The organism is Micromonospora sp. NPDC006766 (genome assembly GCF_040636055.1).
Taxonomy (GTDB): Bacteria; Actinomycetota; Actinomycetes; order Mycobacteriales; family Micromonosporaceae; genus Micromonospora.
On the sequence record NZ_JBEYIX010000008.1, the window covers coordinates 1 to 113,778 of the forward strand.

101 protein-coding genes, 1 tRNA gene, 1 other RNA gene, 3 pseudogenes and 1 riboswitch (1 of these 107 only partly in view) are annotated in these 113,778 nt (G+C 72.8%); of the genes and pseudogenes, 53 read left to right on the plus strand and 53 right to left on the minus strand.

The features are described from left to right. Positions 1 to 236: 236 nt before the first annotated feature. Entirely contained in the window at positions 237 to 1,199 is a 963-nt protein-coding gene (locus ABZ671_RS11105; protein ID WP_357854889.1) for a putative sulfate exporter family transporter, read from the minus strand. Positions 1,200 to 1,341: 142 nt separating this feature from the next. On the opposite strand from ABZ671_RS11105, the gene ABZ671_RS11110 reads away from it, so the two are divergent. The 3 genes from ABZ671_RS11110 (at position 1,342) to ABZ671_RS11120 (ending at position 3,439) form a co-directional block, all read left to right on the plus strand. Beyond that, positions 1,342 to 1,500, plus strand: a complete 159-nt coding sequence (locus ABZ671_RS11110) for a hypothetical protein (RefSeq protein ID WP_357854892.1) — start codon at positions 1,342 to 1,344, stop codon at positions 1,498 to 1,500. Next, complete coding sequence (locus tag ABZ671_RS11115) at positions 1,497 to 2,402, plus strand: oxidoreductase (RefSeq protein ID WP_357854895.1); 906 nt, start codon at positions 1,497 to 1,499, stop codon at positions 2,400 to 2,402. The genes ABZ671_RS11110 and ABZ671_RS11115 overlap by 4 nt, the downstream gene beginning before the upstream one ends. Positions 2,403 to 2,515: 113 nt before the next feature. Continuing rightward, entirely contained in the window at positions 2,516 to 3,439 is a 924-nt protein-coding gene (locus tag ABZ671_RS11120; protein ID WP_357854897.1) for an LLM class flavin-dependent oxidoreductase, read from the plus strand. A 228-nt stretch (positions 3,440 to 3,667) separates the two neighbouring features. Here the strand turns inward: ABZ671_RS11120 and ABZ671_RS11125 are convergent, their stop codons facing one another. Continuing rightward, positions 3,668 to 3,913, minus strand: coding sequence for a hypothetical protein (locus ABZ671_RS11125; protein WP_357854900.1), 246 nt, complete (start codon positions 3,911 to 3,913; stop codon positions 3,668 to 3,670). Here ABZ671_RS11125 and ABZ671_RS11130 point away from each other — a divergent pair. Further along, positions 3,907 to 5,415 (plus strand): hypothetical protein, encoded by a 1,509-nt coding sequence (locus ABZ671_RS11130; RefSeq protein WP_357854903.1) that lies wholly within the window; start codon positions 3,907 to 3,909, stop codon positions 5,413 to 5,415. The two genes, ABZ671_RS11125 and ABZ671_RS11130, sit on opposite strands and share 7 nt — an antisense overlap. A gap of 143 nt (positions 5,416 to 5,558) precedes the next feature. Further along, on the plus strand, positions 5,559 to 6,458 hold the full coding sequence (locus ABZ671_RS11135; RefSeq protein WP_357854906.1) for a TIGR01777 family oxidoreductase: 900 nt from the start codon (positions 5,559 to 5,561) through the stop codon (positions 6,456 to 6,458). Between the two features lie 21 nt (positions 6,459 to 6,479). Here the strand turns inward: ABZ671_RS11135 and ABZ671_RS11140 are convergent, their stop codons facing one another. After that, positions 6,480 to 7,685: a PHB depolymerase family esterase gene (locus ABZ671_RS11140; protein WP_357854909.1), complete on the minus strand. Its 1,206-nt coding sequence runs from the start codon at positions 7,683 to 7,685 to the stop codon at positions 6,480 to 6,482. A 189-nt stretch (positions 7,686 to 7,874) separates the two neighbouring features. Here ABZ671_RS11140 and ABZ671_RS11145 point away from each other — a divergent pair, with 189 nt between their 5' ends. From ABZ671_RS11145 to ABZ671_RS11155, 3 genes are read left to right on the plus strand one after another with little or no spacing between them, the layout of a single operon-like run. Then, complete coding sequence (locus ABZ671_RS11145; protein WP_357854913.1) at positions 7,875 to 9,692, plus strand: DUF2079 domain-containing protein; 1,818 nt, start codon at positions 7,875 to 7,877, stop codon at positions 9,690 to 9,692. Between the two features lie 52 nt (positions 9,693 to 9,744). Then, positions 9,745 to 10,392, plus strand: coding sequence for a lipoyl(octanoyl) transferase LipB (lipB, locus tag ABZ671_RS11150; protein WP_357854916.1), 648 nt, complete (start codon positions 9,745 to 9,747; stop codon positions 10,390 to 10,392). A 3-nt stretch (positions 10,393 to 10,395) separates the two neighbouring features. Next, positions 10,396 to 10,527, plus strand: coding sequence for a hypothetical protein (locus tag ABZ671_RS11155; RefSeq protein WP_357854919.1), 132 nt, complete (start codon positions 10,396 to 10,398; stop codon positions 10,525 to 10,527). Here ABZ671_RS11155 and ABZ671_RS11160 read toward each other — a convergent pair. Then, positions 10,496 to 11,545 carry an FUSC family protein gene (locus ABZ671_RS11160; protein WP_357854922.1) on the minus strand — a complete coding sequence of 350 codons (1,050 nt, stop codon included), beginning with the start codon at positions 11,543 to 11,545 and terminating at the stop codon, positions 10,496 to 10,498. The genes ABZ671_RS11155 and ABZ671_RS11160 overlap by 32 nt on opposite strands. 206 nt (positions 11,546 to 11,751) lie before the next feature. Between ABZ671_RS11160 and ABZ671_RS11165 the strand changes: the two genes are divergently transcribed. From ABZ671_RS11165 to ABZ671_RS11175, 3 genes are read left to right on the plus strand one after another with little or no spacing between them, the layout of a single operon-like run. Further along, positions 11,752 to 12,456 carry a hypothetical protein gene (locus ABZ671_RS11165; protein WP_357854924.1) on the plus strand — a complete coding sequence of 235 codons (705 nt, stop codon included), beginning with the start codon at positions 11,752 to 11,754 and terminating at the stop codon, positions 12,454 to 12,456. Next, positions 12,453 to 13,127: a DUF4166 domain-containing protein gene (locus ABZ671_RS11170; RefSeq protein ID WP_357854927.1), complete on the plus strand. Its 675-nt coding sequence runs from the start codon at positions 12,453 to 12,455 to the stop codon at positions 13,125 to 13,127. The genes ABZ671_RS11165 and ABZ671_RS11170 overlap by 4 nt, the downstream gene beginning before the upstream one ends. Positions 13,128 to 13,143: 16 nt before the next feature. Beyond that, positions 13,144 to 13,767: a TetR family transcriptional regulator gene (locus ABZ671_RS11175; RefSeq protein WP_357854930.1), complete on the plus strand. Its 624-nt coding sequence runs from the start codon at positions 13,144 to 13,146 to the stop codon at positions 13,765 to 13,767. A gap of 59 nt (positions 13,768 to 13,826) precedes the next feature. Here the strand turns inward: ABZ671_RS11175 and aspS are convergent, their stop codons facing one another. Next, the gene (gene aspS, locus ABZ671_RS11180; RefSeq protein ID WP_357854933.1) at positions 13,827 to 15,113 is read right to left on the minus strand and encodes an aspartate--tRNA(Asn) ligase; all 1,287 of its coding nucleotides are present in this window, start codon (positions 15,111 to 15,113) and stop codon (positions 13,827 to 13,829) included. A gap of 352 nt (positions 15,114 to 15,465) precedes the next feature. On the opposite strand from aspS, the gene lipA reads away from it, so the two are divergent. Continuing rightward, entirely contained in the window at positions 15,466 to 16,515 is a 1,050-nt protein-coding gene (gene lipA, locus ABZ671_RS11185) for a lipoyl synthase (protein WP_357854935.1), read from the plus strand. A gap of 125 nt (positions 16,516 to 16,640) precedes the next feature. After that, a complete protein-coding gene (locus ABZ671_RS11190; RefSeq protein ID WP_357854938.1) occupies positions 16,641 to 18,395 on the plus strand; it encodes a DUF423 domain-containing protein in 1,755 nt (584 codons plus the stop codon). A gap of 943 nt (positions 18,396 to 19,338) precedes the next feature. Here ABZ671_RS11190 and ABZ671_RS11195 read toward each other — a convergent pair. Next, positions 19,339 to 19,938: pseudogene (locus tag ABZ671_RS11195) on the minus strand (AAA family ATPase); the annotation flags it as partial. A 122-nt stretch (positions 19,939 to 20,060) separates the two neighbouring features. Next, positions 20,061 to 20,231: a hypothetical protein gene (locus ABZ671_RS11200; protein WP_357854941.1), complete on the minus strand. Its 171-nt coding sequence runs from the start codon at positions 20,229 to 20,231 to the stop codon at positions 20,061 to 20,063. A 211-nt stretch (positions 20,232 to 20,442) separates the two neighbouring features. Here ABZ671_RS11200 and ABZ671_RS11205 point away from each other — a divergent pair, with 211 nt between their 5' ends. Then, positions 20,443 to 21,132: a DUF4191 domain-containing protein gene (locus ABZ671_RS11205; RefSeq protein ID WP_357854944.1), complete on the plus strand. Its 690-nt coding sequence runs from the start codon at positions 20,443 to 20,445 to the stop codon at positions 21,130 to 21,132. Positions 21,133 to 21,196: 64 nt separating this feature from the next. Here the strand turns inward: ABZ671_RS11205 and ABZ671_RS11210 are convergent, their stop codons facing one another. Further along, positions 21,197 to 21,577, minus strand: a complete 381-nt coding sequence (locus ABZ671_RS11210) for an RDD family protein (protein ID WP_357855303.1) — start codon at positions 21,575 to 21,577, stop codon at positions 21,197 to 21,199. Positions 21,578 to 21,881: 304 nt separating this feature from the next. Here ABZ671_RS11210 and glnA (ABZ671_RS11215) point away from each other — a divergent pair, with 304 nt between their 5' ends. Further along, positions 21,882 to 23,306, plus strand: coding sequence for a type I glutamate--ammonia ligase (gene glnA, locus ABZ671_RS11215; protein WP_357854947.1), 1,425 nt, complete (start codon positions 21,882 to 21,884; stop codon positions 23,304 to 23,306). A 65-nt stretch (positions 23,307 to 23,371) separates the two neighbouring features. Here glnA (ABZ671_RS11215) and mptB (ABZ671_RS11220) read toward each other — a convergent pair whose 3' ends face one another. Together mptB (ABZ671_RS11220) and mptB (ABZ671_RS11225) are read right to left on the minus strand one after the other, a co-directional pair. Further along, positions 23,372 to 24,859, minus strand: coding sequence for a polyprenol phosphomannose-dependent alpha 1,6 mannosyltransferase MptB (gene mptB, locus ABZ671_RS11220; RefSeq protein WP_357854950.1), 1,488 nt, complete (start codon positions 24,857 to 24,859; stop codon positions 23,372 to 23,374). 12 nt (positions 24,860 to 24,871) lie between these two features. Next, on the minus strand, positions 24,872 to 26,296 hold the full coding sequence (gene mptB / locus ABZ671_RS11225) for a polyprenol phosphomannose-dependent alpha 1,6 mannosyltransferase MptB (protein WP_357854953.1): 1,425 nt from the start codon (positions 26,294 to 26,296) through the stop codon (positions 24,872 to 24,874). A gap of 46 nt (positions 26,297 to 26,342) precedes the next feature. Here mptB (ABZ671_RS11225) and ABZ671_RS11230 point away from each other — a divergent pair, with 46 nt between their 5' ends. Then, complete coding sequence (locus ABZ671_RS11230) at positions 26,343 to 27,887, plus strand: hypothetical protein (RefSeq protein ID WP_357854956.1); 1,545 nt, start codon at positions 26,343 to 26,345, stop codon at positions 27,885 to 27,887. A gap of 159 nt (positions 27,888 to 28,046) precedes the next feature. Here ABZ671_RS11230 and ABZ671_RS11235 read toward each other — a convergent pair whose 3' ends face one another. Continuing rightward, complete coding sequence (locus tag ABZ671_RS11235; protein ID WP_357854959.1) at positions 28,047 to 31,037, minus strand: bifunctional [glutamine synthetase] adenylyltransferase/[glutamine synthetase]-adenylyl-L-tyrosine phosphorylase; 2,991 nt, start codon at positions 31,035 to 31,037, stop codon at positions 28,047 to 28,049. A 1-nt stretch (position 31,038) separates the two neighbouring features. Continuing rightward, positions 31,039 to 31,806, minus strand: coding sequence for a type 1 glutamine amidotransferase (locus tag ABZ671_RS11240; RefSeq protein ID WP_357854962.1), 768 nt, complete (start codon positions 31,804 to 31,806; stop codon positions 31,039 to 31,041). A 59-nt stretch (positions 31,807 to 31,865) separates the two neighbouring features. Here ABZ671_RS11240 and ABZ671_RS11245 point away from each other — a divergent pair, with 59 nt between their 5' ends. Both ABZ671_RS11245 and ABZ671_RS11250 read left to right on the plus strand, forming a co-directional pair. After that, the gene (locus tag ABZ671_RS11245) at positions 31,866 to 32,795 is read left to right on the plus strand and encodes an LD-carboxypeptidase (protein ID WP_357854965.1); all 930 of its coding nucleotides are present in this window, start codon (positions 31,866 to 31,868) and stop codon (positions 32,793 to 32,795) included. 169 nt (positions 32,796 to 32,964) lie between these two features. Then, positions 32,965 to 33,453, plus strand: coding sequence for a hypothetical protein (locus ABZ671_RS11250; RefSeq protein ID WP_357854967.1), 489 nt, complete (start codon positions 32,965 to 32,967; stop codon positions 33,451 to 33,453). Between the two features lie 74 nt (positions 33,454 to 33,527). Here ABZ671_RS11250 and ABZ671_RS11255 read toward each other — a convergent pair whose 3' ends face one another. Continuing rightward, positions 33,528 to 36,500 (minus strand): carbohydrate binding domain-containing protein, encoded by a 2,973-nt coding sequence (locus ABZ671_RS11255; protein WP_357854970.1) that lies wholly within the window; start codon positions 36,498 to 36,500, stop codon positions 33,528 to 33,530. 202 nt (positions 36,501 to 36,702) lie between these two features. Then, entirely contained in the window at positions 36,703 to 38,052 is a 1,350-nt protein-coding gene (glnA, locus tag ABZ671_RS11260) for a type I glutamate--ammonia ligase (protein WP_357854973.1), read from the minus strand. Between the two features lie 166 nt (positions 38,053 to 38,218). Here glnA (ABZ671_RS11260) and ABZ671_RS11265 point away from each other — a divergent pair, with 166 nt between their 5' ends. Continuing rightward, complete coding sequence (locus tag ABZ671_RS11265) at positions 38,219 to 39,979, plus strand: NAD+ synthase (protein ID WP_357854976.1); 1,761 nt, start codon at positions 38,219 to 38,221, stop codon at positions 39,977 to 39,979. A gap of 125 nt (positions 39,980 to 40,104) precedes the next feature. Then, positions 40,105 to 40,950, plus strand: a complete 846-nt coding sequence (gene panB, locus ABZ671_RS11270) for a 3-methyl-2-oxobutanoate hydroxymethyltransferase (RefSeq protein WP_357854979.1) — start codon at positions 40,105 to 40,107, stop codon at positions 40,948 to 40,950. A gap of 48 nt (positions 40,951 to 40,998) precedes the next feature. Here the strand turns inward: panB and ABZ671_RS11275 are convergent, their stop codons facing one another. The 5 genes from ABZ671_RS11275 to ABZ671_RS11295 all read right to left on the minus strand — a co-directional run bounded on the left by ABZ671_RS11275 (position 40,999) and on the right by ABZ671_RS11295 (position 44,962). Continuing rightward, positions 40,999 to 41,442 (minus strand): VOC family protein, encoded by a 444-nt coding sequence (locus ABZ671_RS11275; protein ID WP_357854982.1) that lies wholly within the window; start codon positions 41,440 to 41,442, stop codon positions 40,999 to 41,001. A gap of 37 nt (positions 41,443 to 41,479) precedes the next feature. Beyond that, complete coding sequence (npdG, locus tag ABZ671_RS11280) at positions 41,480 to 42,178, minus strand: NADPH-dependent F420 reductase (RefSeq protein WP_357854985.1); 699 nt, start codon at positions 42,176 to 42,178, stop codon at positions 41,480 to 41,482. A gap of 116 nt (positions 42,179 to 42,294) precedes the next feature. Further along, on the minus strand, positions 42,295 to 43,788 hold the full coding sequence (locus tag ABZ671_RS11285; protein ID WP_357854988.1) for an RNB domain-containing ribonuclease: 1,494 nt from the start codon (positions 43,786 to 43,788) through the stop codon (positions 42,295 to 42,297). Positions 43,789 to 43,870: 82 nt separating this feature from the next. After that, a complete protein-coding gene (locus ABZ671_RS11290) occupies positions 43,871 to 44,683 on the minus strand; it encodes a histone (RefSeq protein ID WP_357854991.1) in 813 nt (270 codons plus the stop codon). Positions 44,684 to 44,758: 75 nt separating this feature from the next. Further along, positions 44,759 to 44,962 (minus strand): hypothetical protein, encoded by a 204-nt coding sequence (locus ABZ671_RS11295; RefSeq protein WP_357854994.1) that lies wholly within the window; start codon positions 44,960 to 44,962, stop codon positions 44,759 to 44,761. Between the two features lie 232 nt (positions 44,963 to 45,194). Here ABZ671_RS11295 and ABZ671_RS11300 point away from each other — a divergent pair, with 232 nt between their 5' ends. Continuing rightward, positions 45,195 to 46,169, plus strand: coding sequence for a crosslink repair DNA glycosylase YcaQ family protein (locus tag ABZ671_RS11300; protein WP_357854997.1), 975 nt, complete (start codon positions 45,195 to 45,197; stop codon positions 46,167 to 46,169). A 23-nt stretch (positions 46,170 to 46,192) separates the two neighbouring features. Here ABZ671_RS11300 and ABZ671_RS11305 read toward each other — a convergent pair whose 3' ends face one another. The 3 genes and pseudogenes from ABZ671_RS11305 to ABZ671_RS11315 form a co-directional block, all read right to left on the minus strand. After that, positions 46,193 to 46,915 carry a hypothetical protein gene (locus tag ABZ671_RS11305; RefSeq protein ID WP_357854999.1) on the minus strand — a complete coding sequence of 241 codons (723 nt, stop codon included), beginning with the start codon at positions 46,913 to 46,915 and terminating at the stop codon, positions 46,193 to 46,195. A gap of 96 nt (positions 46,916 to 47,011) precedes the next feature. Next, positions 47,012 to 47,273, minus strand: a pseudogene (locus tag ABZ671_RS11310) (hypothetical protein). After that, positions 47,270 to 47,575, minus strand: a complete 306-nt coding sequence (locus tag ABZ671_RS11315; RefSeq protein ID WP_357855002.1) for a hypothetical protein — start codon at positions 47,573 to 47,575, stop codon at positions 47,270 to 47,272. The pseudogene ABZ671_RS11310 and the gene ABZ671_RS11315 overlap by 4 nt, the downstream one beginning before the upstream one ends. Positions 47,576 to 47,849: 274 nt before the next feature. On the opposite strand from ABZ671_RS11315, the gene ABZ671_RS11320 reads away from it, so the two are divergent. After that, a complete protein-coding gene (locus tag ABZ671_RS11320) occupies positions 47,850 to 48,071 on the plus strand; it encodes a winged helix-turn-helix domain-containing protein (RefSeq protein ID WP_357855004.1) in 222 nt (73 codons plus the stop codon). A gap of 299 nt (positions 48,072 to 48,370) precedes the next feature. Here ABZ671_RS11320 and lepB read toward each other — a convergent pair whose 3' ends face one another. After that, a complete protein-coding gene (lepB, locus tag ABZ671_RS11325) occupies positions 48,371 to 48,988 on the minus strand; it encodes a signal peptidase I (protein ID WP_357855007.1) in 618 nt (205 codons plus the stop codon). A gap of 105 nt (positions 48,989 to 49,093) precedes the next feature. Continuing rightward, positions 49,094 to 49,502, minus strand: an RNA gene (rnpB, locus tag ABZ671_RS11330) — RNase P RNA component class A. 79 nt (positions 49,503 to 49,581) lie between these two features. Here rnpB and ABZ671_RS11335 point away from each other — a divergent pair. Both ABZ671_RS11335 and ABZ671_RS11340 read left to right on the plus strand, forming a co-directional pair. After that, positions 49,582 to 50,343: a sulfite exporter TauE/SafE family protein gene (locus tag ABZ671_RS11335; protein WP_357855010.1), complete on the plus strand. Its 762-nt coding sequence runs from the start codon at positions 49,582 to 49,584 to the stop codon at positions 50,341 to 50,343. An 81-nt stretch (positions 50,344 to 50,424) separates the two neighbouring features. Beyond that, positions 50,425 to 51,648: an acyltransferase gene (locus tag ABZ671_RS11340; protein WP_357855012.1), complete on the plus strand. Its 1,224-nt coding sequence runs from the start codon at positions 50,425 to 50,427 to the stop codon at positions 51,646 to 51,648. A gap of 20 nt (positions 51,649 to 51,668) precedes the next feature. Here the strand turns inward: ABZ671_RS11340 and ABZ671_RS11345 are convergent, their stop codons facing one another. Next, positions 51,669 to 52,901 (minus strand): MFS transporter, encoded by a 1,233-nt coding sequence (locus tag ABZ671_RS11345; protein ID WP_357855015.1) that lies wholly within the window; start codon positions 52,899 to 52,901, stop codon positions 51,669 to 51,671. Between the two features lie 56 nt (positions 52,902 to 52,957). Between ABZ671_RS11345 and ABZ671_RS11350 the strand changes: the two genes are divergently transcribed. Then, positions 52,958 to 53,437, plus strand: coding sequence for a MarR family transcriptional regulator (locus ABZ671_RS11350; RefSeq protein ID WP_357855018.1), 480 nt, complete (start codon positions 52,958 to 52,960; stop codon positions 53,435 to 53,437). Positions 53,438 to 53,472: 35 nt separating this feature from the next. Here ABZ671_RS11350 and ABZ671_RS11355 read toward each other — a convergent pair whose 3' ends face one another. From ABZ671_RS11355 to ABZ671_RS11375, 5 genes are all read right to left on the minus strand, one after another. Beyond that, entirely contained in the window at positions 53,473 to 54,588 is a 1,116-nt protein-coding gene (locus ABZ671_RS11355; RefSeq protein WP_357855021.1) for a bifunctional RNase H/acid phosphatase, read from the minus strand. Positions 54,589 to 54,593: 5 nt separating this feature from the next. Beyond that, positions 54,594 to 55,331, minus strand: coding sequence for a C4-type zinc ribbon domain-containing protein (locus tag ABZ671_RS11360; RefSeq protein WP_357855024.1), 738 nt, complete (start codon positions 55,329 to 55,331; stop codon positions 54,594 to 54,596). Then, the gene (locus ABZ671_RS11365) at positions 55,328 to 56,158 is read right to left on the minus strand and encodes a Nif3-like dinuclear metal center hexameric protein (RefSeq protein ID WP_357855306.1); all 831 of its coding nucleotides are present in this window, start codon (positions 56,156 to 56,158) and stop codon (positions 55,328 to 55,330) included. The genes ABZ671_RS11360 and ABZ671_RS11365 overlap by 4 nt, the downstream gene beginning before the upstream one ends. A gap of 138 nt (positions 56,159 to 56,296) precedes the next feature. Then, a complete protein-coding gene (locus ABZ671_RS11370; protein ID WP_357855027.1) occupies positions 56,297 to 56,878 on the minus strand; it encodes a flavoprotein in 582 nt (193 codons plus the stop codon). Between the two features lie 42 nt (positions 56,879 to 56,920). Continuing rightward, on the minus strand, positions 56,921 to 58,147 hold the full coding sequence (locus tag ABZ671_RS11375) for a helix-turn-helix domain-containing protein (protein ID WP_357855030.1): 1,227 nt from the start codon (positions 58,145 to 58,147) through the stop codon (positions 56,921 to 56,923). Positions 58,148 to 58,386: 239 nt separating this feature from the next. On the opposite strand from ABZ671_RS11375, the gene ABZ671_RS11380 reads away from it, so the two are divergent. Together ABZ671_RS11380 and ABZ671_RS11385 are read left to right on the plus strand one after the other, a co-directional pair. Then, a complete protein-coding gene (locus tag ABZ671_RS11380; RefSeq protein WP_357855309.1) occupies positions 58,387 to 59,058 on the plus strand; it encodes a bifunctional DNA primase/polymerase in 672 nt (223 codons plus the stop codon). 81 nt (positions 59,059 to 59,139) lie between these two features. After that, entirely contained in the window at positions 59,140 to 59,301 is a 162-nt protein-coding gene (locus ABZ671_RS11385) for a hypothetical protein (RefSeq protein WP_357855033.1), read from the plus strand. A gap of 97 nt (positions 59,302 to 59,398) precedes the next feature. Here ABZ671_RS11385 and ABZ671_RS11390 read toward each other — a convergent pair whose 3' ends face one another. The 3 genes from ABZ671_RS11390 to ABZ671_RS11400 are packed head-to-tail and all read right to left on the minus strand — an operon-like array spanning position 59,399 to position 62,205. Continuing rightward, positions 59,399 to 60,121, minus strand: coding sequence for an FAD:protein FMN transferase (locus tag ABZ671_RS11390; RefSeq protein WP_357855312.1), 723 nt, complete (start codon positions 60,119 to 60,121; stop codon positions 59,399 to 59,401). 53 nt (positions 60,122 to 60,174) lie between these two features. Then, entirely contained in the window at positions 60,175 to 60,777 is a 603-nt protein-coding gene (locus ABZ671_RS11395; protein WP_357855036.1) for an FMN-binding protein, read from the minus strand. 15 nt (positions 60,778 to 60,792) lie between these two features. Next, positions 60,793 to 62,205: a ferric reductase-like transmembrane domain-containing protein gene (locus tag ABZ671_RS11400; RefSeq protein WP_357855039.1), complete on the minus strand. Its 1,413-nt coding sequence runs from the start codon at positions 62,203 to 62,205 to the stop codon at positions 60,793 to 60,795. A gap of 300 nt (positions 62,206 to 62,505) precedes the next feature. Between ABZ671_RS11400 and ABZ671_RS11405 the strand changes: the two genes are divergently transcribed. Then, on the plus strand, positions 62,506 to 62,763 hold the full coding sequence (locus tag ABZ671_RS11405; RefSeq protein WP_357855042.1) for a DUF3040 domain-containing protein: 258 nt from the start codon (positions 62,506 to 62,508) through the stop codon (positions 62,761 to 62,763). Here ABZ671_RS11405 and ABZ671_RS11410 read toward each other — a convergent pair. Then, positions 62,758 to 63,693 carry an SWIM zinc finger family protein gene (locus tag ABZ671_RS11410; RefSeq protein WP_357855045.1) on the minus strand — a complete coding sequence of 312 codons (936 nt, stop codon included), beginning with the start codon at positions 63,691 to 63,693 and terminating at the stop codon, positions 62,758 to 62,760. The two genes, ABZ671_RS11405 and ABZ671_RS11410, sit on opposite strands and share 6 nt — an antisense overlap. Next, on the minus strand, positions 63,690 to 66,773 hold the full coding sequence (locus tag ABZ671_RS11415) for a DEAD/DEAH box helicase (RefSeq protein ID WP_357855048.1): 3,084 nt from the start codon (positions 66,771 to 66,773) through the stop codon (positions 63,690 to 63,692). The genes ABZ671_RS11410 and ABZ671_RS11415 overlap by 4 nt, the downstream gene beginning before the upstream one ends. A 61-nt stretch (positions 66,774 to 66,834) precedes the next feature. On the opposite strand from ABZ671_RS11415, the gene ABZ671_RS11420 reads away from it, so the two are divergent. Then, the gene (locus tag ABZ671_RS11420) at positions 66,835 to 67,707 is read left to right on the plus strand and encodes a carbohydrate kinase family protein (RefSeq protein ID WP_357855051.1); all 873 of its coding nucleotides are present in this window, start codon (positions 66,835 to 66,837) and stop codon (positions 67,705 to 67,707) included. 130 nt (positions 67,708 to 67,837) lie between these two features. Beyond that, a complete protein-coding gene (locus ABZ671_RS11425; RefSeq protein WP_357855054.1) occupies positions 67,838 to 68,044 on the plus strand; it encodes a hypothetical protein in 207 nt (68 codons plus the stop codon). A gap of 99 nt (positions 68,045 to 68,143) precedes the next feature. Here the strand turns inward: ABZ671_RS11425 and ABZ671_RS11430 are convergent, their stop codons facing one another. From ABZ671_RS11430 to ABZ671_RS11445, 4 genes are all read right to left on the minus strand, one after another. Beyond that, complete coding sequence (locus tag ABZ671_RS11430) at positions 68,144 to 69,307, minus strand: polysaccharide pyruvyl transferase family protein (RefSeq protein WP_357855057.1); 1,164 nt, start codon at positions 69,305 to 69,307, stop codon at positions 68,144 to 68,146. 114 nt (positions 69,308 to 69,421) lie between these two features. Continuing rightward, positions 69,422 to 70,219, minus strand: a complete 798-nt coding sequence (locus tag ABZ671_RS11435; RefSeq protein ID WP_357855060.1) for an alpha/beta fold hydrolase — start codon at positions 70,217 to 70,219, stop codon at positions 69,422 to 69,424. A gap of 460 nt (positions 70,220 to 70,679) precedes the next feature. After that, the gene (locus ABZ671_RS11440) at positions 70,680 to 72,158 is read right to left on the minus strand and encodes an NCS2 family permease (protein ID WP_357855064.1); all 1,479 of its coding nucleotides are present in this window, start codon (positions 72,156 to 72,158) and stop codon (positions 70,680 to 70,682) included. Between the two features lie 264 nt (positions 72,159 to 72,422). Next, positions 72,423 to 73,040, minus strand: coding sequence for a hypothetical protein (locus ABZ671_RS11445; RefSeq protein ID WP_357855067.1), 618 nt, complete (start codon positions 73,038 to 73,040; stop codon positions 72,423 to 72,425). 84 nt (positions 73,041 to 73,124) lie between these two features. On the opposite strand from ABZ671_RS11445, the gene ABZ671_RS11450 reads away from it, so the two are divergent. Beyond that, on the plus strand, positions 73,125 to 73,346 hold the full coding sequence (locus ABZ671_RS11450; RefSeq protein WP_357855070.1) for a hypothetical protein: 222 nt from the start codon (positions 73,125 to 73,127) through the stop codon (positions 73,344 to 73,346). Between the two features lie 74 nt (positions 73,347 to 73,420). Here the strand turns inward: ABZ671_RS11450 and ABZ671_RS11455 are convergent. The 5 genes from ABZ671_RS11455 to ABZ671_RS11475 form a co-directional block, all read right to left on the minus strand. Continuing rightward, positions 73,421 to 73,495: transfer RNA gene (locus tag ABZ671_RS11455), tRNA-Val, on the minus strand. 83 nt (positions 73,496 to 73,578) lie between these two features. Next, positions 73,579 to 74,046, minus strand: coding sequence for a peroxiredoxin (locus tag ABZ671_RS11460; RefSeq protein WP_357855073.1), 468 nt, complete (start codon positions 74,044 to 74,046; stop codon positions 73,579 to 73,581). Between the two features lie 79 nt (positions 74,047 to 74,125). After that, entirely contained in the window at positions 74,126 to 74,563 is a 438-nt protein-coding gene (locus ABZ671_RS11465; protein WP_357855076.1) for a DUF3052 domain-containing protein, read from the minus strand. A gap of 112 nt (positions 74,564 to 74,675) precedes the next feature. Next, entirely contained in the window at positions 74,676 to 77,093 is a 2,418-nt protein-coding gene (locus ABZ671_RS11470; protein ID WP_357855079.1) for a thiamine pyrophosphate-dependent enzyme, read from the minus strand. Between the two features lie 57 nt (positions 77,094 to 77,150). After that, a complete protein-coding gene (locus tag ABZ671_RS11475) occupies positions 77,151 to 77,555 on the minus strand; it encodes a YjbQ family protein (RefSeq protein WP_357855081.1) in 405 nt (134 codons plus the stop codon). A gap of 177 nt (positions 77,556 to 77,732) precedes the next feature. Between ABZ671_RS11475 and aceE the strand changes: the two genes are divergently transcribed. Then, on the plus strand, positions 77,733 to 80,477 hold the full coding sequence (gene aceE / locus ABZ671_RS11480) for a pyruvate dehydrogenase (acetyl-transferring), homodimeric type (RefSeq protein WP_357855084.1): 2,745 nt from the start codon (positions 77,733 to 77,735) through the stop codon (positions 80,475 to 80,477). A 243-nt stretch (positions 80,478 to 80,720) separates the two neighbouring features. On the opposite strand, the gene ABZ671_RS11485 is transcribed toward aceE, so the two are convergent. Next, a complete protein-coding gene (locus ABZ671_RS11485) occupies positions 80,721 to 81,167 on the minus strand; it encodes an SRPBCC family protein (RefSeq protein ID WP_250795157.1) in 447 nt (148 codons plus the stop codon). 186 nt (positions 81,168 to 81,353) lie between these two features. Here ABZ671_RS11485 and ABZ671_RS11490 point away from each other — a divergent pair, with 186 nt between their 5' ends. The 4 genes from ABZ671_RS11490 (at position 81,354) to ABZ671_RS11505 (ending at position 86,309) form a co-directional block, all read left to right on the plus strand. After that, a complete protein-coding gene (locus tag ABZ671_RS11490; protein WP_357855088.1) occupies positions 81,354 to 82,685 on the plus strand; it encodes a GH1 family beta-glucosidase in 1,332 nt (443 codons plus the stop codon). After that, positions 82,682 to 83,959, plus strand: a complete 1,278-nt coding sequence (locus ABZ671_RS11495; protein ID WP_357855091.1) for an MFS transporter — start codon at positions 82,682 to 82,684, stop codon at positions 83,957 to 83,959. Before ABZ671_RS11490 ends, ABZ671_RS11495 begins: the two co-directional genes overlap by 4 nt. Before the next feature lie 48 nt (positions 83,960 to 84,007). Beyond that, on the plus strand, positions 84,008 to 85,417 hold the full coding sequence (gene gltX, locus ABZ671_RS11500; RefSeq protein WP_357855094.1) for a glutamate--tRNA ligase: 1,410 nt from the start codon (positions 84,008 to 84,010) through the stop codon (positions 85,415 to 85,417). A gap of 229 nt (positions 85,418 to 85,646) precedes the next feature. Next, on the plus strand, positions 85,647 to 86,309 hold the full coding sequence (locus tag ABZ671_RS11505; RefSeq protein WP_357855315.1) for a hypothetical protein: 663 nt from the start codon (positions 85,647 to 85,649) through the stop codon (positions 86,307 to 86,309). A gap of 33 nt (positions 86,310 to 86,342) precedes the next feature. On the opposite strand, the gene ABZ671_RS11510 is transcribed toward ABZ671_RS11505, so the two are convergent. Further along, positions 86,343 to 86,585, minus strand: a complete 243-nt coding sequence (locus tag ABZ671_RS11510) for a hypothetical protein (protein ID WP_357855097.1) — start codon at positions 86,583 to 86,585, stop codon at positions 86,343 to 86,345. A gap of 114 nt (positions 86,586 to 86,699) precedes the next feature. Between ABZ671_RS11510 and ABZ671_RS11515 the strand changes: the two genes are divergently transcribed. The 5 genes and pseudogenes from ABZ671_RS11515 (at position 86,700) to fabF (ending at position 91,528) form a co-directional block, all read left to right on the plus strand. After that, on the plus strand, positions 86,700 to 88,025 hold the full coding sequence (locus tag ABZ671_RS11515; protein WP_357855099.1) for a helix-turn-helix domain-containing protein: 1,326 nt from the start codon (positions 86,700 to 86,702) through the stop codon (positions 88,023 to 88,025). A 78-nt stretch (positions 88,026 to 88,103) separates the two neighbouring features. After that, a pseudogene (locus ABZ671_RS11520) lies at positions 88,104 to 89,012 on the plus strand (ACP S-malonyltransferase); the annotation flags it as partial. 17 nt (positions 89,013 to 89,029) lie between these two features. Then, complete coding sequence (locus ABZ671_RS11525) at positions 89,030 to 89,974, plus strand: beta-ketoacyl-ACP synthase III (RefSeq protein ID WP_357855102.1); 945 nt, start codon at positions 89,030 to 89,032, stop codon at positions 89,972 to 89,974. A gap of 85 nt (positions 89,975 to 90,059) precedes the next feature. Then, a complete protein-coding gene (locus ABZ671_RS11530) occupies positions 90,060 to 90,299 on the plus strand; it encodes an acyl carrier protein (protein ID WP_088972559.1) in 240 nt (79 codons plus the stop codon). A gap of 2 nt (positions 90,300 to 90,301) precedes the next feature. Further along, positions 90,302 to 91,528 carry a beta-ketoacyl-ACP synthase II gene (gene fabF, locus ABZ671_RS11535; protein WP_357855105.1) on the plus strand — a complete coding sequence of 409 codons (1,227 nt, stop codon included), beginning with the start codon at positions 90,302 to 90,304 and terminating at the stop codon, positions 91,526 to 91,528. A 171-nt stretch (positions 91,529 to 91,699) separates the two neighbouring features. Here the strand turns inward: fabF and ABZ671_RS11540 are convergent, their stop codons facing one another. The 3 genes from ABZ671_RS11540 to ABZ671_RS11550 all read right to left on the minus strand — a co-directional run bounded on the left by ABZ671_RS11540 (position 91,700) and on the right by ABZ671_RS11550 (position 94,337). Further along, positions 91,700 to 91,921, minus strand: a complete 222-nt coding sequence (locus ABZ671_RS11540; RefSeq protein WP_357855108.1) for a hypothetical protein — start codon at positions 91,919 to 91,921, stop codon at positions 91,700 to 91,702. A 149-nt stretch (positions 91,922 to 92,070) separates the two neighbouring features. Then, a complete protein-coding gene (locus tag ABZ671_RS11545) occupies positions 92,071 to 93,798 on the minus strand; it encodes a glycoside hydrolase family 3 protein (RefSeq protein ID WP_357855111.1) in 1,728 nt (575 codons plus the stop codon). A gap of 47 nt (positions 93,799 to 93,845) precedes the next feature. Continuing rightward, entirely contained in the window at positions 93,846 to 94,337 is a 492-nt protein-coding gene (locus tag ABZ671_RS11550; RefSeq protein ID WP_357855113.1) for a DUF3145 domain-containing protein, read from the minus strand. 324 nt (positions 94,338 to 94,661) lie between these two features. On the opposite strand from ABZ671_RS11550, the gene ABZ671_RS11555 reads away from it, so the two are divergent. The 5 genes from ABZ671_RS11555 to ABZ671_RS11575 all read left to right on the plus strand — a co-directional run bounded on the left by ABZ671_RS11555 (position 94,662) and on the right by ABZ671_RS11575 (position 100,181). Next, positions 94,662 to 94,991, plus strand: coding sequence for a hypothetical protein (locus ABZ671_RS11555; protein WP_357855116.1), 330 nt, complete (start codon positions 94,662 to 94,664; stop codon positions 94,989 to 94,991). Positions 94,992 to 95,111: 120 nt separating this feature from the next. Then, entirely contained in the window at positions 95,112 to 97,229 is a 2,118-nt protein-coding gene (locus tag ABZ671_RS11560) for an AAA family ATPase (protein WP_357855119.1), read from the plus strand. A 77-nt stretch (positions 97,230 to 97,306) separates the two neighbouring features. Continuing rightward, complete coding sequence (locus ABZ671_RS11565) at positions 97,307 to 98,221, plus strand: cation diffusion facilitator family transporter (protein WP_357855122.1); 915 nt, start codon at positions 97,307 to 97,309, stop codon at positions 98,219 to 98,221. A gap of 137 nt (positions 98,222 to 98,358) precedes the next feature. Continuing rightward, positions 98,359 to 98,492: riboswitch (cyclic di-AMP (ydaO/yuaA leader) on the plus strand. Positions 98,493 to 98,495: 3 nt separating this feature from the next. Then, positions 98,496 to 99,554 (plus strand): hypothetical protein, encoded by a 1,059-nt coding sequence (locus ABZ671_RS11570; RefSeq protein WP_357855125.1) that lies wholly within the window; start codon positions 98,496 to 98,498, stop codon positions 99,552 to 99,554. A gap of 117 nt (positions 99,555 to 99,671) precedes the next feature. Continuing rightward, positions 99,672 to 100,181: a DUF2269 domain-containing protein gene (locus ABZ671_RS11575; protein ID WP_357855127.1), complete on the plus strand. Its 510-nt coding sequence runs from the start codon at positions 99,672 to 99,674 to the stop codon at positions 100,179 to 100,181. A 1-nt stretch (position 100,182) separates the two neighbouring features. On the opposite strand, the gene ABZ671_RS11580 is transcribed toward ABZ671_RS11575, so the two are convergent. The 3 genes from ABZ671_RS11580 to ABZ671_RS11590 form a co-directional block, all read right to left on the minus strand. After that, the gene (locus ABZ671_RS11580; RefSeq protein WP_357855130.1) at positions 100,183 to 100,638 is read right to left on the minus strand and encodes an SRPBCC family protein; all 456 of its coding nucleotides are present in this window, start codon (positions 100,636 to 100,638) and stop codon (positions 100,183 to 100,185) included. 94 nt (positions 100,639 to 100,732) lie between these two features. Next, positions 100,733 to 101,092 (minus strand): STAS domain-containing protein, encoded by a 360-nt coding sequence (locus ABZ671_RS11585; protein WP_357855133.1) that lies wholly within the window; start codon positions 101,090 to 101,092, stop codon positions 100,733 to 100,735. A 371-nt stretch (positions 101,093 to 101,463) separates the two neighbouring features. Then, positions 101,464 to 104,226, minus strand: coding sequence for a cellulose binding domain-containing protein (locus ABZ671_RS11590; RefSeq protein WP_357855136.1), 2,763 nt, complete (start codon positions 104,224 to 104,226; stop codon positions 101,464 to 101,466). Positions 104,227 to 104,486: 260 nt separating this feature from the next. Here ABZ671_RS11590 and ABZ671_RS11595 point away from each other — a divergent pair, with 260 nt between their 5' ends. After that, entirely contained in the window at positions 104,487 to 105,182 is a 696-nt protein-coding gene (locus ABZ671_RS11595; protein WP_357855139.1) for a BON domain-containing protein, read from the plus strand. Further along, positions 105,182 to 105,733 (plus strand): thioredoxin domain-containing protein, encoded by a 552-nt coding sequence (locus ABZ671_RS11600; protein WP_357855142.1) that lies wholly within the window; start codon positions 105,182 to 105,184, stop codon positions 105,731 to 105,733. Before ABZ671_RS11595 ends, ABZ671_RS11600 begins: the two co-directional genes overlap by 1 nt. A gap of 57 nt (positions 105,734 to 105,790) precedes the next feature. Here the strand turns inward: ABZ671_RS11600 and ABZ671_RS11605 are convergent, their stop codons facing one another. Further along, positions 105,791 to 108,487: a LuxR C-terminal-related transcriptional regulator gene (locus ABZ671_RS11605; RefSeq protein ID WP_357855145.1), complete on the minus strand. Its 2,697-nt coding sequence runs from the start codon at positions 108,485 to 108,487 to the stop codon at positions 105,791 to 105,793. 212 nt (positions 108,488 to 108,699) lie between these two features. Between ABZ671_RS11605 and ABZ671_RS11610 the strand changes: the two genes are divergently transcribed. The 5 genes from ABZ671_RS11610 to serS all read left to right on the plus strand — a co-directional run. Then, positions 108,700 to 109,041 (plus strand): hypothetical protein, encoded by a 342-nt coding sequence (locus ABZ671_RS11610; protein WP_357855148.1) that lies wholly within the window; start codon positions 108,700 to 108,702, stop codon positions 109,039 to 109,041. Continuing rightward, complete coding sequence (locus tag ABZ671_RS11615; protein ID WP_357855151.1) at positions 109,038 to 110,189, plus strand: alcohol dehydrogenase catalytic domain-containing protein; 1,152 nt, start codon at positions 109,038 to 109,040, stop codon at positions 110,187 to 110,189. Before ABZ671_RS11610 ends, ABZ671_RS11615 begins: the two co-directional genes overlap by 4 nt. A gap of 31 nt (positions 110,190 to 110,220) precedes the next feature. Then, positions 110,221 to 111,396 carry a saccharopine dehydrogenase NADP-binding domain-containing protein gene (locus ABZ671_RS11620; RefSeq protein WP_357855153.1) on the plus strand — a complete coding sequence of 392 codons (1,176 nt, stop codon included), beginning with the start codon at positions 110,221 to 110,223 and terminating at the stop codon, positions 111,394 to 111,396. Positions 111,397 to 111,443: 47 nt separating this feature from the next. Next, complete coding sequence (locus ABZ671_RS11625; RefSeq protein WP_357855318.1) at positions 111,444 to 112,535, plus strand: MerR family transcriptional regulator; 1,092 nt, start codon at positions 111,444 to 111,446, stop codon at positions 112,533 to 112,535. A 487-nt stretch (positions 112,536 to 113,022) separates the two neighbouring features. Then, a protein-coding gene (serS, locus tag ABZ671_RS11630; protein ID WP_357855156.1) for a serine--tRNA ligase crosses the window boundary here: on the plus strand, positions 113,023 to 113,778 show its 5' portion. 531 nt of this gene lie beyond the right edge of the window; the window shows 756 of its 1,287 coding nt (coding positions 1-756); the start codon lies at positions 113,023 to 113,025; the stop codon falls past the right edge of the window.

A 113,778-nucleotide genomic window follows, 5' to 3' on the forward strand; every position in this document is an offset into this window, starting at 1 on the left:
CCGGCGTCGTCCATGAGACGGTTGAACCGACGGAGCAGAACAGCGTCCCGGTCGGTGCCGGTGAAGGGGCCGGCTTCGTCGTACCGGGGATCCTGGGCCGTGCCGGCGGGTTGCGGGAAAGGGCGGTCTCCCGCGCGCTGGCGGGACGTTGATCGACTCCGTGTGCGGTATGTGGTGGTATTCGGGCTGTCGGAGACCGCCGCTCGCGGAACATGGAGTGGATCATGCGGGCCCGGCTACATGAAGAGTGTCTGCAACCCGAGCCCGGTGACCGCGACGGTGAGCGACAGCAGACCGCCGAGGAGCAGCGGCCGGATCCCCGACCGACGTAGGTCGCCGGTGGAGATGCCCAGACCGATGCCCGCCATCGCCACCGCGAGCGCCACAGTGGCGGCGAGGCCGAGCCCGTCCCGGGCCCGGTCGGGTACCAGCCCCAGAGTGTTCACGGCCGCCGCAAGCAGGAACAGCGGGATGAACGTCGGAACCAGCCGGCTGACCCGCAGCCGGCCGGCCACCCGCTCCTTCCCGGACGGCCCGGCGGCGGGCCGGACCGGCACCCCGCAGCCCCCGGTGTCACCGGCCGGGGCGCGGTGTCGGGCGAGGGCGACCGCCAGCACCAGCGGAATGATCATCAAGGCGCGGACCAGCTTGACCGCGACCGCCTCGTCGCCGGCTGCCCGGCTGTACGCGTACCCGGCGGCGACCACGCTGGACGTGTCGTTGATCGCGGTGCCGGCCCACAGCCCGAAGGACGCCGCGTCCAGCCCGAGCAGGTGCCCGACGGCCGGAAAGATCAGGACCGCGAGCAGGTTGAAGACGAAGATGGTGGACATCGCGTACCCGATGGCCGCCTCGCCGGCCGCGATCACCGGGGCGATCGCTCCGATCGCCGACGCGCCGCAGATCCCGGTGCCGGAGCCGATCAGCAGCCGCAGATCGGCGGGGACGCCCAAAGCCCGACCGGCGAGCGCGGCGACGGCGAAGCAGGCGGCCAGGGTGCCCAGCATCACCGGCAGCGAGCTCACCCCGATACGGACCACGGCGGCGAGGGACAACCCGAGACCGAAGATGACGATGGCCGCCTGGAGTACGTAACGGCCGGCGAAACGAGCACCCGGGTCGATCGCCCAGCGACGGCGACGGGCGAGCGGGCCGGCCAGCATGCCGCCGACGATCGCCAGCACGGGCGCCCCGACCACCGGTACGACGTGCCCGCCCGCAGTGGCCGCGGACGGGGGCCGGGGCGACCATCCGATCGGGTCACCGGCGTAGAATCCGCGGCCAGCGTCGCGGTGCACCCGGCTCGAAGACCGCCGAGGGCACGAAGGCACGGGACAGCATGTGCACCCAACCCACTCACCGGCCGGGCGGCTGACCGCCCTCGGCACCCAGTTGATCGAGATCCACGACTGGCTCCGCGAGGAGCTGGACGGGCTCGCCGTGCTGCTCACGGCCGGGGATCTGCTCGGCCTCGACGTACCGGATGAGGAGACGAATTGATCACGGGAACGATCAACGCGGCGGCGGCCGGCACCTGGCAGCTCGGCGACCGCACCGTCAACCGGATCGGTTTCGGCGCGATGCGGCTGACCGCCAACGCCGACGGCGGCCCGAGCGACCGGGATCGGGCGATCGGCGTGCTGCGCCGGGCGGTCGAGCTGGGCGTCAACCACATCGACACCGCCGCGTTCTACTTCTCGCCGCTGCGCTCGGCCAACGAGCTGATCAACCGGGCGCTGTCGCCGTACCCGGAGGAGCTGGTCATCGTCACGAAGGTCGGGCCGGGTAAGGATCCGTCCGGCGCGTGGCTGCCGATGGCCCGGCCGGACCAGCTGCGCGGCCAGGTCGAGGAGAACCTGCGCCAGCTCGGCCGGGACCACCTCGACGTGGTCAACCTCCGGATGTACGGCCCGGAGCCCCTGGCCGAGCACTTCGGCGCACTCGCCGAGCTGCGCGACGCCGGGCTGATCCGGCACCTGGGCGTCTCCGCCGTGACCGCCGAGCGGGTCGCCGAGGCGCGCACCATCGCCCCGGTGGTCTGCGTACAAAACTCGTACGGCCTCGGCTACCGGCAGCGCAACGACGCGGTGATCCGCGACTGCGCCGCGCACGGCACCGCGTTCGTGCCGTTCTTCTCGCTGGCCACCAGCGGGCGGGAGGCCGGCTCGACCGGCGTCGAACACGACGAGGTACGCGCGATCGCCCGCGAGCACGGCGTGACCCCGGCCCAGGTGCGCCTGGCCTGGACGCTGCACCAGGGCCCGAACGTGCTGGCCATCCCCGGCACCGGCAACCCCGACCACCTCACCCAGAACGTCGCCGCCGCTGCCCTCCGCCTCACCGAATCCGACCTCACCCGCCTCGCCGCCGTGCACCGCCCGGAAGGAGGGGCCCCCTCTTAACGCCTGGCGTTGTACAGGGGCCCCTTGTTAACGGCCCGGCGACGGATTCGCCCGTTGGCAGAATCGGGTGGGGCAGGGTGGCCGCCATGGGCGGGGCGCACCATGCTGGGGCGATGGCGATCTTCTCCGTGCAGGCCCGGCCCACCGATGCGGCGAGCTGGCTCGACCTGGCCCGCCAGGTCGAGGCGGCCGGCTTCGACGCGCTGCTGGCCGCCGACCACCCCGGTCACGGCGCGTCGCCGTTCGTGGCCCTCGCGGCTGCCGCGGCGGTGACGTCGACGCTGGAGCTCGGCTCGTACGTCTCCAACGCCGGTGTCCGCGAGCCGATCCTGCTCGCCACCGACGTGGCCACTCTCGACGTGGTCTCCGGCGGCCGGGCCCGGCTCGGCCTCGGCGCCGGCCACACCCCGGCCGAGTGGCGGGCCGTCGGCCGCGAACGCCCCGACGTCGCCGGCCGGGTCCGCCGCTGCATCGCCGTCGCCGAGGCCCTGCGCGATCTGCTGGCCGGCAAGGAGGTCACCGTGGACACCCCGGAGCTGGCCGCCCACGCCGCCCAACTCGCCGGGTTCCGGCCCGTGCAGGACCGGGTCCCGCTCACCATGGGTACGGGAAACTCGACTCTGCTGCGCTGGGCCGGCGCGCACGCCGACGTGGTGGGCCTGATCGGCTTCGGGCGTACCCTGCCCGACGGCCACCGGCACGAGGCCCGGTGGCGGGCCGACCAGATCGAGGCGCAACTCGACCACGTGGCCGCCGGGGCGGCCGGCCGCGACGCGCCGCCCGCCCTGGAGGCGCTGGTCCAGCAGGTCACCGTCACCGACGACGCCGAGGCCGCCGCCGCGGAGTTCGCCGAGCACGCCGGCCTCACCACCGCCGAGCTGCTCGCCACCCCGTTCGTCCTCATCGGCACCGAGGACGAGATCGTCGCGGCGGTCGCGCAGCATCAGCGCCGCTGGGGTATCACCCGCTTCGTGGTACGCGCTGACGCCGTCGACTCGATCGGCGCCTTGCTGCCCCGGCTGTCGGCCGCCGGGTAAACCCGAACGTCAGTCACCTGCAACGCATGGTGAACGTGGCCTTGACGCCGCACACGGGGCCGGTTCAACCTCAGAGGTAATCGCTGGGGGTGACGCACCGTGCACCTGGACATCGCCGACCGCACGGACCTCGATCACACGGAGGCCCTGGTCACATGGCTGCGGCGACCACATGTCGACCGGGTCACCGTCACCCTGGCCGCGCTGGACGCAACGGAGCGTGAGCGGTCAGCCTTCGCGGTCCGCCGCCTGTTCAACGACTGCGGCTGCACGTGGTCGGCGCTGGCTCTCCTCGGCGCCGGCGGCGTCGCCCTGGCCGCCGGGCGATCGGTCGTCGGCGTCGCGCTCGCTGCGCTCGTGGGGGCCGTCGCCGGCAAGCTGCTCGGCCTGGCCTGGAGCCGGCACCGCCTGCTGGCCCGGCTGCACGCGCTGCGTCTCGTCCCACCCGGCGAAGGAGGGGATCTCCCATGGCACTCGTCTGCACCGAAATCACCGAATGGATCGAGGAGCAGGTCTCCAAGCCTGTCGAGGAGTGGGAGGAACGGCAGGAGAAAAAGTGCAAGAACTACCCCTGGTACGACCCCCGGGGCTGGGTCTGCTGGTTCGTGACCTATGTCGTGAAGGTCATCCGCTGGGTCGTCGTCACGGTCGGCAAGTGGGTCACGCGGACGGTCTGCAAACTCGTCGGCGTCGTCGTCGAGGCGCTGGCGGACCTCGTCGGCGGGCTCTGGGACGTCATCGTCGGGATCTTCACCCTCGACTGGCGGCGGATCGTCGACGGCCTGCTCCGGGCGGTGATCGGCCTGGGGCTGGGCCTCATCCGGGTGGCGCGCATCGTCTTCCTCGGCGACACCATCAAGTTCATCATCGAGGAAATCAACAAGGCACGGCTGCGGGAGTACGTGCGCGGCCTGTTGGGGGCGAAGTACGGCGCGGACCCGGACGCGCTCGCGCAGATCACGGCGGCGCTGCACCTCGACCACGGCGCCTTCGGGCTGCGTCTGGCCGCCACCGCGTACCGGACCTTCCTCGACTCCGAGGTGCGGTCGACGCCGGACGCCACCGCCCCCGACCTGGTGCTCCTGCATGAGCAGGGCGCGATCAACCTGCGGGAGCTGTGCGGGTTCGCGTTCCCGCGCTTCTGGAACCGCCCGCGCTACAAGACCCTGAAGAAGGGGGTGGTCGTGGGCGGCGGTGGCGGCGGCGAGTTCGACAACCCGATCTCCGAGGACGAGCTGAACACGTACCTTTCCTCCCGGGGCGCGGACGGGCCCACGTTCATCGTGCTGCCGATGCGCGACGGCGCCCTGGACACCAAAATCGCCACGGCCAGTGAGAAGGGCCGCGAGCTGGCGCTGATGTTGAGCTTCGCCACGGACCGGGTGCCGGTCACCGCCGGGCCGCACATCGTCCAGATCGGGTACGACCAGGGTGCGGCGCAGGCGCACGCGGCGCTCACCCAGTTCCTGGACACGATCATCGGCCGGCACCGCAAGAGCACCGACGTGGCCGGGGCGATCGCGGATCTGTGTCATCCGGTGATCGTCGGCATCTTCCGCTACACCGACAGCCTGCGGGGGCTGACGAACAACCTGCAGCGCAGCGCCTGCGGGCTGAGCGGCAAGGACAACTCCGGCCTGACGTTCATCGACAACACCCCAGACCAAATCTGGCGGTACGTGCCGATCCACGAGTTGGGCCACTACTTCGGGCTGTGCCACACCGACGGGGCGGACCGGATCATGTTCTCGCCCCGGGAGAGCACCTGGTGGGCCAAGTGGTACCTGATCCCGCGCACGCTGTGGAACGTCTACGCCCAGGGCGAACCATCGTTCACGTACGACGAGGCGAAGGCCGCGTGGGACTACATCGTGGCGAACTTCGGCGCCCAGTGCCTGGGCGCCCGCCCGGTGGTCATCGAGAAAACGGCACCCCAGCCGCGCCGAGGCACCTCACCGATGGGCACCCCGCGGTAAACACCGGCGGCTGGGTGGACGCTCAGGCTGGTGCTCGTGCGGCACCTCGGCCACGCGGGCCTTTTCGCGAGGCGATCGACGGCCAGACCGGCGAGTGACCCATCCCGTACAACGACGCCGGCTTCGTGGCCGAAGATATGAGTATGCGGATCCTCATGGCCGGCGTGTCCGGCTTCCTCGGCACCCGACTGGTCGACCGGTTCACCGGGGACGGGCACCGGGTCACCCGCCTGGTCCGCCACGCGCCGCGTACCCCGGACGAGCGGCAGTGGAACCCGTCGGCCGCGCAGCTCGACCCGGCGGTGGTCGCGGACGCCGACGCGGTGGTCAACCTGGCCGGCGCCGGGGTGGGTGACCGGCGCTGGAACGAGGACTACAAACGTCTGATCCGGTCCAGCCGGATGGACACCACCACGACCCTGGCGATCACCATCGCCGGGCTGCCCGCCGCCGACCGGCCCGCGGTGCTGCTCAACGCCTCCGCGGTCGGCTGGTACGGCAACACCGGCGACCGGGTCGTCGACGAGGACTCCCCGGCGGGCGAGGGCTTCCTGGCCGACGTCTGCCGGGTCTGGGAGGCCGCGACCCGGCCGGCCGAGGACGCCGGCGTACGCGTGGTGCGACTGCGTACCGGGCTGCCGCTGCATCGCGACGGCGGGATGCTCAAGCCGATGCTGCTCCCGTTCCGGCTGGGCATCGCCGGGCGGCTGGGCAGTGGCCGGCAGTGGCTGCCGTGGATCTCGATGCGCGACTGGCTGGACGCGCTGGCCCTCCTGTTGGCCCGCGACGACCTCGCCGGCCCGGTCAACGTGGTCGGCCCCAACCCGGTCACCAACGCCGAGTTCACCAAGGAGCTGGCCCGCCAGCTGCACCGGCCGGCGATCATCCCGATTCCCGCGCCGGCCCTCAAGATCGCCCTCGGTGGCTTCGCCCACGAGGCGCTGACCAGCACCCGGGTGCTCCCCGGCGTACTCGGCAAGGCCGGGTTCACCTGGGCTCACCCCCAGCTCCCGTCCGCCCTGCACGCCGCCCTCACCGAGTGACCGGCGAGGGCGGCGGCGCGGTCAGCAGCCGATGATCCAGTAGTTGGGGCCGGTCTGCTTGAGGGCGGTGGTCTCGTAGGTGTTGTAGAGGCCCATCTTCTGGTTGCTGCCCAACGCGTACACGTAGCCGAGGGAGTGGTACGCCCGGCCGGCGACCACGTGCGCGTAGTTGTTGGTGGTGACGCAGACCGGCGGGGTCGTCGGCGACGGGGACGCGGTCGCCGTCGGGGTCGGGCTGGGCGAGGAGCCGCCGCCGTCGAGGCCGAAGAAGAGCGCGTCCCGGTACGTCGAGCAGATGGTGTCCAGGAAGTACGCGGTCGCGGTGCCGCACTGGTCGATGGCCGCCCCCGGGCGGACCGGCGTGCCGTGGCCCATCCCGGAGACCCGGTAGACCCGGACCTGGTCGTTGCCGTACACCTCGAGGCTGGTGCCGCCGGGCAGCGAGGCGGTGCTGGTCGGGGTCTGCGAGACACCGAGCACGTTGGTCCACTGGTCGCGGGACTCGGTGGCGTTGGCCACCGCCACCGTGTAGTCGCTGGTGCCGTGCCAGACCGCGACCCGGGGCCGGGGGCCGGCGTACCCGGGGTAGGCGTTGCGGACCAGGTCGCCCCACTGCGCCGGGGTCTTGTCCACTCCGGGGCTCATGCAGCTGTAGGCGGTGGTGGTGCTGGTGGCGCAGCGATAGGCGATGCCGGCGATGACCGAGCCGGCGGCGAAGACGTCCGGGTAGGTGGCGAGCATGACCGAGCTCATCGCGCCGCCGGCGGAGAGGCCGCTGACGTACACCCGGCTGGCGTCGGTGCCGTAGTTGGTCTTCGCGTAGTCGACCATCTGCTTGATCGACAGCGCCTCGCCCTGACCGCGCGCGGTGTCCCCGGTCTCGAACCAGTTGAAGCAGGTGCTGGAGTTGTTGGCCGACGACTGCTGCGGCACGATCAGCGCGAATTTCCACAGGTCGGCGTACTTCTGCCAGCCCGAGTTGGCGAAATAACCCGAGGCGTTCTGGGTGCAGCCGTGCAGCAGCACGACGGCCGGCGCCCTGGCCGGCAGGCCGTCCGGGCGGTACGCGTACATGGCGAGGGCGCCCGGGTTGGAGCCGAAGCCGGTGACCTGGGTGAGCGTGGCGGCCTGGGCGGGCAGTGCGGCGGTGAGCACGGCGGCGGCGGCCAGCACAACCCCGGCCGCGGCCCCGGCGAGACGGGTGAGGATGGATGAGGAGCGGCGCACGGCGGCCTCCTGACGGACGAATTGTGAGCCCGGTCACCCGGAATGTGCCGCGACGTTACGTCCGCGCCTCGCCGCCCGACATGGCTTCCATTCACACATTCACCGACGCCGAAGTGTGCCCGACGTCCGGGGGAGCGAAGGTTTCGTGTCTGACCGGCGTGTCCCGGTCTGGTTGGTAACGTCCGCTGCGTGCCGTTCTCCCCGTCCGTGGCCACCGACCCGTCGCCCGCGCCCGTCCCTCGGAACCGGCGCGCCGACCTGGCCGTGGTGCTCGCCGCGGCGGCGCTCGCGGTCTGGGTGACCAGCGGGATGTGGTGGAGCCCGAACACCCGCGCGATCACCGTGAACTCCAGCGACCAGGCGCTCTTCGAGTGGCTGCTGGCGTTCGGCGGCCACGCGGTCACCCACGGCGAGAACCCGTTCTTCACCCACCTGCTCAACGTTCCCGACGGGGTGAACCTCGCGGTCAACACCTCGATCACCGCGTACGCGGTGGCCTTCGCGCCGCTGACGTACCTGATCGGGCCGCCCGCGACGTTCCTGGTGATCCTGACCCTCAACCTCGCCGCCACCGCGGTGGCCTGGTACTGGCTGCTCAGCCGTTACCTGGTGCGCAGCCGGCTGGCCGCCGGGATGGGTGCGCTGTTCATCGGCTACTGCCCGGCGATGGTCTCGCACGCCAACGCCCACCTGAACTGGACCGCCGGCTGGCTGGTGCCGCTGCTGATCTGGGGCGTGTTCCGGCTACGCCGCCCCGGCCGGACGGTGAGCCGCGGGATCGTGCTCGGCCTGCTGGTGGCGGTCGCCTTCTCGATCGCCGCCGAGGGGCTCTTCTTCACCACCCTGGCCGTCGCCCTCTTCCTGGTGGTGTGGGCGGTGCACCCGAGCCGGTGGGCAGAGGTACGCGCCGGGCTGCCCAGCTTCGTCGGCGGGCTGGCGGTGACCGCACTGGTGGCCGGGGTGCTGCTGGCGTACCCGCTGTGGCTGCACTTCGCCGGGCCGCAGCGCTTCCACGGCACCGGCTTCGACCCGCTCATCCACTCCGAGGACATCGCCGCGTACGGGTCGTACCCGAGTCGGTCCCTCGCCGGCTGGGCCGGGCTGAACACCTCGCTGGCACCCAACCCGACCGAGGAGAATTCCTTCTTCGGCATCCCCCTGCTGCTGTTCGCCGTGGCCTGCTTCGGGCTGCTCTGGTGGCGCGCCGAGCGGACGTTCCGGGCCACCCTCCACGCGCTCGGCGTGACCGCGGTGATCTTCGCGGTGCTCTCCTGGGGGCCGAGGGCCCGGTGGAACGGCCGTCGGACCGATCAACTCCTGCCGTTCGGGATGCTGGACAACCTGCCGGTGATCAACGCGGCGCTGCCCTCCCGGCTGGCCCTCGTCGTCGCACCGGTGATCGGGCTGCTGCTGGCGTACACCGTCGACCGGCTCCGCGCCCGGCCGCCCCGGCACCGGGTCACCACGGCGGCCTGGGCGCTCGGCTTCACCGCCGCGCTGCTGCCGCTGCTGCCCATCCCGCTGCTGACCATCGCGCGGGAACCGATCCCGCAATTCATCACCAGCGGCCACTGGCGGCAGTACGTCTCCCCCGGCGGGGTGCTCACCCCGCTGCCGCTGACCGTCGACGTCACGCCCGACGGGCAGCGCTGGCAGGCGTACGCCCTGGCCCACCGGCAGGGCGAGTTCCCGATCCCGGCCGGGTTCTTCCTCGGCCCGGGCGGGCCGGAGGGCCGGGGCCGGATCGGGCCGGTGCCGCGTACCTTCGACTCGCTGATGGACCAGGCCGGGCGGACCGGGCTGCCGCCGATCGTCACCGAGGGCAGCATCCGGGAATCCCTGGCGGACCTGCACCACTGGCGGGTCGAGATCGTGATCCTGGCCGACCGGGTACACGGCGCCAAATATCACGTCGACGAGGACGCCGTACGCCGCACCGCCACCGCCCTGCTCGGCGAGCCCGAGCGGGTGGACGACGTCTGGCTGTGGCGGGTCCCGCCGGCCTGACGCGACGAGGCTCACGGCGCGCACCGGCAGGTGACGGGACTAGGCTGGGCGGGTGAGCGTGACGACTTCCGGGCTGACCGCCGTCCGTGCCGGTGTGCTCGACTACCAGGCCGCCTGGGCCGAGCAGCGCCGGCTGCACGAGGCCGTGGTGGCCGGCGAGCAGGGCGACACCGTGCTGCTGCTGGAGCACCCCAGCGTCTACACCGCCGGCAAGCGGACCGAGCCGTGGGACCGCCCGATGGACGGCACCCCGGTCATCGACGTGGACCGCGGCGGGAAGATCACCTGGCACGGGCCGGGGCAGCTCGTCGGCTACCCGATCGTCAAGCTGCCCGACCCGGTGGACGTGGTCGCGTACGTCCGGCGCACCGAGCAGCTGCTGATCGACGTCTGCGCCGAGTTCGGGCTGACCGCCGGCCGGGTCGAGGGGCGCAGCGGCGTCTGGGTGCCGGAAGACGACCGGGGGCCGGCCCGCAAGGTCGCCGCCATCGGCATCCGGGTGGCCCGGGGCGTCACCCTGCACGGCTTCTCGATCAACTGCGACTGCGACCTGACGTATTTCGATCGGATCGTGCCGTGCGGCATCCGGGACGCCGGCACCACCTCGCTCACCGCCGAGCTGGGCCGCCCGGTCACCGTCGCCGACGTGCTCACGGTGGTCGAGCGCCACCTGCCGACCCTGACCCGGGTCGAAGGCTGACGGGTGCGGATCGACCTGGTCACCCTCGTCGTCGCCGAGTACGACCCGGCGATCACGTTCTTCACCAAGGTGCTCGCGCCGGCGGCCCTGAGGTGCCGGCGGGTCACCGACTCGGCTCCTGTCCGCCGCCGGTGAGCCTGCTTCGCACCCACTGTTCGCAGAGCACGATCGCGCCGCCGATGACGGCGCCGATCACCGTCTCCACCCCCCGGTCGAAGAGGAGCAGTCCGGCCGGGCGGGGTGCCACGAGCTGCCCCATCAGCAGCGCCATCGGGGTGATGAACAGCAGCGCCAGCCCGTAATTGCGCCCCACCAGGAGCTCGGTGACGATCTGCAGCCCCGCCACGACGAGCACGGTCTCGTACGGCGACAGGTGCGGTGCCAGCAGCAGCGCGCTGGTGAGCAACCCGATCAGCGTGCCGAGGATCCGGTGCGCGGCGCGGACGAGCTGGGCCGTGACGCCCTCGGCGCTCAGCGGGGCGACCGCCGCCACCATCGCCCAGTACGGGTGGCCGATCCCCACGGCGGTCGCCGTACCGCCGGCCAGCACCACGGCGAGGGCGTAGCGCACCGGCTCCCACGTCCACACGTGCGCGAGCCGGACCGGCCGGCTCCGCTGCCGCTGCCGCTGCCGCTGCCGCTGCCGCAGGATGCTGCCCACGCTTCCGACCAGCAGCGCGAACAGGCTGCTGAGCCCGGCCACGGCTGCGGCGACCGCGACGTCCGAGAGCGGGTGCGGGGCCGAGGCGACCGCACCGAACGCGAAGATGAGGAACAGCGGCCCCGGCGGGTGCCAGTCCTGCACGGCACCGAGCACCGTGCCCAGCGCCGTGATGGCCACGGCGACCGGCACCGCGACCCACGCCCGCGCCGGGAGCGAGCCGACCAGCACCCCGAGGACGATCGACACGGTGAGCGCCGCCCCGGCGCTCACCTGCATCGCCGCCCGGGACAGGTGCACGTGGTTGCGCCCGTAGAGCGAGGTGAACGCCCCGAAGACCGCGTACACGGACCAGTCGGGGTGGCCCACCGCGAGCACCGCGAGCAGCGGGGCCAACACGCTGATCCCGGCCCGCAGGGCGACCCGGTGGGCGCCCCGCCCCGGGCGGACGTGCAGCACGGCCCTCAGCGCCGCCCGCACCTGCTCAACCATCCCGCTCCCCACTCCCGGCCGGTGGCCCGCCGACCGCCCTCGCCGCCGGTCAGCGAGGAGGGGTACCCGGAGATCAGGGCGTGATCACTCCTGGCCCGGGCTCGCTTCCCCAACCGCCCGCTCTTCCTGGCGGCCACGCTATTGAGCGGTCGCTCAACTTTCGATACTCTTCATTTTGAGCGACCGCTCAAGAACGGGGGTCGGCGATGGCGGTCATCTACGTGGAGACGCTGATCGACGCGCCGGTGGAGCGGGTCTGGCGGACGACCCAGGATCCCGGGACGCACCGCCGGTGGGATCTCCGGTTCGGCCGGATAGACCCGGTCCCGGGCAGCTCACCTGCCCGGTTCCGGTACGAAACGATCATGCTGCCGGGCGTACGGGTCGGCGGGTACGGGGTGCACGCGGGCGAACGCGGTCGTCCGGACGGCACCCGAACCTCGGCCCTGCGCTTCGGCTCCGATGATCCACGCTCACTTATCGCCGCCGGCTCGGGCTACTGGCGTTACGTGCCGGGCCCGGGCGGCGTGCGGTTCCTGACCGGCTACGCGTACACCACACGCTGGGGGCGGGTGGGGCGCCTGGTCGACCGGCCTTTCGGCCGGGCGTTCGGCTGGGCGACCGCGTGGTCGTTCGATCGGCTGCGGCTCTGGCTCGAGCGAGGCGTACCCCCGGAACGGGCCCGGGCCAACGCGGTGCGCGAGGTGGCGCTGCGGGCCCTCGGAGTGACGGCCGTCGGGATGCTCGCCGCCACGGCCGGCCCGGCCGCCGCAGCTCTCGCGGCTCTCGCGGGGTCGGCGGTCGCCCTGGCGCTGCCACCCCACCCGCACACCCCCGCCGCCCGCCGTTGCCGGCGCCGGCCACCCGACCGACTCGCCGCCCGCCCGCCTTCCCTGCTGGAGGGGCTGTGACCTCCGTTTTTCAGCGTGCCCTGGGCGCGGACTTCGACCGACTGCACCCTGCGCTGCGCCGCCGCTTCGGCGTCGACGGCGACAACGACCTGGGCTGCGTGGGTACCGGCGTGATGGACCGGATCTGGCGAGGGCCCCTCTTCACCGCGCCGTTCCTACGGCTGGGCACCCTGCGGCACGTCCTCTTCCCGGAAACCGGCGTCGACATACCGTTCACCATCGAGAACTGGGCCTACACCGACACGTACGGCCGGCCCACGCTCACGTTCGTCCGCACCTTCGATGTCGCGGCGCACCGCCGCCGGCGCTTCGACGCCACCATGGTCTGGAGCCCGCGACGCCGGGTGCTGATCGACTACCTCGGCACCCACCAACACCTCGCGGTCGAGCTGCACCTCGGCGTCGACGCCGCCGGCGGGCTGACCATCCGCAGCGGGGCTCAGCGCTTCCGTGGCGGGGTGCCCTGCCCGGGGGAGCTTTCCGGGGAGGCCAACCTGCGCGAGTGGTACGACGACCGGGCCGGGCGGTTCCGGATCGAGGTTTCGGTGACCAACCCCCGCTTCGGGCCGATATTCGGGTACTCGGGCAGTTTCACCGTCGGCTACGTCCCGTCGGGCGAGGCACCCGTGCCGGCCGCGGTACGACCGTTGCGAGAGAATCCCGGCGACTGAGACCCGAGAGGACCAGATGGCCGGCACCCGCCAGAAACTCATCGACGGCGCGCTCGCGGCAATCCGCGTCCACGGCATCGCCGGCGTCTCCGCCCGCACCGTCGCGGCGGCCGCGGGTGTCAACCAGGCACTGGTCTTCTACCACTTCGGTACGGTCGACGACCTGCTCGCCGAGGCCTGCCGCAGCGCCACCGAGGCCCGGGTGGCGGCGTACCGGGAACGCTTTGCCGAGGTCCGGTCGCTGCGTGAGCTGCTCGATCTGGGCCGGGCGTTGCACGAGCAGGAGCGGGTCCAGGGGAACGTGGCGGTGCTCGCCCAACTGCTCGCCGGAGCGCAGACCGATCCGCGGCTCGCGGAGTCCACGGCTGCGGCGCTCGGGCTCTGGACCGCCGAGATCGAGGCCGTGCTGCGGCGCCTGCTGCGCGACTCGCCGGCCGCCCCGGTCGCCGATCCGGCCGGGCTGGCTCGGGCGATCTCCGCTGCCTTTGTCGGCTTGGAGCTGTTCGAGGGGGTCGACGCGGCCGGGGCGCACGCGGCGCTGAACGCCCTGGACCGGCTGGCGGTGCTCGTCGAGGTCCTCGATGACCTCGGTCCGCTGGCCCGCCGCACCCTCCGCGCCAAACTGCGCCCCCACACCTGACAGCACCCGCAACACCCGCCCCCGGAGCTCTGTAGCCGGCAGGAGCGGACCCGAACGGCTCACGGGGTGAGGCGGTGCAGGTCGCGGGGGAAGGCAGTCACCTCCCGGACGTTGGCCGCGCCGGTGAGCCGGGCGACGAAGCGTTCCAGCCCGATGGCGAAGCCCCCGTGCGGCGGCATGCCGTGCCGGAACGCGTCGACGTAGCCGGCGTACGGCTCGACCGGCTCACCGCGTGCGGCCAGGGCGGCCAGGTAATCCTCGTACCGGTGCAGCCGTTGCCCGCCGGTGACCAGTTCCATGCCGCGGAACAGCAGGTCAAAACCGTTGGAGTACGCCGGCCGGGCCGGGTCCGGGTGGGTGTAGAAGGGCCGTTTGGCCATCGGGTACCCGGTGACGAAAAGGAAGTCGCTGCCGTGCTCGACGCGGGCCCACTCGCCCAGCGCCCGCTCGTGCGCGGGCGCGAGGTCGGGCTCGTCGGCGGGCGCCCCGGCGATCGCCAGCGCCTCGGTGAAGTGCACGGCCGGAATCTCGGCGGGCACCTCGGGCACGGTCACCCCGAGCGTGGCGAGAGCGCCGCCGGCCCGTTCGGCCACCGCCTCCAGCATCCCGGCGAGGGTGTCCCGCAGCACGGCCATCACCTCCCCGTGGTCGGCGATGAAGCCCAGCTCCACGTCGAGCGAGGTGTACTGGGCCAGGTGCCGGACCGTGTCGTGCGGCTCGGCCCGGAACACCGGCCCCACCTCGTACACCCGCTCGAAGACGCCGACCATCAGTTGCTTGTAGAACTGCGGCGACTGGGCCAGGTAGGCGGGCCGGCCGAACCAGTCCAGCGCGAAGACGTTCGCCCCGCTCTCGGTGGAGGAGGCGACCACCTTCGGGGTGTGAATCTCCATGAAGCCGCGGACGTCCAGGGCGGCCCGGAAGCCGGCCACCGACGCCGCCGAGATCCGCAGCGCGGCCGAGCGGGTCGGGTGGCGCAGCGCGGTCGGGGCGTGGTCGAGCTGGGTGGGCAGGGTGGCGGTGAGCTCCGGCCGGTACAGGTCGAACGGCGGCGGCACGGCGGGCGAGCCGAGCAGACGTACGGTCGGCTCGGTGAGCTCAACCCCGGCGGGGGCCGTGTCGTTCGCGACCACTCTGGCCGTGACCTCGACGACGGACTCCTCGGTGAGCTTCTCCATGGCGGCCCGCACGGCCGGGTCGGTGACCACCACCTGGGCCAGGCCGGCGGCGTCCCGGACGATCAGGAAGGCCACCGACTTGAGCAGGCGGCGGCGGTGCACCCAGCCGGCGATCCGCACGGGTTCGCCGACATGGTGGCTGAGCTGGGAGGACAGGATGCGCTGCATGGTGTTACCTCCTCGATCAAATCGCAACGCGATCCCCGGGAGGTGTGGGCGAGCGGGATCCTCGCGGTGCCACCACACCTTCGCCCCCGCCGGAGCGGGAGCCTCGTTCGTCGCCCGTGACGGGGGCCAGCCGGCGGGCTCTACTGGGCGCGTACGCCGTTCTTCCCGCAGCTCGGGAGGGTCTTCGCGCACCGGCGCCAGACCGCCTTCCAGCAACCGGCGGCTCTCTGCGCTGGCGGATCGACGCGCTACTCGGCTCCGTCGCAGCTTTGCCGGGGAGCCTAACAGCCCGTTCCGGGCGTGTGGGCGCCCTTTCTTCGCCGCTGGTGTCCGTTGTCACAGCGTCTGGGGCGTGACGGCGGTCGCCCGACGTTCATCGACCCCCACCGTCCGGCGTAGGCTCGGATTCGTGACGATCGAGCACTCCACGTCGACGACCCCGCAGGCCAGCCGCACCACCGCCGTGGCGGCACCCGAGGGGCGGCGGCTGCTGCGGATCGAGGCGCGCAACGCCGAGACGCCGATCGAACGCAAGCCACCATGGATCAAGGTCAAGGCCAAGATGGGGCCGGAGTACACCCAGCTGCGCGGGCTGGTCTCGCGCGAGGGGCTGCACACCGTCTGCCAGGAGGCCGGCTGCCCCAACATCTACGAATGCTGGGAAGACCGGGAGGCGACCTTCCTCATCGGCGGTGACCAGTGCACCCGGCGCTGTGACTTCTGCCAGATCGACACCGGCAAGCCCGCCGAGTTCGACGCCGACGAGCCGCGCCGGGTCGCCGAGTCGGTCGCCGCGATGGGCCTGCGCTACGCCACCATCACGGGCGTCGCCCGCGACGACCTGCCCGACGGCGGCGCCTGGCTCTACGCCGAGACGGTCCGGCAGATCCACTCCCTTCAGTCCGGCTGCGGCGTCGAGCTGCTGATCCCCGACTTCAACGCGGTGCCGGAGCAGCTCGCCGAGGTGTTCGGCGCCCGTCCCGAGGTGCTGGCGCACAACGTGGAGACCGTGCCGCGGATCTTCAAGCGGATCCGCCCGGCGTTCCGTTACGAGCGTTCCCTCGACGTGATCCGTCAGGCCCGCGCCGCCGGCCTGGTCACCAAGAGCAACCTGATCCTCGGCATGGGCGAGGAGCGGGCCGAGGTCTCCCAGGCGCTGCGCGACCTGCACGAGGCCGGCTGCGAGCTGATCACCATCACGCAATACCTTCGCCCCTCCCCCCGGCACCACCCGGTGACCCGCTGGGTCAAGCCGGAGGAGTTCGTCGAGTTGCGCGAGGAGGCCGAGGAGATCGGCTTCGCCGGCGTGATGAGCGGCCCGCTGGTCCGCTCGTCGTATCGGGCCGGGCGGCTCTACCGGCAGGCGCTGGAGGCCCGGGGCGGCGTCCCCGCCACCGCCTGAGTCAGCGCCACCCGCCGGCCGTGATCGGCGTCTGATCACGGCCGGCCCGACCAGCACCGTTACACCCTCCGTCAGGGCCCGTTACACCCTCGGTGAGAGCCTGTGCCGGTTGGGGTGCGTTTGCGGTGAGCCGGGCGCGGCGGCGAGCGCCGCTGCCCACGGTGCTGACCACGCTGGCCCTGCTGGCCGGGGTCGGATATCGGCTGTGGCTGCTGCGCTACGACGTGCCGCCGACCAACAGCGACGAAGCCACCATGGGGCTGGCCGCGCTGCACATCGCGCAGGGGCGGCACCTGCCGATCTGGTTCTACGGCCAGTCGTACATGGGGACGCTGGAGGCTTATCTGGCCGCCCCGTTGATCTCCGTGGCCGGGCCGTCGCTGCTCGCGCTGCGGCTGCCCACCCTCGCGCTGTACGCGCTGTTCCTCGCCCTGTCCTGGCGGCTCACCCGCCGGCTCGGCGGAGATCCCTGGTACGCCCTGGTAGTCGTCGGCTTTCTCGCGCTCGGCTCGGACCGGGTCGTGAAGAACCAGCTCATCGCCGGGGGCGGCTATCCCGAGCTGGCCCCGGCCGGGGTGGCGCTCGCCCTGCTCACGGTCGGGCTGTGCGTCGGCGGGTCCGGGGCCCGACCGCTCCGCTGGGCGGCCTGGGGGCTGATCGCCGGGCTGATGCTCTGGGTCGACCCGCTGCTGCTGCCGTACCTGTTGGGGACCGGCGCGGTGCTGGTGGCCCGGCGGCGGCGGGACCTGGCCGGGCCGGCGGGCGTGATCCTCCCGGTCGCCCTGCTGCTCGGCGCGGCGCCGATGCTGCTCGACAGCCTCCGACACGGCCACAACCCGCTCGCCGCGGTCCTGACCGCCAGCGGCGCGGACGCGGCGGCGAGCTGGGGCGACCGGGTGTACGGCGGCCTGGTGCTCGGGCCGCCGCTCGGCATGGGCTTCTGCTCACCGAGCCACTGTGCCGCCTGGCAGCTCTGGTGGTCTCTCGTGTTCCCAATCCTGCTGCTCCTCGCCGCGCTGTCCGCCTGGCGCACCCTCCGCACGCCGACGCCCGACCGCGCCCCCGCACCACCGCACCCGGCACCGCGGTCATCGGCGATCGCCCCCGCAGATCTTGGAGAGTTGCCGTTCGCACCGAACGGCAACTCTCCAAGATCTCAGCACGCCGGCGGGGACGAGCGGCGGGTGTCGGCGGCGGTGCGGTTGGCGCTGCTGGCCGGGGCGGCGGCGGTGCTGGCGGCGTACACGGTGAGCAGCGCGGCCGGGCAGACGCCGGTGGAGAGCGCCCGTTACCTGTCCTGCCTGGCGGTGGCCACGCCCGCCCTGCTCTGGCCGCTGTGGCAGGCCGCGCGGCGGGCCTTACCGCGCGGGGACCGGCGGCCGGTGACAGCGGCGCGCGGGGACCGGCGGCCGGTGACGGCGGCGCGCAGCGGTGCGACGACGGTCGGCAGCGCTCGGCCGGGCGGGGTGGCGGCGGTCGCCGTCCTCTCCGCCACGTTCGGCACGGCGGCGGTGGCGACCGGCGCCACGATCCGCACCGCGCCGGCCGTGCACGCCGAGGCCGAACGACACCGGGCGCTCGTCCACACCCTCGACGGGCTGGGCGTACGGCACGTGCACGGCGCCTACTGGACCTGCAACCGGCTCACCTTCGCCACCCGGGAGCAGGTGGTCTGCGCGGTGGTGGACGACGCGTTGCGCCCCGGTTTCGACCGCTTGCCGGCCTACCGGCACGCCGTGGCGGCCGACCCGGACGCGGCCTGGATCGCGCGGGACGGGTCGCGGTTGGCCACCCGGCTCGATCGGCGGCTCGGCCCCGGCCCGGGTGACTTCGACGTGGTCGCCGTCGCGGGCTGGCGGATCTACCTCCCCCGCACCTGAGCAGTCCGCGCTGGTCGAGCAGGCGGGCGGCGCGCAGCGGTTCGGCGTCCGGGTCCACCTCGGCCAGCGCGGCCCGGGTGAGGGTCAACGCCCGGTTGTAGTCGCCGGCCGTGGTGGCTGCGGCCAGGGTCTCCTCCAGCACCCGCAGGTGGTCCATACCCAGCCGGTCGGCGGCGTCGGGCACCAGCTCCCACAGCTCGAGGACCCGCTCCAGCAGCCGGCTCTGCTCGGCGTACGCGTACCGGTCGGCGGCGGCGCAGGCGGCCACCCGGGCGGCGATCAGGGCGCGCGGGTGGTCGTGCGCCGCGTACCAGTGGTGGGCGATCTCGGCCGGGGCGCGACCGGCGGCCACCAGGTGCGGCTGCGCCTCGATCGCGGCGGCGTACCGGGCGTGCAGCCGGGCGTGTTCGCCGGGCAGCAGCTCGTCGTGGACGGCCTCGCGGACCAGCGCGTGCCGGAACTCGTAGTCGCCGTCCGGGTCGGCCACCACCAGCTGGCCGGCCACGGCGGCGCGCAGCGCGTCCTCCAGCTCGTGCTCGGGCAGACCGGCGACCTCGGCGAGCAGTTGGTGGGCGAAGCGGGTGCCGCCGGCGGCGGCGATCCGCAGCACCCGCTGGGCCGGCTCGGGCAGCCGGTCCACCCGGGCCAGCAGCAGGTCGCGCAGGGTCTCCGGCAGGGCTACGCAGCCCACCGGGTCGCCGGCGGCGGCCAGTTCCTCGATGAAGAACGGGTTGCCCTGGGTACGGCGGTGCACGTCGTCGACGGCCCGGACGGCCAGCTCGGCGCCGAGCAGATCGGCGAGGACGGCGGCGGTGCCGTCCCGGTCCAGCCGGCCCAGCTCGATCCGGTCCACCCCGCGCGCCCGGTCCAACTCGGCGAGGAAGGGGCGCAGCGGGTGCCCGCGGTGCAGCTCGTCGGTGCGGTAGGTGCAGACCAGCAGCAGCGGCGCGGCGCGGGCGGCCCGGACCAGGAAGCTGATCAGATCACGGGTGGACCGGTCGGCCCAGTGCAGGTCCTCGATGACCAGCGCCAGCGGCCGTTCCCCGGCGATCCTCGCGAACAGGTCGGCGACCAGGTCGAACAGGTAGCCACGCGGGGTGTCCGAGACGGGCAGCCCGGCGGGCGCGGCAGCCCCGGCCGGCACCCGGGCCAGCTCTGGCAGCAGCCGGGCGAACTCAGCCTCGTACCCGGCGAAGACGGCTGGGCCGTCGCGGCGCAGCACCTCGCGCAGCGCGGCGGCGAACGGCGCGAACGGCAGGCCGGCCTGGCCGAGCTCCAGGCACTGGCCGACCAGCACTCGCGCGTCGGCGGCGGTGACCAGGGCGCCGAACTCCTCCAGCAGCCGGGTCTTACCGACGCCGGCCTCCCCGCCGACGAGGACGGCGGTCGGCTCACCGCCGCGCACCCGGCCGAGCGCCTCACGCAGCCCGGCCAGTTCCTGCTGTCGGCCGACGAGAACGGTGCTGGCGGCACGTACGGTCACGCCGTCGAGCATGCCACGCCCCGCCCCCGTGCTGTCCCGGCCCATCGACCGGTCGCCCATCGCCCGGTCGCCCGCCGGCCCGTTGCCCGCCAGCCCGTCGCCCGCCGGCCCGGCCGCCCCCCGTGTCGGCCGGGCCGCCCCCGTGTCGGCCCGGCCGGGCGCGGCCAGCGCGGCGAACGTGGTCACCGCCGGCCGTCGACGGTGCGCGCGGCGTGGTGCCGCCGGCTCAGCCAGCCGCGCGGCTGTCGGCGGGGCAGCGACCGGGCGAGCCGGTCGCGGGCCGCGTCGGCCAGGAGCTCGGAGGCGTGGCTGCGGTGGATGGTGAGCAGCAGTTCTGCGTCGTTGCCGAACATCTCGGTTTCCCCTGTCGTGCGGTGTCGTTGTTGACACTGACTTTCCGCGCGAAGGTGGCCCCGGGGCATGGGTCCGCCGCCTGATCTTCGAACGCTCCCCCTCCTTACTCGGAGGCCTCAGGCGCTCGGCGGCGACGTAAGGTACTTAGCCGCGCGGCGGAGGTCCGGCCACGGATCAACGCGGCGCGGGGCGACCACTACACTCTGCGGCATGGCAAAGCCCCAGGAGAAGGTCTCGTTCGGCCAGCGGCTGAAGCAGATCGGGATGGTGTTCCGATTCACCGCCAAGCAGGACCGGTGGTTCGCGCCGCTGGCCGCGGCCGCGGTGCTGATTCCGCTCGCGCTCACGGTGGTCGCGGTCATTCTCTGGGGTTGGATCTGGCTGCCGATCGGTATCCTGTTCGCCCTGCTCGCCGTGCTGATCGTGCTCAACCTGCGGTCCAACAAGGCGATGATGAACGCCGCCGAGGGGCAGCCCGGCGCGGCGGCGCAGATCATGGAGAGCATGCGCGGCGACTGGCGGGTCACCCCGGCCGTCAGCTCCACCACCCAGATGGACATGGTGCACCTGGTGCTCGGCCGCCCCGGCGTGATCCTGCTGGCCGAGGGAAACCCGCAGCGGGTGCGCGGCCTGCTCGGTCAGGAGAAGCGCCGGCTCGCGAAGGTGATCGGCTCCGCCCCGCTGCACGACTACGTGATCGGCCAGGGTGAGGGCGAGCTGTCCATCCGCAAGCTGCGGATGACCCTGATGCGGCTGCCCCGCGCGCTCTCTCCGAAGGACGTCAACGCGCTCGACAAGCGGCTGAAGGCGCTCACCGCCCGTCCGCAGCTGCCGAAGGGCGCGATCCCGAAGAACATGCGCCCGCCGCGGGGCGCCTTCCGCCAGAGTCGCGGCCGCTGACCCTCGTGCAAGGAGGGGCCCCTTGTTAACACCCGTCTGTTAACAAGGGGCCCCTCCTTGCTTCTCAGCGGGGAGCGGCGGCGATGACCGCGCCGGTGAGCCGGTCGTGCAGGCCGCGACGGTGCTCATCCATGATCAGAGCGGGCACGACCAGGACGAGCAGCACGCCGCGCAGCAGCGCGCGGACCGGCCCGATCCGGCCGCCGTCCGACCAGGCCAGGCAGCGGATCCGCGTGATGTACATGCCGGGGGTCTGGGCGAAAAGGCCGAGGAAGAAGGCGTACTCGACGACCAGCACCACCACCGGGGGCCAGCCGTCCCGGGCCGGGCTGGCGAAGAGGCCGGAAGCGAGCAGGCAGAGCACCCAGTCGATGACCAGCGCGCCGAACCGGCGGCCGAGGCTGGGGGGCGTGAAGGCGGGATCCGTGGCGGGCGGCACCGGCACGGTGGCGGTAGTGGTCACAGCGGTCAAGGGTAGTCACGCCCTCGCCGGAGCCGTTGGCACCGCGGCGGGCAGGGGTGCCGGTCACGGCCCGGTACGCCGGTTCAGCACCCGCCGAGGAATCGGACGAAAGACTCCATCAGCATCACGCGGCGGCACAGCGGGCGGGTTGACGGTGGCTGAGCGGGGTAGATGACGCTCCGCGAGGGACGTAACAAGGCGGAAACAGCGGAGACACGGCCGGGCAACCCCGCCGCCATACCGTCGCCAGGAGCCAGCCACCGGAGTGAGCCTGCCAGGAGGACACGTGTTCGCCAATCCCGAGGAACTCCTGCGATACCTCAAGAACGAGGACGTGAAGTTCGTCGACGTACGTTTCTGTGACCTGCCCGGCGTGATGCAGCACTTCAACCTGCCGGTCGAGTCGTTCGACGACAGCGTCTTCACCGACGGCCTCGCGTTCGACGGATCGTCGATCCGCGGCTTCCAGGCGATCCACGAGTCGGACATGCTCCTGCTCCCGGACGTCGCGACGGCCTTCGTCGACCCGTTCCGCACGCACAAGACCCTCGCGCTCAACTTCTTCATCCACGACCCGTTCACCCGGGAGGCCTACTCCCGTGACCCACGGAACGTGGCGAAGAAGGCCGAGGCGTACCTGGCGGCGAGCGGTATCGCCGACACCGCGTACTTCGGCGCGGAGGCGGAGTTCTACATCTTCGACTCCATCCGCCACGAGACGTCCGCGCACCAGTCGTTCTACTACATCGACTCGGTGGAAGGCGCCTGGAACAGCGGCCGCGAGGAGGACGGCGGCAACCGCGGTTACAAGACCCCGTACAAGGGTGGTTACTTCCCGGTGCCGCCGGTCGACCACTTCGCCGACCTGCGCGACAAGATCGTCCGCCGGCTGGTGGACCAGGGCTTCGTCGTGGAGCGCTCGCACCACGAGGTCGGCACCGCCGGCCAATCGGAGATCAACTACCGATTCTCCACCCTGCTGCACGCCGCCGACCAGATGCAGCTGTTCAAATACATCGTGAAGAACGAGGTCTGGGCCGACGGCCGGACCGCGACCTTCATGCCGAAACCGCTCTTCGGCGACAACGGCTCGGGCATGCACACCCACCAGAGCCTCTGGCTGGGCGGCGAGCCGCTGTTCTACGACGAGACCGGCTACGCCGGCCTGTCCGACATGGCCCGCTGGTACATCGGCGGCCTGCTGCACCACGCGCCGTCGCTGCTGGCCTTCACCAACCCGACGATCAACTCGTTCCGCCGTCTGGTGCCGGGCTTCGAGGCGCCGGTCAACCTGGTCTACTCGCAGCGCAACCGCTCCGCCTGCACCCGCATCCCGGTCACCGGCAGCAACGCCAAGGCCAAGCGGGTCGAGTTCCGGGTTCCGGACCCGTCCAGCAACCCGTATCTCGCCTTCTCCGCGATGCTGATGGCCGGCCTGGACGGCGTCAAGAACAAGATCGAACCGCCGGCGCCGATCGACAAGGACCTGTACGATCTGCCGCCGGAGGAGTGGGGCGACGTCAAACAGGTCCCGGGCTCGCTGCCGGAGGTGCTCGACGCGCTCGAGGCCGACCACGACTACCTGCTCGACGGCGGCGTCTTCACGCCGGACCTGATCTCCACCTGGGTGGAGTGGAAGCGGACCAACGAGGTCGACCCGGTGCGCCTGCGCCCGACCCCGCACGAGTTCGCCATGTACTTCGACTGCTGAGTCTCGAACGGTCGGGCCGGGCTCCGCGACAGCGGGGCCCGGCCCGACCGTTCACGTACGCAGCCTCAGCGGGCACGTCGCGCCCGGGCCGCCCGCAGCGCCCCGATCAGCACCGCCACGACCAGCGCGGTCATCAGGATCGCCCCCGGCGCCTTGGTGAACCGGGCCAGGTTGGCGCCGTCGGGCAGGGTGAGGCAGGAGGCCACCGCGCAGGGCGCCACGAACCAGACCGTCCGGGCCACCGACACCGTCGCCACCGCGAGCATCGCCAGGGGCCAGGTCGCGTACCAGGGGTGGAAGACCGGGGCGAGCAGCACGGTGGCGGCCAGTGCCAGGCCCGCCCCGGTCAGCGTCACCCGAGGCCGGGCCACGGCCAGTCGGGCCACCCGCTGGCGTACGTCATCCAGCCGGCGCAGCGCCGTCCAGGCCCGCCACCAGAGCGCCACCAACAGCACCGCCAGCACCGCCAGCGCGACCACCCGGACCACCGGTACGGCCTGCGGCTCCCGGCCGAACAGGCGGCCGACGTAGTTGATCACGAAACCGACCGCGGTCGGCGGCGAGGTCCACTGCTGCGTCTCGCCGCTGTGCGACAGGGCACCCACCCAGCCCAGGCCCAGCCCGGTCGCCAGCGAGCCGACCACCAGCGCCGCCACCACTCCCCCGGCCAGCCAGCCGGCGTCCCGAAGCAGGGCCCGCACGGTGTAGCGGCCCAGCACCGCGGCGAGCGCGGCGAAGGGGAGCACCACCACCGCGAACGCCTTCACCGCCACCGCCAGCCCCAGCAGCACCCCGGCCACCAGCAGCGCCCGCGGTTTGCCGGGCCGGCGCACCAGCACCAGCAGGCCGAGCAGAAGCAGGCCGAGCCCGACCGCGTCGTTGTGCGCGCCGGCCACCAGATGCACCCCGACGAGCGGGCAGGCCAGCGCCAGCCAGGCCGCCCGCCGGGTCGGCACTCCGACCGCAGCGGCCAGCCCGGGCACGCAGAGCGCAGCCAGCAGCACCCCGCCCAGCGCGACCACCCGCAGCAGCACGATCGTCCCGGTCAGGCCGCCCCCGATCGCCACCGCCAGACCCGCCAGCAGGACGAAGAACGGCCCGTACGGTGCCGCGGTGTCCCGCCAGATCGGCGACACCGTGTCGGTCCACGGGCAGCCGGCGGCGGCCACCCCGACCTGGTACGGATCGACGCCGTGCGTCCAGGACCAGCCCTGGCAGGCGTACGAGTAGATGTCCCGGCTGTTCATCGGCGGCGCGGCCAGCAGCGGCAGCAGCCAGAGCCCGGCGGTCAGGTACGCCCACCGGGTCGACGGCGCGCCCCAGCGCAGCGACCACCAGGCGCCCACGAGCAGGACCGTGCCGGCGAGCCAGCAGCCGAGCACCGCCGGCCCGTGCGGGGCCCGCCAGATGTCGACGAGACTGCTGTTGGCGGACGCGCCGGGCAGCGCCCCGCCCAGCCAGCCGGCGACGGCCAGCAGCACGGCCCCGCTGAGGCCGCCATAGCGAACGACGGTGGGAGCGACGGGCCGAACCGGCCCGTCGCTCCCACTCACCGGATTTTCTCCTCAGTCGACGGGGGCTGGCTGACGGTCGGCCCGAACCGACCGTGGTTGGTCGGCCCGAACCGACCGTACCAACCAAACCGCCACCACCATCACCAACAGGGTCATCAACGGCGCGCCGGGCATCTTGCTGTATCGGGGCAAACCGGTGCCATCCGGAAGGACCATGAAAAAAGTGACCAGCGCGACCAGCGCGAACCAGCCGGTCCGCCGAGAGGTCGCGGCGAGCACGACCAGCGGCCAGGTCCAGTACCAGGGGTGGAACAGCGGGGAGAGCGCGACCGTCGCGGCCAGCGCCAGGCCGGCATGCCAGAACGGGTCCCGGTGGCGGGCCCGCCACCAGAGCCAGACCAGCAGCACCGCGAGCACCAGCATCGCGAGCGCCCGGGTCGCCGGCAGCGCGTCCACGTGCGCGCCGAAGATCACCGCGAGGTAGCCGATGGTCTGCCCGACCGCGGTCGGCGGCGAACTCCAGGCGACCACCAGCCCGCCCTGCTCCAGCCCGCTGATGAAACCGAGGCCCAGACCCGCGGCCACGGTCGCCCCGATCAGCGCGGCGAGCGACCCGCCGACCACCCACCCGCCGTCGCGGACCAGCGCCCGGATCCGGTACGGCCCGACGATTGCGGCCAGCGCCGCGAAGGGCACCACGACCAGCGCGGTGACCTTGATCGCAGCGGCCAGCCCGAGCAGCAGCCCGCCACCGAGCAGCGGCAGTGTGCGGCCCGGCCGGGCGGCCACCACCGCCAGCCCGGCGGCGAGCAGGCCCACCATGATCGCGTCGTTGTGCGCGCCGCCGATCAGGTGCACAGGCACCAGCGGGCAGGCCAGCGCCAGCCAGAGCGCCCGCTGCGGCGGCACCCCGCACCGGCGGGCCAGCACCGGCAGGGAGACCGCGGTCAGCGCCACCCCGGCCACCGCGAGCGCCCGGAACAGCACGACGCTGGCGAACAGCGACCCCGCGGCGGTCACGATCGACCCGCTGATCATCACGAAGAGCGGACCGTACGGTGCCGGGGTGTCCCGCCAGATGTAGGAGATGGTGTCCAGCCACGGGCAGGGCAGGGCGGACACACCCTGTTCGTACGGGTTGATCCCGGCGGCGTAGCTGGCGCCCTGGCAGGAGTACGCGTACGCGTCGCGGCTGCCCAGCGGCGGCGCGATCAGCATCGGCAGCAGCCAGAGCGCGATCGTGACCAGCACCCAGCGGGTCGACGGCAACCGGTCGCGCAGCGACCACCAGGCCCAGGCCAGCAACGCGGTGCCGACCAGCCAGGTAGCGATGATCAACGGCCCATTCGGGCCCTGCCAGATGCTGAGCGGAGTGGGGCGCAGGTTCCCGTGCGGCAGCGCGCCGCCGAGGAAGGCGGCCACGGTGAGTAGCACCGAACCCGCCAGGCCGATCCAACGTGAGAGTGGGTGAGGCACGCCAGACATGCTGCCAGTACGGTGGTTCGCGTTCAGGAGGTGGGGCATGCGGGACAAACAGGCGGTGGCGGTGTGCGCTGCGTCCGCATTCGTCCTCGGTGTGCTTCAACTCACGCTACCCGCGACCGGTTCGGACCTGTCCGCCCAGGTGGCCCGCGCCGGCTTCTTCGCCGCCCATGGGCCGGCACCGGTCGACCTGAGCTGGTACGGCGGCGTCCATCCGTGGGGCTACAGCCTCCTCTCGCCGCCGCTGATGGCCCTGCTCGGGGTACGCCTCACCGGCGCGCTCGCGCTGCTCGCCGCGGCAACCGCGTTCGCGGCGCTGCTGGTCCGCGCCCGGGTGCCCCGGCCCCTGCTCGGCGGCCTGGTCGGCGTGCTCACCATCGCCGGCAACCTGCTCTCCGGCCGGGTGACGTACGCCCTCGGGGTCGCCTTCGGGTTGGCCGCGCTGGTGGCGCTCACCCTGCCGGCTGCCCGGCGCTCCTGGTGGCCGCGCGGCGTGCTGGCCGGTCTGGCGGCCCTGCTCGCCTCGGCGGCCAGCCCGGTGGCCGGGCTCTTCGTCGGCCTGGCCGGCGTCGCGCTGCTGCTCACCCGCCGGTACGCCGACGGCCTGCTGCTCGCCGCGCCCGCCGCCGCGCCGCTGGCGGTGACCGGGCTGCTCTTCGGCGAGGGCGGCTGGATGAACATCAGCCGCACCGACACCGTGCACGCGGTGGTGACCAGCCTGCTGGTGGCCGCGCTAGTGGGATACCGGCCGGTGCGGGTGGGTGCGCTGCTGTCGGCGGCCGGGGTGCTGGCCGCGGCGCTGCTGCACACCCCGGTCGGGCTGAACGCCACCCGCCTCGTGGTGATGTTCGCCCTGCCGGTGCTGGCCGCTACCGCGCGCCTTCCCCGGCGGGTGTCCGGCGCGGCGGCCCTGGCCGTGCTGCTGGCGGCGGTGTGCTGGTGGCAGCCGCCCGTGGTCACCGCCGACCTGCGCGGCGCGGGCGACCCCAGCGCCGATCCGGCGTACTTCGCGCCGCTCCGCGCCGAGCTGGCCCGGCGCGGGCTGACCGGCCGGGTGGAGGTGCCACCGACCCGCAACTACTGGGAGGCGGCCCACCTCGGCGAGGTCCCGCTGGCCCGGGGCTGGCTACGGCAGGCCGACATCGCCCGCAACCCGCTCTTCTTCACCACCGTCCCGGGCGCCACCGGCACCGGCGTACCGCTCACCGCGGCGAGCTACCACGCCTGGCTGGCCGACAACGCGGTGCAGTACGTCGCCGTCCCCGACGCCAAGCTGTCCTGGGTCAGTCGGCCCGAGGCCGAGCTGATCGCGGCCGGCCTGCCGTATCTCACCGAGGTCTGGTCGAACCCGCACTGGCGGCTGTACGCGGTGACCGATCCGACTCCGCTGGTGGGCGCCCCCGGCGAGCTGGTCCGGCAGGACGCCGCCTCGGTGACCTTCCGCGTCCCCGGCCCCGCCACGGTGCCGGTCCGGGTCCGTCACGACCGCTGGCTGACCGTCTCCGGCGGCGCGGCGCTCACCGCCGACGGCGAGTGGACGGCGGTGACTGTGCCCCGCGCCGGCACGTACCAGCTCGGAAGCTGACCCGGCCCGCGTGCGCAGGGGGTTCTTCAACCGCTACGAAATTGATGACGTAAACGATTCACCTCGATCGCCCTGCCCGGCAGCCGCATCGGCGATCCATCCACGTCATCAAGTTCGTAGGCGCGTAAGGGGACATGCCGGCCCAGGCCAGGGTGCGCCTCAGGCGGGAACGTCCAGCACCCGCTCCATTGCGGCGCGGGAGCGCCGGCCGGTCCGCAGGTAGTCGTCGAGGAACTCGCCCGGGTCGTCGCGGTCGAGCAGGCGCACCACCCCGGCCAGCTCCACCCCGTGCCGGGGCAGCTGATCCCCAGCCCGGCCGCGGATCAGCATCAGCGCGTTGCGGACCTGCGCCGCGAGGGTCCAGCCGGCGGCCATCGCCGCCGCGTCGTCCGGCTCGACCAGGCCGGCGTCGCGGGCGGCGGCGAGGGCGTCGAGGGTACGCGTGCCGCGCAGCTCGGGCAGCCGGTCGGCGTGCTGGAGCTGGAGCAGCTGCACCGCCCACTCGACGTCGGCGAGGCCACCCCGGCCAAGCTTGGTGTGGGTGGCCGGGTCGGCACCCCGGGGCAGCCGCTCGGTCTCCACCCGGGCCTTGATCCGACGGATCTCCACCACCTGCTCGCGGGTCAGCCCGCCGGCCGGGTACCGGACCGGGTCGATCATCGCCTCGAACTCGGCGCCCAGGTCGGCGTCCCCGCACACGAAGCGGGCCCGCAGCAGCGCCTGCGCCTCCCACACCTTCGACCAGCGGAGGTAGTACTGGGCGTACGCGGCGAGGCTGCGGACCAGCGGGCCCTGCCGCCCCTCGGGGCGCAGGTCGGCGTCGACCCCGAGCGGCGGGTCGGGGGCCGGCGCGGAGAGCAGCCGGCGCAGCTCCTCGGCGATCGCCTGGGCCGCCGACCCGGCCGCCTTCTCGTCCACGCCGGGCGGCGGGTCGTAGACGAAGAGCACGTCGGCGTCGGAAAGGTAGTTGGACTCGTAGCCGCCGAGCCGGCCCAGGCCGATCACCGCGAACCGCAGCCCGGGCGGCGCCGGCCGGGCGGCCCGGGCGGCCCGCAGCGCGGCCGCCAGGGTGGCGTCGGCGACGTCGGACAGGGCGGTGCCGACCGCGGTGACGTCGGCGAGGGCCGGGGTGGGGGCGAGCGACCCGGCCCGGCTCAGCACGTCGGCGCAGGCGAGGCGGACCAGTTCCCGGCGGCGCAGCGCGCGGACCGCCCGAATAGCCTCGACCGGGTCGCCGTGCCGGGCCGCCGCCGCGGTGAAACCCTCGCCGAGCACGCTACGGCCCCGTGGGGTCAGCTCGGCGTCCTCGGCCAGCAGCCGCAGCGCCTCCGGCTCGCGGGCCAGCAGGTCGGCGGCGTACCGGGAGGAGGACAGCACCCGGGCCAGCCGGCGGGCCACCGGGCCGGTGTCCCGCAGCAGCCGCAGATACCAGGGGGTACGGCCGAGCTTCTCCGAGACCTGCCGGTAGTTGAGCAGCCCCCGGTCCGGTTCCGGCGCGTCGGCGAACTCGCTGAGCAGCACCGGCAGCAGGGTGCGCTGGATCGCGGCGGTCCGGCTCACCCCGCCGGTGAGGGCCTGGAGGTGGCGCAGCGCGCCGGCCGGGTCGGCGAAGCCGAGGATCTCCAGCCGGTGCCGGGCCGCCTCCGGGGTGAGCCGCAGCCCCTCGGCGGGCACCCGGGCCACCGACTCCAGCAGCGGCCGGTAGAGCAGCTTCGCGTGCAGTCGGCGTACCTCGGTGGCGTGGGCGATCCACTCGGCGCGGAACTCCTCGACGGCGCTGCGGCCCGGGGTGGCCTGGTAGCCGAGCGCGGCGGCCAGCCAGCGCAGCGCGGCCGGCTCGGCCGGCACGGTGTGGGTGCGGCGCAGGCCCTGGAGCTGAAGCCGGTGCTCGACGCCGCGCAGGAAGCGGTAGCCGGCCAGCAGCGCCTCCCCGTCGGCCCGACCGACGTAGCCGCCGGCGACCAGGGCGCGCAGCGCGGGGATGGTGCCCGACGCCCGCAGCGACTCGTCGCCCCGGCCGTGCACCAGCTGGAGCAGCTGGACCGCGAATTCGATGTCGCGCAGCCCGCCCGGGCCGCGCTTGATCTCGCGTTCCAGCTCCTTCGGCGGGATGTTGTCGATGATCTTCCGGCGCATCGCCCGGACGTCCTCGACCGCCTCCGGCCGCTCCGCGGCGGTCCACACCAGCGGCGCGAGCGCGCCGATCCACTCCCGGGCGAGATCCAGGTCACCGGCCGCCGGCCGGGCCTTCAGCAGCGCCTGGAACTCCCAGGTGCGGGCCCAGCGGCGGTAGTAGGCCAGGTGGCTGGCGAGGCTGCGCACCAGCGGCCCGCGGCTGCCCTCCGGCCGCAGCGCCGCGTCGACCGGCCAGGCGACCAGCCCGCAGATGTGGATCAGCCGGGTGGCGACCAGCGTCGCGGCGGGCAGATCGTCGTCGGCGGCGGCGACGAAGATGACGTCCACGTCGGAGACGTAGTTCAGCTCCTCCCCGCCGCACTTGCCCATCGCCACCACGGCCAGCCGGGGCCGGGGGGTGCCTTGCGGCAGCTCGTCCACGGCGAGCTCGTACGCGGCGGCGAGGGTGACGTCGGCGAGCCCGGAGAGCGCGGCCATGGTCTGCTCCAGCCCGCGCCCGCCGGTCAGGTCCGCCGCCGCGATCCGCAACAGCGCCAGCCGGTACGCCTGGCGCAGCACCGGGACCGGGTCGGTGGCGGGGGTCAGCCGGGCGGCGGCGGCCAGGTCCAGCCGGCCGTCGGCGTCGGGCGCGAGCCCGTCCGGCCCGGTGGCCAGCACCGTCCACTGGCCCGGATTGGCGACCAGGTGGTCGCCGAGCGCGGCGGAGGCGCCGAGCACGGCGACCAGACGTCGGCGCAGCCCCGGGTCGGCGGCCAGCGCGGCGAGCACCGACGGACGGTCCGCGGTGCGGCGTTCCGCCTCGACGAGGCGGTGCAGCTGACGCAGCGCCAGGTCCGGGTCGGCGGCCCGGGAGAGGGCGACCAGCAGCTCGGCGGCCCGTTCGTCGGTCGGTTCCTGGAGGTCCGGCCGCCACAGGCCGAGCCCGTCCGGGCCGAGCAGGTCGGCGGCCCGCGCCCGGCCGTCGCCCTCGGCGAAGCCGTACCGGGCGAGGCGTCCCCTGCTCGGCCGGGTCATCTCAGTGGCCGAGCAACGGCAGGCTGCGGCGGGGTGCGTCGTCGTCCAGCTCACCGAGGGCGAGGGCGGCGAACCGGACCGCGAACGGCTGCCACACCTCCTCGACGTCGACCATCACCCGGTCGCAGGCGGCCACCACCAGCTCCGGGTCGTAGCCCAGCTCGGCCAGGAGCGTCGAGTCGCGGGCCCAGTCGGCGATCATCGCGGTGTCGCACTCGATGTGGAACTGCAGCCCCCAGGCCCGGTCACCGAGGCGGAACGCCTGATGCGGGTAGCGGGTGGAGGCGGCGAGCAGGGTGGCCCCGTGCGGCAGCTCGGTGATTTCGTCGGTGTGCCACTGGAACACGTCCGGCATCAACGGCACGTACCGGAAGAGCGGGTCGGTGTCGGCGGCGTCCCGCTTGCCCACGACTGTGGGCCCGACCTCCGGCCCGGACGGGCTCCGCTCGACCTGCCCGGCGTGGGCGGTGGCCAGCAGTTGCGCCCCGAGGCAGACCCCGAGGGTGGGGATCCGCTGCCGGACCGCCTTGCGCAGCAGCCCCTCCAGGGCGGGGAACCAGGGCGCGCCGGGGCTGCCGTCGGGCAGCGGGTACGCCTGCTGCTCGCCGCCGAGCACCACCAGCGCGGCGTACCCGTCGAGGTCGGCGGGGAGCGCGTCGCCGGCGTGCGGGCGCAGCACCCGCAGCTCGACACCCCCCTCGGTGAGCCACTCCCCCAGTCGGCGGAGGTCGTCGGTCGGGTCGTTCTCGATCACCAGCGCGGTCGCCACGACGTCGAGGCTATCGGGTGTGCCGGTGGACGTCGGGAAGGGCTCACTAAGCTCCCGCTGTGGCCACCGACGACTCCCTGCGCCCACCGGTCCTGCGTCCCGGCGACCCGGTGATGCTGGTGTCCCCCTCTGGTCCGACCCGGCCGGAACGGGTGGCCCGCGGCATCGAGCTGCTGACCGGCTGGGGGTTGCGCCCGGTGCTGGCGCCGAACGCGTACGCCCGGCGGGGCTACCTGGCCGGCGACGACGAGCTGCGGGCCGCCGACCTGAACGCCGCCCTCGCCGACCCGGCGGTACGCGGGGTGATCTGCACCCGGGGCGGCTACGGCGCGCAGCGGGTGGTGGACCTGCTCGACATGGATGCGGTACGCCGGGACCCGAAGGTGGTGGCCGGCTTCTCCGACATCACCGCGTTGCAGTTCGCGCTCTGGCGGGGCGCCCGGCTGGCCGGCGTGCACGGCCCGGGGGCGGCGTGGCTGGACGATCGCACCCCGCCCCGCTCGGCGGAGTCGCTGCACGCCGCGCTGATGACCACCGAACCGGTGACGGTCGCCGCCGTCGAGGCGGAGGAGACGTACCCGGTCCGGGTGCCCGGTCGGGCCGAGGGCCGGCTGCTCGGCGGCAACCTCTGCCTGATCACCGCCTCGATCGGTACCCCGGACATGCCGGACCTGACCGGGGCGGTGCTGTTGATCGAGGAGGTGCAGGAGCCGCCGTACAAGGTCGACCGGATGCTCACCCAGCTGCGCCGCTGCGGCGCCCTCGCCGGGGTCGCCGGCGTTGCGGTGGGCCAGTTCACCGAGTGCGCGGACGGCTGGGACACCACGGTCGCGGACGTGCTGACCGAGCGCCTGAGCGACCTCGGCGTGCCGGTCCTCGGCGGCCTGCCGATCGGCCACGGCGTCGGCCAGCTCACCGTTCCCGTGGGCACCCCCGCCGTCCTCGACGCGGACGCCGGCACCTTGACGGTCTCCCCCGCCGTGCGCTGAGAGTGGCCTACCTCACCGAAAAACCGCATCTCTGGGCAAAAACCCCGCCACGTTTACTGGGGTTGGGCCGGGTTTTCAGCGGGCTGACAGGATCGGGACGGGTTTTCTTCAGGAACTACAGTCACTGTCGGTCACGTCATCGCACCACCACCGATCAGACGGAGGACTGATGTCCCGCATCTCTAAGAAGCACATGCTGGCCGGCCTCGCCGCCGCCGGAGTGCTCAGCGTGGGGATCGCCGCACCCGCGGTGGCGTTCGCGGACAACAAGCCCGCTTCGACGCCGAGCGCGGCCGGCACCCAGGGCGCCGAGCACCAGCGGCCCGACCGACAGGCGAAGTTCGCCGAGGAGCTCGCCAAGGAGCTGGGCGTCTCGACCGAGAAGGTGACCGACGCCCTGAACAAGGTCCGCGCCGAGCACAAGGCCGACCGGCCGGAGCGCCCGTCCGCCGCGGACCGGCAGGCGAAGCAGCAGGAGCGGCAGGCGAAGCTGCAGGAGCGGCTGCAGAACCGGCTGGACCAGGCTGTGAAGGACGGCAAGCTCACCCAGGCCGAGGCCGACGCCATCATGAAGGCGGTCAAGTCCGGCGTCTTCCAGGGCCTGGGTGGCGAACACTTCCGCGGCCACTGGGGCCCGGGGGCCAAGCCGGGCAAGTGACCGGGCAGCCCCGCCGGTAGCGCTGCGGACCGCGTCCGCCCTGGCAAAATCGCCGGGGCGGACGCGGTTCCGTTTCACCGCAGGTACGGCCCGTCCGCGCCGATCTTCCCGGGTGCCGGGTTGCCGGGCAGGTCGAGCACGTAGACCCGCAGGTTGCCCTTGCCGCTGACGGCGGCGGTGAGGCTGCCGTTGGTGACCGTCCGCACGTCCCCGGTGATGGCGTCGACGTAGCGGCCGTTGGGTACGCCGCTGAAGGTGGCGCCGCCGGAGACGGTGACCAACGCGAAGCTGTCCACCGCGCCCTGGGTGAACCGCCGCTTGTACGCCAGGGTGTTCCCGCTGATCCCGTCGGTCGAATACTGCCCCTTCTGCAGGGCGGGGACGGCCCGACGGATCCGGTTGAGCCGCTGCACGTGCTTCGCCAGCGGCTGGCTCAGCGTGGTCGCCACCGCCCCGCTGGCCGAACCGACCACCCCGAAGTCGGTGGCGGTGACGCTGCCGGCGAGGCGGTCGCCGTAGTACGCCCGGCCGGTGGTGGCCAGCGGGCAGCTCGGCCCGCAGTCGATCCGGGCCCCCTTCTGAAACTCGATCTCGGAGCCGTAGTAGAGCGTCGGGACGCCCCGGAACGTCCACATCAAGCTCATGTTCTCCGCCCAGGCGTCGGTGCCGCCGGCGTAGCGGGTGGAGGACTTGTTCGGCCCGTAGTCGTGGCTGTCGACATAGACCACGTTGTACGTGGCGTCGTTGTAGCTGTCGTCGGAGTCCTTGCCGTTGAGGAACGCGTTCGTCGCGTCACCGAAGTTCATGTGCATCCGCATGTCGATGACGTTCATGCCGGAAAACCTCGAGTGGTCCGGGGCGTGGTAGGCGTTGCCGCGCAGGAAGGCGTTGTCGCTGACCGGCTGGCCGGACGGGCCGAGGAGTTGCTCGTAGTCGTACTGCTCGATCGCGGCCCGGACGTCGTCCGGGCTGTATTCCTTGCGCTCCTTCCAGGTGAAGAACTGCGCCGAGTGGTTGACCGAGCCACGGTTCCACTTGTCGTTGACGAACGCGGCGACCTCGCCGAAGACGTAGAAGTCGCGACCCTTCTCGCCGAACCGCGCGACCGCGTGCTGCTGGATGGCGGGCAGGAAGCGCCGGTTCCAGGTGACCCGGGGGATGTGCACCGCGGTGTCGATCCGGAAGCCGTCCACCCCCATGTCGATGTACCGGTTGTACGCGTTGATCAGGTACTGCTGCACGGCGGCGTTCTCGGTGTTGAGGTCGGCCAGGTCCTCGTGCAGCCAGCAACTGCGGGCGTCCTCGCCCTCCCAGTTGCCGATCCAGCACTGGTGGTAGAGGTCGGCGGGGAAGAGCCGGCTGGTCGGCAGGGGCCACTGGCAGTTGTAGATGGTGTAACCCTCCTGGCTTCGCGCCCCGGTCGGGGTGCCCCAGTTGAGGCACTGGTTGCCGGTCGGCGCGGTCGAGGACCACAGGTCACCGTTGTACGGCCGGCCCTTGGCCTTGGCGTTCTGCGCCGGCGTCAGTGCCGGGTCGTTCCCGGTGGCCTCGACCATCGGGTCGTACGCCCGGCCGGCCTGCGGCTGGTCGTAGTACCACTTCCACTGGTCGTCGCGGACGCCGTAGACGGTGGGCACGAAGAGGCCCTTGGCACCCCAGCGGGAGCTGTGGTTGTCGACCACGTCCTGGAAGATCTTGATGCCCTTGGCGTGGGCCTTGTTGATCAGATCCTGGTAGGACGCGCCGGAGCTCTCCAGGCGCGGGTCGAGCCGATAGAAATCCCAGCCGTGGTAACCATGGTAGTCGTAGTCGGAGCGGTTGAGCACCACCGGGGTGATCCAGATGGCCGAGAAGCCCAGCCCCTTGATGTAGTCCAGCTTGTCGATCAGCCCCTTGAAGTCGCCCCGGAACATCGGGTCGTTGTTGGCCGCGTTGCCCGAGGACACGTGCTGGCTGCCGCCCCGATTGTTGGTGCTGTCGCCGTCGGCGAACCGGGCGGTCAGCACGAAGTAGATGCTGTCCTCGCGCGGGTCGCCGCCGAGCGGCGCGCCGCCGACCGGGGCGCTCCCGGTGGTCGCGGAGGCCGGCGCGCTCGCCGCCGACCGGTTGCCGGCCGCGTCGACCGCCCGCACCGTCCAGGTGTACGTCGTGCTCGGCGCGAGGTCGTACGCCACGTACCGGGTGGTGGTGCTGGTGACCGTGGTGCCGCCGCCGGTGCCCCCGGTGCGGGTCAGCTCGTACCCGGTGACGCCCCGGTCGTCGGTGGCGGCCGTCCAGGTGAGGATGACCGACAGCCCGTCGGCGATCGCGGTGAGCCCGCCCGGCGTCGAGGGCGGCGTGGTGTCGCGTACGCACGGGTCGGCGGCGTTGGCGGTGACCACGCCGCCCTCGACGGTGCTGCGTCCGGTGCCGATGCGGTAGTCGGCGGTGTTGTTGTTGTCCCAGACACCAGCGTTGTTGTTGAACGCGGCGGTCAACCCGGTGGCGGTGCCGAGGTCGACGACCCGGCGCGCCCAACCGGCGCAGACCACCTCCATGGGCAGCCCCGGCGCGGTGGTCCACACCCCGCCGTTGGGCTGGTAGTGGATGTTCGCGGTGGTCCAGCCGCGCGGGGTGAGGTGGTACCAGACCTCGGCGGTGTTGCCGGTGCCGCCGGCCGCGCAGGGGTCGCCGGCGCCGATCCGCCCGGCGGCGACGGTGACCGTGCCGGTGCCGAGCCGGTAGTTCGCCCCGTTGTTGTTGTCCCAGACGCCGCTGCCGTTGGTGAAGACCACCTGGAGGCCGGTAGCGGCGCCGAGGTCGATGGTCTTGCGCCGCCAGCCGGTGCAGGCGCTGTCCATCGGCACCCCCGGCACCGGGGTCCAGGCCTGGCCGTCGATGCCGTAGTGGATGTTGACCGACGTGCCCCAGGCGGTCGGCGGCTGGTAGTAGACGGTCACGGTGTTGGCCGCGGCGGCAGCGGTGACCGGCAGCAGCGCGGTGACCAGGCCGGCGACGAGCGCGAGCGCGCCCCACCGGCGTCGGATGGTGGTGGTTGTCCGCCTCATGGTGACTCTCCTGACACCCGCGCCCGTCCGGCGGGCGCAAGAGGATGAAGGCGCTGCAAAAACTTACAGCCTTCAATGTCAGGAAGTTACCAGCTTCAATTGCTGGAAACCAGCGATTCGCAATCGATGCACATGGATCTTCGCGGCGTCACCCCTGAAAGGGCTTTCGCCTGGCGGAAACTCTTCCGAAGCTGGTACGCGCTCAGAGCGACAGGTAGCGCTGCCGCTCGTACGGGGTGACCTCGCGGCGGTACTGCTCCCACTCGGACCGCTTGTTACGCAGGAAGAAGTCGAAGACGTGCTCGCCGAGCACCTCGGCGACCAGTTCCGACCCGGACATCACGTCGATCGCCTCGGCCAGGTTCTCCGGCAGCGCCTGGTAGCCCATCGCCCGGCGCTCGGCGCTGCTCAGCGACCAGACGTCGTCCTCGGCGCCCGGGGGCAGCTCGTACCCCTCCTCGATGCCCTTCAGGCCGGCGCCGAGCATGACCGCGAAGGCCAGGTAGGGGTTGGTCGCCGAGTCCAGCGAGCGCACCTCCACCCGGGCCGAGTTCGGCTTGCCGTAGGCGGGCACCCGGACCAGCGCGGACCGGTTGAGGTGACCCCAGCAGACGTACGCCGGGCTTTCGGTTATCCGGTCCGGCAGCGCCAACGGGAAGAGCCGCTTGTATGAGTTCACCCACTGGTTGGTGACCGCGGTGTACTCCCGGGCGTGGGTGAGCAGCCCGGCGATGAACGACTTCGCCACCTTGGACAGCTTCATCGGGTCGCCGGCGTCGTGGAACGCGTTGCGCTCCCCCTCGAACAACGACAGGTGGGTGTGCATGCCGCTGCCCGGCTGGTCGGTGAAGGGCTTCGGCATGAAGCTGGCCTGCACGCCGGTGGAGAGGGCCACCTCCTTGACCACGTGCCGGAAGGTCATGATGTTGTCGGCGGTGGTCAGCGCGTCGGCGTAGCGCAGGTCGATCTCCTGCTGGCCGGGGGCCACCTCGTGGTGGCTGTATTCCACCGAGATGCCGATCCGTTCCAGCGCCAGCACCGCCTGCCGGCGGAAGTCCCGGGCCACCGCGTGGGTGGTGTGCTCGAAGTAGCCGCCGGTGTCCACCGGCGTCGGCACCGAGCCGTCCGGCGCGCCGTCTTCCAGCAGGAAGAATTCGATCTCGGGGTGGGTGTAGAAGGTGAAGCCCTTCTCGGCGGCCCGGGACAGGGCCCGGCGCAGCACGTGCCGCGGGTCGGCCCAGGACGGGCTGCCGTCGGGGAGCAGGATGTCGCAGAACATTCGGGCGCTCTCGCCGCTGGCCCCGCCCTCGAAGGGAAAGACCTGGAAGGTGGTGGGGTCGGGCATGGCCACCATGTCGGATTCGAAGACCCGGGCGAAGCCCTCGATCGCCGAGCCGTCGAAGCCGATGCCCTCGTCGAAGGCCGCCTCCAGCTCGGCGGGGGCCACCGACACGCTCTTGAGCGTGCCGAGCACGTCGGTGAACCACAGCCGGACGAACCGGATGTCCCGCTCTTCCAGCGTACGGAGGACGAACTCCTGCTGACGGTTCACTTCCACCGTTACCTTTCGTGCGGCGCCGACCAGCGCATGACGGCAGTCTCCACCGACCTCGTTACGCCGACGTTACGCGACCGTCCCGCGTACGTGCTGCCCTGACCGTGCGGGTCTGCCACGTCCCGTCGGGTTCGGCCCAGCCCGCTGGGGCAAGATGAGGGACATGCCCACCCTGCGTCTCGCCCTGTGCCAGGTCGACCCGACCGTCGGCGACCTCACCGGCAACGCCGACCTGGTCCGCGCCTGGTCCCGCCGGGCCGCCGACGCCGGCGCTCAGCTCGCGCTCTTTCCGGAGCTGGTGCTGACCGGCTACCCGGTCGAGGACCTGGTCTTCCGCCGGTCCTTCATCGCCGCGTCGAGGGCTGCGCTGGACCGGCTCGCCGCCGACCTGGCCGCCGACGGGCTCGGCGAGTTGCCCGTCCTGGTCGGCTACCTGGACGCGGACGGCCCACCGCAGGTCAGCTCCGACGCCGAGCCGGGCCGGGGCACCCGCAACGCCGCCGCGCTGCTGCACCGCGGCGGCGTGGTGGCCCGGTACTTCAAGCATCACCTGCCCAACTACGGCGTCTTCGACGAAGATCGCTACTTCGTCCCCGGCGACACCCTCAACGTGGTGCGGGTCGGCGGGGTGGACGTGGCGCTGACCATCTGCGAGGACCTCTGGCAGGCCGGCGGCCCGTTCGCGGTGGCCCGGCAGGCCGGCGTCGGGCTGGTGCTCACCATCAACGGCTCACCGTACGAGCTGAACAAGGACGACATCCGGCTGCCGCTGGTCCGCCGCCGGGCCGCCGAGGCCGGTGCCACCGTCGCGTACGTGAACATGATCGGCGGTCAGGACGAGCTGCTCTTCGACGGCGACTCGATGATCGTCGGCGCGGACGGCGCGCTGCTGGCCCGGGCCCCGCAGTTCGTCGAGCACCTGCTGCTGCACGACGTCGACCTGCCCGTCGCGCGGGAGCCCGTCGGCGGCGACGGGGAGCTGGCCGACGGGATGCGGGTGGTCCGGGCCGAGATCGACGGCATCCCGCCGGCCCCGGCCGGGGAGCCCGCAATCGGTGGGATCTCCGCGCCGGTCGCCGACGAGGCGGAGGTGTGGCAGGCCCTGGTGCTGGGCCTGCGCGACTACGTCAACAAGAACCGTTTCCCGTCGGTGGTGCTCGGCCTCTCCGGCGGCATCGACTCGGCGGTGGCGGCGGCCATCGCGGTGGACGCGCTCGGCCCCGACCGGGTCGTCGGGGTGTCGCTGCCCAGCCAGCATTCCTCCGAGCACTCCCGTGCGGATGCCGAGGACCTGGCCAAGCGGACCGGCCTGGACTACCGGATCCAGCCGATCCAGCCGATGGTGGACACGTTCCTGGCCAACATGTCGCTCTCCGGCTTGGCCGTGGAGAACCTCCAGGCCCGGGTACGCGGCGTGATCCTGATGGCGCTGTCGAACCAGGAGGGCCACCTGGTCCTCACCACCGGCAACAAGAGCGAGCTGGCCGTCGGCTACTCCACTCTCTACGGCGATTCGGTCGGCGGCTACAACCCGGTGAAGGACGTCTGGAAGACGCGGATCTGGCGGCTGGCCAGGTGGCGCAACGCCGACGCCGAGCGCCGCGGCGAGACCCCGCCGATCCCGGAGAACTCGATCGGCAAGCCGCCCTCGGCGGAGCTGAGCCCCGGCCAGCTCGACAGCGACACCCTGCCCGACTACGACGTCCTCGACCCGATCCTGATCGGCTACGTCGACGGCGACCTGGGCCGGGACGGCCTGATCGAGTCCGGCCACGACCCGGCCGTCGTGGACCGGGTGCTGCGGATGGTGGATACCGCCGAGTACAAGCGGCGGCAGTCCGCCCCCGGCACGAAGATCTCCATGAAGGCGTTCGGGCGGGACCGTCGCCTGCCGATCACCAACCGCTGGCGCGAGCACGGCTGACCGGGCCGTCGCGCCCGGCGGGACGTGACATCTTCCACTCCGCTCTGCCGCCGGCCGGTCTGCCGGTGCGACGATCGCGGCAGAACCCGGGGACCGCGAGCGCGGCCTCGAGGAAGGAGACAGTCATGGTGGAGTCCACCCCGACCGAGGTGACCGCCCTCTACGGCGGGCCGGTTACCCGGCGGGTCCGTACCCGCGATCTGCTCACCGCCAAGGAGCGCGGCGAGCGCTGGGCGATGCTCACCTCGTACGACCAGTACACCGCCTCGATCTTCGACCAGGCGGGGATTCCGGTGCTGCTGGTCGGCGACTCGGCGGCGAACAACGTGTTCGGCTACGAGACCACCCTGCCGGTGACGGCCGGGGAGCTGCTGCCCCTGGTTCGGGCCGTGGTGCGGGCGACGAAGCACTCGCTGATCGTCGGCGACCTGCCCTTCGGCTCGTACGAGGAGGGGCCGACGCAGGCGCTGCGCACCGCGGTGCGGTTCATGAAGGAGGGCGGCTGCCACGCCGTCAAGCTGGAGGGCGGCCGGCGCTGCGCGGCGCAGATCGAGGCGATCGTCGGGGCCGGCATCCCGGTGATGGCGCACATCGGCTTCACCCCGCAGAGCGAGCACACCCTGGGTGGCTACCGGGTGCAGGGCCGCGGCGACACCGCCGAGGAGGTGATCGCGGACGCCCGGGCGGTCGCCGACGCGGGGGCGTTCGCGGTGGTGCTGGAGATGGTGCCCGGTGAGGTGGCCAAGCGGATCACCGCCGAGCTGCGGATCCCGACGGTGGGCATCGGCGCCGGCCCGGACACCGACGCCCAGGTGCTGGTCTGGCAGGACATGGCCGGGCTGCGCACCGGCAAGGCGCCGCGCTTCGTCAAGCGCTACGCCGACCTGGCCGGGGCGCTGACCGACGCCACCCGCCGCTTCGCCGACGAGGTGCGCGGCGGCGAGTTCCCCGCCACCGAGCACACCTTCTGAGTACGCCGGGCGGTGCGGCTTCCGGGCCGCACCGCCCGCATTTCACAGTCAGACCACGCAGAACTCGTTGCCCTCCGGGTCGGCCAGTTGGACCGCGTAGTGGTCGTTCTCCGGCGCGTCCATCCCGCCGAGCACCCGCGCTCCGAGCGGCAGCAGCCGGGCCACCTCGGCGTCGACCCGGGACCGTCGCTCAGGGAGGGGCACCGCACGCCCGCCGCCGACCCTCAGGTCGATGTGCAGTCGGTTTTTGATCTCCTTCGGCTCGGGCACCGGCTGGAACCAGATCCGGGGCCCGGCCCCGGTGGGGTCCTCCAGGCGGTCCGCGCAGTCGCCCGCGCCGAGCTCCTCGGCGGGGATGCCGACGGACAGATACCAGTCGCGCCAGCTGGTGTGCCCCTCCGGTGGTGGCTGCGGCCGGTAGCGCAACGCCTCCGCCCAGAACTCGACGAGCCGCCCCGGCTCCCTGCAATCGATAGTCAGCTGCCACTCCATCCCGCGATGGTGCCAGAGGGGTGGGACAACCGGCGATTCAGAGATCGGTGACGCGGATGCCGGCGTGGGCCTTGTAGCGCTTGTTGATCGCGATCAGGTTGGCGGTGAACGCCTCGATCTGGTGGGCGTTGCGCAGCCGGCCGGCGTAGATGCCCCGCATGCCGGGGATCCGGGCGGCGAGCGCGGCGACCACGCCGACCAACTCCCGGTCCTCGGTGCAGATCAGCACGTCCAGGTCGATCCGGTCGATCTCCGGGTCGGCCAGCAGCGGCGCGCTGACGTGGTTGAACGCGGCGCAGACCCGGGAGTCGGGCAGCATCCCGGCGGCCTGCTGCACGGCACTGCCCTCGGCGACGGGCAGCGCGTAGGGGCCCTGCTTGTCGAAGCCCAGCGGGTTGACGCAGTCGACCACGATCTTGCCGGCGAGCGGCTCGGCCAGGGCGGCGACGGTGGCGGCGTGCCCGTCCCACGGCACCGCGATGATCACCACGTCGCTGCGGCGGGCCACGTCGTCGTTGTCCGCACCGGACAGCGTCGTGCCGGCCGGAACGCCGGGCAGCGCGGCGATCTCGGCGGCGGCCTGCGCCGCCCGATCGGCGGAGCGGGAGCCGATCAGCACGGTCTGCCCGGCCCGGGCGAACCGGTAGGCGAGCCCTCGCCCCTGATCCCCCGTCCCCCCGATGATCCCGACAATCAATCCGGAAACATCCGGCAGTGCAGTCGCGTCGTAAGCCATGCCGGTCATCCTCGCAAAGGGCACAACTTCCCGGAAGTTGTGGCCTCGGCGCGCGTGGAGGGGACAACTTCCGGGAAGTTGCGCAGATCTTGAGAATCAGGAGATGCGGCGCGGGGTCAGGCGCGTTCGAAGAGGACCTTGCGGTGGGTGGGGTCGGCCGAGACCAGGCGGACCGGGACGCGCTCGCCGAGCGGCAGCTCACCGTCGCATCGGGCGCGGACCGGCGGCTCGTCCAGGGCGATCATGCCGCCAGGCCGCCGCACCGGCTTCACGGGACCATTGCCCGAGGGCCGATCCGGCTCGGCGCCGGCCCCCGGCTGCCGGGGCACCTCGGCGGTCGGCCGTGGGGCGTCCACCTCCAACACCGCCGCCTCGAACGTCTCCCCCACCCGGTGTTCCAGCAGCACCGCCTCGGCCAGGTCGATCGCGCCCCGGGTCGCCGCCGACGCGGTCCGGTCAGTGCTCCTCATCACCTCCGGCAGCCTCGGCAACGCGGCGCGGGCCCAGTCGGGCACCTCCCGGCCCTCGTGCAGGGCCAGGCAGACCTCCGTCGCGTACCGGTCGGCCAGCCGGCGCAGCGGCGCCGTGACATGGGCGTACGCCGCCGCCACCCCGCCGTGCCCCGGCTGCTCGGGCAACTGCCCGTCGAAGGCGGTGTACGCGGCCCCGCGCATCAGCTCGGCCGCTTGGTCGATGAAGGCCGCCGCGCGAGGCTGGGAAGCGTCCAGCCCGACGAGCACCTCGCCCACCGACATCCCCGCCGGCCAGTGCACGCCGAGCGGGCCGGCGGCCAACCGCAGCCGGTCGACCGCCTCCGGCTTCGGCGCGGGCATCGTACGCAGCAGCCCGATCCGGCCGGCGAGCATGATGTCGGCGGCGGCCATCCCGGTCAGCAGGGAAATCTGGGCGTTGTGGTCCTCCATCGGGCCGGGCCCGCGCAGCACCAGCCGCCAACCGTCGCCGTCCGGCTCGACGTCCTGCTCGGGCAGGGGCAGGTTGATCGCGCCCCGACGCAGCCCACGCGCGGTGAGCAGGGCGCCGATCTCGGGCAGCAGGGCGATCGGCTCGGGCAGGCGACCGGCGTCGGCGGCGAACTGCACGCCGACGTAGTCGAGCTTGGCCCGGCTGCGCACCCGGGCGCGTTCCAGCGCGACGGCCACGGTGCCGCCGTCGGCGTCCAGGTCGATGGTCCAGACCACCGCCGCCCGGTCGGCGTCCGGCAGCAGGCTCGCCGCCCCCTCGCTGAGCGTGTGCGGGTGCAGCGGCACATTGCCGTCGGGCAGGTAGACGGTCTGCCCCCGACGCCAGGTCTCCTCCTCCAGCGCGCCGCCGGGGCGTACACAGGTGGCGACGTCGGCGATCGCGTACCGTACCCGGAAGCCGCCACCGGGACGGCGGCTGAGATGCATGGCCTGGTCGAGGTCGCGCGACGCCGCCGGGTCGAGGGTGACGAACGGGATGTCGGTCCGGTCGGCGACGGCCGGCAGCGGCGCGGTCGCCGCCTCCTCCGCCTCGCGCTGCGCCGCGGCCGGGAAGCTCTCGGGCAGTCCCAGCTCACGGCGCAGCGCGCCGAAGTCGATGCGGGGCGCCAGTACGCGTCGGATCACCACAGCGTCAATCCTGACAGCGCGGCGCGTGATCCGCCCACCCGCCGGGCGGCGTATCGAGGTCGACGGCGTACCTCGCAGGGGGTCAGCCGGTCGTCCTGCGGGTGCTCGCCGGCTTGGCCGTCGAGCGGCCCGCGACCAGCCTCGTGCCGGCCGGCTTGCGAGCGGCGGTGAGCCGCTTGTGGGTGCCGGTCGAGGTACTCGTCCTGGCCTCGATGCCGCTCACCGACGACGCCGCGGAGGTCGCCTTCCGAGCCGCCGCCGTAATCTTCTTCGCGGGGGCCTTCTTCGCGGGAGCCTTCTTCGCCGCCGGGCCGGCCTTCTTCGCGGGAGCCTTCTTCACCGCCGCCTTCTTCGCGGGAGCCTTCTTCGCCGCCGGGCCGGCCTTCTTCACCGCGGCAGTGGCCTTCTTTCCGGTGGAGGTGACCTTCCGGGCGGCGGCCGTGGTCCGGGCAGGGGCCTTCTTCGCCGCCGTGGTCTTCGCCGCCGTGGTCTTCTTCGCCGTGGTCTTCTTCGCCGGAGGCTTCGCCGTCGCTGTGGTCTTCCGGGTGGTGGCCTTCTTGGCCGGCGCCTTCTTCCCGGTGGTCTTCGTGGCGGGGGCCTTCTTCGCGGTCGCCCTCTTGGCCGGCGCCTTCTTGGCGGTGGGCTTTGCCGCCTTCGCGGTGGCCTTCGCCGCCGGTGCCTCCTTCATGAGCGCCTTCCGCGTCGCCGACACGACCTTCCGGGTGGCTGCCTTCTTCGCGACCGCCTTCTTCGCCGGCACCCGGCCGGCGCCGGCACCGGAGGCGTTCGGGGACGCCTTCGTGACCGTAGCCGTGCGGGCCGTGGCCGCGCTGGTCTGCTTCGTGCTCCTACCAGTGGTGGCCGGGCGGGTGGTGGCCTGGTGTGCTTCGGCCATCTCGGTTCCCTCCTTGGGGACGTGCCGCCGCCGTCGCGGAGCACGAGTACCTCGACGCGGGCCGTCCCGCGCCGTCTACCTGTCCTCCCCGGCCCAACGGGCGTCCTCGGCGTCCCACACGTCGTTGCGCTCCCGCACCTGTTGCAGGGCGTTCTCCGCGTCGGCGGCTGAGGCGTACGGTCCGAGAACGTGCTTCGCGGGGCACACGTCGGCATCGGTCTCGACCCGGTGGTGTCGCGTGCACCAGTAGTAGTGCCCACCACTGCCGTTGTCGCTCATGCGATCACTGTGCAACGCGAAGCGCCCGGCCGCCACCGGAACGCCGCAAATGCACCGGTGTTCTCCACATTAGACCCGCCCTGGGCCGACTCGGGCCCGAACGAGAAAAGAGCGTCACACCCCCGCACTAGGGTCCCCGCATGGCCCCGCACCGACTCGACCGCGTCACTGCCCGCCGCATCGCGGTCCGCGCCAACTGCTCGACGCGCACCGGCCCACCGACCTGCTGACGATGGTGGAGCGGCTGACTTTCCTCCAGCTCGACCCGACCGCCGCCGTGGCGCCCAACGCCGACCTGGTCGCGTGGACCCGGCTCGGCACCGCATACCAGCCGAGCGATCTGACCCGGGCGCTGGAGGCCAAGCGCGCCCTGTTCGAGCACCGGGCGATGGTGCGGCCGATGGCCGACCTGGGGCTGCACCTCGCCGAGATGGCGGCCTGGCCGGAGGACGCCCGACGCCGGGACTGGCTGGCGGCCAACGACGCGTTCCGCCGGTACGTGCTGGACCTGCTGCGCGACTCCGGCCCACTGCCGAGCCGCGACATACCGGACCGCAGCGTCGTGCCGTGGCCGTCGACCGGCTGGACCAACAACCGCAACGTCACGCAGATGCTGGAGTTCCTCGCCGCATGCGGCGAGATCGCCATCGCCGGTCGCGTCGGGCGGCAGCGGACCTGGGACCTCGCCGAGCGAATCTACCCGCCCGACACGCCGGTCGTACCCGCCGAAGAGGCCCGCCGGATCCGCGCCGAGCGGTGGCTTCGCTCGCTCGGCGTCGCCCGCGCCACGGTGGTCGGCGAGGCCGGCGAGCCGGCCGAGATCGAGGGTACGTCCGGCGCCTGGCGGGTCGACCCGGCCGCGCTGGACGGCGTCCCGTTCGCCGGGCGCACCGCGCTGCTGTCCCCGTTCGACCGGCTCGTGCACGACCGCAAGCGCGCCCTGGAGCTGTTCGACTTCGAGTACCGCCTGGAGATGTACGTGCCGAAGGCGCAGCGGCGCTGGGGCTACTTCGCGCTGCCGGTGCTGCACCACGACCGGCTCGTCGGCAAGGTGGACGCGACGGCCGACCGGAAGGCCGGGATCCTCCGGGTGGACGCGATCCACGAGGACGTCCCGTTCACTCCCGAGGTCACGACGGCCGTGCACGAGGAACTGAGGGTGCTGGCATCCTGGCTGGGCCTGCCCGACGTCGACGCGCGGTCCTGATCGGCCGAGGTCCGGCTGCGGAGCTACCGATCGACCAGGGCGTCCCGCAGACGGCGGTACTCGGCTTCGGTGCCGATCGCGGTTCGGTGTTCGGGGTGCAGGACGTAGTACCGGATGGCGTCGGCGAGGAACTGCGCGTCGATGTTGTCCGTGGGCAGCGTTTCCTTCGCCACCCGGCCCCGGCGTCGCACCAGCTCTGGTCGGGCACACGCGAGGTGCAAGGTCCTCGGCTGATCGGCGGGGCGATGAACCTGCCCCACCGGCAGTGCTTCCCACGGCACCGTCAGGGTGCCCCAGACTTCCCGGACGCGGACGCCCTCGGGCCGTAGTTGGACGCCGAGCCCACGCCATGCCGCGACGACGACCAGGACCGCGAGGACCAGCGTAAGCACAGCAGATGGCAGGAAGCCGAGCGAGCCTCCGAGCCTGAGCGAGCGAAGCTGGTCGGCCGCCGACTCGGCGGCGAGGAGCAGCACGAAGATGGCCAGACAGACCGGTCCCGCTCGGACCGGGCTGTTGAAGGCGGGCACGTCCGGCTGCGCCACGAACCTCGCCGGACGTGGTTGGAGCCAGCTCGCCAGCCCCAGGATCAGCAGCGCCCCGGCCACGGCGAGCACGGACACGAACCGGGGGCCGCCCGACGGCATCAGCGATGCCACGGCAGCGTCCATGGTGGCCGCCACGACGCCGACGGTCAGGACGGTGCGCCGATGGCGAGCCGTTGCGGCGAGGATCGCGGCGATCATGCAGCGACCGTACGGTGCCAGGTCAAGAACCTGGCGACCCAGCTACCCCACCGCTACCCAATACGGCGAGGCCTACGGGAGCGAGTTCCTTCTCCGCTAAGCGCTGATCGTGGCCGGCTGCTGAGCCTCGCGCTTCTGCACGGTCACCAGACCCACGGGCTGAACGAAGATATCGCGGTTGGCGACCGCGTGGCCCTTGTCGTTCAACTGGTATCCCCGCAGCCAGACCCAGCCGTCGTAGGTGACGCACTCGGTCAGAACCTTGATGACCCTGAAGGTCATCGGCTCCACAAAACTGAACTGACGCCTTGCGAGTCACCAGGATGACGTCCCCACCAGGGGAAGGAACCTGGTTCACGGCAACGTGCGCTTCTGCACCAACCACATCCCCAGCGGTCTGTTGCACCACCCGACGAAGCGCTCGGTGATCTCAACAGTGCTCATGCCCTCGATCTCCTGGTGGGCGTCACGCAGATACGAACTCATGTAGTTCACAAGTGCCCGGACGTTGCACTGGCACAGTTCCTTGAGCTGGCGCCTGCGCGTCAGGCACGGCCAGGGCTCACCACAGGCGAGGCAGTTCCAGTCCGGCCTCGACGGGCAGCGGACAAAGAAGCCGCCACCGCCCGGTTCGGCGGACGCATCTGTGCTGGGTTCCATGTGCTTCCGTCCTTCGCTGTCGACAGCGATGCGTACCCGGCCGCCGGAGTGGCCTGGCTCGGCGTGGCCAGCGGTTGACCGGTCCGGTGCCTGCTGCAACTCGGCACGGGGGAACAAGTGAGCAGGCACCGGACTTGTGCCCCTCCTGGTGCGACCCGAGGACGAACACGACACGCAGCTTAATCAACATAGTAGACCTGGTCTAGCCTGCTCGACATAGTTGATGCAGCTTTCTGGAAGTGATCTACTCGGTGTTGCGACCCGAGGAGTTCACATGCCCGCCAAGTACGAGCGGGTGGCCGAGGCCATCCGCGAACAGATCCGGAGCGGCAAGCTCGCCGTAGGAGACAAGCTGCCGTCCACCGCCGAGTTGAAGGCCGAGTACGACGTGTCCTACGGCTCGATCCGTGGAGCGATGCTCGTCCTCAAGACCGAGGGCCTGGTCGAAGGCCGCCAGGGCGAAGGCGTCTATGTCAAGGCCGTACCGGCAGACTGAGCCCAGCCCCGGCCCGACGCGCCGAGGAATTGGTTCTCCCTGCTGGTCGCCTGCACCTACGCGAAGCGCGCCGCACACCCGTTCGCCGACCAACACGCCATCACCGGCGTGGTCGCGCTCCACACCGTCCGACGGGTCGCGGTGCTCACCGACGGAGCACTACAAGGGCTACCAGCCTCCCCGACGGGGCCACGGCTGCCCGACGAGGCGATCCGCCACCAATGGTGGGATGGCAGAGAGAACGGCAAGAGCATCCCCTACCGGAGCAGGTGGGTTGCCCCGACGGGCACTGGCGTGTGTTACCGCACCTCGTTGAAGGTCTCCGGCACGGTCAGCCAGGTAGTGTGGTTAAACGGCCAGAACAGCACGAAGGCCCGCCCGATCACCGAGTCCAGCGGGATCGTGGCTTCCTCGATGTTCTGGCCGTGGCTGTTGTAGTTGGCCAGCGAGTCGCCGGAGGCTTCCCGGTGGTCGCCCATGACCCACAGCCGGCCCTCCGGAACCGTGATGTCGAACTTCTCCGGGGCCATCTTGTTGCCCGGGTACACATACGGCTCGTCCAGCGGGTGGCTGTTGACCTGGATCCGGCCCTGCGGGTCGCAGCAGACCACACGGTCGCCGGGCACCCCAATCACCCGCTTGATGAGGTCATCTCCGTCCGGCAAGCTCGGCCAGCTCTCGGGATTCTTGAAGACGATGATCTCGCCCCGTTCGGGTGCCCGGAAGTCGTAGACGAGCTTGTTGACCAGGACCCGGTCGTCGCGGTCCAAGGTGTGCTCCATCGACCCAGAGGGGATGAAGAAGCTCTGCATCGCGAACTGCCGTACCAGGATCGCCACGACGATGGCCACGGCCAGCAGGATCGACAGCTCGCGCCAGGACGAACCCTTGCTCCTCTTGGTCTGCTCGTCAGCCACGCGCACAAGCTACCCAACGATACTGAATGTTCGTTGATAGGAGATCGAGCACGTTCCAATAGAAACAGGCCAGAGCCTTGATCGCGGCTCTGACCTGGTGGGCGACGGACGAGTCGACCTGTACGCCGGATTCTGTGACCGACGCGCCCGAAGGCACGTCGGCGGCGGCCATCCATCTCGGCCTGCCGTCGCCGGCAGGCTCCAGCGGCCTACCCGCAGACATCGGGCGGGCAGCCCTCAAGCGTCTGCGCGGACCGTCACCTCGCGGCGACGACCCTTTCTTGGCCTTGCTCCGGGTGGGGTTTACCGAGCCATCCCGGTCACCCGGGATGCTGGTGGGCTCTTACCCCACCGTTTCACCCTTACCGTCCCGTATCGGGTCGGCGGTCTGTTTTCTGTGGCACTGTCCCGCGGGTCACCCCGGGTTGCCGTTAGCAACCACCCTGCCCTGTGGAGTCCGGACGTTCCTCGGCGACGGGCCGGAGCCCGTCGACGCGACCGCCCGGTCGACTCGTCCGTCGCGCACTCATTCTAACGATCCCCGCGCCGAGCCCATTTCCGGCCGGGTGTGGCCAGGGTTAGCCTCGGGGCCCATGACCCTTTCCGACGCCGCGCTCCTGGTCGCCGCCGGTCTCGCCGCCGGCACGGTGAACGCGGTGGCCGGGGGCGGTTCCCTCATCACCTTCCCGGCCCTGATCGCGATCGGCCTGCCGCCGGTCCCCGCCAACGTCACCAACTCGGTGTCGGTCTTCCCCGGGTACGTCTCCAGCGTGGCCGGCAGCCGGATGGATCTGCCGCGCGGGCGGCAGTTGTGGAGCCTGCTGCCCACCACCGTGCTCGGCACTGGCGTCGGCTGCCTGCTGCTGCTGGTCACCCCGGCGCGGGCGTTCGAGCTGGTGGTGCCGTTCCTGGTGCTGGGCGCGACCGCCGTACTGGCCTTTCAGGATCCGCTGCGCCGGCTGGTCGGCCACCCGGCCCATTTGAGCCCGCGCCGCCGTACCCTCAGCGTGCAGGTCGTGGTCGCGGTCGGTGCGGTGTACGGGGGTTACTTCGGCGCGGCGCTCGGGGTGATGCTGGTGGCCGGCCTGGCGCTGGTGCTGGACACCACCCTGGCCCGGGTGACCGCCATCAAGAACCTGCTCTCGGCGGTGGAGGGGCTGACCACGCTCGTGGTGTTCGCGCTCTTCGGGCCGGTCGACTGGGCGGCCGCCGTGGTGGTCGCCCCGGCCACGCTGGCCGGCGGCTACCTGGGTGCCCGGCTGGTGCGACAACTGCCGTCCGTGGTGCTGAAGACGCTGATCGTGGCGTTCGGTACGGCCGTCGGGCTCTACCTGCTGTACCGAGCCGTCCAGTGAGGGAATGATTGACGCAAGTCCGACAGTTCCAATTTGGCCGAATATCGGCATCCGCCCCGAAATCGTGCCACGCTCTGCGCCGTGATCGAAGCAGTCGACAGCAGGCCGCATGGCAGGCCGCAGAGCGCGCCGCCCAGCGATCTGAAATCTGCAGACCGGGTGCGGCACCTGGACGGCATCCGCGGCATCGCCATTCTCGCGGTCTGCGCCGTGCACTGGCTCGGGCCCCGGCTGCCCGCCTTCGAGGGCGGCTACGTCGGGGTGGACCTCTTCTTCGTCCTCAGTGGCTTCATCATCACCACGCTGTTGGTCCGGCGGCAGACGCCGTACCGCCGGTTCGTCCGCGCCCGCGTGCGGCGGCTCTACCCGCCGTTGCTCGGCGTGCTGGTCGGCACGATCCTGCTCGCCTGGCTCTGGCCGGGCAGCGCCCTGTTCCCCGGCCGGACGACCGAGCAGGGCCTGGTGGCCGCCGCGCAGGCGTCGTCGTTGTGGATGTCGGTGACGGGCGCCCAGATCGGCCCGTTCTCGATGACCTGGTCACTCGCGGTGGAGTGGTATTTCTATCTGCTCTGGCCGCTGGCCGTGCTGCGGCTGCGCGCCCTCGCCCCCGCGGTGGCGGCCCGACGAGTGCTGCTGGCCGCCGGCGCCCTCTACCTGGGCGCGCTCGTCCAGCCGGCCTGGTGGTTCTACTACGGCCCGACGGCCCGCTTTGGCGAGTTGCTGGTCGGCGCGGCCGTCGCCTTCCACCTGTCCCGGCCACGGTCGTCGGCGGACCCGATCGCCGACGGCCGACGGCCGGCCGGTGCCCCGGCGGTGGACGGTGGGGCCACCCGTCCCAGGGGCGGCTGGCCCGCCAACGGTCCGACCGTGGCCGCCGCGCTGGCCTTCGTGGCGCTGTGGACCGTCGCCGGGACCGACCCGTACCACCTGGCGTACCGGTTGGTCGCGGCCCCGCTGACGACCGCCTGCGCGGTCACCCTCATCATGGCCGGTTACCGGGTGCGGGGGCCGCGGGCGGGCGGGCGTCGCGAGTGGCACCCCGTGGGCCTGCTCTCGTGGCGGCCACTGGTCGCCACCGGGCGGGTCAGTTACAGCCTCTACCTCTGGCACGCCGTACCGCTCGCGCTGCTCAGCGCCAACTGGTGGGGGCTGCCCGTACCGCTGGTCGGGGTCGTCGGGATCGCGCTCGCCGCCACCGGCACCCTGCTCAGTTACCGCCTGCTGGAACAGCCGTTCTGGCGCGCGCGAGGCGGCGAGCTGGCCGGGCGGCCCGCGCCCGCGACGACGGTCGCGGCGGCGGGCTGACCCAAGGGGTACGCGGGGCGTCAGTAAGCCTCGCCGACCGGCTCCTCCGGGGCGTGCTCCGCGCTGCGGGCGGCCCGGTTCCACCTCGACCAGAGCACCCGCTCGCCGTAGCCGGCGGCCATCAGGTGCGCGAAGGCGAGGTAGATCAGCACACCGACGGCGAGCACCCCGAAGCCGACCCAGAACGGCACCGCCAGCCCGTGTTCGGCGAGCTTGCCGGAGATGATCGGGGCCGGCGCGGCGGCACCCCAGCGGACCAGGTTGAACGCACCGGTGGCGACCCGCCGGTCGGCGGAGCCGAGGCCGAGCGCCAGGTCGGTGAGGTTGGCGTTGGCCAGACCCATGAACAGGCCGGCGAGCACCAGCACCACCAGCGACATGGCGGTGCCGGTCGAGGTGGCGAAGAGCACCATGCAGACCAGGAGGCCGGCGATGGCGACACCGACGGTCTGGACGGCGCCGATCCGGTGGGCCAGCCGGTGGCCGATCAGCAGGATGCCGGCGGCCAGGCCGAGGCCCCAGCCGGTGAAGGCCAGACCCAGCGGGATCACGTCGAGGTGCAGGTAGAGCGGGGTGTAGCCGAGCACCACGAAGAAGACGAAGTTGTACGCGGCGGTGACCACGCAGAGGGTGATGAACGCCGGCCTGCGGTAGGTCGAGAAGATCGAGCCGACTTTCACCGGCGGCAGCTTGGTGGCGGGCTCGCGGAGCTTGCGCGACGCCACAGCCAGGGCGAGCACCATGAAGACGCCGCAGACGAAGAACGGCAGCCGCCAGCTCAACTCGCCGAGCAGGCCGCCGATCAGCGGGCCGACGGCGAAGCCGAGGCCGAGCGCGGTCTCGAAGAGGCCGACCACCCACTCCCGGTCGTTGGCGAGGTTGACCAGCACCACCATCGCGGTGGCGAAGAACATCGCGTTGCCCAGACCCCATACGCCACGGAGCACGGAGAGCTGCACGATGTTGTCGCTGAACGACGCGAGGATCGCGGCCAGGCCGACTACCGCGACACCGGCGATCAGCACCGGTTTGAAGCCGAACCTCCCGCTGGCGAGGGTCGCCGGGATCATGCCGACCGCCATCACCGCGATGTACGCGGTGAACAGCAGCTCGACCTGCCAGGCGGTCACCCCGATCGCCTCGCCGATGGCGGGCAGGATCGGGTCCACGACGGCGATGCCGGCGATGGCGAGGAACGCCACCAGCGTGGTGGCGTAGATGGCACTGCGGTTGGGTTCGGATCGCCGATCCACCACTCCGCCTCCCAGATAGCTGTATCTTACAGTTAATTCTGCTGTATCATACAACCATGACGGACGACCGCACAGAGGGAACAGCTCCGGACGTGGCCACGCTCGGCCGGATCGAGACCGAGATCGCGCTGCTGATGCGGCTGGGCGAGGCGACCCGCCGGGCCAGCGGCACCGCCGAGCACCGGGTGCTGGACCGGGCGGCATACGTGATCCTGCGCTACCTGGACACCGCCGGCCCGCAGAACGTCTCCGGGCTGGCCGCGCGACTGAACCTGGACGGCTCCACCGTCACCCGGCAGGTCACCGCCATGCAGCGGGACGGCCTGATCACCCGTACGCCGGACCCGGCCGACGGGCGCGGCACGGTGGTCTCCCCCACCCAGGCGGGGCTGCAGCGGATGGCCGCCGTCCAGGCGGCCCGCACCCGGCTCTACGGCGACATCCTCGCCGCATGGTCCCCCGACGATCGGGACACCCTCGCCGATCTGCTGCACCGGCTCAACGAGGCCCTCGACGCACGCAACCGCCACCGCTGACACCAACGCGAGGCGTTAACAGGGGGACCCTCCTTTCACAGGTGGGCGGTGTCGTTGACCGAGCGGACCGCGACGCCGCCGTCCGGGTAGAGGTCGATCACCGAGACGCCCGCGGTGTCCAGGTAGAGCCGGTGCAGGAAGGCGTCACCGGCGGCGAGGGCGTCGCGCAGCACCAGCTTGATCGGCGAGACGTGGGAGACCACCACGACGGTCTCCCCCGGGTACGCGCCACGCAGCCGCTCCACCGCCCGGCCGGTGCGCTCGGCGACGGCGGTGAACGACTCGCCCTCCGGTGGGGCGACCCGGGTCGAGGCGAGCCAGGCGTCCAACTCCCCCGGCCAGCCCTCCCGCACCTCGGCGAAGGTCCGGCCCTCCCAGACCCCAAAGTCGCACTCGATCAGATCGTCGTCGGGGCGGACCGGCGGGTTGCCCACGGCGGTGGCGATCGCCTCGGCGGTCGCCGTACACCGGGACAGGGGTGAGCTGACCACGGCGGCGACGACCGGCGCGAGGGCGGCGACCCGGGCGGCCGTCGCCCGGGCCTGGGCCCGGCCCCGGTCGGTCAGCGGCACGTCGCCGCGGCCCGAGTAGCGCTTCTGCACGGTCCGTTCGGTTTCGCCGTGCCGGACCAGGATCAGCCGGGTAGCGGTCTCGGTGGGGCGCGGCTCCCAGGAGGCCGGCGTGGTGGCCGGGTCGGTGCCGGTGGCCCGGCCGGTGGCGGCGCGGGCCGGCGCTCGGCCCGCCGCGGCGTCCATCGCCGCGTTGGCCAGGGCGTCCGCGTGCCGGTTGCGCTCCCGCGGAATCCAACTGAACCGTACGCTGGCGAACCGCCCGACCAGGCCGGCGGCCTGCGCGGCGAGCGGCCGCAGCCCCGGATGCTTGATCTGCCAGCGGCCGCACATCTGCTCGACCACCAGCTTGGAGTCCATCCGCGCCTCGACCTCGGCCGCGCCCAGCTCGGCGGCGGCCTCCAGCCCAGCGATCAGGCCCCGATATTCGGCGACGTTGTTGGTGGCCGTGCCGATCGCCTCGGATCGTTCGGCCAACACCTCGCCGGTGTCCGGATCGCGAACCACCGCGCCGTAGCCGGCCGGCCCAGGGTTGCCCCGCGACCCGCCGTCGGCCTCGACCACGACCGCGCGCACCGCCACGACGCTTACAGCCCCGACTCGCTGCTGCGGACCAGGATCCGTCGGCACTCCTCGCAGCGCACCACGTCGTCCGGCGCGGCCTTGCGGATCCGGGCCAGGTCGGCCCCGGACAGCTCCAGCCGGCAGCCGCCGCAGCGGACGCCGGTGAGCAGCGCCGCGCCGAGCCCGGAGTCCTCGCGGATCCGGTCGTAGAGGGTGACCAGGTCGGCCGGGAGGTCGTTGGCGAGCGGCTGGCGGGCACCCCGCTTGAACTCCTCCTCCTTGGCGATCTCGGCCAGGCTCTCGTCGCGGCGCTGCTCGACGGCGGCCCGCCGGTCCCGGGCCTCGCCGAGGCGGCGCTCGACGCCGTCGAGCACACCCTGGGCGGTCTCCCGCTGCTCCATCAGCTCCAGCTCGGCGTCCTCCAGATCGCTCTGCCGGCGGTTGAGCGAGGCCAGCTCGTGCTGGAGCGCCTCCAACTCCCGGGCCGGGCCGGTGCCGGCGGCCAGCCGCGCCTCGTCCTTGCTCTTGCGGGCGCGAACCTGGTCGACGTCCTTCTCCAGCCGGGCGATGTCCCGGTCCAGGTCGTCGACGGCCACCTGGGCGCGGACCCGCTCGTCCTCCAGCGCGGAGAGCTCCCGCGCGAGCGCCTCCAGCTCGACTCGCTCGGGCAGCGACCGGCGGCGGTGGGCGAGCTGGGCGAGGGCGGTGTCGATCGCCTGCAGGTCGAGCAGACGGCGCTGCACCTTCGGGTCAGCCTTCACGGTCGGGGCTCCTTGTCGGGGGATCGGGGTGCGGCGGCGTGCACGGTCCACGGGTCGGTGTCCAGGTCGGACACGATGGTCTCGACGCCCAGCCTGTCCCGCAGGTGGGCGGCCAGGTCGTCCAGCCAGGGTCGTTCGGTCGCCCAGTGGGCGGCGTCCAGCAGAGCCGGGCCACCGGCGGCGAGATGCTCACCAGCGGGGTGGTGACGCAGGTCGGCGGTGAGGAACGCGTCCGCCCCGGCGGCGGTCGCCTCGGCGAGGAAGCTGTCCCCCGAGCCGCCGCTGACCGCGAGAGTATGAACCATACGCCCGGGATCCCCGGCGGCGCGCACTCCCCACGTGGTGGCCGGCAGCACCGCGGCGGCGTGCCGGGTCAACTCGGCGAGGGTCATCGGCGTGGGCAGCTCGCCGACCCGGCCGATGCCCCGCCCGGGTCCGTCGGCCGGCGACCCGGGCCGTGGCCGGTGCAGCGGGCGTAGCCCGGTCAGCCCGAAGCGGGCCGCGAGGGCGTCGGAGACGCCCGGGTCGGCCACGTCGGCGTTGGTGTGGGCCACGTACAACGCGACGTCCGACTTGATCAGCCGGTGGACGATTCGCCCCTTGTACGTGGTGGCGGCGACCGAAGACACCCCGCGCAGCAGCAGCGGGTGGTGCGCGACGATCATGTCGGCCCCGGCGGTGAGCGCCTCGTCGACCGTCTCGGGCACCACGTCGACCACGCAGGCGATCCGGCGTACCGGGTTGGTGGGCTCGCCGAGCACCAGGCCAACCCGGTCCCACTCCTCGGCCCAAGCGGGCGGGTAACGGCCGTCCAACGCGGCCACCACGTCGGCGACCGTGCTCGGGGATCCGGTTGTGCTCACGGCGGGCCAGCTTACCGGCGTCGGGCGGCGCTCACGGCCATGGCTGTTAAGAGGGGCCCCCTGTACTACAGAATGCGTTAACAAGGGGCCCCTGCTTGCACCTCAGCCGACCGGGGCGGCCGGGCGCGGCGTGCCGCGCAACGCGGCGAGGCCGACCGCCCAGGGGAAGGCGTCCAGGTGCCGCTCGCCGGTGCCGGGCGGATGCAGCGGTACGACCTGGTCGCCGAACACGACGCGTACCCCCCACTCACGCAACCGGGCCAGGCTGGCCCGGAACGCCGGGTGCGCGGCCATGGCCGAGTTGGTGTACGGGACGGCCGCGATCGGCACGCCGAGCCCCTGCGCCTCGACCAGCAGCCCCAGCGCGAGCGTGTCGGCGATGCCGGCCGCCCACTTGTTGACCGTGTTGACCGTCGCCGGGCAGACCAGCATCGCATCCGCTGACGGCAGCACGTCCAGGTCGCCCGGGTTCTTGTAGTGGGTGCGTACCGGGTGACCGGTCTGCCGGGCCAGCGCCGCCCGGTCGACGAACTTCGCGCCGTCCGGCGTGGTGACCACGCAGACGTCCCAGCCGTCCTGCTTGGCGAGGTCGACCAGCCGACCGACGCGACGGGCCAGCGGCGAACCGCAGGCGACGACGTAGAGCACTCGACCGTGCCCGTTACTGAGGTGCGGACCACTCATCCGACCGGCACTCCGCTCATGCCGGCACTCCGTTGCGTTCGCTCATACTCCGACTCCCATGTGCTCAGCCAACTCCGCGATCGGCGGAGGCGGCGCACCCCGTGTGCGACGGAGCACGTCCGACATCACCTCGTGGGCGATCGGCCGGCAGCGGATCTCGGACGGAGCGAGCCGGTCGCCGCGCAGCAGCATGTCTCCCGCGTTCGCGACGTCGCCGATCTGCGCGTAGCCGCGGGCGATGTCCAGCAGGTGGTGCGCGCGCCGTTCGGGCAGCAGAGCGTTGAACGCGGCTTCGGTGATCTCGTGGTGGATCTCCACCGCCCGGCCGCCGTCGCCCAACTCCACCGCCGCCGCGGCGCGGTGCAGCAACAGATTGGTCGGGCCGAACGAGGTCCAGTAGTGGTTGTGGTCCCCACCGACCAGAGCGGCCGCCTCCTGGGCGCCGGTGATCAGGTCGTTCACGGTGGCGGAGTCGCCGATCCGGGCGGCGGCCATCGCCCCCTGGAGCAGCAGCATGCCGTAGACGGAGAGCCGGTCGGGGGTGGCCTCGTTGCCACCGCCAGGGGCGAGCCGGTTGGCGATGTTCACGTTGAGTTCGAGCGCGGGGCGGGCCCGGCCCATCGCGACCAGCGCGTTGCAGACCCGGGTGGTGGCGATGCCGGCCAGCAACTGGTCGTCGGCCCGCTGGGCGACCGCCATCGAGCGGTCGGCGGCCAGCCAGGCCAGGTCGCCCTCGCCCAGCTTGCGCAACACTGACGAGGCGATCTGATAGACCTGCCCCAGCAGGTGGGCCGCTTCCAGGGCCTCTTCGCCGCCGTGACCGGCGTCGGCGGCCTGGGCGTCGCGCAGCAGCTTCGGCAGCGCGCGGGTGAGCACGCCGTAGCGGCCGTACTGGTAGGTGAGCCAGGCGTGGTTGACCGCCTTGCGCATGTCGCCCAGCGGCGGCGGGTAGGGCCGCGCGTCGAAGTACGCACTCATCGAGTCGTACCGCTCCAGCGCGGCTCGGATCTCCTCGACCTCGACCTGGTCGATGCAGTTGAGGGCGTCGGTACGCCGCTCCGGGTCCTTGCCGAGCAGCAGTTGCACGTCGACCTGGAGAATGTCGGCGATCTCGTAGAGGACGGAGAACTTGTCCAGCCGCCGTACCCCGCGCTCGACCTTGTCGACCCAGCTCTTGGACTTGCCGAGCCGGTCGGCGAAGACCTGCTGGGACATCTTGCGCCGGCTGCGCCAGTACGCCACCCGGCGGCCTATGGGCAGTTCGTCCATCTCGCCATCCCTCCCCAACGCCACATCCGGCTGACCTCCAGGTGGAGCATCGCAACGACCCTTCGGTCGCACGATCCCCCTGGTCGCACAGTCTGTACGTCAGCCGTACGGCCAGGCCTCATAGGTTTCGTGCAAGTTGCATCAACCGTTCGTCAGGTCAACGAGCACGGGTTACGGCAGTGACGGCGTTCGACATGCGACGTGGACAGCGTCCGGCCGGGTGAGAGGGGATGGCGCTGATGTGGGGGAATGTCGCACCGCGCGTGGCTCGCCTGTCGCCACTGGAACGCGTCCGGCTGCGCCGGGTCGCCGTCCGCTACGCCGCCCACGGCTGGGCGGTGACGCCGGGGGCCTGCCTGGCCAATCGCCGCTTCGTCTGCGGCCGGGCCGGCTGTCCGACGGTCGGCTGCCATCCGGCCCTGGAGGACTGGGAACGCGCGGCGAGCGCCGATCCGGCGCGGGTGGCCACCTGGTGGCGCAACCGACCACACGGGGTGCTGCTGCCCACCGGGCGCTCCTTCGACGTGCTGGAGGTCGCCGCCCACCTCGGCCGGCACGTGCTGGACGCGGTGGCCGCCCACCCGGCCGGTTTCGGGGTGCGCGGGCCGGTCCTGGTCACCCCGACCGGCCGCTGGATGTTCCTGGTCCGCCCCGGCGACCCTCTCCGGCCGGAGTTGGAGAGCTGCTTCCACGTGGTCCGGCACGGTCCCGGCTCGTGGATCCCGGCACCGCCGACCCGGCTGCCCGAGGGAACGGTGCACTGGGCGGTCGCCCCCGAGCAGGCCCGCTGGCAGCTGCCCGACTCGTACCTCGTGCAGAACGCGCTGATCGAGGCGTTGCGGGCGGTTGGGGTCACGCTCACCTCGGAGCTGCTTCCCGGTCAGCTTCCCCTGCCCCGCCGCGGCTGCTGACCGACGTCTGACAGCGTCCTCCCCGGCCCCGGGCTCGTTGAACCGGGCGACGGCGCGTCCGCGCCAGAGCGGGGGTTGATCATGTCCACGGACGATGCGGCCCGGCACACCGGCGGCACCGAACCATTCCGGCACCACCGCCGCCCACGCCGGTGGGCCGGCACCCGGCCCTGGGGCACCCGCCCCGGCCGTCCCCGCCCCACCGGTTCCCGCCCCAACACCACCTACCGCCCCCTCCGCTGACCGCCCCGATCGCGCGCCGATCATGAGGTTGGCGGCGCGACACGCCGCTGCGGCCGCTGCCAACCTCATGATCACCGGGACAGAGCCGGGGCGGGGGTCAGTCGGCCAGGGGGAGGGTGCGGGAGTGGAGGAGGCGGGCGTCATCGGTGACCACGGCGTGCCGATGGTCGGGGAGTTGGTCCAGCCAGGTGATGCCGGCGCGGCCCATCGCGACGGCGGCGGTGGCGTACGCGTCGGCCACGCCGAGGTCCGTGCCGACCACGGTGACCGAGCGCAGACCCTGGGCCGGGGCACCCCGACGCGGGTCGACCACGTGGTGGCCGCGCTCGTACACCCCGGAGGTGGCGATCGCCAGGTCGGTGCCGGCCAGCACCAGGCAGGTGGCCATGGCGTCCCACGGGTGCCGCACGCCGATCCGCCACTTTTCGCCGGTGGCCGACCGGCCGCGTACCCGGACGTCACCGCCGGCGTTCAGGCAGTGATTGGCGGCCCCGGCCTCGACCAGCCGGTCCGAGGCGACCTGCGCCGACCAGCCCTTGACATAGCCGGACGGGTCCAGCCGTCCGGTGGCGTACACGTCGAAGAAGCCGTCCGTCTCCCGCCACAGGTCGGCGCAGCGGTCCAGCACCGCCCGCAGGTCGGCCGAGGCCTCGGCGAGCCGCAGCTCGCCCCGGTCGAACCGGCACAGCTCGCTGTCGTCCCGGTACGTGCTGAACCGGCCGTCGACCTCGCGGAGCCAGCCGAAGGTCTGCTCGGCCAGTTCGTGCAGCGTCGCGGCGGGCAGGTCGTCGGCCAGGTCGAGACTGATCGCCGTACCCATGATGTGTTCGACCCGGCGCAGGCCGGGCCGGGCGCCCTCGGTGGCCATCCCGGTCAGGCCCGGTCGAGCGCGGCCTGCAGCGACTGCCGGTACGCGTCGCTGGTGTAGGTGGCCCCGGAGACGGTGTTCAGGTTGGCGCCCTGCCGGGCGACCACCTCGCCGGAGGTGCCGCTGTAGCGCGCCTGCACGTCGTCGCTGCGCCGGCCGGACTGCCCGCCCTGCGGCATGCCGAGGGCGGTGGCGTCGACGATCCGGGTGCCGTTGAGGGTGATCCGCACCTGGAGCGAGCCGTACTTGTAGCTGACCACCGGCCCGGTGACCGTACGGGTGGCGGGCTTCGGCGCGCCGGTGCTGGGCTTCGGCGCGGCCGTGGTCGGCTTGGCGGTGCTGCCGGGCGTTGCGCCCGGGGTCCCGGCGGTGGCCTTCGCGCCCGGTTTCGCCGAGGCGCTCCCGGTCGGGGCGGTTCCGCGTGGATGGGCGGAGGCATCCGGCGCGGCCGGGGTGGGGCCGGGCGTCGACGGAGCGCCGGTGGCGACGGGTGCCTCGGCGACGGGCCGGTCCGGGACGACCTGGCTGGCGCCCGGCGAGCCCTTGAGCACCACCAGCACGGTGGTGCCGGCGGCCAGGCCGGTGATCGCGAGCAGCGCGCGACGCATGGGCGGAAGACCTTTCTACAGCTCGAAGGTGGCGAGATGGATCTGCCGTCGGGGGACCCCGGCCCGGCGCAGCACCCGGACGGCTTCGTCAACCAGGCCGCCCGGCCCGCAAAGGTAGACGTCGCGGCGGGTCAGGTCGGGCACCAGCCGGCGCAGCCCCTCCGGGTTCATCACCTGGCGCGGCCCGGGGTCGTCGCGGGAGCCGATCACGTACCACACGGAGGTGAGCCGGGCCCGGGCCAGCCAGTCCAGTTCCCGGTGCAGGAGCACGTCGGCCCGGGTCCGGGCGCGGTAGATGAGAGCGGCACCGGGCGGCAGCTCCTCCAGCATCGCCCGCAGCGGAGCGATGCCACTGCCCCCGGCGATCAACAGCGCCCGCTCCCGGGTCCGGTGCGCGGCGGTGAACGTGCCGGAGGGGCCCACCGCCCAGACCCGAGTGCCCGGGACCAGGTCCCGCAGCTCGGCGGTGTGCGCGCCGACCACCTTGACGGTGAGCCGCAGCCAGTGGTTGTTGCCCGCCGCGGAGACCGAGAACGGGTGCGACTGCCACCAGCAGCCGGGGTTGAGGAAGCGCCAGCGGAAGTACTGCCCGGCGAGCAGGTCGATCTGGTTGAGCCGGTGGCCGGTCAGGTAGATCGAGATGGTGTCCGGGCTCTCCGCCACCACGTCGGTGACCCGTAGCCGGTGGCGCAGGTTGAAGGCCAACGGGGCGATCACCCGGCCCCAGACCAGCGCGGCCACGACCAGCAGGTACGCGGCGACCCAGCCGGTGCGTACCGGGCCGGGCTCGTAGAGCTGCGCGCCGTTGCTGAACTGGTGCCCGTAGCCGAGCAGCAGCGCCAGGTAGCTGACCAGGTGCAGGTGGTACCAGAGCTCGTAGGGCAGCCGCCGGCGAACCGCCCGGACGGCGGTGACGCCGACCGCCACCATGATCCCGGCGGCCACGAACGCGGAGACCATGTCCTCGTAGTCGCTGAGCAGGGAGCCGACCTCGCCCACGATCGACCTGCGCTCCAGGCCGGCGTAGCCGACCACGAGCAGGGCGAGATGCGCGAGGACCGCCACGAGCAGGGTGGCGCCGAGATCCCGGTGCACCCGGGAGAGGCGCTCGCCGCCGACCCAGCGTTCCAACGCGCCGAGCCGGCTCATCATCAGCACCTGCACGAGCAGCAGGTAGCCGGCGACCAGGCCGGTGATCCGGCCGGCGGCGGTGAGCAGCTCGGTGGTGTCGGTCAGGGAGCCGGCCGGGGTGGCCAGCCACCAGGGCAGCACCGCCGCGACCACGCCGAGCCAGAACAGCGCGGCCAGGGCCCGCCGGCCGCCGGGCCCCCGGCGCGGCAGCCCCGGGTACGGGGCAGCCGGACGGCCGCCGTACGGGGGTGGCGTCCCGGCCCGGCGGCCAACGGAGTAGGTGTCCTGGAATGTCACGGGCACAGCTTCATCGGGGTAAATTCCTGTCGATCAGCGCCATTCAATTGGAAAGGGATTCGCGAGTCTACGCGCGCCGACAAACCAGTTGAAGGTTTCGACCCCTCCGCGCTGTCTCCGACGTTCTGGACTCAAGCAAATTTAAGGCGCAGATAAGCCCTGCCTGAGGTGCGCGACCCGAAAGCGCATTGCCTCGCGGCGTTGCCCGATTCGATCGAAAGAAGCGGTAGCGGCAGCGCGTGACCCGCCGCCGTTTCGGGTAAGCCGCCGAACCGCTGAAGCCGTGAGGGGAGCACCGCCATGCTCAGCAAAGAGGATCAGCGCAGGTTCGAACAGATCACCCGCCAACTGCGGGAGAGCGACCCGCAGTTCTTCGCCCGCCTCGAGGACCGGGCCCGGGCCCGGCGAGGCCGGTACCTGATGCTGTTGACGATCGTGCTGTGGGCCTCGCTGCCGGCGATGACCGTACTGGCCGGACGGCTGGCCGGCGCGATCTGCGCCTTGGTGCTGCTGGCCAATGCCGGGTTCATGTGGCGCTTCCGGCGGCGCTGGCTATGACGACGGGTCCGCGTCCGTCGTCGGCCCACGGCCGAACTCCCGGTACGCCCGGCGTAGCCGCTCGACGAGGCCGGGGCCGCCGATCGCCGCCCCGGGCGGGGCGAGCTGACGCAGCAGCAGCTCCGGCCCGGTCGCCAGGGTGGGTGGCCGGTCGGGCAACGGCACCGGTGGCAGCCAGAACCGGTCCACCGCGTCGGCCAGCGGCGCCGGCGGCAGCCCGCCGAGCACCCGGGCCGCGCCGGCGACCGGGAGCGCACCGGCTGCGGACCGGTCGTCCGGCCCACCCGTCGTCGCCGTCCGGTCGGTCGGCGCCTCGGTCGGGGTGGCGCCGCGCAACGTACGCAACCGTGCGAGCAGCTCGGCCCGGCTTCGACCGCGCCAGTGCAGGAGCTGGAACGGGTCGGCGTCGAACGCCTCGGCGAGCAGGTAGAAGCTGGCCGCCAGGTGTTTGCACGGGACCGCGAAGTCGGGGCAGCCGCAGCGCTGCGTCAGCTCGACCACGTCGGCCGGGAAGAGCGGCGCGCCCGCCGCGGCGAACACCTCCTCCAGTTCGGCCGGCAGGTCACCGGCGAGCAGCCGGGCGCTGAAGAACGCCTGCCCGGCCAGGTCCGCCTCGATCCGCTGCCACACCTCGTCCGGGTAGGCCGCCAACCCGATCCGCACGGGGTACGGCTTGGGCCGGGAGCCCTGCACGCTGGCGGTGACCAGCCCGGGGGCGACGTCGAGCCGGAGCACCTGACCCCGGCGCGCGTACGCCTTGCCCCGGGTGAGCCGGGTGCCGAGCGCGAAGGACTCCAGCACCTCCAGGAACCGCCGCGACCACCAGGAGCGCCCGATCGCGCCCCGGGTGCTGCGCGCCCGCAGGCCGCCCTCGACCCGGCGCGGCGGCCCGAACTCGGCGAACCGCGAACGATCGTCCGAGGTGGTCACTCCACCACCGCCCCGGGCTCCAGCGCGAACAACCCCCGCAGCGTCTCGGTGGAGAGTTCGGTGACCCACTGCTCGCCGCTGCCCACCACCCGCTGCGCCAGGCTGCGCTTCTCCGCGATCATCGCGGCCACCTTCTCCTCCACCGTGCCGGCGCAGACGAACTTGCGTACCTGCACGCGGCGGCGCTGGCCGATGCGGAACGCCCGGTCGGTGGCCTGGTCCTCGACCGCCGGATTCCACCAACGGTCCACATGCACCACATGGTTCGCCGCGGTCAGGGTCAGCCCGGTGCCGCCGGCCTTGAGCGACAGCACGAACAGCGGAGGCCCGTCCGGGGCCTGGAAGCGGGTCACCATGGCGTCCCGATCGGCCTTGCCGACCCCGCCGTGCAGGTAGAGCACCTCCCGGCCGGTACGGGCGGACAGGTGCCCGCGCAGCATCCCGCCGAACTCCGCGTACTGGGTGAACAGCAGGGCCTTCTCCCCCGCCGCGAGGACCTCGTCGACGATCTCCTCGAGCCGTTCCAGCTTGCCGGAACGGCCGGGCAGGGCGGAGCCGTCGTGCAGCAGCTGCGCCGGATGGTTGCAGACCTGCTTGAGCCGGGTCATGGTGGCCAGCACCAGCCCGCGGCGTTCCATCCCGTCGCTGGATTCGATCTTCGCCATCATGTCGTCGACCACCGCCCGATAGAGCGCGGCCTGCTCGGCGGTGAGGTTGCAGAGCACCTCCATCTCCAGCTTCTCCGGCAGATCGGAGATGATCGACGCGTCCGTCTTGAGCCGGCGCAACACGAACGGGCCGGTGATCCGGCGCAGCCGCTCGGCCACCTCGGCGTCCCCGTGCCGCTCGATCGGCTCGGCGAACCTCTTCCGGAACGTGGCGGCCGGACCGAGCAGGCCGGGGTTGGCGAACTGCATGATCGACCAGAGGTCGGCGAGGCGGTTCTCCACCGGCGTACCGGTGACCGCGACCCGGTGCCGCGCGGGCAGCGAGCGGACCGCCTCGGCCTGCCGGGTGGCGGCGTTCTTGATGGCCTGCGCCTCGTCGACCACCACCCGGTGCCAGTCGATCCCGGCCAGGTCGACCGCGTCCCGAGCGGCCACCGAGTAGGTGGTGACGACCAGGTCCGCCGCGTGCACGGCCGCGGCGAACTCCGCGCCCCGGGCCCGCTCGGCACCATGATGCACGTGTACGCGCAGCTCCGGCGCGAACTTCGCCGCCTCCCGCTGCCAGTTGCCGACCAGCGACATCGGACAGACCAGCAGGGTGGGCCCGGCCTCCGGCGGGTCCCCGGCGAGCAGGGAGAGCAGCTGCACGGTCTTGCCCAGCCCCATGTCATCGGCGAGGATCCCGCCCAGCCCGAGCGACTGGAGGAACGCCAGCCAGGCCAGCCCACGCCGCTGGTACGGCCGCAGCGTCCCGGCGAAGCCGGGCGGCGGGTCGGCCGGGGTGAGCCGCCGCTCCGCCGCCCCGGCCAGCAGCTCGCCCAGCGCGCCGTCGGCGGTCACCTCCAGCACCGGCAGCTCGTCGGGGCGGTCGGCGTCGGCCAGACCCATCCGGAGCAGGTCGGCCACGGTCAGCTCCCCGGCCGAGCGGAGCAGCCGCAGCCCGGCGGCGAGCCGCTGCGGGTCCAGCTCGACCCAGCGCCCCCGCAACCGGACCAGCGGGGACTTCAGCTCGGCCAGCGAGGCCAGCTCCTCGGCGGTCAACGGCTGGTCGCCGAGGGCCACCTCCCAGCGGTAGTCCACCAGGGCGTCCAGCCCGAGCGCGCTGGTCGCGGCGACCGCGCCCGGGGCGGTGCGGCTGCGCGCCCGCAGCCGGGCGCCGAGCCGGGACGAGGGCCGTCGCCACCAGGACGGCAGGAGCACCCCGAACCCGGCCGCGTGCAGGACCGGCGCGCCCTCGCGGAGGAACCGGTGGGCCGCGTCCGCGTCCAGGTCCGTCCCTTCGGGCGTGGCGGTCCGCAACGCGTCCTCCAGCTCCGGCCAGAGCCGGCTGGCCCGGCCCAGCTCGGCCAGCAGCGTCTCCTGCGGGTCGACGCCACGCCCGGCCAGCGCGGGTGCCGACCCCTGCCAGACATCCGCCGCGTCGACCACCAGGCCCGGCTCGTCGGTCGGTTGCAGACCGAACTCGACCCGCCAGGAACCCCCCTCGACCAGCTCGGCCACCGGGTCGGCGTCCGGCTCGACCAGCCGGAAGGCGGCCCGTACCGCGCCGCCGGCGGCGTCCCGCTGCCAGGCGTCCAACTCAGCGCGGAGGGTGTCCAGGGCGGCTGGCTCGGTGGTGAAGGCGCGCTCCGGCCCGGTGAGCGCGGCCAGCCAGCGGGGCACCGGCCCGCCGGGCCGCATGCCACGGTGCAGCGAGGTGTCGGCCAGGACGGCCCGCGCGGCCGCGTCGGTCAGCGCGTCCAACGCTTCGGCGACCAGTTCCCCCGGCTCGGCGGCGGCCGCCGTGGCTCGGGTCACGGCGGCGCGGGCGGCCCGGGTGATCTGCCAGTCGACGGCGGCGCGGGCGGCCGGGGGCAGGGCGAGGGCCAGCGAGCGCGCCCAACCCGCGTCCGTGCCGGTGAGCAGGGGCCGCCAGACCGCCCGCGCGGTCGCCACGTCCGACTCGTGGGTCGGGTCGGTCACGCCGGGCAGGACCCGGCCGCGGGCGACCAGGTCGGCCGTGAAGTCGGCCAGCTCGGCCAGGTGGCGCAGGCTCGCCCCGGCCACGGCACCGGTCGACTCCAGTGCCCGAAGCAGGGCGAACGCGGCGTCCGGGGCGTACGCGAGGGCGGGGACGCGCCAGCCGGCGAGGGTGACCGGACCGCGGACCGGTTCCTCGACGGCGGTCCGGACCAGCTCCGGCGAGTCGAGCGGTGAGCCGGCCCGGGTGGGCAGGCTGAGCAGCACGGACGCCGGTTCGGCGGCCGGGTCGCCGAGGGTGGCCGCGAGGGTGGCGTGGTCGGCGGCGAACGGATGCGGACGCTCGCGTGGGGCACGGCCGGGGCGGCGGGGGGCGCGGGGCGGCCGGGTGGTGTCCTCGGCCCAGACGGCGAGCCCGGAGCCGGGCAGCCACAGCCCGTGGATGACCAGCACGACTCCCCCTCGACGACGCCCGGGCCAGGATAGGCGGCCCCGGGCGGCTACTGTCGGCGGCGTGGTCGATCTGCTCGTGATCGGTGGCCTGGGGGTGGACATCCGCGCCCGGGTGCCCGCGCTTCCGCTGCCCGCCGCCGACTCGCTGAGCGTACCCCCGGTCGAGCTACGGATCGGCAACACCGGTGCCGGCGTGGCGCTCGCCGCGCACGCGCTCGGCCTGCGGGTGGCGTTGGTCGACGTGCTGGGCGCCGATCCGGCCGGGGAGGTGGTCCGGGCCGCGCTGGCCCGCACCTCGATACGGGTCGTGCTGGCCGACGCCCCGGCCGGCACCCGCCGCTCGGTGAACCTGGTCGACCCGGCCGGCCGCCGGATGTCGCTCTACGACCCGCGCCCCTGGTCCGGCCCGGCACCGTTCGCGGCGGCGGAGCTGGCCGCGCTGGTACGGGACGCGGCGCACGTACACGTGTCGATCATGGATTGGGCCCGGGACGCGCTGCCGGCGCTGCGCGCGGGCCTCGGCGCTGGTGCAGCCCTCTCCACCGACCTGCACGACTGGGACGGCGAGAACGACTATCACCGGCCCTTCGCCGAGGCGGCCGACCTGGTCTTCGTCAGCGACGTCCGGCTCGGCGACCGGGCCGGGCAGGTGGCTGCCGGGCTGGTGCCGCGGACGGTGCTGGTGACCGGCGGCGCGGCGGGCGCGACGCTGCACGGGGTGGACGATGCGCCGACCCGGGTGCCCGCGGCGACCCCGCCCGCCCCCGTGGTGGACACCAACGGCGCGGGCGACGCCTTCGCGGCCGGCCTGATCGCCGCCCGACTGCGCGGCGCATCCCCGCTCGACGCGGCCCGGTACGCGGCCCGGGTGGCCGCCGCCGCGTGCACCCACGACGGGATGGAGTATCCGCCCGGCCTGCTGCCGCGAGGCTGACGCCGGCCAGAGCACCTCTTGATCAACTTTCCGTGTGCGGCATGTTGTGGTCACGCGAGACCACTCGTCGCCGCACCCGGAATTGATCATTTCGAGTACAGCCCGGTCTGCGCCGGGGCAGGATGGGCGCATGGCTTCCACCGTGCAGATCCTCCTGGTGGGCGGCGTGGCCGACGGCGAGACGGTCACCGTCGAACTGGACAGCAACGGCCGGCCGCCGCTGACCCATCACCACCTCGGCGCCGAAGGGCTGGCCGAGGCTCAGATCTACGAGCTGGAGTCGGCCGACCACGGAGGCCAGCCCTGGATCTACACCTGGCGCGGCCCGGCGGCCTGAGCCCGATCTCGGGGCAACTGGGTGCTGGCTGGTCGCGCCCATCAATCCCGAGCTCCCGCACGACGAGCTGTCACATTTGCCCACTATTTTCAGCCGGCCTCAGTGGGGGACCCGCACCTCGGTGGCCCGGGTGAGGGCCCGCGAGCGGATGCTGTCCAGCACGCCCCGGGTGACCTGTGAGGTGGCTCGGGCCTGGTCGCAGGCCTTGGCCACCAGTCGGGCGGTTTGCTCGGCCCGCGACTCCCGCTCGTCCCAAAGTCGGTCCACCTCGGCCAGCAGCGGGCCCTCCACCTCGCGTTCCACGCCGCGCAGCGCCGGCACCCCGAGCCGCTGGGCCAGGTCGAAGACCTTGCCGGCGTACGGCAGGGGCAGGAACGGCGTACCGACCATAGCGGCGAAGATCAGGAAGTGCAGGCGCATACCGACCGCCAGGTCGAAGTGGCGCATCAGGCCAAGAATCTGCCCGGGTGTGTAGTCGCCGTGCAGGATCCGGCCTCGCTCGGCGGTGGTCATGTGCGACATCACCCCGTGCGCGTGCCGGATGTCGTCGCGTTCCATCGGGACGAAGAGCACGTGCGCGTCGATCCGGTGCACCAGGAAATCGCCGATCTGGGCGAGCAGTCGGTGGTAGCCGTCGATGTCGAGACGCTCCGCGGCGCGTCCCGGCTCGCGCACGCTCAGCCCGACCAGCCGTTTGCCCGCCGGGACGCCCTCCTCGCGCAGCCAGCATTCCGGGAAGTCGTCCGGTTCGAGCAGGAACGCCGGGTCGGCGGTGACGGTGACCGGGTTCAGCAGACCGGCTTCCTCCAGCACCATCCGGGACTCCTGGTCGCGTACGGTCACCTCGGTCGCCCCGGCCAGGGTTTCCCGTACCATCCCGGTGTCCACGGTGTCGCTGAGCGGGCCGACGCCGACCGCGTAGGTGAGCAGCGGCAGCCCCCGTTCCTGGGCGACCCGGACCACCCGCAGGTAACGGCGTGCCTCACGGTTGTAGAGGATGCCGCCGCCGCCCAGGATGAGCAGGTCGAGTTCGGCCAGGATCAAGGACGAGTCGGCCCGGCTGACCCCCTCCCAGGGCACCGCTTCCACGTCCGGATGGGCCTGCGCGGTGTGGTCCGGGTTCCGGGAAAATACGATGATCCGGGCGTTCGGCTCCAGGCGCCTCAGATCGGACAGGAGGCCGGTGAGGATCGCCTCGTCGCCGAGGTTCCGGCCGCCGTACGAGCCGAGCACGCCGATGGTCAGTCCGGCGTCATCCGTCATCCGCTGCCCCTCCCCAGACGCGTTCCGGGCCGGTTTCCCACTGTGCGGGTGGACATACCCGCGCCGACCAGACGGGAGACCAGGGGGCGGAATCAGCTCAGCTGAGCGATCGCCTCAGGCGGGCGGGCGGAGTTCGTGGGTGAGGAACGGCAGGGCGACGGCCGGCAGCGCCGGTGACCCGACGATGTCGTAGTGGGTCAGGCCGGGCAGCACGGCCAGCCGGGACACCGGGCGGTCGGTGCCGTCCCGGCCGGCGTCCCGGTGCCCGCCACCGAGCAGCCCGAAGAACTCCGCCATGTGACTGACCGGGATGGAGTCGGCGTCGGCATACACCAGCAGCGCCGGCAGGGCGAGGGCGGCCACCTCGGCGGACCAGTCGTACTCGCGGCGCAGCAGCTCTCCGGTCTTGGCCCAGAGCGTCGGCCAGTCCTGCGGGCGGGGCGCCACCCGTTCGTACAGCTCGTGGGGCGGGGTGCCCCGCATCTGCTCGGCCACCCGCTCGTCCTGGGCCGCCATCGCGGCCAACACTTCCGGGTACCAGCCCCGCCGCCGGCACGGGGTGGAGACCAGCACCAGGCGGCGGACCCGGTCGGGATGCTGGATCGCGGTACGCAGGGCCACCCCGCCGCCGAGCGAGTAGCCCAACAGGTCAACCTCCGGCAGGTCGAGGTGGCGCAGCAGCGCGTCGATGTCGTCGGCCATCGACTCGTACCGCAGGGGGCGGTCGACGTCGGCGGTGCGGCCGTGGCCCTGCAGGTCGACCGCGATCACCTGTCGGCGGGCGGTGAGGGCAGGTCGGATCGGGGCGAACATCTCCACCGCGCCGTAGCCGCCGTGCAGCAGCACCAACGGCCGGCCGGCCCCGTGCACCTCGTACCAGAGGCGCAGCCCGTTGACGTCCGCGTAGCTCATGTCCGTTACAACGAGGGCGGCCGGCCGGCGCGGCGCAGGCCCTCATCAGGTAGTGCCCGTGCGGCCGGTCCGGCTCGCGGGTGAGCCGGCCGGCGATCATGCGGTCGGCCTCGCCGGGGAAGTTTGCCGCCCAGTGCGGGCAGCGCCCACCGGCGGCGGCGACGGCGGCCTCCTCGGCGGGCCACAGGCGCAGCACAAGACGGTCGGTGGTCAGGTCGGTAAAGGACAACGCGATTCTCCAAGGTCGTGGAGCGACCCGGGTCGCGGTGATTACCCAGTCAGGAGACGCGACCCGGAAGAGGGCATGGCAGGAGAAGCTCATGGCAGTCCATGGCCTCATCTCCCCTGCGCCTCACGACGGTCGCGTGGTCCGCGCGGCGGCACTCTAACCCATGATCCGGATACGCCGCGCCCCCGCTGCCTCGGGCCAGGGGGCAGCGGGGGCGCGACGAGGATCCGGTCAGCTGACGCCGGTGACGGCCTTGACCAGGTTGATGCCGAAGTAGACCACGAACGCGCCGGAGACAGCCCACATCAGCGGGTGGATCGTCCGGGCCTTGCCCTGCGCCACCCGGATGGCCACCCAGCTGACGAAGCCGGCGCCGATACCGTTGGTGATCGAGTAGGTGAACGGCATGAGGGTCATGGTCAGGAACGCCGGGACCGCGATGCCCACGTCGGTCAGGTCGATGTCCTTGACCTGGCGGATCATCATCGCGCCGACGATGACGAGGGCCGGGCCGGCGGCCTCGCTCGGCACCAGCGACACCAGCGGGGTGAGCAGCAGCGCGCCGAGGAAGAGCAGACCGGTCACCACGCTGGTCAGGCCGGTACGCCCACCGTCCGCGATGCCGGAGGAAGACTCGACGTACGTGGTGGCCGAGGAGGCGTTGCCCGCGCCACCGGCGACCGCGGCGACACCGTCGACGAAGAGCACCTTGCCCAGCCGGGGCATGTCGGTGCCGTCCGAGTTGGTCAGGCCGGCCTGCTTGGCCAGGCCGACGGTGGTGCCCATCACGTCGAAGAAGTCCGCGAGGACCAGGGTGAAGACCAGCAGCAGCGCGGTCATCACGCCGACGTGGGCGAACGAGCTGAACGACACGTTGCCGAGCAGGTGCAGGTCGGGCGCCTTGACCAGCGGGTCCGGCAGGGTGGGGACGTTGAGCCGCCACCCGCCCGGGTTGGGCGTGCCGTCGGCGAGGACGGCCCCGCCCGGCTTGGCGAAGGCGTTGACGATCGCCGCGAGGACGGTGGTGACCACGATGCCGATCAGGATGCCGGCCTTCACCTTGCGGGCGACCAGGATGCCGGTGAGCAGCAGGCCGACCACGAAGATGACCGTGGGCCAGCCGCGCAGCGTGCCGTCAGCGCCGAGCTGCACCGGCACGCCCTCGCCGGCTCGGACCAGACCACCGTCGACGAGGCCGATCATGGCGATGAACAGGCCGATACCGGCGGCGATGGCCGCTTTCAGCGAGGCCGGGATAGCCCGGAAGACGGCCTTCCGGAAGCCGGTCAGCACCAGCACGGTGATGATCAGGCCCTCGATGACGACCAGGCCCATCGCCTCGGCCCAGGTCATCTGGGAGGCGACGGCGTACGCGACGAAGGCGTTCAAACCCAGGCCGGTCGCCACAGCGAACGGCACCCGGCCGACGACCCCCATCATGATCGTCATGACCGCCGCGACGAGGCAGGTGACCCCGGCGACCGGCCCCATGCCGAGCAGGTTGTTGTTCTTGTCGGGCGCGGTGCCGATGATCAGCGGGTTGAGCACGACGATGTACGACATCGCCGCGAAGGTGGTGATCCCGGCGAGCACCTCGCGCTTGACTGTCGAACCGCGGCGGGTGATCTCGAAGAAGCGGTCGAGGCGGCCGTGCTCGGCGGTTTCCGACGACTTGACCGGGGCAGCAGGATCCTGCGTAGACACGCTCATGGCGTGGCCTTACTCCGTTCCGGGTTGGGCCCGCCGGACACGCCGGTCGAGCAGGGGGGGGTGCAGCCGTCCCGATGCGGTTGGCCCGGAGAACGTCGGAACGGCTGGGCTCCACGGATCCCCGTGAAGCGCTACGAAGCCGCACCCTGATCGGATGGCGACTTCGCGTACCAGCTTAACCGCCGGGTAACGGCAGCTGACCTGCGCCTACCCTTACCTCCGCAGGGAGGGTGGGCAAGGTCACGTCATAATCGGCGGCAGCGGTCAGCTGGGGCAGGCGCCGGCGAAGAGCGAGACGACCACCCGCACCGGCTGGGCACCGTCGGCCGTGACATCCAGCGGTACGCACCGGCGCCCCTTGACGAAGAAGCCGCCGACGAACCAGGTGTCGCCGTCCGGGCAGGCGGTGAACCGCACCCCGTCCACCGGCCGGTATCCCCACGCCTGGCCGTACCTGAGGCCGGCCTGGCCACGCGCCTCCCGGCCGATCATGACCGTCGCGGTGGTGCCGGCCCGGATGCCCACCCCGACCTTGTAGTGGCCGCCGTCGGCATCCTGGTAGCCGAAGGAGGCGGGATCTCCGGTCGCCATCGCCTTGAGTCCTCGCCAGATCACCGGACCGGCGACGACGTCATCGGGGCCGGGCGGGGTCGGCGTCGGCTCGGTCATGTGCGCCTCGCCGGGCCCGCAGCTGACCGGCCGGGGAACCTCGTCCGCCTCAGGGCCGGCTGCGGAGATCGTGACCTCGGTCTGCGCGCTGACGGTGGCGGTGGAGCTGGCCGCGGTCGTGGCCGGACGGCCGGCGCGGCCCTCGGACGTGCAGCCGGTGACCACCAGAAGCGCGGTGACGCCCGCGAGGGCCCCGCGCACCGTGTTCCGCATCGCCGACCTCCCGCCTACACCCTAGGGAGCCCGTCAACTCGATGCCGGGGCCGGGCCGGCGAGGACGCGGGCCTTTCGGAATGAATGAGCGACCCGAAGGATTCGCTTCCGCCGGTCGGTCCGGACTCGCCGTGGAACCCGCTGCTCTGGTTGTTCGAGATCGGCCGGGTGGTGGCGATGTTCGTCTACCCGGTCGCGTTCGTGGTCCTGCTGCTCGGGGCGGTTGCCGTTCTCCGCACCCGGCACATCGGCGACCGGAAGCATTCGGCTGGCTCGTCATCGGCACCGGGGTGTGGCTCGCGCTGACGGCGCTCGCCCTGACGCCGTACGGCGCCCAACTGCACGTCTGGCTGGTCGACTGAAGCCGTGCTGGTGGAATGTGGTGGGCGCGGCAGGTTTCGAACCTGCGACCCCTCGCTTGTAAGGCGAGTGCTCTCCCACTGAGCTACGCGCCCGGAACGCCCGTACGGCGGGCCGGAGGTCCGGCAAGCTTACCTGCCGGCCTCCGGCCCAACGCAACGGCGTGCCTGGGGTGGGATCAGGCGGCGGCTGCCTCGGCCAGAGCCTTGCGCCACGCCTCCTGGTCGCGGGGCTCACCGGGCAGGTTCATCTCGGCGAACCGGACCACGCCGGCCTTGTCGATCACGAAGGTGCCCCGGTTGGCGATACCCGCGACGTCGTTGAAGACGCCGTACGCCTGGGCCACCGCGCCGTGCGGCCAGAAGTCGGCCAGCATCGGGAACTGGTAGCCCTCCCGGTCGGCCCAGATCTTGTGGGCGTACACCGAGTCGACGCTGACGGTCAGCACCTGGACGTCATCGTTGACGTACGTGTCGAGGTTGTCCCGCACCTCGCACAGCTCGCCCTGGCAGATGCCGGTGAAGGCGAGTGGGTAGAACACCAGCAGCACGGCCTGCCGGCCGCGGAAGTCGGAGAGCCGGACCTCCTGGTTGTTCTGGTCCTTGAGCACGAAGTCCGGCGCCTCGGTGCCAACCTCGATGGGCATGCGTACTCCTTGGATCGGGTCTGAAAATGATCAGCGTGCCACACCCGGCGACGAGCGCCGCCGGGTGGCGTCCGGCGAGCTACTTCCTGGATTTCGACCCGCGCCGGAGCACGAGGCGGGCGCCGCTCCAGTCCCGGCCCGCGTTGATCGTGGAGGTCTGCTGGAGGCCTGCGGTCTGCGCGCTCTCCGCGACCTCGCTCGGCTCGACGTGACCGTCCCGGCCGGCCTTGGGCGTCAACAGCCAGACCACCCCGTTGTCGGCCAGCGGCCCGAGGGCGTCGACGAGGAGCTCGAAGAGGTCACCGTCGCCGTCGCGGTACCAGACGAGAACGGCGTCGACGACTTCGTCGGTGTCCTCGTCCACCAGTTCCCCACAGCGGTCGGTCAGGGCGTCGCGGAGATCCTGGTCGACGTCATCGTCGTACCCCATCTCCATGACGACCATCCCCGGCTCGATCCCGAACCGGTCCACCAGGCTGCGTACCCCGTCGGCGGCCTGACCAGCGGTCGCGCTCACTGTCGCGTGCCTCCTCATCTCAATCCCTACTCGCGACGTCGTTCGACGCCGTTCCGCCAAGTCCACACAGTTGTGCCTCCCTGCGCAAGTGGCGCACCGGGTGGAACGGAATTTACCGTGCCAGCAGCGTACGGGCACCCTGGGTGATGGCTTCCTCCGATACCAGGACCTGCCGCGCCGCCGGGCCTAATGGTACAAAAGAGTCAAGCCCGGCCACTCTGTGCGCCGCACCCACATATCCGCCGTCCACCAGCGCGGCGATCACCCCCTCGCCCACCCCGCCCGACCGGCGGGTCTCGTCCACGACCAGCACCCGCCCGGTGGCCGAGGCCTCCCGGACGATGTCGGCGACCGGCAGCGGGGCGAGCCAGCGCAGGTCCACCACCCGGCTGCCGATGCCCTCGTCGGCGAGGGTGGCCGCGGCCCGCAGCGACATCCGCACCCCGTTGCCGAAGGTGATGATCGTGACGTCCTCGGCCGAGCCCACCCCGTACACCCGGGCCCGGCCGATCGGCACGTGGCGCGCGGCCCAGGCGCCCGGCTCGGCGTACTCGCCCAGCCACCCGTCGTCGCCGTCGGCGTAGAGGTCACGGGTGTGGTAGAGCGCGATCGGCTCCAGGAAGACGCAGACGCTCCCGTCCACCACCGCGGCGGCCAGGCAGGCCCGGAGCATCGGCGCGGCGTCGTCCGGCCGCGCCGGCACCGCGATCACCAACCCCGGCACGTCCCGGAGTACGGCCACCGAGTTGTCGTTGTGGAAGTGCCCGCCGAACCCCTCCTGGTAGGCCAGCCCGGCTACCCGGACGACCATCGGGTTGCGGAACGCCCCTCGGGAGAAGAACCGCATGGTCGCGGCCTCGCCCCGGAGCTGGTCCTCGGCGTTGTGCAGGTACGCGAGGTACTGGATCTCGGGCACCGGCAGCATCCCGGCGACGCCGGCGCCCAGCCCGAGCCCGAGGATCGAGGTCTCGTCGAGCAGCGTGTCGAAGACCCGGGCTGCCCCGAACCGGTCCCGCAGCCCCTTGGTCACCCCGTACACCCCGCCCTTGGCGGCGACGTCCTCGCCGAACACGACCGTCCCCGGGTGGTCCAGCATCCCGTCGGCGAGCGCCGCGTTGATGCTCTGCGCCAGGGTCAGTGGCCCGGCCAGTTCGGGCGGCTTGCCGCCGAACGCCTCGGCCCGGGCGGCCGCGTTCGGCCCGGCCGCGCGGGCCGCCGCCTCGGCCACCGCTTGGGAGATCCGGACCGGCCGGCGCGGGGCCAGCTCCGCCAGCACCTCGGCCGGGGACGCCAGCTTCGGCTCGTCGAGCACCTCCTCGGCGATCCGGCGGACCTGCCAGCCACGCTCGTCGTACCGGGCCAGCAGTTCCTCACCGGTGGCGTAACCGGCCGCCACCAGCAGCCGCGCCGTGGCCAGCAGCGGGTCACGCGCGGCGTCCGCGTCGAGCTCGGCCGGGCTCCGGTACGCGGTCTCCGCGTCGGCCCCGGCGTGCCCCATCAGCCGTACGGTGCTCAGGTGCAGCACGGCCGGCCGCCGATGCCGGCGCACCCAGGTCGCCGCCTGGTCCGCCACCCGGTACGCCTCGACCGGATCGGTGCCGTCGGCGGCGAAGTACCGGATTCCCGGCCTGGCCCGCAGCGTCGCCTCGACCCAGCCCTTCGGCGAGCGGACGCTGATCCCGAGCCCGTTGTCCTCGCAGACGAACAGGACCGGGATACGCAGGCCGGTGTGGTCGTACCAGCCGGCGGTGTTGAACGCGGCCGTGGCGGTGGCGTGGTTGACCGAGGCGTCCCCGAACGAGCAGACCACGATCGCGTCCGGCGGCCACGGCGAGCCGGCGCCGGCGTCCCCGCCGGTCTCGGGCACCGCCCCGCCGGTCTCGGGCACCGCCCCGCCGGCCTCGGGCACCGCCCCGCCGGGCCGCCGGCCACCGCCGACGCGGCGCAGCCGTTCCAGGGCGAGCCCCATGCCGACCGCCCGGGGCAGGTGGGACGCGATGGTGGAGGTGGTCGGGATGACCGCGAGATCGGCGCGGCCGAACACCTTGTGCCGCCCACCGGCGATCGGCTCCCGCGCCGAGGCGACCATGCCACGCAGCACGTCCCGCGCCGCCTGCGCGTACCCGTCACCGGGATCCGGCGTGGGCGGGGTCGTGGCCACCGGCACGTCCGGAGCCGGGAAATCGCCTGCCGCCTGCGCGGCGCGGACGCAGTAGAAGGCGCCGGAGCGGTAGTGCAGCAGGGCTGGGTCGGTCGGCTGCAGCGCGGCGGCCACCGCGGCGTTGCCCTCGTGGCCCGCCGAGCCGATCGTGTAGTAGCCCTCCCCGAAGCCGCGCAGCCACCGGCCGGCGAGGTCCAGCAGCCGGCTGGTCACCTGGGCGTCGAAGATGGCCAACGCCTGCGCTCCGGTCAACGGCCCACCGTCGGACAGCGGTTCACCCAGGTCACGGCGCCGGGCGGGGTTGCCGAGCGCGCCCAGCGCCGCCCGGAACCGATCGTCGAGATCCTGCGGGGTCACATCGGACAGCATTACCGACGCGGGCCCATGTCGCCCACTCGAACACGTTCCGCCTCGGTGCCGGGAAGGTCAGGCCGGCAGGAAGGAGAAGCGGACGTTGCGGGTGGGGTTGTCGCCGTTGGTGTCGACCAGGCAGAGAGACTGCCAGGTGCCCAACGCCAGCCGCCCGTCGAGCACCGGCAGGGTCGCGTACGGGGGAACGAACGCGGGCAGCACGTGGTCCCGGCCGTGCCCGGGCGAGCCGTGCCGGTGTCGCCAGCGGTCGTCGGTGGGGAGCAGGTCGTCGAGCGCGCGCAGCAGGTCGGTGTCGGAGCCGGAGCCGGTCTCGATGATCGCCAGCCCGGCGGTGGCGTGCGGCACGAAGACGTGCAACAGGCCGTCGCCCTGTCCGGCGACGAAGCGCTCGGCCTCGGCGGTGATGTCCCGGACGGTCGGCCGGGACCCGGTCTGAATGGTGATCACATCGGTGCGCACACCCGCATTCTGGCCCGGCCGGCGCCCCACTGTCGGCTTCGGGCCGGATCACGCGATGTTACTGGCGGGTACCTGTGTTCAGCGTCGCGTCTGAGGGAGGGAGGCGTGACGGAACGCGTCACGAGAGGGCAGGATGGGCGCAAGAGACCTATCCCACACAGAACTGAGGGAACGCCAGTGGCTACGGAACGCAAGCGCCCGGTGATCACCGCTGGTCTGCCGAGCCAGCTTCCGGACATCGACCCCGAAGAGACCAGCGAATGGGTCGAGTCGCTCGACGGTGTCATCGACGAGCGCGGGACGAAGCGCGCCCGCTACGTCATGCTGCGCCTGCTGGAGCGGGCCCGCGAGCGCCAGGTCGGGGTGCCGTCGCTGACCACCACCGACTACATCAACACCATCGCTCCGGAGCGCGAGCCGTGGTTCCCGGGTGACGAGCACATCGAGCGGCGGATCCGGGCGTACATCCGGTGGAACGCCGCCATGCTGGTGCACCGGGCGCAGCGCCCCGAGATCGGCGTGGGTGGCCACATCTCCACCTTCGCCAGCTCCGCGTCCCTCTACGAGGTGGGCTTCAACCACTTCTTCCGGGGCAAGAACCACCCGGGCGGCGGCGACCAGATCTTCTACCAGGGCCACGCCTCCCCCGGCATGTACGCGCGGGCGTTCATGGAGGGCCGGCTCAGCGCCGACCAGCTCGACGGCTTCCGGCAGGAGCTGTCGCACCCGGGCGGCGGGCTTCCTTCCTACCCGCACCCACGGCTGATGTCGGACTTCTGGGAGTTCCCCACCGTGTCGATGGGCCTCGGCCCGATCAACGCGATCTACCAGGCCCGGTTCAACCGTTACCTGCACCACCGGGGCATCAAGGACACCTCCCAGCAGCACGTCTGGGCCTTCCTCGGTGACGGCGAGATGGACGAGGTCGAGTCGCTCGGCGCGATCGGCGTGGCCGCCCGCGAGGAGCTGGACAACCTCACCTTCGTGATCAACTGCAACCTGCAGCGGCTGGACGGCCCGGTCCGGGGCAACGGCAAGATCATGCAGGAGCTGGAGGCGTTCTTCCGGGGCGCCGGCTGGAACGTCATCAAGGTCGTCTGGGGTCGGGAGTGGGATCCGCTGCTCGCGGCGGACACCGACGGCGCGCTGGTCAACCTGATGAACACCACGCCCGACGGCGACTACCAGACCTACAAGGCGGAGTCCGGGGCGTACGTCCGGGAGCACTTCTTCGGCCGCGACCCGCGCACCCGCAAGATGGTCGAGCACCTCAGCGACGACGAGATCTGGAACCTCAAGCGGGGTGGCCACGACTACCGCAAGCTCTACGCGGCCTACAAGGCGGCGATGGAGCACACCGGTCAGCCGACGGTGATCCTGGCCAAGACCATCAAGGGCTGGACGCTGGGCTCGCACTTCGAGGCCCGCAACGCCACCCACCAGATGAAGAAGCTGACGCTGGAGGATTTGAAGCTCTTCCGCGACCGGCTCTACCTGGACATCCCGGACAAGCAGCTGGAGGAGAACCCCTACCTCCCGCCGTACTTCCACCCCGGTGAGAAGTCCGAGGAGATTGAATACCTGCACGAGCGGCGCAAGCAGCTCGGCGGCTACCTGCCGACCCGGCGGGCCACCGGCAAGACCCTGCAGATCCCGGGCAGCGAGCGTTTCTCCGACGTCAAGCGCGGCTCGGGCAAGCAGAAGGTGGCCACCACCATGGCCTTCGTCCGCCTCCTCAAGGACCTGATGAAGGACAAGGAGTTCGGCAAGCGGTGGGTGCCGATCATCCCGGACGAGGCTCGCACCTTCGGCATGGACTCGCTCTTCCCGACGGCGAAGATCTACTCGCCGCACGGCCAGCGCTACACCTCTGTGGACCGGGAGCTGTTCCTGTCCTACAAGGAGGCCACCGGCGGCCAGATCCTGCACGAGGGGATCAACGAGGCCGGCTCGGTAGCCTCGTTCACCGCGGCCGGCTCGTCGTACGCGACGCACGACGAGCCGATGATCCCGATGTACATCTTCTACTCGATGTTCGGGTTCCAGCGGACCGCCGACGGGCTGTGGGCCGCGGCCGACCAGATGGCGCGGGGCTTCCTGCTCGGCGCGACCGCCGGTCGGACCACCCTCAACGGTGAGGGCCTCCAGCACGAGGACGGCCACTCGCTGCTGATCGCCGCCACCAACCCGGCGGTGGTCGCGTACGACCCGGCGTTCGCGTACGAGATCGCGCACATCATGGAGAACGGCCTGCACCGGATGTACGGCGAGGCGCAGGAGAACATCTTCTACTACCTCACCATCTACAACGAGCCGATCTTCCAGCCGGCCGAGCCGCAGGGCGTGGACGTCGAGGGCATCCTCAAGGGCATCTACCGCTACTCCCCCGCCCCGCAGGTCGACGGGAACGCGCCGAAGGCGAACCTTCTCGCCTCCGGCACCGGCATGCAGTGGGCGCTCAAGGCGCAGCAGTTGCTCGCCGAGGATTGGGGGGTGGCCGCCGATGTCTGGTCGGTGACCTCCTGGACCGAGCTGCGCCGGGACGCGGTGGAGTGCGAGGAGCACAACCTGCTCAACCCGGGTGCCGAGCCGCGGGTGCCGTACATCCAGCGGAAGCTGGCCGACGCCGACGGGCCGAAGGTCGCGGTCAGCGACTGGATGCGGGCGGTGCCGGACCTGATCGCCCGCTGGGTACCCGGCGACTACACCTCGCTCGGCACCGACGGCTTCGGCATGTCGGACACCCGGCACGCGCTGCGTCGGCACTTCCACGTGGACGCCGAGTCGGTGACGGTCGCCGCGCTGCGCCAACTCGCGCTCCGCGGCGCGGTCCCGGCCCACGTCCCCACCGAGGCCGCCAAGAAGTACGCCCTGGAGGACGTCAACGCCGCCCCGGTCGGCGAGACCGGCGGCGACAGCTGACCCACCCGTGACGAAGGCCCGGCGCACCCGCGCCGGGCCTTCGCCGTACCCCGCCCCCACACCTCTGCAGCGTCGATCATGGAGTTGTGGTGGTTAACAAAAGGCGCAAAAGCATCAACCGGGGCGCCACAAGTCCATGATCGACGCCGCAGAGGGGTGGGGGTGGGGGTGGGATGGGCCGGCGTTCCTGGGTGGGACGGCGGGCCATCGCCATCGCGGGCAGCGCCCGGGGACCGGCTCGGGTCAGCCGACGGCGGCCAGGTCGGTCAGCCGGGCCAGCGAGTCCTCCAGGTCGGCGCCGACCCGACGCAGGCCGAGCCGGAGCAGGGCTGCCTTGACCGGCCCGGCGGGCCACCGTACGACGATGAGCCGCACGATCGTCCCGCCTTCCTCCTCGTCCGCCGTCAGCTGTACGTAGATCTCGGTGCGCGCCTCGGCCCGGGCACCGGCGCCCTTGGCCCGCTCACGCCACCCGATCAGGGTCGGCTCCTGGTAGGCAATCACCTCGGCCTCGTGCGCCGCGCCGCGCCCGGCCTGGACCAGTTGTCGCCGGCCGAACCCCTCTCCCGAGAGGACCTCGGCCGCACGGACCCCCGCCAGCCAGGCCGGCAACTGCTCGGCCCGCTGCACCACGTCCCAGACCGCTTCCACCGGCGCCATCACGTGCGCACTGCGTTCCACGAGGATCATCTCTGCTTTTCTCCCACTAAGGACATCCGCGATATTCCGTACTGTATGCGCTAAATCGGACTTAACCGGACGGGTTCGGAAAAGACACGCCGAAAACCCTTGCGCCGCCCTCCCCACCGGGCCTATGGCGCATCGACGGCCAGCCCCCTAAAGTCGCGAACACGCTTCGCGTCCCTGGGAGGGCGAATGACGACCCCGCCGATGCCCGAGTTCCCCGCCGACTTCCGCTGGGGGGTGGCCACCTCCGCGTACCAGATCGAGGGAGCGGCTACCGCCGACGGGCGAGGTCCGTCCATCTGGGACACCTTCGCCCACACGCCGGGCCGGATCGCCGACGGCAGCACCGGCGACGAGGCGTGCGACCACTACCACCGGTACGCCGAGGACGTCGCGCTGCTGGCCGGGCTCGGGGTGTCCGCGTACCGTTTCTCGATCGCCTGGCCCCGGGTCCAGCCCGCCGGGGCCGGCCCGGCCAACCCGGCCGGGCTGGACTTCTATGACCGGCTGGTGGACACGCTGCTCGACGCCGCCGTCGACCCGGTCGCCACGCTCTTCCACTGGGACCTGCCGCAGGCCCTCGAGGACGCCGGTGGCTGGCTGCACCGGGACACCGCCGCCCGCTTCGCCGAGTACGCCGATCTGGTCGCCGCCCGCCTCGACGACCGGGTGAAGCTCTGGATCACGCTCAACGAGCCGTTCATCCACATGAGTCTCGGCCACGGCATGGGTGTGCACGCCCCCGGCCGGATGCTGCTCTTCGACGCCTTCCCGGTGGCCCACCACCAACTCCTCGGGCACGGCCTCGCCGTCGCCGCGCTGCGCGCCCGCGGCACCACCCCGGTGGCCATCGCGAACAACTACTCGCCGGTGCGGGTCAGCGGGGAGACCGAGGCCGACCGGGCCGCCGGGGCGGCGTACGACGCGCTGCACAACCGGCTCTTCACCGACCCGCTGCTCGGCCTCGGCTACCCCGAGGAACTCGACCTTGACGCGGCCCTGGTCCGCGACGGGGACCTCGACGTGATCGCCGCCCCGTTGGACGTGCTCGGGGTCAACTATTACAACCCGACCGGCATCCGGGCCGCCGAGGAGGATTCGCCGCTGCCGTTCGAGATCGTGCCGCTGGCCGGCTACCCGCGGACCGCCTTCGACTGGCCGGTGGCCCCGGACGGGCTGCGCGACCTGCTGCTGGGGCTCCGCGACGCGTACGGCGAGGCGCTGCCGCCGATCCAGATCACCGAGAGCGGCTGCGCCTACCACGACGGGCCGGACGGGCAGGGCCGGGTGGACGACCCGGAGCGGATCGCGTACCTGGACGGGCACATCCGGGCGGTCCGCGAGGCGATGGACGCCGGGGTCGCGGTCACCGGGTACTTCGTCTGGTCCCTGCTAGACAACTGGGAGTGGGCCGAGGGCTTCACCAAGCGGTTCGGCCTGGTGCACGTCGACTACCCGACCCAGCGGCGTACCCCGAAGTCGTCGTACGCCTGGTTCCGCGACCGGGTCATCCGGCGATGACCACCGTCGGCCCGACGCCGGCCGCGCTGCCGGCGGCGCTCGCCGAACCGACCGTGCCGGTCCGGCGGAACTGGATCGCGCTGATCTTCGCGGCCAACCTGGGCGTCTGGATGGCCTTCTTCACCCCGATCCAGGTGCTGCTGCCCCAGCAGGTGGCGCAGATCGCGCCCGGCCACAAGGAGACGATGCTCGCCGTCGTCACCGGCCTCGGGGCGCTCGCCGCGGTGCTGGCCAACCCGCTGGCCGGGGCGCTGTCCGACCGGACGGTGCTCCGGCTGGGGCACCGGCACCTCGGCCGGCGGCACGTGTGGACCGCCTCCGGCGCGGTGCTCGGCGCGCTCGCCCTGGTGCTGCTGGCCCGGCAGCACAGCATCGCGGGGGTGGCGCTCGGCTGGGTCGCCGCGCAGGTGTGCTTCAACGCGATGCTGGCCAGCCTCACCGCAGCCATCCCGGACCGGGTTCCGGTCGCCCAGCGCGGCGGCGTCTCCGGCTGGGTGGGCATCCCGCAGGCGCTCGGTTTGGTGATGGGGGCGGTGCTGGTCACCGCCGTGGTCACCGGCAACACCGCCGGGTACGCGGCCGTCGCCGCCGCGGTGCTGCTGCTGTCGCTGCCGTTCGCGCTGCTCACCGCGGACGACCCGCTGCCCCGGGAGCACCGGCCGGCGCTGCGGCTACGGGGGCTGCTCGCCGCACTGTGGATCAGCCCGCGCCGGCACCCCGACTTCGCCTGGGCCTGGTTCACCCGGTTCCTGGTCCAGACCGGCAACGCGCTCGGCACGCTCTACCTGCTGTACTTTCTCACCGACGGGGTGCGGGTGGCCGATCCCGAGGGCGCGCTGCTGGTGCTGATCCTGCTCTACACGCTGGGCATGCTGCTGACCGCCGTGGCGGCCGGTCGACTGTCGGACCGGTCCGGCCGGCGCAAGGTCTTCGTGATCGCCTCCGGGCTGATCATGGCGGTGGCGGCGCTGCTGCTCGCGGTGGCGCCGACCTGGCCGATGGCGGTCACCGCGGCACTGCTGCTCGGCGCCGGCTACGGGGTCTACCTGGCGGTGGACGCGGCGCTGATCACGCAGGTGCTGCCGGCCGCCACCAACCGGGCCAAGGACCTCGGGGTGATCAACATCGCGAACTCCGCGCCGCAGGTGCTCGGCCCGGCGCTCTCCGCCCCGATCGTGGTCCACCTCGGCGGCTACCCCACCCTGTACGCGGCCACCGCGGCGGTCACCCTGCTCGGCAGCGCCCTGGTGTTGAAGATCAGATCGGTCCCCTGACCGCCCCCTGCCTCAAATCGGCTGGCCCCCGGCCGTAGGCTGGGGGACGTGACGGTACGTGTACGCTTCGCCCCTTCCCCGACCGGTATGTTCCACGTCGGCGGCGCGCGCTCCGCGCTGCAGAACTGGATTTACGCCAAGCAGCAGGGCGGGGTGTTCGTGCTCCGCATCGAGGACACCGACGCGGCCCGCAACAAGCCGGAGTGGACCGAGGGCATCCTGTCGGCGCTCGACTGGATCGGCATCGCGCGGGGCAGCTACGAGGGCCCGTACTTCCAGTCGTCGTACGCCGGCGAGCACCGCGCCGCCGCGCAGCGCCTTCACGAGGGCGGCCGGGCGTACTACTGCGACTGCACCCGGGAGGACGTGCAGGCGCGTACCGGCTCCCAGTACGCCGGCTACGACGGCTTCTGCCGCGACCGTGGCCTCGAGCCCGGCGCGGGCCGGGCGCTGCGCTTCCGTACCCCGGACGAGGGCGAGACCGTGGTGGTCGACCTGATCCGTGGCGAGCCGACCTTCGAGAACAGGCTGATCGAGGATTTCGTCATCGCCCGGGGCGACGGCTCGCCGGTCTTCCTGCTCGCCAACGTGGTCGACGACATGACCATGGGGATCACCCACGTGATCCGGGCCGAGGAGCACCTGCCCAACACTCCGAAGCAGCAGCTGCTCTGGGACGCGCTCGGGGTTAAGCCGCCGGTCTGGGCGCACGTACCCGTGGTGGTGAACGAGAAGCGGCAGAAGCTGTCCAAGCGGCGGGACAAGGTCGCCCTGGAGGCGTACCGGGACGAGGGCTACCTCGCCGCCGCGATGCGCAACTACCTGATGCTGCTCGGCTGGGCGCCCTCCGGCGACCGGGAGATCGTGCCCTGGTCGGTGATCGAGGATGAGTTCCGGTTGGCGGAGGTGAACCCCTCTCCCGCCTTCTTCGACGAGAAGAAGCTGCGCGCGTTCAACGGCGAGTACATCCGGGCGCTGCCCGTCGAGGACTTCATCACCGAGTGCCAGCCGTGGCTGACCGGCACCGGCACCATCGCCCCGCCGCCGTGGCGGCCGGAGGAGTTCGACGTCGCCGCCTTCGCCGCGGTGGCGCCGCTGGCGCAGACCCGGATCGCGGTGCTCAGCGAGATCGTGCCGAACGTCGACTTCCTCTTCCTGGCCGACCCGCTGATCGACGAGGCAGCCTGGGCGAAGGCCATGAAGGAGGGTGCGGCCGAGCTGCTGGACGCGGCCGTCGCCGCGTTCGAGGGGCTGGCGTCCTGGGACGCCGAGTCGCTGAAGTCCACGCTGGAGGCCGTCGGCGCCGAGCGCGGCCTGAAGCTGGGCAAGGCGCAGGCACCGGTCCGGGTCGCGGTCACCGGTCGCACCGTCGGCCTGCCGCTCTTCGAGTCCCTTGAGGTGCTCGGCCGCGAGCGCACCCTGGCCCGGCTGCGTGCCGCCCGCGTACGCCTGGTCTGACATGGCTTGTTCCCGGTGGGTCGCGCTCCGGGAGAGCATGCCCCCCATCGACCCCTCCGTCCAGGTACGATCCGGCCGCTGATCATCGACGCCGGCTGCTTGCCGGTGCCAGATCGCAAATAGTTCCAATTACTCTCTCCGCAGCTGCAACCGAGCGACGTTCCACGGAGTCTTTTCTGAGATGGGTCTGCAGCGGGAGCCAGCCATCGAACGGGGCGAGGAGGCGGCGATGATCCGGAGGGTGAGACGGCTGCTGGCAGCCGTGGCCGGGACGGTGCTCGCGACCGCCACGTTGGCCCTGGCGGGCCCGACCGCGGCCCACGCGGCGGCGGTCGGCGCCGAGCGTCCAGCGGCCGGAGTGGACATCACCGGCGACCATCTGGACCAGCCCCTGCGGCTGCGCGCCGACCTGCACGCCACCGAGGTGAGCGCGGTCCTCGATCAGGTCAGCTGGCTGGGGCGGACCGGCCAGCAGCACGGGCCGCAGGCCGCGGACCTCGGCCCGAAGTACACGGTCGTGGTGCTGGCCGGGGACGTGCCGACGAAGACCTACGACCTCTACCCGCTCGCCAAGGGTGGACCCCGGATCTACCGGCCGGCCAAGCAGCCCGACCGGAGCAAGACCCTGGCCGGCTGGTTCTTCGGCCGGCTGAACATGTCCGAGACGCTGCGCACCGCCGGGGTGCCGTTGCAGCGGCAGTTCGACACGCTCAGCGGTGGCATCGGCGGCGGCGAACGGGTCATCCCGGACGACGCGCTGGACCCGGGGCAGGACCTCGACGCGGCGATGAGTGAGCTCCAGCGGCTGCTGCTGCTCAACGCCGGAGTGATGGTGGTCATCACCGCCGGGCTCGCCGGCATCGCGCTGCTGGTCCGTCGCCGTACCCGCTGAGGTCGGCCGCCGGCCACCCACCGATCGGTGGGGTCAGCACCAGCGGCGTGGCGGCCGCTCCTGCCGACCCGTGCGGCTGCGGGGGCGGACCGGGCCGTGCCGGTGCGCGCCGGCCCAGCCGGGCAGCTCGCTGCAGCAGCCCGGCCCGGGCGCCGGCTCGGGCATGGCCGGCAGCATCGGCTCGGCGGCCCGCTGCCTCGGCACGGGCGGGTCGTGGTGGCCCGGCCGGCAGGGCTCACCCTGGGCGCAGCCGTGGTCGGCCTCCCCCTGCGCCATCCCGGTCTCCTCAGTCTCGCCATCGCCCATCGGGCGGTCGCCCGGTGTGCCATGACACCGTACTGGCCGGCCCTGACGAGATCTTCAGCGCGGGCGGCCTTCAGGTCGACACCGGTGGGCCGGGCACCGACCCTCGGTGTCGAGGCGCTGGTCAGGGCATGTCAGGCTGAAGCGGTGAGCGAACCGGGCGGGACCGAACTGCCGGCCACGCTGCGCCGGATCGAACGCGCGGCGGGCGCACTGGCCACCGCCAGCGTGGCCCGCATGGACGAGGCCCTGCCCTGGTTCCGGGGGCTGCCGGCCGACCAGCGGTCGTGGGTCATGCTGGTCGCCCAGGCGGGTGTCCGGTCGCTGGTGCAGTGGTTGCGGCAGGGCGGCGGCGCGACCGACAGCACCCAGGAGGTGTCGGACGAGGTCTTCGCCGCCGCGCCGCAGGCGCTGGCCCGCTCGATCAGCCTGCAGCAGACCGTGGCGCTGATCAAGGTGACCATCGAGGTGGTCGAGGAACAGGTGGCGCACCTGGCCGCCGAGGGCGAGGAGCAGCCGCTGCGGGAGGCGGTGCTGCGCTTCTCCCGGGAGATCGCCTTCGCCGCCGCCCGGGTGTACGCCCGCGCCGCCGAATCGCGCGGCTCGTGGGACGCCCGGCTCCAGGCGTTGCTGGTGGACGCGCTGCTGCGCGGCGACTCGCCGGACGTGCTGGCCAGCCGGGCGGCGGCACTGGGCTGGACGGACGCGCCGCCGGTGGCGGTGGCGGTGGGCCGCTCGCCCGGCGGCGAGGTGGCCGCTGTGCTGCACACCGTCTACCGGCAGGCCCGCCGGATCGGGGTCGAGGTGATCGGCGGCGTGCACGGCGACCGGCTGGTCATCGTGCTCGGCGGGGCGGCCGACCCGCTGGCGGCCACCGAGAAGCTGCTGACCGCGTTCGGGGAGGGTCCGGTGGTGGTCGGCCCGGCCGTACCGAGTCTGGACGAGGCGACGGACTCGGCGCGGGGCGCGCTGGCCGGGTTCCGCGCGGCGCCGGCCTGGCCGACCGCACCCCGCCCGGTGCCCGCCGCCGACCTGCTGCCGGAGCGGGCCCTGGCCGGCGACGCCGAGGCCCGCCGCCGACTGCGCCACGACATGTACGCGGCACTGGCCCGCGCCGGCGGCGAACTGCTGGAGACGTTGGACGCCTTCTTCGCCGCCGGCGGAACGCTGGAGAGCGCCGCCCGAACGCTCTACGTGCACCCGAACACCGTGCGTTACCGGCTCAAGCGGGTCGCCGAGGTGACCGGCTTCTCGCCGCTGGTGCCGCGGGACGCGTTCGCGCTGCAGGTGGCGTTGACCGTGGGCCGGCTCGACCCGATCGTCCCCGGCGTCGCACCCGTCCCGAGCCAGACATTGGGTTCAGGGGTCAGGAAAACATCACAGACAGGTGATGATCGTCGCCGATTTTTGTAGGTTTCCTCCAAAGCTTCTAGTACGGCTTGGTGCCGTGCGTTACAGCGCGACCCGCGAGTATCCGTCAGAGTCGTAGACGTGCTCGCCGTACTCTCACCCGGACAGGGTTCCCAGAAACCCGGCTTCCTGACCCCCTGGCTCGAGCTGCCCGGGGCCGAGGCTCGCCTGCGCTGGTGGTCGGCGCTGGCCGGCGTCGACCTGGTCCACCTCGGCACCCAGGCGGATGCGGACGAGATCAAGGACACCGCCCGCACGCAGCCGCTGCTCGTCGCGGCAGCGCTGCTCGCCGCCGAGCACCTGCCGCTGCACGACGTCTCGCTGGTCGCCGGCCACAGCGTGGGCGAGCTGGGCGCCGCCGCCCTGGCCGGGGTGCTGTCCGCCGAAGCGGCCGTCACCCTCGCCGGTGTACGCGGCCGGGAGATGGCCGCGGCGTGCGCGCTCGAGCCGACCGGGATGGCCGCGCTGCTCGGCGGCGACCCGGACGAGGTGCTCGCCGCCATCGAGGCTCACGGCCTCCACCCGGCCAACCGCAACGGCGCCGGCCAGGTCGTCGCCGCGGGCGCGGTGGCCGGCCTGGAGAAGCTGGCCGCCGAACCACCGGCGCGGGCCCGGGTCATCCGGCTCCAGGTCGCCGGTGCCTTCCACACCCCGTACATGGCTCCGGCCGAGGCCGCCCTGGCCGCCGTGGCCGGCGGCATCGTGCCGGCCAAACCGGCCCGGATCCTGCTCTCCAACCTCGACGGCGCCGCGGTCAACGACGGCCAGGAGATGGTGCAGCGGCTGGTCCGGCAGGTCACCGCCCCGGTTCGCTGGGACCTGTGCATGCGGGCCCTGGCCGACCTCGGGGTCACCGGCGTGATCGAGCTGCCCCCGGCCGGCACCCTGGCCGGCCTGGTCAAGCGCGAGCTGAAGGGCGCAGGCGCGCCCGAGATCGTCACCCTGAACACCCCCGACGATCTGCCCGCCGCGCGGGACCTGATCGCCCGGATCGGAGGACAGCACTGATGGCTGGCAGTCGGATCGTCGCGATGGGGCACTACCAGCCCTCCCGCGTGGTGACCAACGACGACCTCGCACAACTGGTCGAGACCAACGACGAGTGGATCCGGGACCGGGTCGGCATCGTCACGCGGCGGATCGCCGGCGACGAGACGGTGGCCGACATGGCCGCGGCCGCCGCCGGCAAGGCGCTGGCCAGTTCCGGTCTCACCGCCGCCGACATCGACCTCGTCGTGGTGGCCACCTGCACGTCGATCGACCGCAGCCCGAACGTGGCCTGCCGGGTCGCCGCCAAGCTGGGCATCAACGCCCCCGGCGCGTTCGACATCAACACCGCCTGCTCGGGCTTCGCGTACGCGCTCGGCACGGTCGACCACGCGATCCGGGCCGGCGCGGCCCGCAACGCCATCGTGATCGGTGCGGAGAAGCTCTCCGACTTCACCGACTGGACCGACCGCTCGACCTGCATCATCTTCGGTGACGGCGCCGGGGCGGCGGTGGTCACCGCGGCCGCCGAGGGCGAGCCGGCCGGGATCGGGCCGGTGGTCTGGGGCTCGGTGCCGGAGAAGAGCGAAGCGGTCCGCATCGAGGGGTGGCGGCCCTACATCGCGCAGGAGGGCCAGACGGTCTTCCGCTGGGCCACCACCGCGCTGGCGCCGCTCGCGCTGCAGGCCTGCGAGAAGGCCGGAGTGTCTCCGGCGGAGCTGGCCGCGTTCGTGCCGCACCAGGCCAACGCGCGGATCATCGATGGCATCGCCAAGCGGCTGAACATCCCCGACGCGATCATCGCGAAGGACATCGTCGAGTCCGGCAACACCTCGGCCGCGAGCATCCCGCTCGCCCTGTCCAAACTGGTCGAGCGCCGCGAGGTGCCGTCCGGCGCCCCGGTGCTGCTGTTCGGCTTCGGCGGTGGCCTGACCTACGCCGGTCAGGTCGTCCGCTGCCCCTGAAGACCTCCTCGGGCGCGAGCGCGCCGAGGATTTGACGGCCGGCATCGCCGGCCGTCGTGAACTCCGATGAGAGGAACCCACCGTAATGACCCGTGACGAGATCACCGCCGGCCTCGCCGAGATCCTCGAAGAGGTTGCCGGGGTGAACCCGGACGACGTGGCCGAGGGGAAGTCCTTCACCGACGACCTCGACGTCGACTCGCTCTCCATGGTGGAGGTCGTGGTGGCGGCCGAGGAGAAGTTCGGCGTCAAGATCCCGGACAACGAGGTGCAGAACCTGAAGACCGTCGGGGACGCCGTCAGCTACATCGCGGCGCAGTCCTGATCATGAGTCGCCCCGACGTCGTCGTCACCGGGCTCGGCGCGACGACCCCGCTCGGCGGGGACGTCGCGTCGACCTGGGACGCCATGCTCGCCGGCCGCTCCGGGGTGAGTGCGCTCACCCAGGAGTGGGCGGCGCAACTGCCGGTCCGGATCGCGGCCCAGCTGGCCGTGGACCCCGCCGGGGTGTTGGACCGGGTCAAGCTGCGCCGGCTGGACCGGTCCGAGGCGATCGCCATCATCGCGGCGCAGCAGGCCTGGGCCGATGCTGGGCTGGCCGACTCCGGGCCGGACCCGGAGCGGCTGGCGGTGAGCATCGGCTCCGGCATCGGCGGGGCCACCACCCTGCTCGCCCAGGACGACATCCTGGAGGCGTCCGGCCCGCGGCGGGTCTCCCCGCACACCGTGCCGATGCTGATGCCGAACGGACCGGCCGCCTGGGTCGGGCTGGAGTTGGGTGCCAAGGCCGGGGTGCACTCGGTGGCCAGCGCCTGCGCGACCGGCGCGGAGGCGATCGCGCTCGGCCTGGACATCATCCGCTCCGGCCGGGCCGACGTGGTGGTGGCCGGCGGCACCGAGGCGGTCATCCACCCGCTGCCGATCGCCGGTTTCGCCTCGATGCGGGCCATGTCGACCCGCAACGACGAGCCGGAGAAGGCCTCCCGCCCGTGGGACAAGGGCCGCGACGGCTTCGTGCTCGGTGAGGGCGCGGGCGTGGTGGTCCTGGAGCGCGCCGAGCACGCCGCCGCCCGCGGCGCCCGGGTGTACGCGCGCCTCGCCGGCGCCGGGATCACCTCGGACGCGTACGACATCGTGCAGCCGCACGCCGAGGGCGAGGGCGCGATCCGGGCGATCGAGAAGGCGATCGCCGACGCGGACGTCGCCAAGACGGACATCGTGCACGTCAACGCGCACGCCACCTCCACCCCGGTGGGCGACATGCTGGAGATCGGCGCCCTGCGCAAGGCGCTGGGCGACCACCCGCTCCTGTCGGCCACCAAGTCGATGACCGGGCACCTGCTCGGTGCGGCCGGGGCGCTGGAGTCGATCGCCACCATCCTGGCCATCCGCGATGGTGTCGTCCCTCCGACGATCAACCTCGACGACCCGGACGAGGGCCTCACCCTGGAGGTGGCCGCGCACAAGGCGCGGCACCTGGAGATCCCGGCCGCGTTGAACAACGCGTTCGGCTTCGGCGGCCACAACGTGGCGCTCGTCTTCACCCGGCCCTGAGCTCCGTAGGGCACAGGTAACCACCGGTTCCACCAGTCAGGGTCCGCGCCCGCCCCGGGCGCGGGCCCTGACGCCGTTCCAGCCCCGGCTTCTCCCGACCTCGCCGCGGATCTTGGTTGGGGGTGGCCCCTGATGGGTCCGTTTCCTGCCAAGATCTCGCTTGGGTCGCTCTCAGCCGCGGTTGCGGGGGTGCTGGCGGGCCGTCCGCTCGTTGCCCCGCCGGTAGTTGCCGGTCCACCGGGCCATCACCAGCTGCGGGTCGTCGTCGACCTCGGCCAGGAACTCCGCCGCGCGACCGCCGCGCAGCGTGCCGGCCACCCGGCCGTGGTGCGTGATCACGACGGAGCCGTCGGCCCGCTCGACATAGCGGAAACCGTGCGCCTGCTCTCCCATGGCTAACCACCCTGCCAGCCACCACCGCAGCGCCGCACCCGGGTTTCGCGGCCGCCCCGACCACCGGCTGCCCGGGCGAACAGGGTGCGGGCAGCCGAGACAGGCGGCCCAGGGCACCACCCCGTTGCCCGGGGAGAGGGGCGTACGGGTCAGGTGCCGCAGGTGGTGGCGGGCAGGCCGGTCACCGGGACCGGGTCCCGGCCAGCCGGTCGGGCCTTGCCGGCGAGCACGGCAGCCAGCGCCGTCATCGACGCCGGGCTGGACGAGTAGCTGGCCAGCAACGTCGGCGACTTGGCGGTGGCCAGCACGTACGGGGTGTCCATCGCCACCGTCACCGCCGCGTCGGCCCGCAGGTCGCCGGCGCCGTCGCCGTACCCGACGAGATGCACGATCTGACCGCCGCTGGGGACCACGCTGACCCCCGCAGCGGTGAGCGCCTTGCTGAGCGCGGCGCGGGCGCGGTCCCGCCCGGCGGAGGCGGTCACGGTGACCGGCCCGGTCACCGGGGCGGCGTCGCAGCGGCCGCGCAGCATGGTGACCGTGGCGGCGGCGAGGTCGGCGACGGCCTTGCGGTGTGCGGCGCTGCCCAGCGTCGACATGTCGGGGGCCGGCCGGTCGGCCAGCTTGAACTTCATGGTCAGCACCCGGGTGACCGCCTCGACCAGCCGGGCCCGGGGCAGCGAGCCGTCCCGCAGCGCGGCGAGCAGCCCGTCGTACGCCTGGCGCACGTTCGGGGTCATCAGGATGAGGTCGTTGCCGGCCTTCAGCGCCCGGACCGCGGCCTCCCCCGGCGACCAGCGCTTGGCCGGTTCCATGTTCATCCCGTCGGTGATCACCACGCCCTGGAACCCGAGCTGCCCCCGGAGCACATCGGTGAGGACCTTGTGGGAGAAGGTGGCGGGGGTGCCCGGATCGATCGCCCGCACGTCGAGGTGGGCGGACATCACCGCCATCGCACCGGCGTCGATCCCGGCGCGGAACGGCGGGAACGCGGTGCGGTCCAGCACGGCACGGGACTGGCTGACGACCGGGAGGTCCTGGTGCGAGTCGGCGGAGCTGAGGCCGTGGCCGGGGAAGTGCTTGACGCTGGCCGCCACCCCCTCGGCCTGCAACCCCCGGACGGCGGCGGCCACCTGGGGGGCGGCCCGCTGGGGGTCGGCGCCGAACGAGCGGGAGCCGATCACCGTGCTGCGTTTGACCAGCACGTCGGCGACCGGCGCGAAGTCCATGTTGATCCCCATGGCGGCCAGCTCGGCGCCGGCGGCCCGCCAGGCGGCCTCGGTCCGCGCCGGGTCACCGGCCGCGCCGGCGGCGAGCGCGCTGGGCAGCAGCGTCACCCCGTCGGTGATCCGGGTGACCACGCCGAATTCCTGGTCGGTGCCGATCAGGAAGGGCGCCGGGCCGGCGGGAAGCTTGCCGGCCGCCGCCCGCAGCCCGGTGGTCAGCTCGTGGACCTGACGCGGGTTGTCGACGTTGGTGGTGACCTGGTTGGCGGAGGTGGGGTCGTCGGCGCTGAAGCCGACCAGGATCACCCCGCCGAGGCGATATTTCGCCACCATCTCGGCGGGGGTGTCGACCCCGGCGAGGGCCTGGTTGCCGGCGGCCGACCCGGGCGAGACCTCGGTGGCCGAGCTGCCGTAGGCGTATGGCATCAGCACCTGGCCGACCAGGTCCTCGTCGGCGAGGGTCCGCACCAGCGCGGCGGCTCGGGCGGCCGGGTCGCCGTCGGGAGCCTGGGTCGCGGCAGACGGGCTCGTGGCGGACGGGATCCACGACGGCGTGGGACGGGGCCGCTCCGGCGCCGCGGAGCAGCCGGCGACGAGCACTGCGGTCAGCGCGGTGAGCGCGACGAAGGTACGCCGAGCGGTGGTCAGCACGCCACCATCCCACCAGTTTTCCGCGTATCAGGGCAACTTGACTTTGGTCAGCCCACCTGGGTGAGCAGGGTCACCGGTGCGCCGTCGCCGGCGTACCGGTAGGGCTCCAGTTCGGCGTCCCAGGCGGTGCCGAGCACCTTGTCGAGGGCGTGCGCGAGCGCCTCCGGGGCGCGGGCGGACGCCACGATCGCCCGCAGCCGGTCCTCGCCGACCTGGATGTCGCCGGCCGCGCCGACGGTGGCCCGGAACAGGCCCCGTCCCGGGACGTACATGAACCGCTCGCCGTCGACGCCCGGGCTCGGCTCCTCGGTAACCTCGAAACGGATCATGGGCCACTGCCGAAGGGCAGCGGCCAGCTCTGCACCCGTTCCCGGGCTACCGGTCCACCCGCACTCGGCGCGCCGGGCGCCGAGCTCGACGGGCTGGGCCGTCCAGTGCAGGTTGACCGGCGCGGCGAGGACGCGCGCGATCGCCCACTCGACGTGCGAGCACACGGCGAGCGGGGTCGAGTGGACGTATACGACGCCACGCGTTGGCACGGTGACCTCCCGGAGAGCGAGGTGCGTCTTCCCCTACGACCTCGACCAACCGAGTGATGCGTGCAACACATGATGACCGGTGTGACAGATGGTGCGCCAGCAAATCGGAGAATTCGCCGGGGCCAGCCGCCGGAAATACCCGGGCGGCTGACCCTGTTGACCCTCCTGACGGCGCGATGACCAGCCAGGCGTCGAGGTCGTGTAAAGTTCTCTGGGCGGTTCTGTGCCGCCGCACAATCTTCGCGGGCCGAGGCTCACCCGGGCGTCACCCGCACCAGCCCCCGGACGTTTCAGTCCTCCCGTACGTCTCCAAGGAGTACCTCCGTGGCGAGCAACACCTCTAAGACCGCGCGCGCATCAGTCCGGGCCGGCCAGGCTGGCCAGGGTGGCGCCCTCAGCGTGCTGGGCGAGTTCAAGTACCTGATCCCGCTCAACAGCGGCAAGCACGCTTACGTGCGCAACCTGACCAACGGCAAGACCGCGCACCTGCGCACCGACTCCGAGGCCTTCGTCGAGGAGATCCGGACGCTGGCCGCCGCCGGCCACGCCGCCAAGGTCCGCGCCGAGCTCAACGGACTCGCCGCCGCCTACCCCGAGCACGGCTGGGACGCCACCGAGAAGCGTCTCGTCGAGGCCGGCGTCTTCGAGGGCTGAGTCCCCTCACCCGCGTCACCGAACCGCCCGCCGGGTCGTCCCGGCGGGCGGTTCGTCGTCTCCGGCCCGTACCCTCATTCAGCCCACCGTGCCCGCCGCGTGACCACAGGAGCCCCCGCCTTGAGTGACCAGACCACCCTGGACCGGGAGATCGCCGTCGAACAGCGACATCTCGACCGGGTGTACGCCCGGTTGGCGGAACTGCGTAAGGCCGCCGCCGACGCCGAGCGGGAGGGTTACCGGCTGGCCCGGGTCGGCAACTTCGGCGCGCTGGTGGAGCGGGACGCCATGGTGTTCCACGCCGCGCAGCGCCGGCACGTGCTGGACGCCGAGCACGAGGGGCTGGTCTTCGGCCGGCTCGACCTGCGTACCCGGCAGGTGCTGCACGTGGGCCGGCTCGGGGTACGCGGGCAGAACGCCGAGACGCTGGTGGTGGACTGGCGGGCGCCGGCCGCCGCCGCCTTCTACCAGGCCACCCCGGCCGAGCCGATGGGCGTGGTGCGCCGGCGCACCATCCAGTCCTCGGCGGAGCGGGTCACCCGGATCGAGGACGACCTGCTCGACCCGGAGTCGGCGCCGCCGGACCTGGCGGTGGTCGGCGACGGGGCACTGCTGGCCAGCCTGTCCCGGGCCACCGGGCGGGGCATGCGGGACATCGTCGCCACCATCCAGCGGGAGCAGGACGAGGCGATCCGCTCCCCCGGCTCGGGGGTCACGATCGTCTCCGGCGGCCCGGGCACCGGCAAGACGGCCGTCGCGCTGCACCGGGCCGCGTACCTGCTCTATTCCGACCGGGCCCGGTACGCCGGCGGCGGGATCCTGGTGGTCGGCCCGTCCGGCGTGTTCGTCGAGTACATCGCCTCCGTGCTGCCCTCGCTCGGCGAGGAGACCGCCACCTTGCACTCGCTCGGCTCGCTCTTTCCGGGCATGTCGGCGACCCGTACCGACCCGCCCGAGGTGGCGGCGGTGAAGGGGTCGCTGCGAATGCGCCGGGTGCTGGAACGCGCGGTCCGGGACGCGGTGCCGGACTCCCCCGCCGAGCTGCGCCTGCTCTATCGGGGCGAGCTGCTCCGGCTGGGCCGGGCCGAGTTGGACGCGATCCGGGACCGGGCGCTGTCGCGCGGCGCGCGCCGCAACGAGGTGCGCCGGGTCGGCTTCGACGCCGTCCTCGCCGCCCTGTATCGGCAGGCTCGTGAGCTGCGGATCGGCCGGTTGCCGGAGCAGCCCGCGTTCGAGGACGAGATCATCGACCGGCCGGAGTTCCGCGAGTTCCTCAAGGCGTGGTGGCCCCGACTGCACCCGCGGCACGTGCTCGGCTGGCTGGCCCGCCCCGACCGGCTGCGCGGGTACGCCGGCGGGATCCTCGCGGCCAGCGAGATCCGGCTGCTGACCGAGGCGTACGGGACCCTGGACGCCGAGGGGCTGACCATCGCCGACATCGCGCTGCTGGACGAGTTGGACGCGCTGCTCGGCAAGCCGGTGCGGCGGGCGAAGCCGAAGCGGGACCCGTTCCAGCTCGCCGGAGGCGTCCGCGAGCTGAGCACGTTCGCCGACCGGCAGCGGGCGGCCCGGGCCGCCGCCCGGGAGCGGCCGGATGACTATCGCGACTACGCCCACGTGGTGGTCGACGAGGCGCAGGACGTCTCGCCGATGCAGTGGCGCATGATCGGCCGGCGCGGCCGGCTGGCCTCCTGGACGGTGGTGGGCGACCCGGCGCAGACCGCCTGGACGGGTGACCCGGAAGAGCTGACCCGGGCCCGGGACCACGCGCTGGGGCGACGCCGCCGGTTCCGGTACGAGCTGACCACCAACTACCGCAACTCGGCGGAGATCTTCGCGGTGGCGGCGGCGGAGATCCGCCGCCGATATCCGGACCTGGCGCTGCCGACGGCGGTGCGCTCCACCGGGGTGCCGCCGGTCGAGCGGACCGTGCCCGTCGCCGAGCTGCCCGCCGCGACCGTGGCCGCGGCCGGCGCGCTGCTGGCCGAGGTCGAGGGGACGGTCGGTGTGATCACGCCGGTGCCGCGCCGGGACGAGGTCGCCGGCTGGCTGGGCGAGCTCGGCGACGGCCGGCTCCAGGTGGTGACCAGCCTCCAGGCCAAGGGCATGGAGTACGACGGCGTGGTGCTGGTGGCGCCGAGCGAGATCCGGGCCGATCCGGGTTCGGGCGTGCGGACGCTCTACGTGGCGCTGTCCCGGGCCACCCAGCGCCTCACCACCCTGGACCCGGTTGGCTGACCTCGCCGCTCGCTTGCACATATTGCGATGTGAGCATAGATTGGCCTGACCTGGGCGTGCAACGAGAGGGTGTGGGCGTGGGCGCAGGTCATGACCACAGCGGCACGGTCACCAACGCCGCGCACCGCCACCGGGGTCGGCTCTGGGCCGCGTTCGGGCTGCTCACCGCCCTCATGCTGGTCGAGGCGGTGGCCGCGTTCGCCACCGGTTCGCTGGCCCTGCTCTCGGACGCCGGGCACATGTTCACCGACGTGCTCGGCATCGGCATGGCGCTCGCCGCGATCACCGCCACCCGGCGCGCCAACACCGACCCACAGCGCACGTTCGGGCTCTACCGGCTGGAGGTGCTGGCCGCGCTGGCCAACGCGGTCCTGCTCGGCGCGGTCGCCGCCTATGTGCTCGTCGAGGCGGTACGCCGGTTCGGCGAGCCGCCGCATGTGCTCGCCGGGCCGATGCTGGCCGTGGCGGTGCTCGGCCTGCTCGCCAACCTGGCCGCGTTCGGGCTGCTGCGGGCCGGCGCGCAGGAGAGCATCAACCTGCGCGGGGCGTACCTGGAGGTGCTCGGCGATCTGCTGGGCTCGCTCGGGGTGATCGCCGCCGCCCTGGTCATCGCGTTCACCGACTGGTGGTGGGCCGACCCGCTGGTCGCCGTCGCGATCGGGCTGTTCATCCTGCCGCGCACCTGGCGGCTCGGCCGGGCGGCGGTCCGCATCCTGGTGCAGGCCGCCCCGGAACACCTCCAGGTGACCGTGGTACGGGACCGGCTGGCCGCGGTCCCCGGCGTCGCCGAGGTGCACGACCTGCACGTCTGGACGCTCACCTCCGGCATGGAGGTGGCCTCGGCGCACCTGGCCACCACCCCCGGCGCCGAGGTGGGCGAGGTGCTGGCCGCCGCGCGGGCCGCCCTGCACGAGGACTTCCGGATCGATCACGCCACGTTGCAGATCGAACCCGGAGCGTCAGCCGGCGCGTGCGGGCCCGTGGAGTGGTAATTAGGGCAAACTTAAATTCAAGTGGCTATTGTGCATCTATGCCGACTTTAGTCCGGTTCTCGGGCCCCGCGACGGGGCCCGGATCGGCGTATGGCCGGTAGGCTCGGTCGCGGTCTCCACCCGGCGGCGTACGCCGGCGGCGGCCGTCGCCTAATCGCCCACAGCACGGCGAGCCGGGGAACCACGTACCTGGGGTGCATCCGCGTCAGCGGTAGGGATCTTCCGTCCCGAACCCGTCAGCTAACCCGGTCGGCGGTTGACGGAAGGACACCTAATGGCACCTGCACGACGGACGGCCGCCCGGTTGGCGGCCCTGCTCGTCGCGGCGCTCGCCCTCGGCGTCGCGACCGCGCCGAGCTCCCCCGCCTCGGCGGCCGCCCCGACCTCCCTGCTCGCGGTCGGGCACGACGACGAGGGTGGCACCCCGGCGCTGCGCGCCCAACTCGAAGCGGCCAGCAAGGGCTGGCTGGACGCCCGGACCGCGTTGAACCGGTCGGTGCAGCGGCAGCAGCAGCTCACCACCCAGCTCAAGACCATCAACGCCGAGCTGGCGGTACGCGACGCCAAGGTCGGCGAGATCGCCGGGGTCGCCTACCGGACCGGACGGCTCGGCGGCGCTGCGGCCCTGCTCGGCGGCGGCAGCCCGCAGGGCTTCCTCGACCGGGCCGCCACCCTGCAACAGGTCGCCGCGCGCGAGGACCACGCGCTGCGCGAGCTGATCGACACCCGGGACCGGGCCAACCGCACCCAGGCCGCGCTCGGCGCCGAGATCAGGGAACAGCGCAAGCAGGTCGCGGTGATGGCCAAGCGCAAGGATCAGGCGGAACGCGCGCTGGAGGTGGCGAACACCAAGGCCACCAGCACGAGCGGCGGCAGCGGCGTGCAGGGCACCTCCCGGGCCGACGCCACGCCGGCACCGCGCAACGCCGACGGCTCGTGGCCCCCGGAGTCGTGCGGTGTGAAGGACCCGACCCCGGCCAACGGCTGCGTCACCCCACGCATGCTGCACGCGCTCCAGCAGGCCAAATCGGCCGGGTTCACCCGGTACGTCTCCTGCTACCGGCCCAGCGGCTCCGGTGAGCACCCGAAGGGCCGGGCCTGCGACTTCGCCGCCCAGAAGAACGGCTTCGGCGGGGTGGCCACCGGCGGCGACAAGACGTACGGCAACAACCTGGCCGCGTACTTCATCCGCAACGCGGACCCGCTCGCCGTGCTCTACGTGATCTGGTTCAAGCAGATCTGGCTGCCCAGCAGCGGCTGGAAGGCGTACACCAGCGGCAACGGCGACCCGTCCAGCGACCACACCAACCACGTGCACCTGTCGGTGTACTGAGGCCGCCGGTGGCCCGCCGCCCGGCGGGCCACCGAAGCCCACCTACGCCCACCGACGTACGCCGCATGTCGCCGCCCGCCCCACGACGGCGGGCCGGCGACGATCGAGCATCGTGGCATGAGCCGACTGTCTCCCGCCGGGCGCAAGGCCCTGCTCACCCTGCACCTGGTCACCTCGCTGGGCTGGCTCGGCGCGGACCTGGTGCTGCTCGCCCTCGGCGTCGCCGGGCTGTGTGGCGCCGACCCTGCGGTGGTCTACCCGGCGGCGGGGCTGCTGGTCACATACCTCTTCGCGCCACTGAGCGTGGCGGTCTGGCTCGTCGGGCTGGCCAGTGCGCTGCTCACCCCGTGGGGCCTGCTGCGCTGGCGCTGGGTGCTGGTGAAGTTCGCGATCACCACGGCGATGCTGGGGCTGGTGCTGCTGCTGCTCACCCCGACCGTGCGCCGGCTCGGCACGCTGGGCCCGGACCTCGCCGCCCGGGACCGGCTGGACCTGGTCATCCCGCCGATGGTCTCCAGCACCCTGCTGATCGTCATGACCGTGCTGTCCACCTACAAGCCGTGGGGACGGCTGCGCCCGGCCGCTCCGGCGGCCCGGCTTCCGGCGGCCCTGAAGCGGCGGAACTGACTCACTCCGTCGTCCGACGCTCAAGGGCGGCCCCGAGCCGGCCGGCCAGGCCGAGGTGGGCCGCCCGGGCCTGCCGGAAGGCGTACCCGAACAGCGGCGCCGGGGCGGAGAGGGTGATCTCGACGTCGATGCGCACCACGCCGCCCGGCTCGTCCCGCAGCCGGGTGTGGTTGCGGACCGTGGTGGCCGGCTGCTGGCGGGCCACCATCACCACCTCGTCCTCGGTCGCGATCAGCACGTCCGCCTGGTAGGTGACCGGAAAATGCAGCGGCCCGAGCTCCAGGCGGTCGGTGATCGCGTAGCTGGCCAGGGCGCCAGGGCGGGGCGGCAGCGGGCGCACCCGGACGATCAGCGGATGCAGCTCCCCCTGGCGGGTCAGATCGCTGACCAGGGCGAGCGCATCCGCTCGGGTGCAGCGGGCCTGCACGGTGTAGCTGAAAGTGTCGCTGCTGAGCACGCCGTATCCCCTTGCCGTCGGCGATCCGCACGATCGTCGCCTTACCGGGTTCCGGCTGGCAACGACCGACGAAAAGCGTACGGAGCCCGGCGGCTCAGGCGCCAGGGAGGACCTGCGGTGTGCTGGCGGCGAAGTAGGGCTCGGGGGCACCGAAGAGGCCCAGCAGGCCGGTGACCCAGAGCTGGCGGTGCACGAACCGGCTCGGCTCGGTGACCACCAGCTTCACACCGCTGACCTCGGCGGTCTGGAAACCGGCGACCATCGCGCTGATGCCGACCGAGTCGATGAAGGTGACCAGCCGCATGTTCAGCTCGATCCGGGCCGGACGGCCCTTCGCGAGCACCTCGGCGATCGCTTCCCGCACCTCGTACGCGGTGTCGACGTCAATTTCGCCCCGTGGGGCAATCTGGATGACACCACCCGGCAACACCGACTGCACGATCGACAGGCTCACGCGAGCACCTCCACTCGCCCATACGGGCGCCTCATCAGTACGCGGGCCGCGACCGAGCGTATTCCTCCGATGCCCTCGGTCGCCACCCCTCGGGATGGGCAATTCACGGACTGGGCACACCTGGGCATCACGCTCCGGATCCTCCAGTTCCGGTTCATCGCAGACGAGAAGCTCTCATCCTCCAATGAGACGACCAAGGCGGGCCGATCCGCCGACCAGGGTAGCCCCTTCGGGCTGCTCCGACCCGGACGCGGTACCCGGCGCGTTCGGGTGGTTGTTCCCTGCTCGTCCCGTCGACCACGCCTGGCCTGGGAGGGTGCCGACGCGGCGGTGGCCGCCCCGCGGACGGGACGGCCACCGGAACGGCCCGGTCAGCGGGCGATGGTCGCGGTGCAGGTGGTCACGGGCACCGAGTTGGTCTTGCTCCAGTCGGCGAGGAAGCCGAAGGTGGTGTTGGCCCCCGTGCCGAGGGCGCCGTTGTAGCCGGCGTCCTTGACCACCACGGAAGCGCCGCTCTGCGTGTACGTCCCACCCCAGAGCTGGGTGATCTTCTGTCCGTTGGCGAAGTTCCACGCCACCGACCAGGCGCTGGTCGGTGAGCCGTTGTTGCGGACCGTCACCTCGGCCTGGAAACCGCCCTCCCACGAGTTGGTCACCTGGTACGTCGCCGTGCAGCCACCCGCCGGCGGCGGCGTGTTCGTCGGCGGCGCGGTGGTGGGCGGCCTGGTCGTCGGCGGCGCGCTCGTCGGCGGCGCGCTCGTCGGCGGTGCGGTCGTCGGCGGCGCGCTCGTCGGCGGTGCGGTCGTCGGCGGCGCGCTCGTCGGCGGTGCGGTCGTGCCGCCGAGCCGGTCCGCCACCAGGATGCCCCGGCCGTTGGTGCCGAGATAGACCCGGCCGTAGACGCGTGGGTCGCCGGTCAGCGCCTCGCCGGCATTGCCGTACTGGTGCTGGTTGTCGTTGATCCGCACCCAGTTCGCGCCGGTGTTGTCGGAGCGGTAGACGCCGGGCTGCCCGTCGATCGTGCCGATGACGAAGAGCGCCGGGTACGTCTGCCCGGGTGCCGCCTTGCCGAAGCCGACGTTGATGGCGGTGCTCACACCGGTGACCTTGGTGAAGCTGGTCCCGGAGTTGGTGGAGTGCCAGAGGCCGCCCTCGCCGGCCAGCCAGACGTCGCCCTCCTTACCGGGCAGCGCCTTGAACTTCACGTCGGTGGTCGGCAGGCCGGTGGCGGCGCTGGCGGTGAAGCTGGCCCCGCCGTTGGTGCTCACGTAGAACTTCCCGCCGCTGAACCCGTAGAACTTGTTCGAGTTGACCCGGTCGGACTCGATGATCGCGTTGGCCGGGATGCCGGTCGACGCGCTCCACGAGTTGCCGAAGCCGACCGAGCGGACCACCTGCCTGCCGGCGTCACCCGGCGCCCACACGAACTGGCTGCCGTCGGCGGACGCGGCCACCGTGCCGCCGTTGTTGATCCCGCCGGGCTCGCTGCCCTGGAACCAGTTCGCGCCGCCGTCGGTGGAGAACGCGACGTGCCGGTCGTTCGGCCGGTCCGAGGCGGTGAAGTTACCCGCCCGGACCATGATCGACGGCTTGGTCTCGGCGTAGTCGAGGCTGGTGGTGCTGGTGAAGACCGGCTGGGTGAACATCGCCGACGGCACCGCGTTCAGGTCGGTGTGCCGGAAGCCGCCGATGTCGCCGAGCCCGCTGATCAGCGAAGCGCCCGAGGGCGGGCTGATCAGGTCGAGCACGGCGGTCTCCTCCACACCCTTGACCATCGGCTTGATGGTGAACTGCCCACCGGTGTCCCATTTGGTCAGGTCGGTGGTGCCGTAGATGGTCGCGCCGGTGCCGTACATCATCCGGTTGCTGTCGAACGGGTCGATCTCCAGCGACTCGTTCATCCAGCCCAGCTTCGGCGTCTCCTCGGGCGGTTGCGGGTTGGCGCCGAAGGTCAGCCACGGCACCGAACTGATGTCCATCTTGTAGCGCTTGGTGCGGTTCGGGTAGCTGGACCAGTCCCAGACCCGGGTCCAGGTCGCGCCCCCGTCGGTGCTGCGCCAGAAGATCGCGTCCGGCCACCAGGAGACCTGGGTGGCGACCATGATGGTGTTCGGCTTCTGCCGGTCGATGGTCAGGCCGGAGTAGCCGTAGTAGGGGTCACCGTCGGACGGGGGGCTGATCTTCGTCCAGGCGCCGGTGGCCCGGCTGAACTTCCACACGTCACCCTTGCCGCCGTCGTACGGGCCGCCGGTGTCGCTGGTGGCGATGTAGAGGTAGCCGCCGACCGGGTCGACCACGCCCTTGTGGGCCAGGTAGCCGGTCGGCTGGCCGGCGATCCGCTCCCAGGTGGTGCCGCCGTTGGTGGTCCGGTAGACCGGGTTCTGCTTGTCCGCCACGCCGACGTAGATGGTCTGCGTGGCGTTGCCGGCCGTACCGGTGCTCTTGTCGAAGCTGACCCAGGTCAGACCCTGGTTCTGGCTCTGGTAGCCGGTGCTGTCGTTCGGGTCGGCCCGGTAGTTGCCGACGTTCGGGAAGTTGGCCACCTTGGCCCAGGTCACCCCGTAGTCGGTGCTGCGCCACAGGCCGTTGCCGCCCTCGGCGCCGTAGTAGAGGACGCTGTTCCTGTTCGGGTCGACGGCCAGCCGTTCCCCCATGCCCCGGCCGGGCATGTTGCCGCCGTTCTTGAACGGCAGCGCGGTGGCCTGCCAGGTGGCACCCTTGTCGGTCGAGCGCAGGATCGCGCCGTTGTTCGGGTCCCAACTGTTGGTGTACATGCCGACCGCGGCGTACACCCGGTTGGTCTGCACGGGGTCGGTGGCGAGGCTGACCACGCCGTTGTAACCCCACTTGTCGGCGCCCACCCAGTCCAGCAGCGGCGTCCAGGACTGGGTCGACTGCTCCCAGCGGTACGCCCCGCCGATGTCGGTACGCGCGTAGATCAGGTTCTTCTCGGTCTGGTTGAAGACGATGCCGGGGACGAAGCCGCCACCGTCGATCCGGACGTTCTTCCAGCTGTACGGGTCGGACGCCGCGGCGGCGGCCGGGGTGGCGGGGGTGGCGGCGAACTGCACGACCACGGCCGCCGCGGTGGCGGCCAGCGCGGCGACCGTCGCGCCGGCGAGACTTCTGCGCATGGGCGGTTCCTCTCGGTTGCCCTGGAGGTGAGGGATCGGGGAGCTGCCCGGGCTCCCGGTCGGCGTGTCAGGCTCCCGCAGCCGAGGGACATTCACAGTAGCCGTTCGAGCCGCGAATTTGGAAGCGCTCCCAACTAATTCGAGTCACCCGAGTCGAGTGAGGGCAGGTCACCCCGGCTGCGGGCAGGATCGCGAGTGGCGGCACCCGTGCCGACGGCGGGTGCCCGTGCCGCGAACCGATCCGGGAGGGGAGGCCCCCGATGGCCACCGCGACGATCACGCGCACCGACCAGGAGATCCAGTCCGACGTCCTCGACGAGCTGACCTGGGAGCCCCGGGTACGCCCCACCGAGATCGGGGTGACCGTCAGCGAAGGGGTCGTGACGTTGACCGGCTGGGTGGACAGCTACGCCAAGAAGTGGGCCGCCGAACGGGCGGCGCACCGGGTGTCCCGGGTCCGGGCGGTCGCCAACGACCTCGCCGTCCGGATCGCCACCTCCGCCGAGAAAAGCGACCCGGAGATCGCCACCGCCGCCACCCGAGCCCTGGAGTGGGACGCGTTCGTGCCGATCGAGACGCTCGACGTGACCGTCTCCGACGGCTGGATCACCCTGCAGGGCGAGGTCGAGTGGGAGTACCAGCGCCGCGCCGCCGAGCGGGCGGTCGGCCGGCTCACCGGCGTACGCGGGGTGAGCAACGGGATCACCGTCCGACCGGGCGCCCACGCCGACACGCGTGCCCTGGCCGAACACATCGTGGACGCGCTGGCCCGCAACGGCGCCACCGAGGCGGAGGCGATCAGCGTCCGGGTGCACGGCGGCGACGAGGTGATCCTGGAGGGCCAGGTCCACTCGATCCCGGAACGCGAGGAGATCGAACGGATCGTCTGGTCCGCCCCCGGCATCCGTGCCGTGCACAACCACGTGATCGTGGGAAAGCTGGGAAAGCATGCCTGATGACGACGCCACTGCAGGTCACCAGCGCCCGGCTGCACCTACCGGTGACCGAGACGGACCACGTCCGGGGGCCGGCCGACGCGGCGGTCACGATCGTCGAGTACGGCGACTACCAGTGCCGCTTCTGCGGGGCCGCGTACGCGAACCTGGTCGAGGTGCTGCGCCAGCGCGGCGACACCGCCCGCCTGGTCTACCGGCATTTCCCCATCGCCAACGTCCACCCGTACGCGGAGAGCGCGGCGGAGGCGGCCGAGGCCGCCGGCCGGCGAGGACGGTTCTGGGAGCTGCACGACTGGCTCTACCAGCACCAGGATCAGCTTGACCCGGTGCACCTGTCACTCGGCGTGGAGCAGCTCGGGTTACCCCTCGACGACGTCAACGCGGAGGTGCGCGAACACGCCCACGCGGACCGGATCCGGCGGGACTTCGTCGGCGGCATCCGCAGCGGGGTGACCGGCGTCCCGACGCTGTTCGTCAACGACGTCCGCCACGACGGCGGCTACGACCTGGCGGAGCTGCTGGCCGCCGTGGACGCCGCGGCGAACGCCTGACCCGTTAAGAGGGGCCCCTGTACAACGCCAGGCGTTAACAAGGGGCCCCTCCTTGCATCAAAGGAGGTGGAGGGCGCGGGCGCGTTGGACGGCCTCCCGGCGGCGGGTCGCGTCGAGCTTGCGGTAGATGTTGCGAACGTGGGTCTTGACCGTGTTGACCGACAGGGACAACTCGCTGGCGATCTCCACGTTGGACAGGATGCTCTGCAGGTAACGCAGGATCGTCAGTTCCCGCTCGGTGAGCGGCTCGTTCAGCTGCGGCGCGCTGGGCCGCTCGGCCGATTCGTCAGCCAACCGCTCGTCCATCCCACGTAGCAGGTCACTCACGGTCGCCCAGTGCGCCGTCCCGGAGTCCAGGTGCGCGGCGAGCAGGTCGCGTACCGCCGGCTCGGCGTGGGTGAAGACCCGCCGGTGGCCCTCCGGCTCGGCCAGGTCGAGCACCTGTTCCAGGACCCGCCCGGCCCGCCGGGCGTCGCCATCGCGGGCCAGGACCGCGTCGAGCAGGCCAGCGGTGAGCCGGACCGACAGCGGCCAGGACTGCGCGCCGGGCGCGGCCCAGTCGGGCAGCGCCCGCCCGGCGGCTCGGGGATCCCCGGCCCGCAGCTCCACTCGGGACAGCGCAACCCCGAGCGCCGCCGCCTCCGCGCTCTCGACGTCGCAGTTCCGCAGCGCGTCGGTGACCAGGACTCGGGCGGTGTCCACGTCACCGACGTCCGCCCGCAGCCGCGCCTCGGTCGCGGCCAGCCAGGCGGCCGGTTCCCGGCCCGGCGCCCCCTCCCCGGCTGCGGCGACGGCCCGCAGGGCGGCGGCCGGTTGGCCCTCCGCGGCCAGCAGTTCGGCCCGACAGAGCCCGGCCAGCGCCGCCGCCTCCGGCTGCGCGGCAGCCGGGCCGGCGAGGGCCAGGTGGGCTGCCGCCTCCGCCGGTTCGTCGCGTTGGCACGCCACCAGGGCCAGCGCCAGGTACGCGTACCCGCAGTCCAGCCGGGCGGACCAGCCCTGACAGGCCGGCGTTTCGAGCACCTCCCGCGCGGCGCGTTCGGCCGCCCGCAACCCGCCCCGCGCCGCGGTGAGCAACGCCGACCGGCTGGCGTCGACCAGCTCCGTACGCGGCCGACCCGTACGCCGAGCCGCAGCGCGGGCCGCGGCGAACTGTGCCGTGGCGGCGGACAGCTCCCCCTCGGCCAGCGACACCAGGCCGAGCGCGGTGCCGGCGACCGCCCGGACATCGGCGTCCTCCCCGGCCCCGGCGCGCGGGTCGTCTCCCGGCCCGGCGGCGGTGCACATGGCGAGCAGCCGGGCGGCGGCGCGGCGGATCTCCGCGGGCTCCCCGCCGAGCCGGGCCAGGGTCAGCTCCAGCGCGGTCGCCAGCCGGCGGAACCGGTCCCGGCGTGGGGCGGGCAGACCGCGCGCCTGCTCGGCGGCGCGCCGCAGGTGATGGTCGGCCCCGGCGACGTCCCCGGCGTACGCCCGCTCGGCGGCGCAGGCCAGCGCCAGCTCCGGGTCCCGGCGGACCGCCTCGGCGGGCGGCTCGGGCGGCGGTGGGCCGACCGACCCGCCCCGCCCGTACGGCGCCAGTTCCGGCCACCGGGCGATCAGCAGCTCGGTGGCCTGGTTCCACTCGCCTGCGGCCAGCGCGTGCCGCAGCGCCTCGGCCGGCCGGTCGTTGCCCGCGTACCAGCCGGCGGCCCGCAGGTGCAGGTCGCGCAGCTCCTCGGCGGGAAGCCGGCCCAGCTCGTCGCGGAGCAGGTCGGCCAACAGCGGGTGGCACCGGTACCAGGGCGGGGTGCTGCCGTCGGGTCGGAGGAAGCCGCCGGGGTGGGCCAGGTCGGCCAGCAGTTGGCCGGCGTCGGCCCGGCCGGTCACCGCGTCGGCGAGGTCGGCGCAGACGACGGCGGCGACGGCGCTGCGCCGCAGCACGTCCCGGACGTCCGGGTCCAGCGGGGCGAGCACCTCGTCCCGCAGGTACGCGGCGACGTCCGACTGGTCCCCGCCGAACCGCTCGACGCCGCGGGCCGGGTCGGGCTGGGCGCGCAGCGCCAGCGCGGCGAAGCGCAGGCCGGCCGGCCAGCCGCCGGTCCGCTCGCGCAGCCGGGGCACCGTCGCGGCGGGCAGCGGTACCCCGTGCGCGACCAGCAGGTCGGCCACCTCGTCGGTGGTGAACGCCAGTTCGTCCGGGCCGATCTCGGTCAGCTCGCCGGCCAGCCGCCACCGGTGCAGGGCCAGCGGCGGGTCGGTCCGGGCGCCGACCACGAGCCGCACCCGCCCCTCGGTGTGACGGAGCAGGAACTCCAGCCCGGTCAGCGCGGCCGGATCGTGGATCCGGTGCAGGTCGTCCAGGACCAGCCGCACCGGGCGGTCCCGGGCGGCGAGCGCCGCCGCGAGCAGTTCGAGCTGGTCGGGGCGGGGCGGGGTGTCCGGCACGGGCAGCCGGGGTCCCTCGTCCGGCACGCCCTCCGCGCTGGCCCGCAGCGCCGCCGCCAGGTAGGACCAGAGCCGCTGCCCGGTGTCGCCCTCCTCCACCGCCACCCAGGCCGGCGGCGGCTCGGCGCGGCCGGCGCGCGCCCAGCAGGCGAGCAGCGTCGTCTTGCCCCAGCCGGCCGGCGCGCAGACCAGCGTGACCGGCCCGGCCGCCCCCTCGTCCAGCCGGTTCAGCAGCCGGGGCCGGACCAGCACCGGCTCGGGCAGGGTGGCCGGGGCCAGCCGGGACGCGAGCAGGGGCACCTCGGCCACCTCGACCCCAGCTTCCTCCGGCATGCGGCCCTCCCCCGTCACGTCCGCTCCCGGCCGGTGCGGCCTGCCGCCCGTTCCCCCGCTGCGGCCTGCGGTTACCCGGCCCGAGCGGGTTCACCCCTTCGGGGCGAACCCGCTTCACCCGGCCCGGTCGCACCCTGGGGGCACGCGGGCGGCCGGCGGCGCGTGGCCGGACGCCCGCCGGACCGCGACGACGGGAGGGGCACGTGGCACGGATGGCAGGACCGGATCCGCGACCCGGTCGCTGGCAGGTGGTGACCGTGGCGGGGCGGCCCGAGGAGGTGCTTCCGGGCGGCCGGTGGCCGGAGCCGCTACGTCGGCTGGGCGGGGCGGTGGAGGTGGAGGCCGGGCCGGCGCCCGGCGGGCGTGGCACCGAGCTGGCCGCCCGGCCGCTCGACGGCGAGCTGCGGCTGCCCGGCCTCGCCGCCCACCTGATCGGCGACGATCCCGGCCGGTTCGTCCGGCAGGTGTTACGGGAGGCCAAGCAGCTCGCCGAGACCGGGGAGGTGCTGCGGGCGGACCGATCCCGGCTGGACCGTACGGGGGTGGTCGGGTGAGGGCGCTCTGCTGGGAGGGCGTCGACGCGCTGGCCGTACGCCAGGTCCCCGACCCTGAGCTGCGCAACAGCCAGGACATGATCGTGCGGGTACGGCGGAGCGCCACCTGCGGCGCGGACCTGCCACTGCTGGCCGGGCGGATCCCGTACCTGGCCGCCGGGGACGTGCTCGGGCACGAGTTCCTCGGCGAGGTGGTCGAGGTGGGGCCGGAGGTACGCCGGCACCGGGTCGCCGACCGGGTGGTGGTCTGCGCGGGGATCGCTTGTGGGGCCTGCTGGTTCTGCCGGCAGGGCCTCTTCGCCTGCTGCGACAACGGCACCACCGACGCGGCGGCGGCCGAGTCGGCGTGGGGTCAGCCCACCGCCGGCTGCTACGGCCACCCAGGCCCGCTGGGCGGCTTCGCCGGCAGCCACGCCGAGTACGTGCGGGTGCCGTACGCCGACGTCGGCGCGTTCACCGTGCCGGACGCGGTCAGCGACGACCGGGCGGTGTTCGCCTCGGACGCCGCGCCGACCGGCTGGCTCGGCACCGAGCTGGGTGAGGTGACACCCGGCGACGTGGTGGCGATCTGGGGCGCCGGCGCGGTCGGCCAGCTCACCGCCGGGGCCGCCGCGCTGCGCGGGGCGGCGCGGGTGATCGTCATCGACGACCACGACGACCGGCTGCGAATGGTCGAGCGGCACGTCGGCGCGGAACCGCTCAACTACCGGCAGGTGGACGTCCCCGCCGAGCTGCGGGAGCGCACCGGGGGCCGGGGGCCGGACGTGTGCGTGGAGGCGGTCGGCATGCCGGCCCAGCGACCGGGCCTGCTGGCCGGGCGGCTCGGTGGGGGCGCGGACCGGCCGTTGGCGTTGCGCGAGGCGGTGCATGCCTGCCGGAAGGGCGGCACGGTGGTGGTGCTCGGCACCTGGACCGGGTTCGTCGACACGTTCCCGCTGGGCGCGGTGATGAACAAGGGGCTGACCGTACGCAGCGCCCGGCAGCACGGGCAGCGCTGGATCCCGATGCTGCTGGACCGGATGGCCCGCGACGAGCTGCGCACCGAGCACCTGGCCACCCACCACCTGCCGTTGGAGCGGGGCCCGGACGGGTACGCGTTGTTCCGCGACCGGACCGACGGCTGCGTACGGGCGGTCTTCTCGCCGTGAGTCACGCCGTCGTGGGTGGCACACTCGGTGGGTGCCCGACGAGCGCCCGTACGACCTGGTCCTGTTCGGCGCCACCGGGTTCACCGGCGGCCTCACCGCCGACTACCTGGCCCGGCACGCCCCAGGCGGGCTGCGCTGGGCCCTCGCCGGGCGGAATCCAGCCAAGTTGGCCGGGGTGCGGGACCGGCTCGCCGGGATCGACGGCGGTCTGGCCGGGCTGCCGCTGCTGACCGCCGACGTCACCGACCCGGCGTCGCTGCGGGTCGTGGCGGAACGTGCGCGGGTGGTCGCCAGCACCGTCGGCCCGTACCTACGGCACGGGGAGCCGCTGGTCGCGGCGTGTGCCGCCGCCGGCACCGACTACGTCGACATCACCGGCGAGCCCGAGTTCGTCGACCTGATGTACGTGCGGCACCACGCCGAGGCGGTCCATACCGGCGCACGGCTGGTGCACGCCTGCGGCTTCGACTCGGTCCCGCACGACCTGGGGGTCTGGTTCACCGTGCGGCGGCTGCCCGCCGACGGGCCGGTCACCGTGGACGGCTACGTCCGGGCCGGGGGCCGTTTCTCCGCCGGCACGTACCACTCGGCGCTTCTCTCGTTCTCCCGCACCGGCCAGGCCCGCCATGCGGCGCGGGCGCGCCGGGCCGTCGAGCCGCGGCCGGAGAGCCGCCGGGCCCGCGCGGTGCCGGGGAAGGTGGGCCGGGCGGAGGAGGCCAACGGGTGGGCGGTGCCGCTGCACACCATCGACCCGCAGATCGTCCGCCGCTCCGCGGCGGCCCGCCCGGAGTACGGCCCGGACTTCCGCTACCGGCACTTCGCCGCGGTGCAGCGGCTGCCGACCGTGCTGGCCGCCGGGGTGGGCCTGGCCGGCCTGATCGGGCTGGTGAAGCTGCCACCGACCCGGCGTTGGCTGCTCGGCCGGCTCACTTCCGGGCAGGGGCCGAGCGCCGAGCAGCGGGCGAGGTCCTGGTTCCGGGTCCGGTTCGTGGGCGCCGGCGGTGGCAAGACGGTGGTCACCGAGGTGGCCGGCGGCGACCCCGGCTACGACGAGACGGCCAAGATGCTCGCCGAGTCGGCCCTCTGCCTGGCCTTCGACGACCTGCCGCCCACCGCCGGGCAGGTGACCACGGTGACCGCGATGGGCGACGCCCTGCTCGACCGGCTGGTGCGGGCGGGGATCACGTTCCGGGTGGTGGACGCTTGACCCTCGACCAGGTTGAGGCCACAGGATCCCCGAACGTGGAGAGCGAACTGCGCAGCATCGGCGAGCTGGCCCGGGCCAGCGGCCTGACGGTGAGCGCGCTGCGGTTCTACGACCGCTGCGGCGTACTGGTCCCGGCGCTGGTCGACCCGGCCACCGGCTACCGCTGGTACACCGACGACCAGGTCGCCCCGGCCCGGCTGGTGGCCGGGCTGCGCCGGGTCGGGATGCCGCTGTCCGGGATCGCCGAGGCGCTGGCGCACCGGCACGAGCCGGCGGTGGTCCACCGACTGTTGGACGCGCACCTGCGCCGGCTGGAGGACGGCCTCGCCGACGCCCGCCGTGAGCTCTCCCGGATCCGCGCCCTGATCGATCCGGAGGAGATCGCCATGACCACCCGTCTCGTGCTGAACCGCGCCGACCTGTCCGCCGCCGTCGACGCCGTCCGGTTCGCCGTCGGCACCGACCCGGAGCTGCCCGTGCTGGCCGGCGTGCTGGTGGAGGTGGAGCCGGACGGCGTACGGCTGGTCGCCACCGACCGGCACCGGCTGGCGGTGGCCCGGGCGGCCGGCAAGGTCGACGGCCCAGCGGTCCGGGCGCTGCTGCCGACCGACGCCGTGGACGAGCTACGCGCCCTGTTGGACACCGGCGACGGGATCACCCCGGAGGCTCACCTCACCGTCGCCCCGGACCGGGTCGAGGTTTCGGTCGCGGGCCGCGCGGTGGCCGCTGCGGCGCTGCCGTACGACTTCCCGGACTACCGCCGGCTGCTGCACAGCCACGTCGCCGGCTCGCCCGCGTACCGGATCTCGGTCGACGTGGCCGCGCTGCGCGGCGCGCTCGCCCGCGACGGCGCTCCCGTGCTGGTCCGCGAGCATGACGGGGTACGCGCCGAGGTGGCCGTGCTCGGCCTCGACGAGCGGGGCGGGCTGCGCCTGGTCGGGCCGGACGAGGTTACGGCGGCGGACGCGGCGGCGGACGCGGTGCGGGTCGGGGTGAACCGGGAGTACCTGCTCGACGCCCTGGACGCCGGGGATCGCGGCCAGCTCGTGCTGGAACTGGACGGCCCGATCACCCCGCTGGCCGTCCGCCGCCCGGACGACGCCGACGCCTTCTCCATCCTCATGCCGATCCGGCTCTGACCCGCGCTCACCGCGGTCGTGCCGGTCTCGTGCCGGCGCGGCCCTGATCCGCTCATTCCCGCGGCTTCGCCAGCTCGACGCCAGTCACCCTCCGTCACGCCGCCCGCCAGACCGGCCCCTCCCCGCCGCCGCCTTTGCTCTGCAGCCACGTACGCAGCAGTCACCCACGGTTGCTGCTGCGTATATGGCTGCAAAGCAAAGCGGCCGGCGGGGTTAGTCGGTTGGGAATGCGTCGCCGCAGAGTTGACCAGTTCAACAGGGCATCTGGGAAAGAAACGGCACCGCTACTCCGCATCGGCGATCCCACCGCTGTCACCGAGCGTCACATGCTCGCCCGACAGCCGCCAAATCACGCAGCGTCATCGCTGGTCGTACGCCATGAGCCGGTCGCGCCACCCGCCGCCCCGGCCGGAGCCGGGCCGACCGGGCCGCGACGGTAGCATCTGAGGGTCCCACCTGACCGCCTGGACGGAGCGTACGGAGCAGCATGCTCGACATGGAGTTGATCCGGAAGGATCGCGAGGCGGTGGCGACCGCGCTGGCGAAGCGTCTGGATCCCGCCGAGGTCAACCGGGCGCTGGACGAGATCCAGCGGCTCGACCAGGAACGTCGCGCCCTGATCACGGAGATCGACGCCGAGCGGCAGCGCCGCAAGGCGGAGGCGCGGGCGTACGCGCAGGCCAAGCGATCCGGCGGCACGCCGGAGCCGGTCGCGCCGGAGGCCGAGCGCAAGCAGCTCGCCGAGCTGGAGTCCCAGCTGGACGAGGTGCACTCCCGGCTGCGCACCACGATGAGCGAGCTGCCCAACCTGCCCGCCGACGACGTCGTCGCCGGTGGCAAGGAGGCGAACCGGGTTGTCAGGACCTTCGGCGAGCCGCCGGCCATCGAGAAGGTGCGGGACCATGTGGAGCTGAGCCGCGCGCTCGGCCTGGTCGACCACGAGCGCGGCGTCAAGCTCGGCGGTTCCGGCTTCTGGATGTACACCGGGATGGGCGCCCGGCTGGAGTGGGCGCTGGTCAACTGGCTGATCGAGCAGGACATCCAGGCCGGCTACGAGTTCCTGCTCCCGCCGCACCTGCTGCTGGACAGCGCCGGTTTCGCGGCCGGGCAGTTCCCCAAGTTCTACGACGACGTCTACCACCTGGACCGGCAGTCCGCCCCGCGCGGGCAGTTCCTGCTGCCCACCGCGGAGACGGCGATCCTCGGGGCGTTCCAGGACGAGATCCTGGAGACCGCGAAGCTG

Bases quoted from the DNA above. Each gene is read 5' to 3' on its own strand.
- ABZ671_RS11120 (WP_357854897.1), top strand. From the start codon at position 2,516: ATGGCGATCTTCTCCGTGCAGGCCCGGCCCACCGATGCGGCGAGCTGG.
- ABZ671_RS11130 (WP_357854903.1), top strand. From the start codon at position 3,907: ATGGCACTCGTCTGCACCGAAATCACCGAATGGATCGAGGAGCAGGTC.
- ABZ671_RS11135 (WP_357854906.1), top strand. From the start codon at position 5,559: ATGCGGATCCTCATGGCCGGCGTGTCCGGCTTCCTCGGCACCCGACTG.
- ABZ671_RS11160 (WP_357854922.1), bottom strand. From the start codon at position 11,545: ATGGTTGAGCAGGTGCGGGCGGCGCTGAGGGCCGTGCTGCACGTCCGC.
- ABZ671_RS11165 (WP_357854924.1), top strand. From the start codon at position 11,752: ATGGCGGTCATCTACGTGGAGACGCTGATCGACGCGCCGGTGGAGCGG.
- ABZ671_RS11175 (WP_357854930.1), top strand. From the start codon at position 13,144: ATGGCCGGCACCCGCCAGAAACTCATCGACGGCGCGCTCGCGGCAATC.
- aspS (WP_357854933.1), bottom strand. From the start codon at position 15,113: ATGCAGCGCATCCTGTCCTCCCAGCTCAGCCACCATGTCGGCGAACCC.
- ABZ671_RS11200 (WP_357854941.1), bottom strand. From the start codon at position 20,231: ATGTTCGGCAACGACGCAGAACTGCTGCTCACCATCCACCGCAGCCAC.
- ABZ671_RS11205 (WP_357854944.1), top strand. From the start codon at position 20,443: ATGGCAAAGCCCCAGGAGAAGGTCTCGTTCGGCCAGCGGCTGAAGCAG.
- ABZ671_RS11230 (WP_357854956.1), top strand. From the start codon at position 26,343: ATGCGGGACAAACAGGCGGTGGCGGTGTGCGCTGCGTCCGCATTCGTC.
- ABZ671_RS11235 (WP_357854959.1), bottom strand. From the start codon at position 31,037: ATGACCCGGCCGAGCAGGGGACGCCTCGCCCGGTACGGCTTCGCCGAG.
- ABZ671_RS11250 (WP_357854967.1), top strand. From the start codon at position 32,965: ATGTCCCGCATCTCTAAGAAGCACATGCTGGCCGGCCTCGCCGCCGCC.
- ABZ671_RS11255 (WP_357854970.1), bottom strand. From the start codon at position 36,500: ATGAGGCGGACAACCACCACCATCCGACGCCGGTGGGGCGCGCTCGCG.
- ABZ671_RS11265 (WP_357854976.1), top strand. From the start codon at position 38,219: ATGCCCACCCTGCGTCTCGCCCTGTGCCAGGTCGACCCGACCGTCGGC.
- panB (WP_357854979.1), top strand. From the start codon at position 40,105: ATGGTGGAGTCCACCCCGACCGAGGTGACCGCCCTCTACGGCGGGCCG.
- ABZ671_RS11275 (WP_357854982.1), bottom strand. From the start codon at position 41,442: ATGGAGTGGCAGCTGACTATCGATTGCAGGGAGCCGGGGCGGCTCGTC.
- npdG (WP_357854985.1), bottom strand. From the start codon at position 42,178: ATGGCTTACGACGCGACTGCACTGCCGGATGTTTCCGGATTGATTGTC.
- ABZ671_RS11290 (WP_357854991.1), bottom strand. From the start codon at position 44,683: ATGGCCGAAGCACACCAGGCCACCACCCGCCCGGCCACCACTGGTAGG.
- ABZ671_RS11295 (WP_357854994.1), bottom strand. From the start codon at position 44,962: ATGAGCGACAACGGCAGTGGTGGGCACTACTACTGGTGCACGCGACAC.
- ABZ671_RS11300 (WP_357854997.1), top strand. From the start codon at position 45,195: ATGGTGGAGCGGCTGACTTTCCTCCAGCTCGACCCGACCGCCGCCGTG.
- ABZ671_RS11305 (WP_357854999.1), bottom strand. From the start codon at position 46,915: ATGATCGCCGCGATCCTCGCCGCAACGGCTCGCCATCGGCGCACCGTC.
- ABZ671_RS11315 (WP_357855002.1), bottom strand. From the start codon at position 47,575: ATGGAACCCAGCACAGATGCGTCCGCCGAACCGGGCGGTGGCGGCTTC.
- ABZ671_RS11320 (WP_357855004.1), top strand. From the start codon at position 47,850: ATGCCCGCCAAGTACGAGCGGGTGGCCGAGGCCATCCGCGAACAGATC.
- ABZ671_RS11335 (WP_357855010.1), top strand. From the start codon at position 49,582: ATGACCCTTTCCGACGCCGCGCTCCTGGTCGCCGCCGGTCTCGCCGCC.
- ABZ671_RS11350 (WP_357855018.1), top strand. From the start codon at position 52,958: ATGACGGACGACCGCACAGAGGGAACAGCTCCGGACGTGGCCACGCTC.
- ABZ671_RS11370 (WP_357855027.1), bottom strand. From the start codon at position 56,878: ATGAGTGGTCCGCACCTCAGTAACGGGCACGGTCGAGTGCTCTACGTC.
- ABZ671_RS11375 (WP_357855030.1), bottom strand. From the start codon at position 58,147: ATGGACGAACTGCCCATAGGCCGCCGGGTGGCGTACTGGCGCAGCCGG.
- ABZ671_RS11380 (WP_357855309.1), top strand. From the start codon at position 58,387: ATGTGGGGGAATGTCGCACCGCGCGTGGCTCGCCTGTCGCCACTGGAA.
- ABZ671_RS11385 (WP_357855033.1), top strand. From the start codon at position 59,140: ATGTCCACGGACGATGCGGCCCGGCACACCGGCGGCACCGAACCATTC.
- ABZ671_RS11390 (WP_357855312.1), bottom strand. From the start codon at position 60,121: ATGGGTACGGCGATCAGTCTCGACCTGGCCGACGACCTGCCCGCCGCG.
- ABZ671_RS11395 (WP_357855036.1), bottom strand. From the start codon at position 60,777: ATGCGTCGCGCGCTGCTCGCGATCACCGGCCTGGCCGCCGGCACCACC.
- ABZ671_RS11405 (WP_357855042.1), top strand. From the start codon at position 62,506: ATGCTCAGCAAAGAGGATCAGCGCAGGTTCGAACAGATCACCCGCCAA.
- ABZ671_RS11425 (WP_357855054.1), top strand. From the start codon at position 67,838: ATGGCTTCCACCGTGCAGATCCTCCTGGTGGGCGGCGTGGCCGACGGC.
- ABZ671_RS11430 (WP_357855057.1), bottom strand. From the start codon at position 69,307: ATGACGGATGACGCCGGACTGACCATCGGCGTGCTCGGCTCGTACGGC.
- ABZ671_RS11435 (WP_357855060.1), bottom strand. From the start codon at position 70,219: ATGAGCTACGCGGACGTCAACGGGCTGCGCCTCTGGTACGAGGTGCAC.
- ABZ671_RS11440 (WP_357855064.1), bottom strand. From the start codon at position 72,158: ATGAGCGTGTCTACGCAGGATCCTGCTGCCCCGGTCAAGTCGTCGGAA.
- ABZ671_RS11445 (WP_357855067.1), bottom strand. From the start codon at position 73,040: ATGCGGAACACGGTGCGCGGGGCCCTCGCGGGCGTCACCGCGCTTCTG.
- ABZ671_RS11450 (WP_357855070.1), top strand. From the start codon at position 73,125: ATGAGCGACCCGAAGGATTCGCTTCCGCCGGTCGGTCCGGACTCGCCG.
- ABZ671_RS11460 (WP_357855073.1), bottom strand. From the start codon at position 74,046: ATGCCCATCGAGGTTGGCACCGAGGCGCCGGACTTCGTGCTCAAGGAC.
- ABZ671_RS11470 (WP_357855079.1), bottom strand. From the start codon at position 77,093: ATGCTGTCCGATGTGACCCCGCAGGATCTCGACGATCGGTTCCGGGCG.
- ABZ671_RS11485 (WP_250795157.1), bottom strand. From the start codon at position 81,167: ATGATCCTCGTGGAACGCAGTGCGCACGTGATGGCGCCGGTGGAAGCG.
- ABZ671_RS11490 (WP_357855088.1), top strand. From the start codon at position 81,354: ATGACGACCCCGCCGATGCCCGAGTTCCCCGCCGACTTCCGCTGGGGG.
- ABZ671_RS11495 (WP_357855091.1), top strand. From the start codon at position 82,682: ATGACCACCGTCGGCCCGACGCCGGCCGCGCTGCCGGCGGCGCTCGCC.
- ABZ671_RS11505 (WP_357855315.1), top strand. From the start codon at position 85,647: ATGATCCGGAGGGTGAGACGGCTGCTGGCAGCCGTGGCCGGGACGGTG.
- ABZ671_RS11510 (WP_357855097.1), bottom strand. From the start codon at position 86,585: ATGGCGCAGGGGGAGGCCGACCACGGCTGCGCCCAGGGTGAGCCCTGC.
- ABZ671_RS11525 (WP_357855102.1), top strand. From the start codon at position 89,030: ATGGCTGGCAGTCGGATCGTCGCGATGGGGCACTACCAGCCCTCCCGC.
- ABZ671_RS11530 (WP_088972559.1), top strand. From the start codon at position 90,060: ATGACCCGTGACGAGATCACCGCCGGCCTCGCCGAGATCCTCGAAGAG.
- fabF (WP_357855105.1), top strand. From the start codon at position 90,302: ATGAGTCGCCCCGACGTCGTCGTCACCGGGCTCGGCGCGACGACCCCG.
- ABZ671_RS11540 (WP_357855108.1), bottom strand. From the start codon at position 91,921: ATGGGAGAGCAGGCGCACGGTTTCCGCTATGTCGAGCGGGCCGACGGC.
- ABZ671_RS11570 (WP_357855125.1), top strand. From the start codon at position 98,496: ATGGCACCTGCACGACGGACGGCCGCCCGGTTGGCGGCCCTGCTCGTC.
- ABZ671_RS11575 (WP_357855127.1), top strand. From the start codon at position 99,672: ATGAGCCGACTGTCTCCCGCCGGGCGCAAGGCCCTGCTCACCCTGCAC.
- ABZ671_RS11590 (WP_357855136.1), bottom strand. From the start codon at position 104,226: ATGCGCAGAAGTCTCGCCGGCGCGACGGTCGCCGCGCTGGCCGCCACC.
- ABZ671_RS11595 (WP_357855139.1), top strand. From the start codon at position 104,487: ATGGCCACCGCGACGATCACGCGCACCGACCAGGAGATCCAGTCCGAC.
- ABZ671_RS11600 (WP_357855142.1), top strand. From the start codon at position 105,182: ATGACGACGCCACTGCAGGTCACCAGCGCCCGGCTGCACCTACCGGTG.
- ABZ671_RS11605 (WP_357855145.1), bottom strand. From the start codon at position 108,487: ATGCCGGAGGAAGCTGGGGTCGAGGTGGCCGAGGTGCCCCTGCTCGCG.
- ABZ671_RS11610 (WP_357855148.1), top strand. From the start codon at position 108,700: ATGGCAGGACCGGATCCGCGACCCGGTCGCTGGCAGGTGGTGACCGTG.